Below are 112324 nucleotides of genomic sequence, written 5' to 3' on the forward strand. Positions count from 1 at the left end.
CCCGGCAACCAGACCAGATCGGCATTCGCCGCCGGGGCTTCATCGGCCAATGGCGAGAACGGCAACACCTCGGCCCCTGCCGCGCGCCAGCCTTCCAGCAAATGCGGATAGGTAAACGAAAACGCTGCATCGCGGGCCAGCGCGATCCGTTGCGCCGGGGGCCGCGGCAGCGCGGCGGACGATGGCCCATTCGGGCCTGAGGACGCCGCCCGCTTGATCGCCTCAAGATCGACATGTTCGCGCAGGAACGCGGCATATCCGACGATGGCGCTTTCCAGATCGGGGTGTTCGACCGCCTGGATCAGGCCCAGATGCCGCTCGGGCAGGGTCAGATCACCGCGCCGGGGCAACACGCCTAGAACCGGCAGGCCCGCACGCTCCATGCCCAGCCGGGTCAACCGCTCATGCCGGGGGCTGGCGCAGCGGTTCAGGATCACGCCCGCAAAGGGCAGATCGGGGTTATACATTTTGAAGCCCAGGGCCGTCGCCGCCGCCGATTGCGCCTGACCGCCCACATCCAGCACCAGCACCACCGGCCAGCCCATGCGCAGCGCGGTCTCGGCGCTGGAGCCATGGCCCAGCTCACCGGGCTTGGCGACGCCGTCGAACAAGCCCATCGAACCCTCGGCGACCACGATATCCGCGCCCTCAGCCTGCGCTGAAATGGCATCCAACAGCGGCTCACCCATGGCCCAACTGTCCAAATTGAACGAGGCCCGGCCCGCCGCCGCCCGGTGAAAGGCCGGGTCGATGTAATCCGGCCCGCTTTTAAAGGGCTGAACGGTCAGCCCATCCTCGGCCAGCGCCCGCAACAGGCCCAGCATGACCGTGGTCTTGCCCGTCCCCGAGGACGGCGCGGAAATCAGAATACCCCGAGGGTTAGTCATCACCATGGCTCCAGCTGGACCACGGGCTGTCGGCGCTTTGCGGGCGATAGCGGCGGTCGTAATCTTTGGAATACAGACAGCTTTCGTCGAACCCTTCGCCCGCCAGCGCCGGGCCGACCATGATCAGAGCGGTGCGCGCGATGCTGTCGTCCAGCGCGTCTTTCAGGGTCTCCAATGTGGCGCGAATGATCCGCTCATCGGGCCAGCTGGCGCGATAGACCACGGCCACCGGGCAATCGGCCCCATAGGCCGGGGTCAGGTCGGCAATAACCTTGTCCAGATTGCCGATGGACAGGTGAATGGCCAGCGTCGCGCCGGTGCGGGCGAAGTTCTCAAGCGTCTCACCCTCGGGCATCGAAGACGCGCGGCCCGGCGTGCGGGTCAGCACAACCGATTGCGCAAGACCGGGCAGGGTAAGTTCGGTGCCCAACGCGGCTGCTGCAGCGGCAAAGGACGGCACGCCGGGGGTGACGCTGACCGGGATGCCCATCTCTTTCAACCGGCGGATTTGCTCGCCCATGGCGGACCAGACCGACAGGTCGCCGGAATGCAGGCGGGCCACATCCTGACCGGCCTGATGGGCGGCGTCGATCTCAGCAATGATCTGATCCAGATCCATCGGCGCGGTGTTGATGATCCTGGCCCCCTCGGGGCAGTGGCCAAGGATTTCCTCGGGCACCAGCGAACCCGCGTACAAACAGACAGGGCAGGACGCGATGATATCGCGCCCGCGCAGGGTCAGCAGGTCGGCAGCGCCCGGTCCGGCGCCGATGAAATGAACGGTCATGTCTGTCCTCCGATGGCGATGGCGCAGGTGGCCAGCCGGTCGTCTGATATCTGTCGGGGTGAAAGCAGCCGCGCGCCAGAACCGGCGGCGGCAAGGGCGGATGCTTCGGCCACGCTGCCGGTGCCATAACTGGCGCGGCTGCGAGGTGAGCAGGTGAGCGTGCGCTGCCCGGCCAGATCACCGGGCGCGATGAAATGCAGGGGCAGGGCGGTGGCTGCGGCGAATGCGGTGAGTGCAGCGTGGCCCTGTTTGTCCGCAACAGTTGCCAAAGCGTCGACCTCATGGCCTCCCACAGCGGCGTCATACGCCGCGCGCAGGCTGTCCACGGTCGCGGCGGACGAAAACCCAAGGCCCGCGACGATCATAGCGTGACGCTCCACTGCACCACCGGATAGGTGGATTTCCAACCCCGCCGAGGGCCCAATGGCGCAGCCTGCGCCAGTTCGATCCGCAGCAGATCGCCGCCGCGTTTCTCATGCCACTGCGCCAGCAGCGCTTCGCTCTCCAGTGTCACCGCATTGGCTACCAGCCGAGTGCCTGCGGGCAGGGTCGCGTGCAGCCAGTCCAAAAGCGCAGAACTCAGACCACCGCCAATAAACACCACATCCGGCAGGGCCAAACCGTCCAGCGCATCCGGCGCAGTTCCATGCACCACGCTCAACCGATCCTGCCCCAGCGCATCGGCATTGCGGCGGATACGTTCAGCGCGGTCCGAGCGGGGTTCAATCGTGGTGGCCGTCAGGGTTGGGTCGCACATCAACCACTCGATACTGATCGAGCCGGTTCCCCCGCCGATATCCCACAAATGCTCGCCACGTTGTGGGGCCAGCGCAGACAGGGTCAAAGCCCGGATGGGGCGTTTGGTGATCTGTCCATCGGTCTCGAAAATCTCATCCGGCTTGCCCGAGGATTTGGGCAGCGCGCGTCCGTCGCCCGCGACCTCAAGCGCGACGCAGACCGGGTGATCGAACCCACCCAGCAGCGCCTCGGTCAGGGACACACTGCGGGCGCGTTCGCGGGGGCCGCCGAGCGCCTCCATCACGTGCAGGCGGGTGTCGGCAAAGCCCGTTTCGGTCAGATAAGTCGCCAGTTCGGCCACCGCAGCCCCGTTACGCAGCAGCAAGATGGCGCGAAGGCCCGGTGACAGATGTGGGCGCAATCGGGTCAGGGGCGCGGCGTGCAGGCCAAAAGTCAGTGTTGCCTCCAGCGGCCATCCCAGCCGCGCGGCTGCCAAGGAAAAAGTCGACTGGCCGGGTAGGGCGGTCCACTCCCCGGCCTCGAAATTGCGCGCGATGACGGACCCCGCGCCAAACCAGAACGGATCACCCGAGGCCAGCACCACAGTGGGCCGCCCCCGGAACCCTGTCAGCACGGGCAGACCATCGGCAAAGGGAACCGGCCATTCGACCCGCTGGGCCTTGCTGTTGGGGATCAGCGACAGATGGCGTGGCGGGCCCATGATGATTTCGGCACGCTCCAGCACTTGACGGCTTGCGGGCGACAGGCCATCAAGCCCATCCTCACCCAGGCCCAGAACGGTCAGCCACGGAGCTTCATGCATGACACATCTCCTGATCCTTGGCGGCACCACCGAGGCCAACGCCCTGGCCAAAACCGTGGCCGAACGGGGCATCCCAGCGACCTACTCCTATGCCGGTCGGGTCGACAATCCGCGCCCGCAGCCGCTGCCGGTGCGCGTAGGCGGGTTCGGGGGCGTTGCCGGTCTGGCCGCCTATCTGCGCGACCATACTGTAACCCATGTGATCGACGCCACGCACCCCTTCGCCGCGCAGATGAGTGCCAATGCGGTGGCCGCTTGCCAGCAAATTGGGGTGCCTTTGGCTGCGCTGACCCGTCCGGCGTGGGTGGAACAGGACGGAGACCGCTGGCACCATGTTCCGGATATCGACGGCGCAGTTGCCGCGCTTTCCGGTGCGCCGCAGCTGGTGTTTCTGGCCGTGGGCCGGATGCATCTTGACGACTTTGCTGCCCAGCCCCAGCACCGCTACCTGCTGCGACTGGTCGATGAACCGGGCGACCTGCCGTTGCCGCACTGCGATGTTGTTGTCTCGCGCGGGCCGTTCACTCTGGCTGATGATCAGGCGCTGATGCAGCGTCATGAGATCCAGTTGGTCGTGTCCAAGAACGCAGGCGGCCTTGGCGCGCGGGCCAAGCTGGATGCCGCGCGGGCGCTGGGCCTGCCGGTGCTGATGATCGACCGTCCGGCCCTGCCGCAGCGGGTGGAACTGTCGAGCGTTGCTCAGGTTCTGGACTGGCTGGCTCATTCTGGTGTGAACCTCGGGGTGTAGACGATGGGCGCGCCGTCGCGTTCGATCACGCGGGTGCGGGACGAGCCGACGATAACCACCGTCTGCATATCTGCCATCTCGGGCGTGGCGTCGGCCAGTGTCGAAATCCGAATGGCCTCATCCGTGCGCGATACGGCGCGGGCGAACAGGATCAGCCGTTCGGGCTCGCATTCCTCACGCAGGATTTCCAGCGTCTTTACAAAGCCTTCAGGGCGGGACTTCGAGCGCGGATTGTAAAACGCCATCGAGAAATCCGCCTGCGCGGCCAATCGCAGGCGCTTTTCGATCAAGGACCACGGCTTGAGGTTGTCACTCAGGTTGATGGCGCAGAAATCATGCCCCATAGGTGCGCCCGCGCGGGCCGAGGCGGCCAGCATCGCCGTGATCCCCGGCAGCACGTCAATCTGGATACTACGCCACTCGGACGGGCCATTCTCCAGCGCCTCAAACACTGCCGATGCCATCGCAAACACACCGGGATCGCCCGAGGATACAACGACCACGCGTTTGCCCTCGGCCGCCATTTGCAGCGCGTGCTGCGAGCGGTCGATCTCAACCCGGTTGTCACTGGCGTGCAGCGTCAGCCCTTCGCGTTCGGCCACGCGGGCCACGTACGGAATATAGCCGACCACGTCCGTGGCCTCGGCCAAAGCAGCGGTCACCTCGGGCGTCACCAGCGCCTCATCCCCCGGTCCAAGACCGGCGATCTTGACCCAACCGCTCATGGTCTGCGCCCCTGTCCATGCACGATGATGATCGAGAAATAGGGGGTGATGCCGTCGCAGTTTTCAGACAGCTTGCAGACGCGCTGATTGGGCATCTGGGCATATTCCACAATCCACGCCCGGTCATATAGGCCAGCCGTTTTCAGCGCGCGCTTTACCTTGTCGATATTGCGTCCGATCTTCATCACGACCAGCGCGTCGGTCTGCGCCATCTGCTGGGCCAGAACGTCCTCGGACAGCGTGCCTGCCAGAACAGTCAGGATGTCATCGCCCCATGTGATCGGGTCGCCTGTCGCTGTCCACGCGCCGGACATGCCAGTGATGGCGGGCACAACTTCTACATCAGAGACGTCGCGCAAGCGATTGTAAAGATGCATGAAAGAACCGTAGAAGAACGGATCCCCTTCGCACAGAACCACCACATCCTCGCCTTTATCAGACAGCGCCTTTAGATGCGCGGCGCAGACTTCGTAGAACGCTGCAAGCAGTTCGTTATAGCGCGGATCGGTCAAAGGGATTTCGGTCGTGACCGGGTATTCCATCGGGAATTCAACGGCATTTTCGGGGATCATCCCGTTGACGATTTTGCGCGCCTGTCCACTGCGACCGGGCTTGCGGAAAAACGCCACATGGCGCGCGTTGCGCAGCAGGCGGTCGGCCCGGACACTCATCAGGTCGGGATCACCAGGGCCGAGACCCACGCCATAGATGGTGCCGCTCATTCCGCGCGGCTCGCGATGGCGTTGATGGCGGCGACGGTGATGGCGCTGCCGCCCAGACGACCTTTCACGATGCAGGACGGGACCGGCTGCGCCTCCCACAAGGCGTCTTTGGATTCGACCGCGCCGACAAAGCCCACGGGGCAGCCGATGATCGCGGCGGGGCGTGGGCAATCGGGGTCTTCCAGCATGTTCAACAGGTGGAACAGCGCGGTGGGTGCATTGCCGATGGCGACAACGGCATCCTCCAGATGGGGACGCCACAGCTCCAGCGCGGCAGCCGAGCGTGTGTTGCTCATCTCAGCGGCCAGCGGGCGCACGCGGTCGTCATGCAAGGTGCAGATCACCTCATTGTCGGCGGGCAGACGGAACCGGGTCACGCCCTCGCTGACCATGCGCGCATCGCACAGGATCGGTGCGCCACTTTCCATCGCTGTACGGGCAGCGGTCACAAAACCGGGCGAGAAATGAACGAACTCCTCCAGCCCCACCATGCCAGCGGCGTGGATCATGCGGACAGCGACCTGTTCCTCGTCGGCGTCGAACCGGGCCAGATCGGCCTCGGACCGGATGGTGGCAAAGCTTTCCTTATAGATCGCCGCGCCGTCGGTTTCGTAAGTATAGGGCATCAGGTGAAGTCCATATTCATCAGTGTTTCTTCGGTCAGGCCGGTCTGGCTGGGCTCATCCCCCGCGCGGCCTTGTTTTACAAGATCAAATCGTCCGGCATTGCCGATCAGGGTTACATCGGCCGGACCCATGCGCGCGCATCCTTTGGCGCAGCCTGAGACATGCAGGCTTCCCGGTACGCGTGCGGCCAAAGCACGGGCGATATCGCGGGTTTCCACTTGAGCTTGCGGGCAGAATGGCGCGCCGGGGCAGGCGTCGGTGGTCATCAGCGGGTCGGTGCCGTCCGTGACAAAACCCGGGGCGGGGATCGTCGCCCCGCCTTCCAACAGGATCAATCGCCACGGGGTGACGCGCAAGGCAACGGCCCCGCTTTGCGCGATGAGGTCTTTCAAAGCGCGCGCAGACAATTGCCCGAAGGCCGCACCATAGAGCGTTCCGTGATCGCAGGGGCCGGGTTGCAGCGGCGTGCCAACAGGTCCCGGCGCTGAGCCCTGCCACTCCGGAGGCAAGGCCGAGACCACGCGGGCCATGCGACGGCTCTCGGGCGTGTAGGTTTCGGCGAACCACGTGGCCAGGGCGATAAGTTGATTGATGGCCTCGGCTTCTTGGACCAGACGCCCGGTCTCGGCCCCATCGGCGCGCAGGATCAGGCCATCCGGGGCGGTTTCCAGCCGAATGTCAGCTGAATCACCCGCCAGCAGGCGCTCAGGTCCGGTGTCGATGGCAAAGCCGAACTTGGCGGGCAGGGCGGGCAGTTCGCCCAGCCGGTCGATCAGTTCTTGTGTCAACCGGGCAGTCAGGTCTCCGGCTTGGTAGAGGGGCGAAACCAGTATGTTGCGGCGCACCTCGATCCCCGGCTCGGCATCCAGCAGGTTCTGCGCGGCAAGCTCGGCCAGCAGGGATTGATGATCCGCCTCGGCCACACCCCGCAGCTGCAGGTTGGCGCGATTAGTCAGGTCGATGGTACCATTGCCGAAACGCTCGGCCAGATCACACAGACCCATGGCCTGTGTGGCATCCAGACGGGCCAGCCGGGGGCGCACCCGGACCACCAGCCCGTCGCCCGACATCATCGGTCGGTGCGCGCCGGGGCACCAGCCCTGTACGATGGGGGCGCTCATCCCAACCCCTCCAGATCGGCGCGGATCGAGTTGCGGCGCGTGTTCCAAAGTCCCGCCTCCAGCAAGGCGCGGAACCGGTCCTGCATGGCCTGATGCGCCTTGGGGTTGGCCTCGGCCAGAAAGGCGTCGACGTCGGCGTTGCCCAGCGTGGCATCGTGGTAGAGGTCGAACAGATGCGGTGCGACCGTGCCCGACAGATGCGCGAATGAGGCCATGTGATCCAGCGTCGCGGCGATCTCGGCCGCGCCCCGGAACCCGTGGCGTTGCATCCCGGCGATCCAGCCGGGGTTGGCAGCGCGGGCGTGGACCACGCGGCTGATTTCTTCGGGCAGGGTCCGCGCGCGCGGGGCGTCGGGGTTGGTGTTGTCCAGATGATAGAGTTGCGCCGCGCCGCCGGTGATCTTCTTGGCGGCGGCAAACCCGGCCTCATGGGTGGCATAGTCGTTGGCCAGCAGCAGGTCGGTCTCGGTCAGGTCCTGCAAGTGAACAAAACTGTCGGCATTGGCGACGCGCTGCGTGATGCCGTCCTTGTCCTGTGCGATATGCTCGCCTTCCAGAGCGTAGGAACTGGCGTCCAGCCATGCCTCACCCGCCTGCGCGCGTGCGTCGTCGGTGTAGATTTCGGACAATTGCGTCATGTTCACGCCATAGCTGCCGGGGGCGGGGCCATAGACGCGGGCGGCGGGTTCGTGACCGGCATAGGGGTTCCAGTCGGCGGCCTCATCGCGCGCCGAAAGTGCCCGGATCGCTTGACCGTAGAGCGCAGAAAGCGTTGGGAACACGTCGCGGAACAGGCCCGAGACCCGCAGCGTCACATCCAGACGCGGGCGGCTGAGGTCGGTGATCGGCAGAACCTCGATGCCCGAGACCCGCTCGGACCCCTTGTCCCAGACCGGTTTGACGCCCAGCAGGTGCAGCGCCATGGCAAACTCCTCACCCGCCGTGCGCATGGTGGCCGAGCCCCAGAGGTCAACGATCAGCCCTTTTGGATAGTCGCCCTCTTCTTGCAGGTGACGCCGTACCAGTTCTTCGGCCAGTTTCACCCCTTGGGTATAGGCCGCACGGGTCGGGACCGAGCGCGGATCGGTGGTGTAAAGGTTCCGCCCCGTCGGCAGCACGTCCGAGCGGCCACGATAAGGTGAGCCGGACGGCCCGGCCTCGATCCGCTTTCCGGCCAGCGCATCGATCAGGGCATCGCGTTCCGCGTGGGCCGAGGGGGCGGGATCAAAATTGCCAATGACCTCAGGCACCCGGCCAAAGATGTGCAGCCCATCGCCGAACTGGCTTTCCTTGATGTCACAGACAAAGCGGTCGATGCGGGTGATCGCTTCGGCGGTACAGGTGGCCTGATCCAACCCGAGGTCGTTTTCCAGCCCGATGGCCTGTGCCTCGTCGCGAATATCCTCTTGCAGGCGGTCTCGGCGCTTGGGGTCTAACCCGTCTGCGTTCGAGAACTCATCTAGCAGCGATTCCAGCCGCACCATCCGATCCGGCGTGCCGCTTTCCTTCAGCGCGGGCGGGATGTGGCCCAGTGTGACGGCTCCGATCCGGCGCTTGGCCTGCGCGGCCTCGCCGGGGTCATTGACGATGAAGGGATAGATCACCGGCAGGTCGCGGATCAGCGCCTCGGGCCAGCAGGTGTCGGACAGAGCGACGGATTTGCCCGGCAGCCATTCCAGCGTGCCGTGGGCACCGATGTGGATCAGCGCGTCTGCGTGCAGGCTTTTGCGCAGCCACAGGTAGAAGGCGACATAGCTGTGGCGCGGGGTGCGCGACAGGTCGTGATAGTCGTCATCTCGCAGTTCAGGCGTGCCGCGTTCGGGCTGCAGCGCGACCAGAGCCTTGCCCCGGCGCAGCGCGGTGAAGTGAAAAGCACCGTCGGTGTAGGTGGGGTCATCCTCGGGTGCGCCCCAGACCCTGTGCAGGTCGGTGCGCAGCTGTTCGGGCAGGTCGGCCAGCGCGGCCTGATAGTCGGCAACGGGCCATGCAATCCGCGCGTCCAACAGTGCGTCGGAAATTGGCTCGGCGGGGGCGGTGTCATAGCCTTCGGCTTGCAGGTCGGACAGCATCGCCTCGGCCGAGGCCAGCGCGTCGAGGCCCACCGCATGGGCCATCTGCCAGTCCTTGCCCGGATAAGTGGACAGCACCAGCGCGGGCACCTGCTCGGCCTTTGGTTTGTCCTGCAGGTTCAGCCAACCGGTGACGCGGTCGAGGATAGCTTCGATCCGTTCCTCTTCGGCCCGGTGGGCAAAGCGGGAATATTCCAGATGCGGGTCGCGTTTGCCCGGTTCCTTGAACGAGGCGATGCCCGCGGAAATCCGCCCGTCCACCTCGGGCAGCACCACATGCATGGCGAGGTCGGCGGGGGAGAGACCACGTTCGGCCTCAGCCCAGGCTTTGCGGCGCGAGGTCGCCAACGCAACTTGGAACACGGGCACATTACCGGCGTCCAAAGGCGAGGTGCCCGACGCGCCCTTGCCCGAGAATGAGGTGGCGTTGATGATCGCGGATGGGGCCTGCGCGGTGATAGTTTCGCGCAGCCAGTCGGCGGCGGTGGGGGCTTTGAGTGAGGGGGCGAACAGGCCCACGGCCTGAAAGCCACGCGCGCGCAGGCTGCGGATCAGGGCGGCTACGGGCGCCGTGTCAGCCGAAGTCAGATAGGCACGGTAGAAACTGACCACGACGCGTTTCGCATCGCCGGAGAACGCCTGTTCCACCGGGATCACACCGCAATCCGGGCACCATGCGCCGCAGTCGGGGATCGTTTTGGCCCCCATCACCGGACCCGCATAAAGCCCCGCTGCCAGCGCCATCTGTGCCAAAGCGGCTTGTGCTGCAACTTCGCCACCGGTGTCACACAGATGCGCCAACCGTCGCAGGGTCGAGACGGGCAGGGTGGAGTACTCATCCAGCCGCGTATCCTCGCGCCCGTCGGCGGGCAGAACGGCCACAGCAATTCCCTTGGCCTGCGCAAGCGACAGAACCTGCTGCAGCCCGTAAGCCCAATAAGGCACCCCGCCGATTAGGCGGATCAGGATGCCTTTGGCACCCTCCAACGTTTGTTCCACATAGGTGTCAACCGACAGAGGGTGTTTCAGCGCCGTCAGATTGGCCAGCCGCAGGGTCGGCATCCGACCGTCCGGACCGCCGCCGCGATGCCAGCCCGCCGCGAAAGCGCCAAGGTCGCTGTCGGAAAAGGACAGCACCACCAGATCCGCCGGGCTCTGGCCCAGATCGGTCGGGGTCTCGGTTTCCTCGAGCCCGTGGCTTTCGCGGAAGACGACGTGCATGATTACTCGGCAGCCTCGGTGACGCCCACGAGGATGTCGCGGATTTCAGCCTCTTTGATATCGTCATGCTCGGCAATCACCACCAGACGCGAGCGGCGCTCTTCGCCGAGTTCCCACGGGCGGTCATATTGATGACGCACGCGCGCGCCGACGGCCTGAACCAGCAGCCGCATTGGCTTGCCCTGAACAGCAGCATAGCCTTTGACGCGCAGGATGTTCAGTTCCTTGGCCAGACGTTCGATTTTTGCGACCAGATCGGCCGGGTCGGTCTGTTCTGGCAGCTCGACGATGATGCTTTCGAAATCGTCATGCTCGTGATCGTGGTGGCCGTCATGATGGCTGGGGCGAGCCTCCATGTCGTCCTCGGCGGCTGCCTCAAGACCCAGCACGACGCGCACGTCCACCACACCTTCGGCCACTTCGACCACGGGCAGGGGGCGCGGGGCCTCGGCGGCGATGATCTCTTTGGCTTTGGCGACACCCTCGGGGCCGGCCAGATCGGGTTTGGTCAGCAGGATGATATCGGCGCAGGAGATCTGATCCTCGAACACTTCGGACAGAGGCGTTTCGTGGTCGATGGAGTCATCGGCCATGCGCTGGGCATCCACCGCCTCGACATTGGGGGCAAAGCGACCAGCGGCAACGGCCTCGGCATCGGCCAGCGCGATCACGCCGTCCACGGTGATTTTCGAACGGATATCGGGCCAGTCGAACGCCTTGAGCAGCGGTTTGGGCAGGGCCAGACCCGAGGTTTCGATCAGTATATGCTCGGGGCGCGGCTCCAGCGCCATCAGCGCCTCGATCGTGGGGATGAAATCATCGGCGACGGTGCAGCAGATGCAGCCATTGGCCAGTTCCATGATGTTTTCCGCCGGACAATCGGGGATGGCGCAGGATTTCAGGATATCGCCGTCCACGCCGACATCGCCGAATTCATTAACCACAACGGCCAGACGCTTGCCCTGCGGGTTCTGCATCAGGTGCCGCACCAGCGTGGTTTTGCCCGAGCCCAGAAAGCCGGTGATCACAGTAACGGGAAGTTTTTCCAAAGTGGACATGTCAGGCTCCAATCGGGGGAATGCGCGAGGCGCAGTTTTTGCGGAAATGTTCGGGGCGCTCGCGCCATTTGACCAGACCGTCCTCGGTGGCCAGATATTTGGTCGCGCCGTCAACGATCACGTCGACATGGTCGACTTCGTTCAGGTTCTCATAAACAAAGGTCCAGCGCGCAGGGCCACCGCGCAGCACGATCGAGCATCCCTGATCGCAATTCGACAGGCATTCAACAGCCTTCAGCGCCACGCCCTCGGGCAGATCGGCCTGCTCCAGCGCCTTGTGCAGCAACGTGCCGGGGCGCTGGGCGTCATCTTCGACGGGCAGGCCCCTGCGGCACGTGGTGCAAACCAGCAGCTCGACCGGAGCGGTTTCGGTCACGTCTCTCATCCCCCTAAATCCTCATCGTGGGGGACGGGGTTTCATGCGGGTCGTGCGTGACCCGACACCGGAACACCCCGTCCGGTTTCAATCGCGGGTGCTGGCAGGTCTCCCGGCTTGCGGATTTCAGGGCGGTTGCCCTGTCGGATGACCCGCCTTCCCGGCCTTGCTGGCCAGTGGCTTGGGCACCCTCTCCGGTCACGGTCGCGGGGGCGGCTGCGTTTGACGGATGACCCGCTGACGCATTCCCTTTTCATCCATCTGCAGATGGACACCAACGGCTCGGACATGCGGCACCGGGCAGGCCCTTGTCAAGCGAGTCGCAAACATCTTTCGCACCGCAGGTTAAAAGCGACCTGACAGCGTCGCTGGGCGGCATGACTTTGGGTGGGGCGGCATGCTGCCATGAACAAAACGGCGCCAAAAAAGGAGGTGTATCGCATGAAGGTGGGCTTTATCGGCTTGGGCAATGTGGGCGGCAAACTGTCAGGGTCTTTGCTGCGCAACGGGATCGAACTGACGGTACATGATTTGAACTCTGACCTCGTCGACGGCTTCGTGTCACAGGGGGCCAAGGCCGCCGAAAGCCCGGCCCAGCTGATGCGCGATTGCGACGCGGTTATTACCTGCCTGCCATCGCCTGCCGCTTCGGACGCGGTGATGCAGGAGATGCTGCCCGAGGTCAGCCCCGGCAAAATCTGGATGGAGATGTCCACCACCGACGAGGCCGAGGTCAAGCGGTTAGGTGCACAGGTCATCGAACGCGGAGGGGCGGCCGTCGACTGTCCTGTATCGGGTGGCTGTCATCGCGCCGCGACGGGCAATATCTCGATCTTCGCGGGCTGCGACCGGGCCACATTCGAGCGCATACTGCCCTTTCTGACCACCATGGGCCGACGGGTTCTGCATACCGGTGACCTCGGGACTGCTTCGGTATTGAAAGTGCTGACCAATTACCTTGCCACCGCCAACCTGATCACCTGCGCAGAAGCACTTGTGACCGCGAAAGCCGCCGGGATGGATCTGAACACCACATACGAGGCAATCAAGATCTCATCCGGGACATCCTTCGTGCATGAAACCGAAAGCCAAGTCATTCTGAACGGCTCGCGGGACATTTCGTTCACGATGGATCTGGTAAAAAAGGACATTGGCCTGTTTCAGGATGTGGCGGACCGGGCGGGGGTGCCGCTCGAGATCAACCCGGTTATGATGCGTATCTTTGACGACGGCATCGCCCGTTATGGCGATCGAGAGTTATCCCCTAATATTATCAAGCGGTTGGAAGAGGCCACCGGGCTGGATATCACGGCCCCCGGCTTCCCGTCCGAAATGGAAGACTACGAGCCGGAAGCGTCCGGATACGAGGTTATTCCTCAGGGACGTCGGGCCGAATGACGCAATTGCACCGCGCGAAAACGCTTTGACCGACTTGGAAAAGTGGCGGCGAGGATTAGGCTCGCTGCCATTTTTTCAGGCCACTGAACTACCCGAACTACCGGGGCAAGAGTCAATTTGTGTGCTGATACCCGGTCTTGGTTCAGTTTTGCATGATCCCCTCAGAACGGGAGAAACCCCGATGACGTGCATCGGGGCCATTGGCCTGCCTGTGTTCAGTAGTTCTCATGGATTAGGGCTTCACTGCCGAATTGGTGGGTGTACTCTACATCCCGAACCCGGCGGATACAGAACTGTGCGTCGTATCCCGCGGCGATGATCTCGTAGTCAGCCTCTTTAGCGAACTCGTTGACGGCACGGCACACACCCGAATAATGCTTGGGATTCGAATACCAGTCGTCACCGATGATCACTCCGCCGGGAGCAAGAATCGAGTCAATAAGCCGCAGTGTCGTCATCACTTCATCGTAATGGTGACCACTGTCCAGATAAACGAAGTCAAGCTTTTCGGTCAGCCCGGCGATGAAGTTGTCTTCAAAATCCTCGACAACCTCGACCATATCATAACCTTCGGTCCGGCGCAGCATGTCCTCCTTGGCCTGCTGAGTTGTCAGTTTGTTGTCGTTCGTGTAGGGTCCAATGCCCCAGTCAAACCGCTCGCCGAGCTTCTCCCATGGATCGACCAGATACAGTTTCTCGGGTTGAAGATAACGGCAGATAACTGTCGAGAAATGACCGCGAAATACGCCAAATTCGGCGCCAACTCCGCCTTTTTTCGCGTACCGCAATATCCAATGCCTTTGTTCCGCGATTTGTTCATGGGGAAACTCATCGACATGCGGAAACGGATCTTGTTTCTGTGCCTCGTGGACTTCGTTTTCCTCTTGTACTTCGTTTGCCTCTTGTACTTGAGGCGCTTGATCATTCTGCTTTTGCTTGTCTCGTTTGCGGCGAAAAAACACTATAATAATCCTTGAATTGGGGTCTTCGCAATCTTGCTTAAGAGGTGCCATCCCTGTTGCCAAGAAGTAATTTCGACGCTCTTCCTATTGCCCGACGTAAAAGCCAAAAACTGCCGAAGCGGTCCAAGCCGACGTTAAAAAAATTGCACACCTCCGAGGATTCGAACTCGCTACCATGTCGACCGGAAGGTAGCTCACACAGATTTTTTCAAGTTGAGGATATAGTCTATTCTTCCCGCCAAGCACCGTAGTTCCAATCGTCTGAAATTGGGTACGACGATTGATGCCACCTATGCTGGATTCGACATCCCGCGCGCCAGCAAGAACTACATCACAGCCAAAAATCTCTAAACGAGCGCACGTCTGCGATTGAACAAAGAAATATTTCGTGACGGCTGGTTTTTGCGTTCGTCTTTTTGTGCCAGGTGTGAACGACTGTCGTGGAACCGCAGCAGCGCGCCTGCTTCGCGAGGGGCTGTCGTTGGGGCAAATCGCTGCCTGCATGGGGTGGTCGCTCCGCACCGCTTCGGCGATGATCGAGCGCTATGCGAAGGTCTCTCCCGAAGAAACAGACGAAGTTCTGCACATCCTGAAAGGAGCAAAAAAGAACGGTTGAGGAACCCTGATTGTAAAATGGAATGTAAAATGGCCCGCTCGCGTAGTGGGTCTTTTACGTTAAGTGCTTGAAAATAAGTGGAGGCGAGTACCTGTTTTGAAATCGAACCTAAGAAAAATTAAAAATAAATAAAAACAATTGGTTAGGTTGGCTTTGTTCTCCCTAGGTCCCGAAAATGTTGCGGGATTTGTTGCGGGATCGGCATGGCGCGTTCAACTTGACCATGCCGACGCAACTACGATCCTTTGTTCCGATCTATTTGTGCGAGCCACCTAACAAAGGAAAGACCTTGTGAAACAAGTAGAATTGCCGCCTCCTCAGTGGGCTGATTAGGGGTCTCAATACCTTGCTCATGCCGATAAAAGTGAGCTGCATTGATCCAATCCTTGAAGGATTCCAATGACTTCCCAGAAGCTGCTTGCAAAGTTGGATGATCGGAATAAAGGGCTTGAAGTTCCCTTCCTAGTTTTTCGCCTGCAGAACGCGCGTCCAACCGGGGGACTTTGTACATTAGTTTGAAGAGATTTTCGTTTGCGCTGAAAGCGGATCGAATTGCTCCAATGTAGTCGACTGGTTCTTGCATTAGATGAAAGTCGATTGTTTCAACGCATTTTGACGTGGCTGAGTACCTTTCTTCATTTAATGCAGCAATTGACGATTGCCTTGAAGCGCTAAACGCACTGTCGACAAGTGGGTGAACACCCCCGTCCTCATCGACGTCATAAGCAAGGTTTTCGTCTTTAAAGACCCTTCGTACGCCATCGACGAAACTGCTTACGTCCATGCTTTGGTTGCGACGATACATAACCAGAATTGTGACTGTATCCAGTAACTCCAGAACGGTTATTCGATTAAAGAACCACTCCCAACTTTTGACTAACATGCCCGTAGTCGATTGTGTCGCGAACCTCACGCCCAATTCGTTTTCGATAAACTCCTGGGCGTATTTTGCGTGATCGAATGTGCGGTAGTTACCCTGTAGTTTTGTCTCAGGGAAATAGGTGCTAGCCAACTTCGAAATGCGAAAACGAGCTTTTTTGCTGTCCTTAAGTGGCGCTCCTTTGTCTACATAGATGTGGGAAAACCTTTGTCCTTTTTCTATCTCTGCCAACTCGCCAATCCTGCCTATTTTGTCTTTGCCGAGCCTTGCCTGAGCATCGGCCATCTATCGTTATGAGTGCTTGACTTAGGAGACCTGAGTAAACCAGCCCTTCATGCGCTTTCTGGTTGATCGACACGTTTCAAATTCATCAAGAGCGACAACTAGTTTGTCTGAGACATTTTTGGTGGGAAATTGCGAAACCCGGCCATGGACATTCTATTGCTGGTTGCGTCGGAGGAAATTGAACTTGGGTTATCTAATTGGAAATAATGGAATATTTTTCTGGAATGTTGCGGGATTTGTTGCGGGAAAACTTAGGGCCAACAGCCTGAGAAAAAATTATTGTTCAAAAACAACATCTTGCAATTGTGATCTGGAGGCGAGTACCGGAATCGAACCGGTGTACACGGATTTGCAATCCGCTGCGTCACCACTCCGCCAACTCGCCTTTTCAAGTAAAATCAAATACTTGTCGTGGTGTGACCGGCGTTTTAGCAGCTTTCGTCTGGGGCGTCCAGAGGGGTAGCCGCAAATTTCAGTCTGCTTATTTGTCACAGCAGTGCTCTTGTTCTGAATTATTGTCTGATATCGTAAGTTTGAAGGCACTGAGGCGTTGCCGGTTTCTTCCGGATATGGCACAAGCCACGCACACTAGGGAACAGAACGAGCGATCCAATGACAGATTTCGCAGCCCGTCGCCGTACAATGGTTGACACGCAAATCCGACCCTCTGACGTCACGAAATTTCCTATCATCGACGCGATGCTCACCGTCCGGCGCGAGAATTTCGTCCCGGATTCGCAGCGCGAGGCGGCGTATGTCGAGGAGCTGATCGACCTCGGGAACGGTCGCTTTATGCTTGAACCCAGAACTCTGGCTAAGATGCTGGACCTGTTGAATATTTCTAATGATGAAGCCGTGTTGGATATTGCTCCGGCCATGGGGTATTCGACAGCAATTGCAGCGCGGATGGCCGAATTGGTCGTGGCCGTGGAAGACGACGAAGACCTGGCAGCAGAGGCTCAGACCATTCTTATGGAAGCAGACGCCGACAATGCCATCGTCCATGTCGGGCCACTCGATCAAGGCGCGGCCGAGCATGGGCCATACGACGTGATCATGGTGCAAGGAGGGGTCGAGCAGATTCCGGACAGGCTGATTGATCAGTTGAAAGACCACGGTCGAATTGCGTGCGTGTTCATGGAAGGAGCGCTAGGCACCGTTCGGATCGGCCATAAGTCGAATGGCCGTGTGACCTGGCGTCATGCGTTCAACGCCAATGCGCCGGTTTTGGCAGCATTTTCCACAGAAAGTGTATTTTCGCTATAATTCCGTGATAGTTTTTTCTGTCGCCTTGATTAGTTGAAAACAAACGCGCAAACTGTCGACAGGGCAGCGTAATTTTTGATTTGAGAGGATTTCGTGATGAGTTCCAAGGCGGGAGGTAAACTGGTCAAGGCGATGGCGCTGACGGCCGGAATTGCGCTTAGTATTTTACCCGGGCGGTTCGCTTGGGCGGATAATCTGACGGATGCGTTCATCGGGGCATACAATACCAGCGGCTTGCTCGAGCAGAACCGGGCTTTACTGCGTGCTGCTGACGAAGACGTTGCGATTGCGCTGGCGGCTTTGCGGCCGATCATCAACTGGACCGTGCAAATCAGTCAAGACTACACTCGCTCGACTGTTGATGACGTTGTGAACCGTCAGGAACCGACTAACTTCTTTACCGGCCTGACGTTGAGCCAATTGATCTATGATGGTGGGTTTTCGGTGCTGGGCAAACAGTCTGCGCAGGAAATCGTTCTGTCCACGCGTCAAAACCTGATTGATATCGAACAAGCCGTTTTGTTCCGGGCTGTGAACGCTTATCTGGATGTGGTTCTTCAAGAAGAGACCGTTCAAATTCAGTTAAACGATGTCGAAGTCTCGGCCGAAGAACTGCGTGCGTCGCAGGACCGGTTTGACGTTGGTGAAGTAACTCGTACTGACGTGGCGCTGTCCGAAGCACAGCTTGCCAGTGCACAAGCAGAATTGGCGGTCGCGCGCGGTAACCTCAGCACCGCGCAGGCCGAATATGTAAACGCTGTTGGTAAAGCCCCCGGCGCTACGGCGGGTCAGCCCAGTTTGCCGAGCCTTCCAAATTCAGAATCTGAGGCCATTGCTTTTGCGCAACGCAACCACCCGGCGATCCTGTCGTCGCAGCATGAAGTGCGCGCTTTTGACCTGCTGGTTCAGCAGCAAAGGGCCAATTTGGGTCCGAACGTGTCGCTGAACGCCGATGCAGGTATCACCGAAAGCTTTGACAATGATGATGACCTCGAAGATGCAACGATCGCGTTGAACTTCAACCAACCTATTTACGCCGGCGGTGCGTTGGCCGCTCAGGTCCGTCGCGCTATGGCGACACGTGATGCATCCCGCGCCAACTTGCTAAACGTCCAAAAGGACATCACTCAGGGTGTTTCGGCATCTTATGCCAACTTTCAGGCTGCAGCGGCTAGTCTCCGGGCCTCTACAGAACAGGTTCGGGCCTCGCAAGTTGCCTTTGATGGCATCCGCGAAGAAGCAACATTGGGTGCACGGACCACGCTGGACGTGCTTAATGCGCAGCAGGATCTGCTGGATGCGCAGTTGAACGAAGTTGCTTCGCGCACTGAACGGTCGCGGGCGGCATACCAGCTGCTGCAAGCGCAAGGCTTGCTTACCGCTGAGCGCCTGGGTCTTGCGGTGCAGATTTATGATCCGACGCTTTACTACAATCTGGTGAAGAAAGCCCCAGCTCAGGTCAGCAGGCAGAGCAAGGATCTGGATCGCGTCCTCAAAGCATTGCGGCGTGATTAAACGCCGCGACTATCTGTTGTGAGGTTGAAAGTGTTTGGCTACACTCAATCCTGAGGAAAGAGTGGTATTCAAGAATGTCGGACAATGTCGCAAACGGGAATGTAGAGGACGTCCTGTCCTCTATTAAGCGGTTGGTAAGCGAAGAAGGCCGCAAAATCCCGGATATCATGCAATCCACTCGTGCGCGTAAGCCTGGCCGGTTGGTTCTGACCGATTCCTTACGCGTAAGCGAATCCCAAGGTGATAAGGAAACTCCGTCTGATGCGAACGTATCAGGCTATGCGGCCGAGGTCTCTGTGAAGCCCATGGTTCTGCGGGCGTCCGACGCAGTGAAAGAAAACGAGCCACGCATTGAAGAGCCAACAGAACGCGTAAACGATCCTGTTGAAAGCCTGAGCTCGAAGATCGAAGCGCTGGAGGCGGCGATCGCCAAGACAGAGGATCAGTGGGAACCCGACGGTGAAGGTCAAGATGCCTATGCTGGGACCATGACTCAGTCGTTGAGTTGGCAGGCCGAGGCTGACGAAGACGAAGCAGACGCCGCTGACGCACCGCTCGTCTCGGAAACCAAAGCCACTTTCATCCGCGATCCGAAGGTGACGGCGCAGGCTGACCCGGTACAAGACGTTAAATCGGAGCGTACACCGCTGGATGAAGACGCGCTCCGGGACTTGATCGCACAGGTGGTTCGCGAAGAACTACAGGGCGTATTGGGTGAGCGGATCACGCGCAACGTTCGCAAACTGGTGCGGCGCGAAATCTACCGCGCGCTGGCGGAACACAAGCCCGACTAACGCTCACGCCCTGCGGGGTGGTTCAGCCAGCGAAAGCAGTCGGTCCAGGTCCATGTTCTGTTCCAAATGATCGGCCAGTGCGTCCAATGTCTTGTCGACACCGTCCTCATAGGACAGATCGGAAGTTACGCCTAGTTCCGACAAATACCGCGCGCGGAACGCATCCGATGAGAATATGCCGTGCAGGTAGCTGCCGCGGATGCGCCCGGTTGTATCAGTGGCACCTTCGGCGCGGCCTGCAACCTCGAGCCAGGCGCGCGCGCAATCGGGGCCATCCGTGCGACCCATGTGTATTTCGTATCCAGTTACCGGCTCGTGTCCCGGTAGGGCGCGCGCCGTTCGGAGTGTCACTTTTTTCTGGCCGACCATGACGGTCTCAACATTCAAAAGACCCAAACCTTCGACAGTACCGGGCCGCCCATCCACGCCCTCGGGGTCAGAGATGGTCTTGCCAAGCATCTGGTAGCCGCCGCACAGACCCAGCACATGCCCTCCGCGCCGTACATGGGCATAAAGGTCAACGTCCCAACCCTGTGCGCGGAAATAGGTTAGATCACCGATGGTGGATTTGCTGCCGGGCAAAAGCACGAGGTTTGCGTCACCGGGTAGGGGGCGTCCGGCTGGAATGACCTCTACCGTGACGCCGGGCTCGGCAGACAGCGGGTCCAGATCGTCGAAGTTTGCCATGCGTTCTAGTTGCGGGACTACAACTTTGCATGCCCCACCGGTATGAGAGCGGATGTCCATCATGTCTTCGGCGGGCAGCTTCCAGGCGTCGTGGAACCACGGCACGACGCCCAGGCATGGCCAACCGGTGCGTGCGGCGATGTCGTCGCGCCCCTCGTCGAACAGGGACACATCGCCCTTGAATCGGTTCACTGCAAAGCCCTTGATCATCGTAAGGTCACCGGCATCCAGCACAGCCTGTGTACCCACAATCTGCGCGATTACGCCGCCGCGGTGAATGTCGCCGACCAGCACTACGGGTACGCCTGCGGCGCAAGCAAATCCCATATTGGCAATATCACCCTTGCGCAGGTTGGTTTCAGCCGGGCTGCCTGCGCCTTCGACAAGAACCAGATCGGCATCACCGCACAGACGGTCAAAGCTTTCCAGCGCGGCGCTCAACAGCTTGGATTTGTCCTTGCGGTAGTCACCCGCCTTCATCGTGCCCGCCCTTTGACCCTGAACGATGATTTGAGCACCTGTATCGGTCTCGGGCTTCAGCAGGATCGGGTTCATGTCGGTGTGCGTTGGCCTGTTCGCAGCCCACGCCTGCAGCGCCTGCGCACGCCCGATCTCACCTCCGTTTTCGGTTACGGCTGCGTTGTTCGACATGTTCTGCGGCTTGAACGGAGCCACTCTAAGCCCGCGCCGTGAATAAGCGCGTGCCAGGCCAGCCACGAGAACCGATTTACCCACATTGCTGCCAGTACCTTGAATCATGATGGCGCGAACCATGATTGATCTCCTATAACCTGACGGGCACATGACCCGATTTGACGGCAGAGGAAAAGACCGGATGAACACACCCGCCCATCTTTTGGTCGGAGCCGCCGTCTTTGCCCGCCCGCCGCAAGGGCGCATTCTGCGCGCAGTGTTGATCGGGTCAGTTTTGCCGGATCTGTCCCTTTACCTGATGGCTGGTGTGTCGCTGTTCATTCTGGGTATCCCCGAGCAGGTGGTCTTCGGGCGGCTGTATTATTCCGATGCATGGCAAACAGTGTTCGCCATCGACAATTCGTTTCTGGTTTGGGGGTTGGCTTTAGTCGTGGCGCTGTGGGTGGGTTCGCGGCCTGTGGTCCTTGGGGCCTCGGCCGGGTTACTGCATTTGATAACCGACTTTGTATTGCATGCCGGGGATGGGCGGCCACAGTTTTGGCCGATAAGCAACTGGGTCTTTCATAGCCCGGTCAGCTATTGGGACAGTGCCCATCATGCGCAATGGGTTGTTCCCGTTTCGATCACGGCGTGTGCGGCATCCTACCTGATACTCTGGCGACGCGGGTTAGACGCTTCGACCAAGATGTTCTTTGGGGTGTTGCTTGGAGCGGAAATATGGGTCGCGCGGCAATGGCTGATGTTTTTCTGAGATAGCCACTGGCCAAAAGAAAAGCGCGCTCTGCAATGCACGAGCGCGCTTTTTCTTGGAAACAACTGCTTAGGTCAGGCGGCTTCGGCCTGCTGAGCAGCGTTACGGCGTTCGCTTTCTTCACGCGACAGTGCAACCGAGGTGCGCACACCACGACCAACGAAATCCATCAGGCCGCTCACAACCCGTTCGTTCGGGTCGATACCGGCGCAGGACAGCACTTCGCGGCCGTCGCGCGAACGTGCCCAGCGGGCAATTTGTTCGGGGCCATTGCCATATTTCTTGTCATCGGCAATAGCATCATCCAGCGCAGCCAACACAACGGCTGCAAAAAGTTTGCGCGCACGGTTGCCTTGTTCGTTGTTAAAGGCGGTGCCGTCAACGAAATCTCTCATCTCGTCTTCCTTGTTGTTCTTGCTCTTGCATTTTCGGCGTGACGGTCCTTATGACCGATAAAGTGTGATTCGGATACAGCTAAAATGCATAGTTGCGTTGCGTCATCTGCATGGCTCGCTGCACCTGCAACACAAGGTTTCGTTGTCTTGCCACGTGTTGTCCCGCCAGATATAGGAAGCGCAACTGACGCATCAACCGTTTGTGAAGGATTTATGTCATGCCCAAGATAAATGGGAACGAAATTCGCCCCGGCAATGTGCTTGAGCATAATGACGGTCTTTGGGCCGCTGTCAAAGTTGATCACGTAAAGCCCGGAAAAGGCGGCGCTTTTGCTCAGGTCGAACTGCGCAACCTGCGCAACGGGTCGAAACTGAACGAACGGTTCCGCTCGGCGGACAAGGTGGAGCGGGTGCGGCTGGAACAGAAGGATCAGCAGTTCCTCTACGAATCCGACGGGATGCTGGTGTTCATGGACTCCGAGACCTATGAGCAGATCGAACTGCCATCGGACCTGTTGGGTGAGCGGCGCCCTTTTCTGCAGGACGGCATGACAATTGTGGTCGAGTTCTACGAATCCGAGGCGCTGAACGCCTCGTTGCCCCAAAAAGTGACCTGCAAGATCGTTGAAACCGAACCGGTCGTAAAAGGTCAGACCGCGGCGAACTCGTTCAAGCCGGCCATTCTGGATAATGGCATCAAGGTCATGGTTCCCCCCTTTGTTGGTCAGGATGAGATGATCGTGGTGAACACTGAGACCATGGAATATTCCGAACGCGCCTGATCCGCGTTGAACTCACCAAGAGGCCGCGTCAGCAACGCTACGCGGCCTTTTTTATGTGCGACGCTTGATGCGGCGGTATTGCTCGGGGTTGGGGCCGAACAGTTCCAACATCAGCTCATACTTGATGCGGTTGGCGCTGACCTGTCGGTAGAAGGCGATCAGAAACGCGGTCGGTCCCTGTATTCGGGCCAACCCGCTTGTCGCAGCGACCACAGTGCCAACGTCTGTGCGGCCTTCTAGGACCAACCAGCCACCCAGCATCAATATGCCAACAGTACCTGCGCCATTGATGACGCTCAGCAGGAATTTGGCGGATAGTTTCCAGATGAACATTTTGCGCCGGGTTTCATAGATTGAATCGAACTCAGTCTCGATCTCGCGCGAGGTTTCCTCGATCTGCTCAGTGGTCAGTCGGTCGGTCGCATTGCGCAGGATGCGGACTCGTTCGGCGACAAAGACGTTCACCTTGCGCTGTGAAACCAGCACGATGACGATCTGCGGAACGATCATCGAGAACGCGATCAGCCCCAGCCCTGGTTGCGTCGATGAGATATAGCCGATCACGCTGATCAACGTCCCGATCTGCACGACGGGGTCAGAAAAGGCACCACCTGCGAATTTGCCAAGCTCTTCGGCTTCGGCGGAAATGGCGGTGGTCATAGTGCCCTTGCGCACATCTTCGCCGGTTTCATTCAGATCGGCCGAACGCAACAACAGCCGTTGGCGGATCAGGCGGATCATGTCTTCGCCCAGTGTCCCGGCGCGGTAACCCAGAACCCATTTCAGGCCGAGGCTTAGAAGTATGACCGCCATCATCCCGGCCCCTAGCCACAACAGGCGGTCGGCCTTCACATCGTCGGTTGTAAGGTGATTGATAATATCGCGCTGAAATTCAAGCGGCACAGCCGCCAAGGCGGCCACGGCGATCGAAAGATTGATAAGGATGATCTGCCGTCCGGCACTGGCACGCCAGATTGCCCTATATAGTTTGAACATGCCCGCACCCGTCCTGTGACCCGGTTGTATTGTGACAGGGCCAGGGCAGGGGGTGCAATCTATACGCGCTGTGCCGCAGTTCAGCCGTGCCGCTTGCGCAACAATTCAATCGCTTAGACGAACGTTGGCCAGATCGGCCTGCATATCCCCTGTGGCGCGATCCAGTCGCAGATAGGCAATTCCGGCACCGCCAGATTGGGTGAACAAGGTTCCCACTGGCTTGCCGTTTGCAAAGATTTCAGTCCCGACCGGGGCGCTTCCGTCTACCGTCACGCGGCGCAGTCCCTTGCGCAGCTCGGTTTTGTGCTTCATCCGAGCTGTAACCTCTTGCCCGACATAGCAGCCTTTCTTGAAATCGACACCGTTCAGCAGTTCGAACCCGGATTCAAGGATATAGCTGTCCGACGTCAGTTCGATTCCTGTTTCCGGGATGCAATGGCGAACGCGGATGTCATCCCAATCGGAGCCGTCATCGCTTTCGGGTGCTGCAGTGTAGGCCCGCCAGCCCATGTCAACGTGACGCGGATCAGGTAAGGCACCTTGTGGTGCCGGGCCGGTGCCTCGCTGCAGGTTCAGCCCACTTTCCTCGATGGCAACGTCTGCACGCAGCTTGTACATCCCAAGACGTTTGACCAGCCCTTCGGCCAAAATCTCGGCCACATCCAGCAGAACAGCATCGTCCTCGCGTTTGAGGAAGAAATCGGCAAGGTATTTGCCTTGCGGAGTCAAAAGCGCAGCATAGACCAGACCATCCTGAAGCCCGCCGATGTCATTTGTCACCAGCCCTTGCAGAAAACTGTCAGTGTCTGTGCCGCTCAGGCGCAGGATGCGGCGATTGGGCATGGGGGTATCCTCGTGCTTTCCCTCGGTCCCGTGATATAGGAGTTCGCGCCGACAAGACCAGAGGGTAATCCACGTGCCAGCACCGATCTCGATTGTCATTCCGACTTTGAACGCGGCCGAGACCTTGCCTGCGACGCTTCAGGCATTGATGGAAGGGCTGCACACCGGGCTGATCCGCGAATTGATCGTTACGGATGGCGGATCCACCGACCCAACTCTGGAGATTGCGGATGAGGCCGGGGCCGAGATCGTCACCGGTGCCGCATCGCGTGGCGGGCAGTTGCGTCGCGGGTGCAAACAGGCGAGAGGCGAGTGGCTGCTGGTTTTGCATGCCGACACTGTTCTCGAGGATGGTTGGACCAAAGTTGTCGGCGACCACCTTCGATCAGGCAAGCCAGCGGTTTTCCGACTGGCATTTCGCGCTGCGGGGTTTGCGCCCGGTTGGGTTGCTGGATGGGCCAATCTGCGCAGCCGGGTGTTGGGGTTACCCTATGGGGATCAGGGGTTACTGATCCCGCGACGGACTTATGAACAGGCCGGAGGGTTCCCTGATCAACCCCTAATGGAAGACGTTGCACTTATGCGCCGGGTGCGGGGCGTCGCGATATTGCCTTCTCGTGCGTTTACGAGCGCGGATCGATACCAGAAGGCGGGGTGGATGCGCCGAGGGGCGCGGAATCTGTGGACTCTGTTGCAGTATTTTCTGGGGGCAGATCCTGCAAAACTGGCGCGGGCGTATCGGCGCTGAAGGCAGTGCGCAATTCAACGATTGACTTGCCCAATCGGAACGGGGCGGCGAAGCTGACAAGGCACAAAGCGATAATCTGCAGCACCAGGATATGTGCGTTGGCCTGCAGGTATTCCCATTCGTCTTTCAACTTCCCGACTTGCGCAATCAGATCCTCATAGCTTCGGGCAAGGATCAGATAGTCACCGGCAATCGCAGGCACCTTGCGGCGCATATTGTCGATGGCAATCTGGGTCTTGTCGTCAACGGTCGTAAAGACAAGAAACTGGTCAATGTCGAAAGCGCTGGCTTTTTCGGCCATCGCGCGTGCGTCGTCCATATCGTCTTTTGCCTGACGTCCGAATAGGAAGTGCAGTCCTTGCAGCGGCGCGACCTCGTTGGTCACGGCGATAAACAGGGGCAGGTCAGCGTTGCTGGCGGTTGAGGCCGATAGGAACTCCACCTTTTCGCACAGAACGCCAATATCATCGTCGTAGGCTGGATCACAAAACCGCAACCGAAAGCGCGCAGCGTCCCGGTCAAAGGCCAGTGTAGCGGCATAGGCTACGTCGATCTGCCGGTCCAGCCGAGAACTGTCGGCGGTGTAAAGACCGGCCAAGACAGCAACCAAAGCACCGATACCGCCCAGCACGACCCAGACCAGATCGGCCAGTTTCCACGCCCTATGCCCCGCAGGTTTGCGGAACAGAAACCCGGTTCCCACGAGTCCGACCAGAAAAAACAGGATCAGCAGCGGCAGTTGGTTATCGGCGACAAAGCTCATGCCCATAAAGTGAACGCGCGGCCCCCAAGTGGCAACACTGATCACGGGCAGTTGTAAATTGTAGCAATTTCAGATGTTAAGAACCCGAGCTTTGGCCGAATTTACGGAACAGCTTGGTGCGGTCAAAGGCGGCCTCAAGTTCGTCGGTGCGGTTCTTGACCGAATCCCAAAGGCGTTCCTGAACCTCGGCGATGGCGCATTCCATCAGTGTCAGGATCGACGCCATCGAATCCCAAGCGGACGGCACCGCGATCCGTGCGGCAAAGGTATGTTTGGCCAGCCGGTGAATGGGCGAGCGCCACTGGTCTGTGAACAGCACAATCTCGGCCCCGCGTTCCTGACAGAGCTGCCCGATAAGCATGGTCGAGTTTTCGTATCGTCGCACGTCCAGCGCGATCAGAACGTCATCCTTGCGTACATCCAGCAGATCATGGGTCCACGACGCAGCCACCGGTAGCATTCGGACGTCGGGACGGATCATTTGCAAATGCAGGTACAGGTACTGCGCCATTGTGCCAGTGATGCGCCCCCCAGTGATGAAAATGCGCCGATCGGGATCAGATAACAGGTTGCAAAAACTGTCGAATTCTTCCGGGTCAACCTCATCAATCGTGCGCTTTTGATTGGCGAGGGATTGCTGGGAATAGCGGTTGAGGATGTGTTCCTCGGGCAGGTCGTTTTGCCAGACGTCACGTTTGGCAATGGGGCCCGAGATCATCTCTTTCACTTCACCCCGCAGGGCGGCCTGAAACTGCGGATAGCCGTCAAACCCGGTCTTTTGCAGCATCCGCGCAACTGTGGTGGTCGAAACCGAGGCGGTGCTGGCCAGTTCTGTAATGCTGCCCAAGCCGGCCATGGGATAGTCATCCAGCAGAACACTGACCAGTTGCCGTTCCGAAGGCGTCATCCTGTCCCGATGGGCCAGCAGCCTGTCCGTCACCCGCACTGAACGATCCTCCTGTATGCGACAGGGGCATAATGTGAATAATTTTTCATCAAGATCAAGTCTGGAGAAAATTATACAGGAAAATTATTGACAGGTGATTGGACTGTGTGGAAATTTTTCCGCAATGAAGATTTTAGGAATCGCAGGGTAGTAGGTTGGATTTCGGAACAGTCGTTCACACGGATATGGCAGACGGTGCGCCAAAAGTCGTTCTGGTCTGCGAGCACGCGTCGAACCGGATCCCGGCGTTTCTGGGGGATATGGGGCTAACTGCCGCGGCACGTGAAAGCCACATCGCATGGGATCCCGGAGCTTTGGCGGTGGCCAAGCGGATGTCGGTGCAAATGGCCGCGCCGCTGGTACATGGTGGTGTGTCGCGGTTGGTTTATGATTGCAACCGGCCGCCCGAGGCAAAAGGCGCTATGCCGTCGCGCAGTGAAGATATCGACATACCCGCAAATACTCGGATGACGCAGGATCAACGGCAGGCGCGGATTGAGGGCGTCTACGAGCCGTTTCGCCAAGCCCTCTCCAAGCTGATCCTGCAGCACCGGGGAACGCTTGAGCTGATGGTGACGGTCCACAGTTTCACTCCGGTCTATTTGGGCAAGCGCCGACAGGTCGAACTGGGTATCCTGCACGGCGCCGATGACCGGTTTGCAGCAGCGATGATGGCGCATAAGGCGATTGAAAACCCGTATGTTACCATGTTGAACGAGCCTTACTCGGCCGCTGATGGCGTTGCACACACTCTGGATGCGCAGGCTTTGCCGAATGGTTTGCTGAATGTGATGATCGAGGTTCGGAATGATCTGATCCGCACGCCCGAGCAGCAAAATGCTGTGGCGGGCTGCCTTGTTCCTTGGATATCGCGAACTCTTTCGGGGTTTGAAGAAAGGGCGGCAGAATGATCCGGGCCATGCGCGTATATGTCCGTGTTGTTGACGCCGTCAATTACAGGATCGGACGGGTGATGATGTGGGGTCTGTTTGTTATGATGGGCATCCTGCTGTGGTCGTCGATCTCGAAAACCTTCTTTCTGCCGTCGCTGTGGACCCTGGAAATGGCGCAGTTTGCCATGGTGACCTATTACATCATGGGTGGGCCGTATTCGATCCAGCTGGGGTCGAATGTGCGGATGGACCTGTTCTATCACAACTGGAGTCACACGAAAAAAGCGTGGTTCGACGCTTTCACCGTTCTGCTCTTGATCCTGTATCTGGGCGTGCTGTTTTACGGCGGGCTGGGGTCCACCGCTTACAGCCTTGGATATTGGGGGGATTCTCCGATCTCGTACTTCACTGGTCTGTTGACCGGCAGTGAAGAGATCGGGCGGCTGGAACGCTCGTCCACCGCATGGCGGCCTTACATCTGGCCGATCAAGGCGATCATGGTGCTGGGCTTCTTCCTGATGCTGCTGCAGGCAATTTCGGAATTCTTCAAAGACATAGCCCGGATCAACGGGCAGGAAATCGGGGTCGCTCGGGCATGAGCCAGGAATATATCGCCATTTTCATGTTCGCGTCGATGATGCTGATGCTGTTCACAGGTCAGCGCGTCTTTGGCGCGATCGGAGCGGTCGCAACCATCGCGGCGCTGGCCTTGTGGGGCACAGGCGGGCAGGACATCACCTTTTCGGCCGCGATGAAGTTGATGAAATGGTATCCGCTGCTGACCCTGCCGATGTTCATCTTCATGGGGTATGTGTTGTCGGAAAGCCGTCTGGCCGATGACCTGTACCGGATGTTCCATGTCTGGATGGGGCCTGTGAATGGCGGGCTTGCGATTGGCACGATTGGCCTGATGGTGCTGGTCTCAGCCATGAACGGGCTTAGCGTCGCGGGGATGGCCATTGGTGCGACCATTGCGCTGCCCGAACTGCTGCGGCGGGGTTATGACAAGACGATGGTCACCGGTGTCATTCAGGCTGGATCTAGTCTGGGCATTCTTGTACCGCCCTCGGTCGTGCTGGTGCTCTATGCGATGATCGCACGACAGCCGGTGGGGCAGCTGTGGCTGGCGGGGATCGTGCCGGGCTTGCTGATGGCGGGTATGTTCATCCTCTATATCTGGATCCGTTGCCGCATTCAGCCCGAGCTTGGCCCAGCGATGAAAGACGCCCATGAGGTGCCGCGCGCGGAAAAGCTGCGGCTGCTGGGGGCAGGAGCACTGCCGCTGATCATCTTTGCGGCGATGATGGTGCCCTTCGTGAATGGCTGGACCTCGCTGGTGGAAAGCTCGGCTATCGGGGCGCTGACGGCGCTGGTCGTGTCGGTGCTGAAGCGCCGCATGACGTGGAAGATTTTCGAGGATTGCACCAAGCAGACGTTGGCGATTTCGTGCATGTTTATGTGGATCATCCTTGCGGCCCTTGGCTTTGGCGCGGTGTTCGACGGGCTGGGTGCGGTGAAAGCCATCGACAACCTGTTCACCGAACAGCTGGGCTTGTCGCCCTGGGTGATCCTGATCCTGATGCAGCTCAGCTTTATCGTCATGGGTACGTTTCTGGACGACACGGCAATGCTGGTCATTGTGGCGCCGCTCTACGTGCCTTTGGTGGGCGTGCTCGGATTTGACCTGATCTGGTACGGGGTGCTTTATACGATCACCACCCAGATCGCCTATATGACGCCGCCCTTCGGCTATAACCTGTTCCTGATGCGCGCGATGGCCCCGCCCGAGATCACGCTGCGCGACATCTACCGCTCGATCTTCCCGTTTGTGGCGGTGATGGTGCTGGCGCTGACAATCATCATGATCTTCCCGGAACTGGCCCTGTGGCTGCCCGGATATGTCTACGGAAATTAACAAGAATGCCCGCTCAAGAGGCACGCAAACCTGCAACAGAGAGGAAATGACATGACAACAAGACGTAAGTTTCTGAAAACAGCCGGGGTCGGCGTTGCCGCTGCCCCTCTGGCCGCGCCCGCGTTGGCGCAGAGCACGATCACCTGGCGGATGCAGACCTATGCCGGTCCTGCGCTGGCTGCTCATGTGATCGACCCCGCGATCGAGATGTTCAACAAGATCGCTGGTGACCGGATGCAGATCGAGCTGTTCTATGCTGATCAGCTGGTTCCCACCGGAGAACTGTTCCGCGCCATGCAGAAGGGCACGATTGACGCGGTGCAATCGGATGATGACTCGATGGCATCGCCCACCGAAGTTACCGTGTTCGGAGGCTATTTCCCGTTTGCTTCCCGCTACTCGCTGGACGTGCCGGTGCTGTTCAACCAATACGGCTTGAACGAGATCTGGGATGAGGAATATTCCAAGGTCGGCGTCAAGCACATCAGCGCGGGTGCTTGGGATCCGTGCCACTTTGCCACCAAAGATCCGATCAACAGCCTGGCCGATCTGAAGGGCAAGCGCGTCTTCACCTTCCCGACAGCGGGCCGCTTCCTGTCGCAGTTCGGTGTTGTGCCCGTCACTCTGCCATGGGAAGATATCGAGGTCGCGGTGCAAACCGGCGAATTGGACGGCATCGCGTGGTCGGGCATCACCGAGGACTACACCGTGGGTTGGGCCGATGTGACCAACTATTTCCTGACGAACAATATCTCGGGCGCATGGGCCGGGTCGTTCTTTGCCAATATGGACCGCTGGAACGAACTGCCCGAAGACCTGCAGACCTTGTTCCGCGTTTGCTGTGATCAGTCGCACTACTATCGTCAGTGGTGGTATTGGGGCGGCGAGGCCAGCCTGCGTGTCAATGGCGACAAGATGCAGCTGACCACGATCCCCGATGAAGAATGGGCGCAGGTCGAAGAGGCCGCCGTTGCATTCTGGGATGAGATCGCGGCTGAATCCGAAACCAAGGCCAAGGTTGTCGAGATATTCAAACAGTATAACGCTGACATGCTCAAGGCCGGACGGCCTTATCGCTACGGCTAAATTCCATACAATTTCGGCGCGCGGCCTCGGTCGCGTGCCGGTATTGGACCTCTGGACCCCCGACCTCCGATGCTAGGCTTGCCTCTGATACAGACAAGAACACGCTGGTCGCGCTTTGGCGTGAACCGGGCGAGGAGGGTATAGGCCAATGGCGATAGCTGGGTTCCTGATCGAGATTTTTGCGGCGACCATGTTGCTGCTGTTTGCGGTGCGGCTGGTCCGTACGGGCATCGAAAGACGCTTTGGCGCATTGTTCCAGTCGCTGCTGACGCGTCATTCCAACACGTTTGTTGCCGGTGGGGCCGGCATGGTTCTGGCAACGATCCTGCAAAGCTCGGCTGCGGTGACAGTTTTGCTGACCGGATTTGCCGCGGCAGGCATGGTCAGCTTTGGCCTTGCATTGGCCGGGGTGCTGGGCGCGGATCTGGGTGCAGCGCTTGTCATTCAGGTTCTGTCTTATGATCTGGGCTGGCTGCAACCCGTGCTGCTGGCGTTGGGCGGGTGGCTGTACCTCAAGTCCGACCGCGCCAATGTGCGGCTGATCGGGCGCATTGTTCTGGGCATCGCGTTCATTCTGGTTTCATTGCAGTTCTTGCGCGATGCGGTTGACCCGATCCGCGAGAGCGCCTTTTTGCCCGCCATCGCGGGCTATCTGGAAAGCGACTATTTCAGCGCCTTTATCGTAGGCGCGGTGCTGGCCTTTGTCATGCACAGTTCGGTTGCGACGATCCTGATGTGCGTGACATTGGTTCAGATCGGAGCCATCCCTTTTGCTGCCGGGCTGTCGCTGGTTCTTGGGGCCAATCTGGGGTCGGCCTTTATTCCGATCTGGCTGACCCGTGACCTGACAGTTTCCGCGCGTCGTATTCCACTGGCCAACCTTCTGCTACGCGGCAGCGCGGCGCTGGTGATGCTGATTGTGGTCAACGTGACCGGCACGCATCAGACGCTGATGGTCGCGGGGGCAGGGCAGTCGTTGATCCTGGCTCATATCGGCTTCAACCTCGCCGTTTTTGTGCTGGCCACAGGGTTCGTGAACTGGATGGAGCGACCGATGGCGCTGCTGCTGCCCGAGCCTGAGGTTCAGGCAAACGCGATGGACCACTTCTCGGACGCGCTTAGGCCACTGAACGATCCCAGCGCGTCGGGGGCGAATGTTGCGATATCTTCGGTCCGGCATGAGCTGTTGCAGATGGTCACGCAGGTTGAACGCATGTTCCGCCCGGTTCTTGATATCTATGAGCAGGATGACAGCGACGCGATCTCGGCCCTTTGGCAGCAGGATGAGAGGGTGAATGCGCAGCTGACCGAAATCCGACGCTTTGTCGCCCGGATGCCGCGCCAGAACATGAGCAAGGCGCAGATCAAGGCGGCGCGCGGCCTGGTCGAATACGCGATCCGGCTTGAGGCGGCGGGAGACGTGGTGTCGAACCGCATGACCCGAACCGCGCAGATCAAACACACCGAACGCACCGATTTTTCGGCGCAGGGCTGGAAAGAACTCAAGGATTTGCACGCGGCGGTGCTGGCCAGTTTCTCTCTGGCTCGTCATGTGCTGCTGGTGGATGACATGGATTGCGCCCGCCGTCTGGTGCTGGACAAAGCCGAGGTTAAGCGCCTGTCGCGGAACAGCCGAAAGGCGCATTTGAAACGACTTGAGAGGGGGCAGACCGAAAGCTTTGCCTCAAGCGATCTGCATCTTGAGACGTTGCGCGCCATGCGCGACCTGCACGGGCATATCGCCGCCATCGCCTATCCGATCCTCTACCAAAGCGGGCAGGTTCTGGAGACACGTCTGGTGATGGAAATGGATAACGAAGCGGTCGAGGACTAAGGCCGAGGGCAAGAGCTTGGGACAACAGTCCCGGAAAGTGACAAAGGATGAACGGGATGGGCAATGAAGCACGTTTGAACGACCTGAAAACCAAGGTTGAAGCCGGTGAGGTCGATACCGTGCTGGTCTGCATGGTCGACATGCAGGGGCGTCTGATGGGCAAGCGGTTCCACGCGGGGCATTTCGTGGCCGGTGCGTGGGAAGAAACCCATTGCTGCAACTACCTGTTGGCAACCGATCTTGAGATGGCGACGCCCGATGGCTATGCCGCAACCAGTTGGGAGCGCGGCTACGGCGATTATGTGATGAAGCCTGACCTGAGCACTCTGCGCCCGGTTCCGTGGCTTGAAGGAACGGCCATGGTGATGTGTGACGTGCTGGATCACCATACGCATGAGGAAGTGCCCCACGCGCCTCGGTCCATTCTGAAAAAGCAGGTGAACAGGCTTAAGGCCATGGGCTATGACGCCATGTGCGCCACCGAGCTGGAGTTTTTCCTGTTCGAGAAGAGCTTTGACCAGATCCGCAAGGAAGGGTTTCGCGATCTGGAGCCGATCTCGGGCTATAACGAAGACTATCACATCCTGCAGACCACCAAGGAAGAGCATGTGATGCGCCCGATCCGCAATCATCTGTGGAACGCGGGAATACCGGTCGAAAACTCGAAAGGTGAGGCTGAGACCGGGCAGGAAGAACTGAACATCAAGTACGCCCCCGCGATGGATACGGCCGAGTATCACTCGATTGCCAAGAACGCAGTGAAAGAGATCGCGTGGCAGCATGGCCATGCCGCGACGTTCCTGCCGAAATGGCATCATGAGAAAGTCGGCAGCTCGTCCCACGTGCATCAGTCGCTTTGGGCGGATGGGGTACCAGCCTTTTTCGATGAAAAAGATCCGCTGGGCATGTCGGGTATCATGAAAAGCTATATGGCGGGATTGCTGAAATACGCCGCTGATTACACCTATTTCATGGCCCCCTATATCAACAGCTATAAGCGGTTCATGAAGGGTACTTTTGCGCCGACGCGGATCATCTGGTCGGTGGACAATCGCACGGCGGGGTTCCGTCTTTGCGGCGATGGCACCAAGGCGGTTCGGGTGGAGTGCCGGATTCCGGGCTCGGACATGAACCCCTATCTGGCGATGGCGGGGATGCTGGCTGCTGGGATTGCCGGGATTGAGGAAGGGCTGGAGTTGCAGCCTCCGACGCAGGGCGATGTGTATCAGGGTGAAACGGGGATGATCCCCGGCAATCTGCGCGCGGCGCGGGATGCGTTGCATGGCTCGGCCATGTTGCGCGCGGCCATGGGGGATGACGTGGTCGATCACTATGCCCGCGCGGTTGAGGTCGAGATCGAAGAGTTTGAGCGTGTGGTGACCGATTGGGAAATTGCTCGCGGGTTTGAGCGGGCTTAGGGAGTTGGCTGGGGGCTCTGCCCCCAGACCCCCGGGATATTTTTGGACAGATGAAGCAGAGATCCTGTTTCTTTCGGAAATGGAGTGAGAATGGGACAGATGTTGAAATGTGTCTCGCCGATTGATGGATCGGTTTATGCAGAGCGTGAAGTGCTGTCGGCAGAAGCGGCATTTGAGGTCGCCGCGCGGGCGCGTGCGGCGCAGGCGGAATGGGCGGCGCGCCCATTGCAGGAGCGGATTGATCTTGTAATGGCAGGTGTGGCCGCAGTGGGCGCTATGAACGATGAGATCGTGCCAGAGCTTGCGCATATGATGGGCCGACCGGTGCGCTATGGCGGTGAGTTCGGCGGGTTCAACGAGCGCGCCAGCCATATGGCCGAAATCGCCTCGGACGCTCTGGCCGATATCGCCGTGGGTGAGGATGAGACCTTTAAACGCTATATCAAGCGCATCCCGCACGGGGTCGTTTTTGTGGTCGCGCCGTGGAACTATCCCTACATGACCGCGATCAACACGGTCGCTCCTGCTCTGATTGCGGGTAACGCTGTGGTGCTGAAACACGCCACTCAGACCTTGTTGGTGGGTGAGCGTATGGCGCAGGCCTTCCACGCGGCGGGTGTGCCCGCGGATGTGTTCCAGAATGTGTTCCTCAGCCATGACGTGACCAATGATCTGATCGCGGGCAAGGCGTTTGATTTCGTGAACTTCACCGGCTCGGTCGGGGGCGGTCAGGCGATGGAACGCGCGGCGGCGGGCACCTTTACCGGTGTCGGTACCGAGTTGGGCGGCAAGGATCCGGGCTATGTCATGGAGGATGCCGATCTGGATGCAGCGGTCGATACGCTGATCGACGGGGCCATGTTCAACTCGGGCCAGTGCTGCTGCGGGATCGAGCGGATTTATGTGCATGAAAGCCTCTATGACGCCTTCGTCGCCAAGGCGGTTGAGGTGGTGAAAGGCTATAAGCTGGGCAACCCGCTGGACGCCGAGACAACGATTGGCCCGATGGCCAATGTGCGTTTTGCCGATGAGGTGCGGGCGCAGATTGCCGAGGCCGTTGCGGCAGGTGCCGTCGCCCATATCGAAACCTTTGCCGAGGACGATGGCGGGGCCTACCTCACGCCGCAGATTCTGACCAATGTCACCCACGACATGCGCGTGATGCGGGATGAGAGCTTTGGCCCGGTGGTGGGCATCATGAAGGTCTCGTCCGACGAAGAAGCCATCGCGCTGATGAATGACAGCGAATTTGGCCTGACCGCCAGCCTCTGGACCCGAGATGTGGAGCGCGCCGCGCGGGTGGGCGATCAGATCGAGACCGGCACCGTGTTCATGAACCGTGCTGACTATCTGGACCCGGGCCTGTGCTGGACCGGCTGCAAGAATACCGGACGCGGAGGCGGATTGTCGGTCATCGGCTATCACAACCTCACACGTCCAAAATCCTACCATCTGAAAAAGGTGACATCATGAGCCTTGTTGGAAACTGGTCCTACCCGACCGCGATCAAGTTCGGCGCTGGCCGGATCAAGGAATTGCCCGAGGCCTGCGCGGCTGCTGGGATGAAACGCCCTCTGCTGGTGACCGACAAGGGATTGGCTGATCTGCCGATCACCACGGCCACGCTGGATATTCTTGAGGCCGCAGGGCTGGGCCGTGGGCTGTTCAGCGACGTGGACCCGAACCCCAATGAAAAGAACCTCGAAGCAGGGGTTGCCGCCTATAATGCGGGCGGCCATGACGGGGTGATCGCCTTTGGCGGTGGCTCGGGGCTGGATCTGGGCAAGATGGTTGCCTTTATGTGCGGTCAGACGCGGCCGGTTTGGGATTTTGAGGATATCGGAGACTGGTGGACCCGCGCCGATGCCGATGCCATCGCGCCGATCATTGCCGTGCCGACCACCGCCGGGACAGGGTCCGAGGTGGGGCGGGCCAGCGTCATCACCAACTCGGAAACGCACGCGAAGAAGATCATCTTTCACCCCAAAGTTCTGCCTGCGGTCGTGATCTGCGACCCCGAGCTGACCGTCGGCATGCCCAAATTCATCACCGCCGGCACTGGTCTGGACGCGTTTGCGCATTGTGTCGAGGCGTTCAGCAGCCCGCACTATCACCCTATGAGCCAGGGCATCGCGCTGGAAGGGATGCGGCTGGTCAAGGACTACCTGCCGCGCGCCTATGCCGATGGCACCGACATCGAAGCCCGCGCCCAGATGATGAGCGCGGCGGCGATGGGGGCGACGGCGTTCCAAAAGGGCCTCGGCGCGATCCACGCGATGAGCCATCCGATTGGCGCGGTGTTCAACACCCATCACGGCACCACCAACGCGGTCTGTATGCCCGCCGTGCTGGATTTCAACGCGCCCGTTATTGCGGACCGGTTCCAACAGGCGGCGGCCTATCTGGGCATCGAAGGCGGCTTTGACGGCTTCCGCGCCTTTGTGCAGGAGTTCAACGACGCGCTGGGTATCCCGCGCAAACTGTCCGAACTGGGCGTGACCGAAGCGTCGATCCCCGAACTGGTCAAAGGCGCGATCATCGACCCGTCCTGCGGCGGCAACCCGATTGAGCTGACCGAAGATAACCTGACCGCGCTGTTCAAAGCCGCGCTGTAACAGGGTTGCAGACCCGCTCTCTCACCTCGCATACTGCGCGCAGGTGAGGGAGATTTTCATGACTAAAGACATTGTTCTGATCCACGGGGCCTTTGCAGGGCCGTGGTGTATGGAGGATTACGCGGGCTTCTTCCGCGCGCGGGGCTGGACGGTACACACCCCCGCGCTGCGCTATCACGGCGGAGACCCCAAGGCCGAGCCCGATCCCGGCCTGACCGACACCAGCGTTATGGACTACGCCGATGACATTGCCGCATTCGTGCAGGGGCTGGACAGCAAACCCGTGCTGCTCGGCCATGCCATTGCGGGAGTGGTAACGCAGCAGGTGGCCTCGCGCGGTCTGGCCAGCGCCATTGTCCTGATCAATCCAAATGCCGCTTGGGGGACATTGCCTGAAACCGACGACGAACGCGCTGTGCCGCGTGCGCTGATGGAGGGCGGGGCGTTTTGGAAACAGCCCATGCGCGTTGATTTCGACCTGATGGCCCCCTTTGCGCTCAACAAAATGCCCGAAGCGCAGCAGCACGCGGTGTTCGACCAGCTTGGCCCCGAAAGCGGGCGGGTGATGTTCGAGATGTTCTTTTGGATGTTCGACGATCACCACGCGATGAAGGTGGATATCGACAAGGTCGACTGCCCGGTCCTGATCGTTTCCGGCACCGAGGACCGGGCCGTGAACCCGAACACCTGCCGCGCGCTGGCGAAACTTTACGGGGATCGCGCAACTTTCCTACCCGCAGAAGGACACGCGCATTTTCTGTTCATGGAGCCGGGGTGGGAAGGCCCAGCCGGGCAGATCGCCGACTGGCTGGGCCAGAGATTGGACGTCAGCGGCTGATCTGAAAGCTGCTTTGGGGTTTCCAGCTCATGCTGCCATCGTCGTTTTTGACGCAGCGCAGCAGGTGTTCTTCGCGCGTGGTCGAGGTGGCGGTGACATTGTTGTCACCAAAGATCACCACAAACGCATCCATCGAATAGGCCATGCCCGCGTAATAGCAGAACTTGGTCTCTGCCCCGTCAGGGATCGGGGATGCGGTGGTCAGGGTTTGTTGTGCGTTCACTTGGCTGGCCAGCAGAGTCAGGGCCAGCCCGAGGGGTAGTGTCTTCATGTCGTCCTCCCGTTGAGAGATCAGTGGGTCAAATGGATCTTGGACGCTCGGGAACCTCAAATATCGTTCTTGAATGACGGGTTGAGGGTAAGTGTGAACGGGATCAACGGGTTAGGCAAGGGGTTTGACTGCGTGTCCCGAGATGGTTCGCGCTATCCACAGATTGCTTGATGCAAAGCATAAGGCACGCGCCCGACCCGCCCCATGGGTAGGCGCGAGGATTTTGATGGTGTGGATGGGTTGGAACGTCGTCAGTTTAATTTCGTCGGGGTGCTGACACCTACTCCCGAAATTCTCAAATGCTGATCAAAGTTCAAAATCAACCGGTATTCGTATATCAATTCATAGCCCGTTAGCGACGAAAGCCAGGATGGATTAGTCTCTCTATACTGCTCGATAGTCCAGCGGGCGGTTACTTGGTAAATCGGCTGAGTGTCGAAGTGCGGCTGGAAATTCTGAGACCCGCGCCTATTAAGTCCACTAAATCGAAACCTCTGATACTCTAGCCATTTTAAGGTGCGATCAGCGGTCCCAAGGCTACTTGCGACGCGAAACACGCACACTTCTGCTCCTGAACCCGTGCCAACTTTTTCCCAATCCAACTTGAGCAGGTTCGGCTCTTTTTTCTCTCGTTCGCTTTCAATCAGACAGCTCGTGACATCAGGGAAACGCCGCAAAGCTCTTCGATATCTCTTCCATTGAGGATGCACGCTATCCACAGTTTTTCCCAAAAAAAGAAACGGATCGGTTTCTTGATTGGCTAAGTGGTCGAATTCAATGAAGCAACTTTCGTTGGCGCGGCAAATCCCCCATCCGTCAATGGGGCTGTCTTCTGCAGAAACCGCAAACCCGCAAGCAGCCAATACAAGTGATGGTGCAGCCGTCACAATAATTTTTCGTAACGTTTTCATTTGTTTGCCAAAAGATTTAATAAGTGACTCGAAACTCCGCAATAATCTTAACCGGCAACCTATAGCTGATTCCAGTCAGACAATCCCTACCATTCGGTAAAAGCGCGCTTGCCATCGAAAACGCAGGTTCCTGTTCAATGCAGAGCTAATCTCTGTCGATCAAACATCCAACTCCTCCACAAACCGCGCGTTTTCCTGAATGTATTGGAACCGCAGTTCGGGCTTTTTGCCCATCAGACGCTCGACCAGATCGCCGGTTTCGCCGGGTTCGTCCTCGTCAATCGTGACGCGGATCAGCTTGCGAGAGGCCGGGTCCATCGTGGTCTCTTTCAGGTCCTTGGCGTCCATTTCGCCCAGACCTTTGAAGCGGGACACGTCGATCTTGCCCTTGCCGCCCAGACCTTTCTCAAGCCACTCGTCGCGCTCGGCCTCGTCCAGACAATAGACGCGTTTGGCGCCCTGGGTCAGGCGATACAGAGGCGGGCAGGCCAGATACAGGTGGCCCGCGTCGATCATCGGCCGCATCTGGGTGAAGAAGAAGGTCATCAGCAAGGACGCGATATGCGCGCCGTCCACATCCGCGTCGGTCATGATGATGATCTTGTCATAGCGCAGGTCGTCGACGTTGAACTTGGTGCCAAGGCCCACACCCAGCGCCTGGGTCAGATCGTTGATCTCGGCATTGGTGCCCAGTTTCGAACTGGCCGCGCCCAGCACGTTCAGGATTTTGCCGCGCAGGGGCAGCAGGGCCTGTGTCTTGCGATCCCGCCCCATTTTGGCCGAGCCACCGGCCGAGTCGCCCTCGACGATGAATAATTCGGTGCCGTCGCGTGTTGAACTACTACAGTCCACCAGCTTGCCGGGAAGACGAAGTTTTTTAGTGGCGGATTTGCGTTGTGTCTCTTTCTCGGCTCGTCGGCGCAGACGCTCCTCGGCTCGGAGTATCACAAAGTCGAGGATCGCGCCGGCAGATTTCGTGTCCGCGGCCAGCCAGTTATCGAAATGGTCGCGGACCGAATTCTCTACCAGCCTCTGCGCCTCGACCGTGGCCAGACGGTCTTTGGTCTGGCCCACGAATTCCGGCTCGCGGATAAAGCATGAGACCAGCGCGCAGCCGCCGGTGATCAGGTCTTCGCGGGTGATCTGCGCGGCCTTCTTGTTGTTGATCAGCTCGCCGTAGGCCTTGATCCCCTTGAGGATCGCGGCCCAGAACCCCGCCACATGGGTGCCGCCTTCGGGCGTGGGGACGGTGTTACAGTAGGATTGGATGAACCCATCGCGCGAGGGCGTCCAGTTGATTGCCCATTCGACCTTGCCCGGTGTCCCGAACTTCTCGTTGAAGTCCACGGTGCCTGCGAAGGGCTGCTCGGCATAGGTGGATGAGCCGTTCATCGTCTCTTTGAGGTAATCAGACAGGCCGCCGGGGAAGTGGAACGTGGCCTCGGTCGGGGTTTCGCCGTCGTCGATGGCGGATTTCCAGCGGATTTCCACGCCTGAGAACAGGTAGGCTTTGGATCGGATCGATTTGAACAGACGCGCGGGTTTGAATTTATGTTGTCCAAAGATTTCCGCATCGGCGTGGAACGTTACGGTGGTGCCGCGCCGGTTGGGGGCCGCACCGATTTTCTCGACCGGTCCCAAGGGAATCCCGCGCGAGAAGCGTTGTTCGAACAGCGTCTTGTCCCGCGCCACCTGCACGACCATGGAATCGGACAGGGCATTCACCACCGAGGCCCCAACCCCATGCAGACCGCCCGAGGTCTGATAGGCCTTGCCCGAGAATTTACCACCCGCGTGCAGGGTACACAGAATGACCTCCAGCGCGGACTTGTCGGGGAACTTCGGATGCGGATCAATCGGGATACCGCGCCCGTTGTCGCGGACGGTCAGGGCGTAATCTTCGTGCAGCTCGACCTCGATCCGGTTGGCGTGACCGGCGACCGCTTCGTCCATCGAGTTGTCGAGGATTTCGGCCACCATGTGATGCAGCGCGCGCTCATCCGTGCCGCCGATATACATGCCGGGGCGTTTGCGAACGGGTTCCAGCCCTTCAAGCACCTCGATCGAGGAGGCGTCATAGGTGGAAGTCGCTTCAGGCGTCAACAGATCGTCGGGCATCGGTGCTGCTCTTGTTTTTGAGTTTTATCCATTATGGCAGGTGATGTGGTCCGGGGGAAGAGGGGCGCGAAGTGTTGTAGAAAAATGCGAGGATCACGCAGGTTTTCGCATATGGCCTGTTTTCGACTAAGATGGGGACAGTTTGTATTTTTCATCAACTAGGGGCAATTGGATGACCACAAATTCCGCAGAGTTTATTGGTGACATTCCGACATATTATGACAGTGGTCTTGGACCAAATATTTTTGTCGATTACGCACAACACTTGGTCGAGACATGTTGCAGCGAACCCGCTAGCGAAGTGGTCGAACTTGCAGCCGGAACCGGCATAGTCAGCAGAATGCTCCGAGATCAGCTGCCTGCAGCAGCAAACCTGCTGGTTACTGATTTGAACGCGCCGATGTTGGATGTTGCCAAGACTAAGTTTTCTAGCTCGGAAAACGTTCGTTTTGACGTTGTCAACGCGATGGAACTGCCATTCGAAACACCAAAGTTCGATTTGATGGTGTGTCAGTTTGGCGTGATGTTTTTTCCCGACAAAGTCGCCTCGTTCCGCGAGGCCGCGCGCGTGCTGAAACCCGGAGGGCGTTACGTTTTTAATGTCTGGAGTTCTATGGCTGAAAACCCGGTTTCGCAGATGGCTCAGGACGTTGTTGCGCAGGTCTTCCCGGACGACCCTCCGGGCTTTTACCAAGTTCCGTTTCACTACGGAGACCCGCAGGCCGTATTGGCTGACTTGTCCGCCGCCGGTTGGCACAACGTGACATTCCAGACGATACGGTTGAGTAAAAAGATCCTGGATCCCGCGGCATTCTCGCGCGCTTTGGTTTTCGGAAACCCTTTGGTGGACGAAATAAAAGAGCGCGGCGGTGCCGATCCCGAGGAGGTCGCGGTGGAAATGGCAAAGGCATTGGATCAGCGTTTTGGGTCAGAGGACATGGTGATGCCTTTGTCGGCCACGACTTTTGTCGGACAAATGGATTAACCACACCTTTGAAATCGAAGCTTGCCTCCTGGGGCATCGCCGGTAACAACTCAATCTGGGATTGACGCGACCAAAATCGTAAGGAAGTGGAATGAGTTGGATCAAGACGGTGCCCTTCGAGCAGGCAACAGGTCGATTGAAGAAACTGTATGAACGGGTCACCGGGCCGGGGAACAACGTTGACAACATCATGATGGTGCATTCCCTGCGCCCGCATTCGATGGAAGGCCACATGGCGTTGTACAAAAACGTGTTGCACCATTCGGCCAACACCATTCCGAAATGGTTTCTCGAGGTTCTGGGCGTCTGGGTCAGTTCGTTGAACCGTTGTGGATACTGTGTCGAGCATCACTTCAGTGGTCTACAGCGTTTGCTGGACGATCCTGCACGCGCAGAAGCTATTGGCGCAGCGATTGAGGCCAAAGCGCCAGATACCGCCCCTTTGGATGCCGCGCAGGTCGCGGCGATGCATTATGCGCGCATGTTGACTCAGGCTCCGGCGGATATGACAGAAGCAGATATCGACGCGTTACGCGCGGTGGGGTGGGATGACGGCCAGATACTCGAGATTAATCAGGTCTGCGCCTATTTCTCGTATGCCAACCGCACTGTTTTGGGGCTGGGGTGCGACACCGATGGGGATGTTTTGGGACTATCGCCCAACAACTCCGAGGACCCGGCGGATTGGGGGCATCGCTAGGCCGTCAAGCGCCGCTCCAGTCCAGAATTGCCTGCGCCATTGCGTCAGGTCGTTGGTGATGCAGCCAGTGATCTGCGCCGGGAATGTCGACACGCTTCAGGTCGGGGGCGAAGGTTTCAAGCCCAGAGGTCGCCTCTGGCAGCAGCGCTTTGTCCTCCGGTCCCCAAAGAAGCAGATGCGGGCATCGGACCATCAGGCGCTCTACCGGAAACTCGGGCAGGTCCGTCAAAGGCTCGCCCGGTTTAGCCACCACCAAAGGAGAAGCGCGATACCAGTTCAACATAGCGTTCAACCGACCGGGCCGAGCCCATTCGGTGCGATAGTCTTGCATCTGATGATCAGACAACCAATCCAACCCCATGCCGTATCTGAAGAAACGTTCAAGCAGGGCGAAGTTATTGGCTGAAAAACGATCGGCTGCGTCCTCGGCGCGCAGGTCATTGATATATTGCGAGGCTGCGGACTGCGGGCCTCCTGCCGCCATGGCGCGCTGAAACGGAACCGGATGAACTCCGTTCGCGATGATCAGGCGGTCGACCAGTTCGGGCCGAAACATAGCTAGGCCATAGGCCACCGAAGCCCCCCAATCGTGACCCAGAACCGTTACGGGCCCGCCCTGCGTTTCGATCAGTGCGGCCATGTCCGACACCAGGTTGGACAGGGTGTAGTGGCCGACGCTTTCCGGCACCCAGCTTTGCCCGTAACCGCGGTGATCGGGCGCAACACAATGGTAGTGCGGGGCGAGGTGCAGTGCCAGATCGGCCCATGCGTCGCCATATTCTGGAAAGCCGTGCAGCATCAGCAGCGTGGGCAAACTGGGATCACCCCAGCTGCGTAGAAAAAACGGCTGACCGTTGAGCGTGACAAACCTGCTGTTCATGGGGCTAACCCTATGGTCTGAAATCGAAATACAGAGCACTTAAGATACAGCAATTTGACACCAATCAAAGCGCGAAGTGCCGGTCCCTGTTAGCCTTTCATCTAACAAGCTTAGCAAGGAGAAACTGAATGGAAACAGCGGCACAGATAGAAAAGACAGAAACGCCCGTTACTGTGGTGCCCGCCTCTGCAGCGCCAAGTCCCGAAAAAATTCGTCTGGCCTTTGAAAGCGGCAAATACCCCTATGGCCGCAAGATGGCCCGCAAGACCTATGAGGCACAAAAGGCCGAGTTGCAGGCCGAGTTGTTGAAGGTTCAGCTGTGGGCGCAAGAGACGGGGCAGCGGTTTGTGTTGTTGTTTGAAGGCCGCGACGCTGCTGGAAAGGGTGGCACGATCAAACGGTTCATGGAGCACCTGAACCCGCGTCAGGCCCGTGTGGTCGCGTTGAACAAACCTACCTGGGAAGAAAAGGGTCAGTGGTATTATCAGCGCTATATTCAGGAACTGCCGACCGTGGGCGAAATGGTGTTTTACGACCGCTCCTGGTACAACCGCGCGGGCGTTGAGCGGGTGATGGGCTTTTGCTCGCCCAATGAGTATCTGGAATTCATGCGCCAGACCCCGGATTTCGAGAGGATGCTGGTGCGCTCGGGCATTCAACTTTACAAATACTGGTTCTCAGTCACGCAGGAAGAGCAACAGCGCCGGTTCAAAAGCCGTGAAACCGACCCGCTGAAACAGTGGAAATTGTCGCCGATCGACAAGGCGAGCCTCAGCAAGTGGGACGACTACACCGAGGCGAAAGAGGCGATGTTCTTCTACACCGATACCGCCGATGCGCCCTGGACGATCATCAAGTCCAACGACAAGAAACGCGCCCGTCTGAACACGATGCGCCACTTTCTGTCGACGCTGGACTATCCCGGCAAGAACCATGATATCGTGGGCGACCCGGATCCGCTGATCGTCGGGCAGGCACATCACGTGATCCATCGGTCCGAGCACATACTGGGTACGTCTCTGCATCCGGACGCTTGAAAAGGCCATTCAAAGCTGATTACCGGCTCTTGACAATGAGTCTCACCTTGGAATTTCGTTGATCTGGTCTTGTCCCGGCTTCTGGCCGGGCATAAGGCTGGGGCAATGAATAAGGTGATGACATATCGCGGCCACTTCCGGGCCATCGCCGTGCTCGGCCTGCCGTTGGTGGGCGGGCATCTGGCGCAGTTCGCGATCGGCCTGACCGATACGATCATGCTGGGCTGGTACGGGGTAGAGGCTTTGGCTGCTGTAACCTTGGCCAGCAGCTACTATTTCGTGCTGTTTCTGTTCGGGGCCGGGTTCGGCTGGGCCGTTATGCCTATCGTCGCCACGGCCGCTGCGGAAGAGGACGAGACGAGTGTTCGCCGCTCGACCCGCATGGGATTGTGGCTGTCACTGATCTATGCGGCTCTTATGATGCCGTTGCTATGGTGGTCCTACCCGATCCTGATTGCTTTGGATCAGGACCCTGATGTTGCGCGAACGGCTTCCCAGTACCTGCGGGTTGCAGGGTGGGGTCTGTTCCCGGCGCTTATCGTGATGGTCTTGAAGTCTTATCTGGCCGCGTTGGAACGGACCCAGATCGTTCTTTGGATTACGGTCACAGCCGCCGTGGTCAACGGCCTAACTAACTATGCGCTGATCTTCGGGAACTGGGGCGCGCCCGAGATGGGCGTGATCGGCGCCGCCGTCGCCTCGGTGGTTACACAGATCGTTTCGCTGGTCTTTGTGGTGATCTATGCGGTGCGTGTCTTGCCCGAACACAGCCTGTTCCAGCGTTTCTGGCGCCCGGATTGGGAGTTCTTCTTCAGCGTCCTGCGTCTGGGCGTGCCCATCGGATTGACTACTCTGGCCGAGGTTAGCTTGTTTGCGATGTCCGCGATCATGATGGGGTGGCTGGGTCAGGTGCCGCTGGCGGCGCACGGGATCGCGCTAAATTTGGCCTCGGCCACGTTCATGGTGCATCTGGGCCTGTCGAACGCGGCCACGATCCGAGCGGGTAATGCGCTGGGCCGCAAGGATCGGGCGCATCTGGAAAAAGGCGCGATTGCCGTAACGGGCATGTCTTTGGTGATGTCGGTGCTGACCGTCATCCTGTTCCTGACCTGCGCCGAGCCGTTGATCTCGTTGTTTATGGAAACAGACGATCCGCAGCGGGGGGAAATCCTGTTGATTGGCACCGGGTTGCTGGCCATGGCGGCCCTGTTCCAACTGGTCGATGGCGCGCAGGTGATCGCGCTGGGCCTGTTGCGTGGTTTGCAGGACGCCAAAGTGCCGATGTTAATGGCGGGGCTCAGCTATTGGGTCGTGGGCATTCCAGCGTCGTATTACTTTGGCTTTGTCCGGGGGATGGACGGGATCGGCGTCTGGCTGGGCCTTGTGCTGGGGCTGGCTTTTGCGGCGGTGCTGCTGATGGCCCGGTTCTGGATGCGCTCGGTTCGGTCTGTACCGGTAACGGCTTAACCCTTGCTGAGTCGATCCGCCTTTTTGCGCACGAGGACGCTGCGCAGGTCATGCATGGCCATCAACAATCTGTCGGTCACATCCTCAAGCTGATCATCGGATGCTTTGGACTGGGCCCACTGAGTCGTCAGGTTCAGGTAATCCACGGCCCGGTGGATATCATCCATGTCGCGCTGGGCCAGCAGGGCCTTGCGCGCCTCCATCCAGCGCGCGATTTCGGCTTGGTCGGCTTCGGTCAGGGTGCGCTGGCCTTGCGGTTTGATCTCGCCATTTCGGATGTTGATGACGGCGATCTGGTCCATCTCGATCCGCTGCTGGCGGTTTTCCGTGTCGATCCGGAATACCGCCGCGCCATTCTCGCGGATACGGAAATAGTATTCGGGCAGTTCAGTCGCCATACGGCCTCCGGGCTCAGGTCAGTGCAGCGCAGAAATTTTGGATGCGGGTGCAAGCCTCGGTCAGCGCCTCATCCGATGTAGCATAGCTGACACGGAAATTCGGAGACAAGCCAAACGCGGCACCAAAAACAACGGCAACGTCAGCCTCTTCCAGCAACGCTGTGGCAAATGCCTCATCCGATGCGATCACGGTACCTGCCGGGGTTGTTCTTCCGATCAGACCCGTGATCGAAGGGTAGACGTAAAAAGCACCTTCGGGCGTGGGGCAAGTGATGCCGTCGATCTGGTTCAGCATCTTCACCACAAGATCGCGGCGTCGTTTGAATGTCTTGGCATTGGGGGCCAGAAAATCCTGCGTGCCGTTCAGCGCCTCGACCGCAGCCCATTGGCTGACCGAACAAGGGTTCGAGGTCGACTGCGATTGGATCTTGCGCATCGCTGCGATCAACTCGGCCGGGCCGGCCGCATAGCCGATCCGCCAGCCGGTCATGGCATAGGCTTTGGACACACCGTTGCAAGTCAGCGTACGATCATAAAGGCCCGGTTCGACCTGGGCAGGGGTGCAGAATTCGAACCCGTCATAGGCGAGATGCTCATACATATCATCCGACATGATCCACACATGCGGATGGCGCATCAGCACATCGGTCAGCGCCTTCAACTCGGCCCGGCTGTAACCCGCACCGGTAGGGTTGGACGGAGAGTTGAAGATGAACCACTTGGTGTTCGGCGTGATCGCGGCCTCAAGCTGTTCGGCCGTCAGCTTGAACTGGTTTTCCAAGGTTGTTTCCACAACGACCGGCGTACCGCCTGCCAGCAGAACCATATCGGGATAGCTGACCCAGTAGGGGGCTGGGATGATTACCTCATCGCCGTCGTTCATGGTGGCCATCAAGGCGTTATACAGCGTCTGCTTGCCGCCGGTACCTACCGAGATCTGGGCGGGCGAATAGTCCAACCCGTGATCACGTTTCATTTTGGCACAAGCCGCCTGTTTCAACTCGGGGATGCCATCGGGCGCGGTGTATTTCGTTTTCCCCGCGGCAATGGCGGCGACAGCCGCGTCCTTGATGTTCTGCGGCGTATCGAAATCGGGTTCGCCCGCGCTCAGTCCGATAACATCGCGCCCTGCGGCCTTCAATTCGGCGGCTTTCGCTGTCATTGCGATGGTCGGTGATGGTTTTACGCGTGACAGTGTCGCAGACAGGAAACTCATGATCGGCCTCGGTTTGTATGTTCAACCTGTCTGTCATAGGGTGCGCCCGAATGACGATCAAGCGATATGCACAGTGGAATTGGAGACGCGAATGAACGACGAAAGCGACTGGTACGGCCCGGAATCAGCAACTTTTGGCGACCGTCTGGCAGGCGCGCGTGAAGCGGCAGGTATGACGCAATCGCAGCTTGCGCGGCGGCTTGGCGTCAAGAAAGCCACGATCGCTGCTTGGGAAAACGACCTGTCTGAGCCGCGCGCCAACCGTTTGTCGATGATGGCCGGAATGATCAACGTCTCGATCATGTGGCTTTTGACTGGCGAGGGTGACGGTATGGATGCGCCGGTTGAAGTGGTGGAAAACGCGCCTGAGCTTGTTGAAGTCGTGACCGAGTTGCGCGCCATCCGTGGCGAGATGCGGGCCAGCGCCGAACGGGCCGCCAAGTTGGAGAAACGCGTGCGCCTGATGTTGGAGCGAAATCAATGACCGAGCCGCGTGACGTTCAGATCAAGCGACTGAAAATGCGCTCCATGCGCCGAGGGATCAAGGAAATGGACCTGATCCTGCAGGCGTATGCCGAACGCAATTTGGCGGCGATGGACAGTGCTGGGTTGGAAACCTATGACGCGCTGTTGCACGAAAATGATCAGGACCTGTATCAATGGGTGACTGGGCAGGTCGCCGCCCCAGAGCGGTTCGGGGATCTGATAACTGATATCGCACAAACATTTCAGAAATAAAGAAAAAGACGGTTTAACTGAATTTTCGGTTTTTCGATTCATTCTGCCTGAAACAGCGCGATTGAATCGGAGGATCGGATGAGTATGGAAATGCAGGTCTCCGCGCACGGGGCCAAGGGCTTCATGACCAGTTATCTTGAGGCGCTTGCCCTTGTCGAACGGCTGCACCGTTTGCTTTTGGACGTCATCAAGGATGAGTTCGAACGTGTCGGCGTACTTGAAATCAACGCGGTTCAGGCATTGCTGCTTTTCAACATCGGAGATCATGAAGTCACGGCAGGTGAGCTGAAAAGCCGGGGATATTACCAGGGCAGCAATGTCAGCTATAACCTGAAAAAGTTGGTCGAGATGGGCTATATGCACCACCAGCGCTGCGAGATTGACCGCCGTTCGGTCCGTGTGCGTCTGACGCCGCGTGGGCGCGAAATTCGTGACACAGTGTCCGAACTGTTCGCTCGTCACGCCGATGGGTTACAGTCACGTGGCGTGTTGGGGCTTGAGGGTATCGAGGACATCACCACCTCTCTCCGTCGGGTTGAACGCTATTGGACGGACCAGATCCGTTATATTTACTGATCAGGGTCGGGTGTATGGTCCGGCGTCGGACAGGACCAAACCCTCAAGCTCGCGGATTAGCTTGCGGGTCATCGCATCCTCATAAGCTTCGAACCCGACGGAAACCTCGACAAAAGCGTCGGGGCCCAGAATGACCCAGGCATTGTAGTAAGCGGATAACTCACTGATCTGTATGTCGCGCTTGTCCCCGACATTGGCGTCATCGGGGCCGATAACCAGACCGTTGATGGTGATCCCGCTGGCTTGCAGTGCTTGTTTCACCTCGCGGGGGTGAGGGCCAATGTTGTGTTTTCCGTCGCCAGAAAGGTCCAGCGTTTGCTTCCAGCACTCGGGCTGTTGGGATAGTAATTCAGCACCAAACAGCATTGCCGATCCAACTGCGGTCCCCTGGGGCGCCGAGCTGCGCGTCACCGAGTTTAACAGGTTTGAAATGCCAGCGAGTTGTTCGTCGGATCGGATTTCTGTCCAGTCAAGCAGCATGCGCTGATGACTGGTCTCACTCCATTCGAATACGGCGAGCCGCACCGCAGGGCCAAGGCCCGAAAGAAGCAGTTGCTTGACCTTGGGTCGTTGCAGGGCAGCGGCCAGACCACCGAGTTGCAACCTGTATTCGGCACTATCGACCGAGCCAGAGACATCCAGACCCAATGCCAGAGCCTGTCTGCACTCAGACAGGGCGGGTGTTCCCAAAAAGGCTGCGACAGCGGCAAGGTACCGGATCATTTTGGCGCTTCACCGGACAAAGCGCCGATTTGCAGGCCCTGCAATTCCCTCTCAAGCTTCCGGCGCATGGCGCGCTCGAAGTCTTCGAACCCTTGCGCCACTTCAAGAAAAGCGCCGGGGCCATGCAGGACATTGTTCTCGAAAAACGGGATTAGGAACAGCTCGCCTTCGAAATCAGCAGCGTTGATGACCAGCCCGTTCACCACGACGTCCTGAAACGGAAAGTGGCGGTAGGCCGAATCCGGCCCGTACCCGTCATTGTTCGACCCATCACCAGACAGATCAATGGTCTGGAAAAGGCAGGGCGGGGCTTGCTGCATCAGTGTCGCGCCAAAGGCCAACGCATATCCCATCGCCGTGGCCGATCCGCTGTCGGATCGCACCGACTGCTGCACCGTCGTAGCTGCGGCCAGCAAATCCGCCCGTGTACGGATCATCGACCAATTCAGAATGACCCGCTGCGTGCTGCGCCCGCTCCATTCATAGACGGCCAGCGCCACGGGCATTGGCGATGAGAAAAACGCCTCGGTCACTTCAGGCGCCACAAGAGCCGCGGCCAGGCCCTGCCGTTGCAGCGTGTCTTCGGTTGCGTCTACCGAGGTCGATATGTCCATCGCCAAGGCAAGCGCCAGCCGACAGGTCTCGGCCCGCAAGGGGCTGGCCAATACGGCCAAGCCCAAGGTTGCCAGCCAGCGGATCACCAGTGGCCGGTGCTTTCCATGCTGGCCCAGGGTTCGGCGGGGTCCAGCGCCTCACCATTTTGCAAAAGCTCGACCGAGATATTGTCTGGCGAGCGCACAAACGCCATACGCCCGTCGCGCGGCGGCCGGTTGATCACCACGCCATTATCCTGAAGCAGCTGGCACATTTCGTAGATATTATCGACCCCGTAGGCCAAATGACCGAAATGGCGGCTATCGCCAGGTAATCCGTCGTCGCCATCCCAGTTATATGTCAGCTCGATCGGACGATCTTCTTGCCCCGGAGGTGCCATGAAGATCAGTGAAAACCGCCCTTGTTCACTTTCGTACCGACGGGTTTCTTTCAGCCCCAGCAGTTCATAAAACGCCATGGATTTCTCAAGATCCTTAACGCGGACCATGGTGTGCAGGTATGTCAGCCCCATTCCGGATTCCTTTTTTGTGCAGGTGATGTCCAGCACCTTAGCGCGCGAACTGCACCTGTCGAGAGGCCCTGCGGACACAATTTAGAGTTTGCGCAAGTTAGCGCACATATCGCGGTTCCTGTCGTGGTTTTGCCGATATATAGTGGTCTGCGACTCATTCGCTGGAAAGGAAATTTCATGCCGCTGTCCTCTGACCAACTGACCGAGATCGAAGCGCAACGGGCGCAATCGTATCAAACGCGTCGTGTTGTTGCTCCGGGGATGGAGGATCACCTGTACACCGCGCATCAGGTTCTGGACCACGGTTTTGTGCGTGTGATCGACTATATGGGCGATGACGCGGCGATTTGTCAGGCTGCCCGTGTGTCCTATGGCAAGGGTACCAAATCCGTACAGAATGATGAGGGCCTGATCCGCTACCTGATGCGTCACTGGCACTCGACCCCTTTTGAAATGTGCGAGATCAAGCTGCATGTGAAACTGCCCGTCTTTGTGGCGCGGCAATGGATCCGGCATCGTACGGCGAATGTGAACGAATACTCGGCGCGCTACTCGATTCTGGACCGCGAGTTCTATATCCCCGCGCCCGACCATGTCGCGGCACAATCCGAAGTGAACAACCAGGGCCGGGGCGACGCGCTGCAGGGCGAAGAAGCCGCGCGCGTGCTAGAGATGCTAAAGGCCGACAGTGCCCGGTGCTATGACAATTACGAGGCGATGATCAGTCAGGACGGTCAGCAGGGTCTGGCGCGTGAACTGGCGCGGATGAACCTTCCGGCGAATATCTACACCCAGTGGTATTGGAAGGTGGACCTGCACAACCTGTTCCACTTCCTGCGTCTACGGGCCGACCCACATGCGCAGTACGAAATCCGGGTATATGCCGATATGATGTGCAAGATCGTCGCCGATTGGGTGCCTTTTGCTTATAAAGCCTTCGAAGATTATCGTCTGGGCGCGGTGAATCTGTCGGCGCAGATGGTCGACAGCCTGCGTCGAATGCTGGCCGGAGAGGCCGTGACGCAGGAAAATTCGGGCATGACCGCCCGCGAATGGCGCGAGTTTGAGGCCGTCATCCGCGAAAGCTAATCGCATATCGTTTGTCTATACGTATTGTCATGAAGCTGTTACATTGGCTTCATGACATGTCTTTCTTACATCCGATTTGCATGCTTTGTTTGCTTGCTTGGCAGTCCGGTTTTCGCCAAGTCTCCGATTGCCGAGGTATTGTGTGAACCGACATCCCGAATGCACGACAAGCTTGAACGTCAATTCGGCTCGCAGCGCGCGGCCACCGGGGTGCGCAGTCCCGAACAGATCATGGAAGTCTGGACTAGCGAAAAAGGTGATTGGACGATGGTTGTCACTTACTCGACCGGTACGTCCTGCATCGTTGCGATGGGTCAAGACTGGTTCTCGCACGCCGACGCAGATCCGGCGCGCGGTTAACATTGGTCGAACCATAATTGGTCAACGGCCGGAAATTGGCCGTTGCCCTGCTTTGTCTTCCCGTCGGGAGGGGGCCTTACAACGGTTTCAAATCGGCGGCCATCTGGCGACCGTCGCGTCCGTCCTGCAATTCGTATGAGACTTTCTGATTGTCTGCGAGCCCGGTCAGACCTGACCGTTCAACAGCCGAGATATGTACAAATACGTCCTTGCCACCTTCATCAGGGGCAATAAACCCATAGCCTTTAGTGGTATTAAACCATTTCACGGTGCCAGTTGGCATTTCCCGTGTCTCCTTCTACTTACACGTTGTCCCACAAATTGGTGGGGGAAGTGATTGACGCCACCGCCTTTCATCACCGCCGCGCCCACACGCTTCGGCCCGAATTGCGTATTTCGTCTTTTTCAACATTGCACGGTGAAGTAAAAAATCAAGAATTACCGGAACACGTTGGCGAATTTGCCTAAAATTCGCACAAGCACAGGAAGCCCCCGAAAATGCGCCTATATGGACTAAAGAACTGTGACACCTGCCGTAAGGCATTGAAGTCATTGCAGGATGTTGAATTCATCGACGTGCGCGCCGATGGCGTGCCTGAAACAGTGCTTTCTAGGGCTCTTACACATTTCGGCGAGGCTTTGCTCAACACCCGGTCCACGACATGGCGGGGCCTAAGCGAAGACGAACGCGCCCGGGCACCATTGGAGTTGTTGCACGATCATCCGACCTTGATGAAACGTCCTTTGATCGAGCGTGACGGGCAGCTTTTTCTTGGCTGGACGGCGGCGACGAAGGCGGCTCTTGGCGTCGACTGAGCGGATGCTTATCTGCAAAGGCGCAAGCAAGAGGGCGAAAGATGCGTAACGCAGCGATGATTTTGGGTGTGATTGCCGGGCTAATCGGCATGTTGGTCGGCTTTGTCGGCTATGGCTATGTCGAACTGATCGACCGGTACGGCGAGATTGGCGGGTTGGCCGAGCAGGTGGACAACGCGCAACTGATCCAGACGGCCTCGATCCTTGCGCCTCTGCTGGCGATTGCCGGGGGGGCCATGGCCAAGGCGCGGGCATTGGTTGGGGGGCTATTGTTGCTGATCTCAGCAGGCGGCATGTATTACGCGTTTGGTTTCAATGCCTTTACCATGTTCCCCGTTGCATTTGCAGGGGTCGCGGGGGTCCTTGGGCTGGCCGCGGGTAAACCGGACGAGCCCAAGGCGCATTTCTAGATCACTTCAGGCGCAGGATGCGGTCGATGGAAATCGGGCCTGCGCCGTTGATCACGATGACCAGGAACAGGAAGGTCCACATCACACGCTGATCCATCAAGGTGACGGCGTTGTCGAACAGACCACCCAGTTTCACGCCGTGCCCGGCGACATCAACGATGGTCTGGACCCAGACGAAGCCGATCATGGCTAGGGCAGCAACGCGGGTCAGAAGGCCAACCAGCAGAAGCGCAGGCAGGACGAACTCGGCCACGGTGCCGAAGAAGATCACGATGCGCTGGAAGAAGGTCATCTGGGTGACGTCATACAAAACGGCTTCAGCCGCTTTGGGGAAGATCTGGCCAAAGGCACCGGCTGACGCCGAGAAGATCGACCCGTCAATCTTCAGAGTGGCCGAATTCCAGTAGTAAACAAGCAATACAGCAACAAAAACAAGCCGTGCCAGGGTCGGTGTCAGCCAGTTGGCCGAGCTGTCCAGCCGTCCCAGGACATTGTTGTGAAGAGAGATCAGGGCAGTCATTGTGCCAGCCTTTCGATAGTCACAGAAGTAATGGCGCCACCTTGAAGCAGAGGCGCCAGAGTGGCCCCAAGATCGAACTCGGGGGTGGTAGCGGATACGCTTTCGAATGCTTGACCGATCGTATGACCAGTCTGCATCTTAGATATCCAATCTGCGCCGCCTGCAGGCAGCAGATGCGGCGCGGGATCAAATTCGGGGCGGGTCACCAGCACGTCTTCAGCACCGGGTTGGGGTTTGGGGGCGTCGTCCATGGTGTTGAACCGCCACAAAGAGAATATTGGCCACTCTGAGCGGACCACCTGCATTGATGGTGCGAATTGCAGCTTGGCCCGCATGACCTGTTCTGGGTCCACGGCCAGAGCGTCACCCGGTGCAGGCGTGCTGTCCGCCGCGTGGTACGAGCGACGCAGTGCCAGTTCTAACCGGGCAACGTCGGGCAAATATCCCAGGTGCGAAAGCTGCTCCATTCCCGCCAGAAATTCAGGGAATGCTTCGCCGTAGAACATCATCATCGGCGTCGTCGGAGGGTGCTGGCGTAGGAAAATGCCCGACAGACCATCCATGTTCTGAGAGCCTAATAGCTTTGCGATTACCGGGAAGGCCTGATGCATTGATTCGGTCAGGGACACCGCAACATTGTTGCGATAAACGCTGAACCGTCGGCCTGCCGGTTGGGCGCGGGCATCCACCAACCCCTCTGGAACCGCCTCAGACGGGTTCAAAAGGGCAGTGTGAAAGGTGGATTGAGACACGCTCATGCCGGGATGCGGTCCAATGCCGCTTGTGCACGGTCAGCCTCGGCTCGAAGAACAGGCCATTCGGGAACGTCTGTATCCCATTCGATAAGGACTGGTTTCGGACCCGATCTTTCCAGCACGTAGTCCAGCAAGGCCCAGACGGGGTCCACGACCTCGCGCCCGTGGCTGTCGATCAGCAGGGGGCGACCGTGATCGTCCTCGTCTTCGTCGTGTCCGCCTAGATGAATTTCGCCAACTTTTTCCAGTGGATAGGCGTCGATATAGCCTTGCGGCGAGAAATCCAGATTAGTGGCCGAGACGAAAACATTGTTCACGTCTAGCAAAAGGCCGCAGCCAGTGCGGCGCGAGATTTCGCGCAGGAAGTCAGGCTCGGACCACGTACTTTCCTCGAACGCCAAATAGCTGGAAGGGTTTTCCAGTAGCATCTGCCGCCCGACAACCTCTTGTACCTGATCGATGTGTTCGCAAATACGGGCAAGTGTTGCGTCAGTATAGGGCAGAGGCAACAGGTCGTTCAGGAAGTGGCTGTCATGGGTCGACCATGCCAGATGTTCGGAAAAGCTGGCAGGGTTCAACCAACCGACCAAGTGTTTCAACCGGGCCAGATGATCAGGGTCCAGCGGGGTTTCCCCGCCAATGGACAGGCCGACACCATGCACAGAAATAGGAAACTGTTCCGACAGGTGGCGCAGTTGCGCCAGCGGGCGTCCGCCATCGCCCATGTAATTCTCGGCATGGATTTCCAGCCATGCCACCGGATGCGCGTGTTCCAGAATCTGCTGAAAATGCTGAGGTTTGTATCCGACACCCGGCGCTGCGGGCAGTCTGTTTGATCGAATAGCGTTGTCCAGCATTACAATAGTCTCCGGTTCGCGACAAAGAGGCGGGCGACAAGGCCCGCCCCTTCGGTTTTCCTAAGCGCGGGCTTATGCCGGCAGGTCGCGGTCCAGCGGCTCGAGCGAGCCTTTGCGGTCCGAACCGTCTGCGGTCTGGGGCAGCTCGATATCGGCGCAGGTGCCTGCGTCGACCAGCGTCCATGCGTTACCCTGATAATCTACGGTCGAAGTGCCGGCGCAGGTCGTGCCGGGGCCGGCTGCGCAATCGTTTTCACCTGCCAGCGAAACGCCATAGCATTTTTCTTTGGCTTGGGCGGTTGCGGTGGTGGCAGCGCCAGAGACAGCGGCTGCGACTGCGGTTGCGATAACCAGGGATTTAGCGGTGTTCGACATCTCGGTAATCCTTTTGATGACTGCGTATGTCCGTGTTTGACACTAACAAAGGTAGTAGCTTGAGTGGCAGAGTTGAATTCACGAGCCCGTGTCTCACAACCCCGTCAGGCACTGTCATGCCCTATTGCAGGTTAACACATTGTTTTTGAAATCTAAAAAGGAAAATATTTCAACCCGGCCCCTATCTCGGGGCCGGATCAGCGATGAATTTTCACCGAATGTTACAGCAGATCGGGCGGAGTCGCCGACTTGGAAAGTTCAATTGTTACAGCCTCAAGTGATTGAACCTGTGTTTGTTTCTCACCCAGACGGCGAACGCTGACGGTGCGTTCCTCAACTTCACGGTGACCGACGGCCAGGATGACCGGCACTTTGCCGACTGAATGCTCGCGAACCTTGTAGTTGATTTTCTCATTGCGAATGTCGGCCTCGGCCCGGACACCAGCGGTGCGCAGGGTTTCGACCACTTCATTGACGTAGTCATCCGCCTCGGAGGTGATCGAGGCGACAACCACCTGACGCGGGGCAAGCCAGAAGGGCAGTTTGCCCGCGTGTTCCTCGATCAGGATGCCGATGAAACGTTCGAACGAGCCCAGAGTCGCACGGTGCAGCATGAAGGGACGATGTTTCGCGCCGTCTGCGCCGACAAAGCTGGCATCCAGACGCTCGGGCAGGTTGGGGTCAACCTGCAGCGTGCCGCATTGCCAGTTGCGCCCGATCGCATCGGTAAGAGTGAACTCCAGTTTGGGTCCGTAGAACGCGCCTTCGCCTTCGAGGATCTCATAGTCGTACCCGGCCGCCTTGCAGGCATCACCAAGGGCCTTTTCGACCAGATCCCAGCTTTCATCCGACCCGATCCGCTTTTCGGGACGGGTGGACAGTTTGATGGTCCAGTCATGGAAACCCAGATCGGCATAGACCTTTGAGAGGAAGGCGATGAACTTTGCGGTCTCAGATTCGATCTGATCTTCGGCGCAGAAGATATGGCCATCATCCTGCGTGAAGCCGCGCACCCGCATGATCCCATGCAACGCGCCCGAAGGCTCATAGCGCGCGCAGGAGCCAAACTCGGCCATGCGCAGGGGCAGGTCGCGATACGATTTCAGGCCCTGATTGAACACCTGCACGTGGCAGGGGCAGTTCATTGGTTTCAGGGCGTTGATCGCCTTTTCGCGGGCATGATCCTCGTCCACTTCGACGATGAACATGTTTTCCTGGTATTTGTCCCAGTGGCCCGAGGCCTCCCACAGCTTACGGTCGACGACCTGAGGCGTGTTCACCTCGACATATCCGTCACGCTCCTGCATCCGGCGCATATAGTCCTGCAGGGTGGTGTAGATTTTCCAGCCATTCGGATGCCAGAAGATCTGGCCGGGGGCCTCTTCCTGCATGTGGAACAGGTTCATCTCGCGGCCCAGCTTGCGGTGGTCGCGTTTGGCGGCCTCTTCCAGCATATGCAGGTGGGCTTTCAGCTTTTCCTTGCCGGTGAAGGCGACGCCGTAGATGCGTTGCAACATCGCCCGGTCGCTGTCGCCGCGCCAGTATGCACCAGCGATGGACATCAGTTTGAACGCGTCACCGGGCAACTGGCCGGTGTGCTGCAGGTGTGGACCACGGCACAGGTCTTGCCAGTGGCCGTGCCAATACATGCGCAGTGGCTCATCGCCCGGAATGGCTTCGATCAGCTCGACCTTATAGGGCTCGTTATTGGCTTTGTAGAACTCGATCGCGCGGTCGCGGTCCCAGACCTCGGTGGTGACGGGGTCGCGCTTGTTGATGATCTCTTTCATCTTTTTCTCGATGAGGCCGAGATCTTCGGGCGTGAACGGCTCTTCACGGTCAAAGTCATAGTACCAGCCGTTTTCGATGACGGGCCCGATGGTGACTTTGGTCGCGGGCCAGATTTCCTGCACGGCGCGGGCCATGACGTGGGCCAGATCGTGGCGGATCAGCTCATTGGCCTGTTCCTCATCCTTCATGGTGTGGATGGCGATTTGCGCGTCGGACTCAATAGGCCATTGCAAATCCCAATGCTTGCCATCGACCGTGGCCGAGATTGCCTTTTTGGCCAGCGAGGTCGAGATATCGGCAGCCACCTGCGCGGGTGTGACACCTGCGTCATAGGAACGTGCATTGCCATCGGGAAAGGTGAGAGAGACGGATTTTGAATCCAAGGCCATGTTGGCTCTCCTCGTCGGTTTGGCGCCCACTGAACGCCCGGTTGCGGGTTATTTGCGTCTGGCTGCTTTGGCAGGTGGGTGCGCGTGTGTCAAGGGCGGGAGCGAGGGGCCAGCCCCTCGCGCACCCCGAGGTATTTTTGGCCAGATGAAGGGTGGATCGGGGATTTGCACTTGGGGGTGCGGCGTGCATGATGCAGGGAAAGCAAAGAGGGTTTTATGGCTGTGGCTGAATTTATAGACACCGCGCAGGGGCGGCGGTTGGCGTATCACAAAAGCGAAGGGGTGGGGCCCACAATCGTTTTTCTGGGCGGGCTGAAGTCGGATATGGAGGGCACCAAGGCGGTGCATCTTGAGGCGTGGGCGAAGGCGCGCGGACAGGCATTTTTGCGGTTCGATTACTCCGGGCACGGGGAAAGTTCCGGCACGTTCGAAGAGGGCTGCATTGGGGATTGGCACGAGGATACAGTTGCGGCGGTTGAGGCGCTGACCGAAGGGCCCTTGGTCGTTGTGGGATCATCGATGGGCGGTTGGCAGGCGCTGCTGTTGGCAAAAGCGATGCCGCAACGGATCGCCGGGATGGTCACAATCGCTGCTGCGCCGGATTTTACCGAGGACGGGTATTGGGCCTCGTTCAGTGATGCGCAGAAGGCGGCGCTGGAGACGGTCGGGCATGTGGAACTGCCCTCGGACTATATGGAGCCTTACGTCATTACCAAGCGGATGATTGAGGACGGACGGCAAAGGCTGGTCTTGCGCGCACCGCTGAATTTGCCCTTTCCAGTTCGGTTTTTGCAAGGCACTGCGGATACCGCCGTGTCCACTGAAACTGCCGTTCGTCTGCTGGAGCACGCCGACGGGCCGGATACGAGGCTATTGCTGGTCAAAGACGCCGACCATCGGTTTTCGGATGGCCCTTGTCTTGAGCTGATCGAACAGGCGGTACTTGACGTGATGCCATCACAATGAAGCGCGCATTGGTTTGGACTGGTCTGCTCTTTGTCGCGGTAGGCGTCGGGACCTATTGGTTTGGTCCACGCGAACCGGTGGAACTCAACCCCACATTCGAGCCGCGCAAATTCGGGGAAGGTATTCAGGTCTATTTCGAAAGCACAGAAGCGGCATATGACGATATCGTACCCGGTGTCGAAAAGCGCGTGATCTGGCAGGACGGGTTCAAAGAGCAGCGCACACCTGTTTCGATTTTGTATCTCCATGGGTTTTCAGCTTCATCCGAGGAAATCCGCCCGGTCCCTGATTTGGTGGCCGATGCGCTTGGGGCCAATCTGGTTTACACGCGGCTTCAAGGTCATGGCCGCAGTGGCGAGGCAATGGCTGAGGGCACGGCTTCGGGTTGGATGCAGGATGTCGCCGAAGGATTGGCCGCAGCCCGCGCCGTTGGTGAAAAGGTTGTAGTGATCTCAACTTCGACTGGCGGGACACTTGCAGCAGCAGCAGCGGTAAACCCTGAGTTAAGCCAGGATGTAGCGGGGATGGTATTCGTGTCACCGAATTTCGGTGTGAATGCGCCGGGGGCTTGGATTCCTGGTTTGCCATGGGCGCGAAGCTGGTTGCCTTTGTTGATGGGTCAAACCCGAGAGGTCTCGGGACCGGACGAAGAAAAGAACACCTATTGGTCAGCGTCCTATCCTTGGGAAGCAGTGGTTCCCATGACTGTATTGGTGGATGTGGTCTATGCGCTTGATTTTTCGGATGCGCAGGTGCCAGCGTTATTCTGGTTCTCGGATGACGATCAGGTGGTGCGCCCTGATCTAACCCACAAAGTTGCGCAAGCCTGGGGCGGACCCGCTGTGGTCGAACTGGTGACTATGGGCCCCGAGGATGATCCGGCATCGCATGTCATAGCCGGACGCCTGATGTCGCCGGGGCAAACCGATGCGACCGTATCGGGTATTCTGGCATGGCTTAAAACTCTGGGGGTCGAATAACCATGCGCAAACCGGGCAGCATGTGGAGCCTTGAGACGCTGGGCCGCGTGCGACTGTCCAAGCATTTCTACATGCGCGATTTCCTGTATTCCGAGATCGGGAATTTCCATGAAAAACAAAACCTTCCTGATAAACCCAACCTTGCAATTGAAACAGGACAGGCCCTGTGCCAAACCTTACTGGATCCTTTGGAGGAAACCTTTGGGCGTGTCGCCGTACGCTCGGGCTATCGGTCGCCGTCGCTGAACCGGTTCGGCAATGAAAACCGGCTGAATTGCGCGCGCAACGACAATCCATTGGAGTGCCACACCTGGGATCGGGGCGAAGGGGACGCGCGCATAGCGGGGGCTTCGATCGTCATCCCGTGGTTTGCCGATCAATATGAGCAAGGGCGCGACTGGCGGGATCTGGCGTGGTGGATGCACGATCATCTGGACTATTCCGAGATATGGTTTTTTCCCAAACTCTGCGCGTTCAATTTGGTCTGGAGGCCGATCCCTCACAAGCGGATCGACAGTTATATTGCGCCGCGCGGATGCCTGTTGCGACCCGGCGCGGAGCCGGAGGAAGATCAGAATCGACGGCGCGCACGCTATGCAGATTTTCCACCATTCAAAGGGATCGCTTACCCCTGAACTTTTGCTTGCCCAGTTCAACAAAACTACGCATCTTACGGAAAATGAAACACAAAGTGGTCGATTTCAGGGAGGCCCTGTGTGATTGAACCGTTGGTATTTCTGCCCGGGTTTATGTGTGATGCTCGGTTGTTCGGCGCCCAGATTTTGCAGATTTCTGGTGCTCGTGCGGTGACGGTTGCCCCGGTATCGGGCGGCGAGCGGATCGAGGAAATAGCCTCGGGGTTGTTGGACCAGTTGCCACATCGCTTTGCGCTCTGCGGGTTCAGTATGGGCGGAGTCGTCGCTTTGGAACTTGTCCGCAGGGCCCCTGACCGGGTGACGCGCTTGTGTCTGATGTCTACCGACGCCCAGGCCGATACACCCCAGATAGCTGCTGACCGAGAGGAGTTGATCGTAGGGGCCAAATCAGGCCGGTTCGAAGAAATCATGCAGCGCTTGATTGGAACGGAGACGCTTGCTCCGGGGCCGGGGCGCGTGCCGATTTTGAACGAGGTTATGGCCATGGCAAAGGATCAGGGGCCAGAGCTGTTTGAACGGCAGATGCGGGCGCTGCAGAGGCGCGCGGATCAGCAACCTGCGCTGAGGCACATAAACGTGCCGACACTGATCATTTGCGGGGCACATGATCAGCTTACGCCAGTTAAGCGGCACCGGTTCATGGCCGAGATGATCCCAAGCGCCGAACTGAAGGTTATGGAAGACGCAGGGCACTTGCCCCCTCTAGAGACGCCCGCAGAAGTCACGCAAGCGCTGGAAGAATGGCTGAATATTAGAGTCGGGTTGCCTTACTTATAAAGTGCTGAACGTTCAGCCTTGGTTAAGATAACAGGGGGTCTGATCGGATCACCCGTGCCGATGTCAAAAAACGGAGTGTGCTTCCAGCTTCCTGTCAAAAGCGACTTGAGTACCCGTGAGACAAGCCCGAAAGCCGCGTAGCCCAGCTTTTCATGCTCTTGCTTGCCGCCGGGCTTTGGAACAAAGCCACGTGTGGTGACAGGGCCGAGGGCGGATGTATCCAATATGCGCGCGACAATGAAACCAGCGAATGGGAATTTCGCTGTGCGCGACGTGGTGGCCAATGGGGCATCGCAACAACTGGCGTACCAGCGCAGCATTCCTTTTGGGCTGAGTTGCATCAATGCCAAATATTCGGCACCGGTTTCGATACGAACTTCTTCGGGCAACATCTGCAGAACTTCGACCGGCCCGGGCGCGGGATCGGGTTGGTTGAAATACAGCTGGGCCGCGCGGCAGTCGTTGCAATAGCAAACGACATGTGTCGAAGACTTGATACCTGCCGCGGTAATATGACCGCGCAAACAACCACACGAACAGGCAAAGGCTGTATCCACTGCCTTTGCCTTGCGCATCTTGGTCAGGCGACTTTGTTTTTATTTGCCGGGCGGCGCCGTGGCTTGCGCGTGTTGGCGTTCATGAAATCGATGACCAACGGACGAATATTGTCGCGCCAGCTTCGCCCTGCGAAGATGCCGTAGTGGCCAGCGCCGGGCTCGACGTGGCTGGCTTTTTTCGAATCCGGCAGGCCGGTGCAAAGTTCAAGCGCTGCGATACACTGGCCAGGCGCAGAGATATCGTCATTCGCGCCTTCAACCGTTTTCACTGCTACGTCGGTGATCTTGCCGATATCTACTTTGTGTCCCGCTACAATGAATTCGTTCTTCGCAATCTCACGGTTTTTGAAGATGCGTTCCACGGTGGACAGGTAGAACTCGGCCGTCATGTCCATCACTGCAAGGTATTCATCGTAAAAGCGGTTATGTGCGTCATGATCCGATGCCTCACCGCGCATGACGCGCTGAATTTGGTCCGAGAACGCCTTGGAGTGGCGATCCGCATTCATCGACATGAAGGATGCAAGCTGCAGCAGGCCAGGATAGACCATGCGCCCCACGCCTTTATACTTGAAGCCCACGCGTTGAATCATCGTTTCTTCCAACTGCCCCATGGTCACTCGGCGGCCAAAATCGGTGACGTCAGTCGGTGTTGCATCCGGGTCTACCGGACCACCGATCAGGGTCAGGGTGCAGGGTTGTGCCTTTGGCTCGACCTCTGCCAGATAAGCGGTTGCCGCCAGCGTCAATGGTGCAGGCTGGCAAACGGCCACCACATGCGTTTCGGGGCCGAGTTCCTTCATGAAGTCGACAAGGTACAGCGTATAGTCCTCGACGTCGAACTTGCCTTCGGACACGGGTATGTCGCGCGCATTGTGCCAATCGGTGATGTAAACTTCGCAATTGACCAGCAGGCTTTTGACTGTGGACCGCAGCAGAGTGGCGTAGTGCCCGGACATGGGTGCAACCAACAAAACCTTGCGGGGTTGCTCCTCTCGTCCGTTGACGCGGATGTGGATCAGGTCGCCGAAAGGACGCTCCAACACTGGCACGATGTCTACCAGGTGGTCCTTACCATCTTCGCAGGTGAAGGTGCGAATGCCCCAGTCTGGCTTTGCCACCATACGCTGAAATGTCCGTTCGGTCACTTCGCCCCAGGCAGCCATCATGCTGAATGCGGGATTGGGCACCATTGCAAACAGCGGGTACGAAGCCATCGCACTGGCTGTCGCGCCCATCCATTGGTTGGTATTGCGCATGGTTTCCATCAGATCGTAGGTCATCATGTAGCGCATGGATTGGGCCCCCTATGAGTGTCAGCCTGTACGTAAGGACTTTTCGTCGCTTTGCCTTATAGTTTCCGCGACGTTATTCTGCATAGCAGAAAATAGTAGGGGGGAATTGTTAAAATGACAACAACCGAAGACCGATCGCCAGAGCTAACCGAGGAACACCTTGAACGGCTTAAAGAAAATATGAATAAAGTCGAAGCTTTGTCGAAGCGACTGGTTGAAGTCATGGCCGGAAAAACTCCGCATTCCCCTGCGTTAGATGGCCCGAATCAAGATCTTTTTGCAAAAGCAGCAACGGCCTATATGACCGAGGCATGGCAAAATCCTGCCAAGCTGTTGGAGCATCAGATCGAGTTTTGGGGAAAGTCAGTTCTGAACTTTGCCGAAGCGCAGCAGGCCCTTGCGTCCGGAAACACCGATGCTGAGGAACCCGGCCCGAAGGACAAGCGGTTTTCCAACCCGATGTGGGACACAAACCCCTATTTCCGCTTTGTACGCCAGCAATATCAGACAAACGCCAAAGCGATCGCTCAGGCGGTCGCGTCAGTTGACGATATGCCCGAAAAAGACAAGCAGCGGCTTCAGTTTTTCTCGCAGCAGATCATCGACATGATGTCCCCTACGAATTTTCTGGCCACAAACCCCGATGCCTTGGAAAAGGCGGTTGAGACCGAAGGTCAATCCTTGATCAAAGGTCTGGAGAATCTCGTCTCTGATCTCGAAGCCAACAATGGCGAGATGGTCGTACGTCTGGCCGATGACAGCGCGTTCGAGATTGGAGGCAATATCGCCACGACACCGGGTGAGGTGGTCTACCGCAATGAGTTGATGGAGCTGATCCAGTACAAACCCGCGACCGAGACCGTTTTCGAAACACCGATCATTCTGTTTCCGCCTTGGATCAACAAATTCTACATTCTGGACCTCAAGGCGCAGAACAGCCTGATCAAGTGGGTGACTGAACAAGGCTATACTCTATTCGTTGTCAGTTGGGCGAACGCGAATGCCTCCCACGCGGATATCGGGATGGGCGACTATATCGAGCAAGGCTATCTGACCGCGATTGAGCAGGTGAAACAGATCTGCAAGGTCAAGCAGGTCAACGCTGTCGGCTATTGTATTGCGGGAACGACGCTTAGTTTGACCTTGTCGCTGCTCAAACAGCGCGGGGACAAGTCGATCAAGTCGGCCACATTCTTCACCACCTTGACCGATTTCGGAGATCAGGGCGAGTTTACCCCGTTCCTCCAGAATGACTTTGTCGACGGGATCGAGGATCAGGTCGGCAAAGACGGGGTTCTCAAAGCCTGGGTGGTTGGGCGAACGATGTCTTTCCTTCGGTCCAATGACCTGATCTATGGTCCTGCAATCCGTAGTTATATGATGGGCGAAACCCCCCCGGCCTTTGATCTGTTGTTCTGGAACGGGGATGGCGCAAACCTGCCCGGTCGGATGGCAGTCGAATACCTGCGGGGTCTTTGCCAAAGCAATGATTTCGTCAATGATGGGTTCGAGCTATTGGGGCATAATCTGCATATCCGCGATGTGGATGTGCCATTGATGGCCATAACATGCGAAACGGATCACATCGCGGCATGGAAAGCCTGCTACCGTGGCGTGCAGCAGATGGGCTCGCGGTCAAAAACGTTTGTTGTCTCGCAATCCGGCCACATCGCGGGGATCGTAAATCCGCCCAGCAAGAAGAAATACGGACACTATACCAATCCAGATTTAAAGGCAGATGCCGATGGTTGGATGAAAGAGGCGGATTTCCATGAGGGATCGTGGTGGCCTCTTTGGGAAGCTTGGTTGAAAAAGCGTTCTGGCAAGCAAATCCCGGCGCGTGAACCGGGCGATTCGGACCATCCGTCTTTGTGTCCGGCACCCGGAACCTATGTTTTGGTCAAGGCAACCGATTGATTTATCAGGGAACTCAAAGTTTTTTCTGCACTGCAGCAAGAAAATTCTTGCAATGCTGCAGTGCGGCAATCATATTGTCCTCAAGCTGATGAAAACCGGGGCAGGCCCGGTTCGGCAAAAAGGATTTGGACAATGGCTAAGACACAAGACTTCACCGCTGCTCTGAAAGACATCATGGGCGCGTTTCCCGTTGACACCACCGCACTGGAAGGTGCCTTCAAGTCGACCGCAACCCTGAACGAAAAACTGTCGGGTGTTGCTCTGGAAGCTGCAGAGAAATCGGCAGAAATCTCGAACAAATGGACCAAAGACACCCTGGCCAAACTGACCGAGATGTCGAAAGCAAAAGCAGAGCCTGCTGACTACGCAAAAGCCGCAACCGACTTCGCAAGCGCGTCGGCCGAAGTTGCCGCTGAAAACATGGCTGCTTTCGCTGAAATCGCGAAAAAAGTTCAGAGCGAAACCGTCGAGCTGCTGATGGCTGCCGGTAAGGACGCTGCAGAAGACGCAACTGCTGCTGTCAAGAAAGCCACCAACGAGGTGACTGCTGCTGCCAAGAAAGCAACAGCTGCCAAGTAAGTAAGGCCGCGAGGCGCACCCATCCTCCCATCTGGTGCAATCGCGTCGGGCAGGTCGAAAGACCTGCCCTTTCTTTTTGTTCTGCAGTCGCATAATCTCTGCTGCAACGCATCATCCTTGGGGAGGGTTAACGGTGTCAGAACAAGAAAAACCGTTGTTGATCAAACGCTATGCCAGCCGTCGGCTGTATAACACCGAGACCAGCGACTACGTCACGCTAGAGGATATCGCGGTGTTCATTCGCGATGGGCGCGAAGTGCAGATTATCGACCTGAAGACAGGTGATGACCTGACACGCCAATATCTGTTGCAAATCATTGCGGAACACGAAAGCCGGGGCGAAAACGTTCTGCCGGTGAACGTGCTAAACGATCTGGTCCGCAGCTACATGCTGCCGGGCGGGGGTATGATGCCTCAGTTCCTGCAAAGCTCGTTCGAGATGCTGCGCGAAAGCCAGTCGAAGATGATGGAAAACATGAACGCCATGAACCCGATGTCGCAGATGCCGGGGTTCGAAGCTATGCAGGCGCAGCAACAGGCGTTTTTGAAGGCGATGACCGGTGGACTTTCGGGTAACTGGTCCGGCCCGGACAAAGAAGAACAGCCTGCGACAGAACCCAAAGAGGATCTGGACGAAATCAAGAAACAACTGGCTGAGCTGCAGCAAAAGCTATCCAAGCTGAATTGACGCGATCGGTCATGCTCTGGCTTTTTTTGGGTGTCGCATTGGCGTGGTCAAGCTCTGCGCTGTCTCAAGGTGTTTACTCGGATGACTGGTCCGAGGTTTGCAGGTTGGGCAGTGCGGCCTCACTCGGCTGCGACGCTGTGCGTGAACGACAGATACAGGACGCGACGCAAGTGCCCTGGCGCGCAGTCGGTCGGGTCAATTTTGCAGGCCGGGACCAACGATCACATTGCACTGGCACTCTGGTGGCAGAGCGTTTGGTTCTGACTGCGGCGCATTGCCTTTTCAACACGGCACGCAACCGTTGGATCCCACCCGCCAGCATACGGTTCGCAGCCGGTTATCAGCGAGGAGAAGCGGTCGCGGTCTCGGGCGTTTCGGGCTATCGGCTGCCGCCCGGGCAGGGACCAACAACATTCAACCGGCGCGCAGATCTGGACTGGGCGCTGCTGGAACTGACCGAACCTCTTGGACAACAGATCACACCAGTGCCTTTAGCGAAAACCGCTGCGCCCTCATCCTATCTGGTGGGCTATCCCGGCGTACGGCCGCATGTCCTGAGCCGCACCCCGTCATGCCCGCCAACCCGCGCAGAGCAAGGAATCCTAGTGGCTATTTGCCCCGTGATGATGGGGGATTCGGGCGCGCCGCTTTTGGTAGATGGCCCGGAGGGGCCACAGGTGGCAGCCGTTCTGTCGCGTGTTGCCGCGACCGCGAAAGGGGTCACGGCGCTGTTTGTTTCGTCGGACCTTGTTGGTCCTCAAAGGAACTAGCAGCTAGGTGCCATAGACCGGAACCGGCCCGGTTACTTCACCAACCGAAGCCAGTAGGATGTCGGCGATCACGTCCAGTTCCTCACGTGTCAGACGCACAGGCAGGCGCACGTCACACGCCTTCATCAGCATGTTACGCGTCTGCGGCAGTTCAAACTGTTCCGGCAGGAACTGCCAGTTCCAGAAGGCGCGAGCGTTATCCTCGCTTTGACCAAAGACCTGAACCTTGACCCCACGCGCCTCGGAGGCGGCGGCAAAGGCGCGGATCTCGTCATCGCTGAGGCCCACCAGATTGAACTGGATCGAATCCGGCGCACGGCGTTCGGGTGACAGGGGGGCGGGGACGTCGATGAAATCAGAGCTGTTCAGACGCTCGGCCACATAGTCATGATTGGCCAAGCCATCCTTGACGCGCCGCGCCAGTTCGGGGATCTGGGGCCGGATCACGGCGGCGCTGAGGTTGCTCATCCGCAGGTTATACAGCGGCAGCTTGTTCTGCCAGCGGGCAAAGGCCTGTTCCAACTCGGGAGAGTTGTCGCCGTGGGGGCCTTTGTGCTTCTTCCAGTTATGCTCATACGCGCCCGACATGATCACGGCCTGCGCCACCAGATCGGCGTCGTCGGTGATCAGAATGCCACCTTCGCCCGCGTTGATCATCTTGTAGGACTGGAACGAGAAACAGCCGACCTTGCCAATCGTGCCGATATTCTTGCCGTGCCATGTGGTACCCAGCGAATGCGCCGCGTCCTCGACAACCGGGATGTTGCGCGCGTTGCACAGGGCCATGATCGCATCCATGTCGGATGTATGGCCGCGCATATGGCTGATGATGACGGCCTGGACACTGTCCAGCTTGGCCTCGAAATCGGCCATGTCGATGCGATAGTTCTCGCCCACTTCGCACAGCACTGGGATGCAATCCGCATGAACGACCGAGGACGGCACGGCCGCAAAGGTAAATCCGGGGATCAGCACCCGCGCATCCCGCGGCAGACCCAATGCCTTGAGCGACAGGAACAAAGCGGCCGAGCAGGACGATACGGCCAGCGCGTATTTCGCGCCCAAAAGGGCCGCGAATTCGCTTTCCAGAAGCGCGACCGGCGCATCTTGCGGCGCGGTATAGCGAAACAGGTCGCCCGACTGCATCAGGGCGTCAATGGCCTCACGTGCAGCGGCGGGGATGGGTTCGGCGTCATGAACGTTAGGAGGAAGCGTCATATTTGATTTTCCCAAATTCTATCTTTGGAAAAGATAAAGCTAAAAGGACGTCAATCCAAGCCCCTACGTGATCATGCAGCAAAATTTCACCTAACTGTCGCAATCCAGAGGGTAACTTCGTCCCGACCCCGGATTGCGTCTTGCATCCGTTGGGGAAACCGGGTGGCAATGGGGCAATCTAAACATTGCATTTCACGGTCCGGATTTTTGCCACCATGCTTGCTAGACTTGCTTTTTCACTGTCCATTCTCGCTCTGCCAGCTCAGGCGCAATACGTCCTGTCCGACGGAGCCGAAGTCGCACCGCTTGAGATGTTTCAGGAATGCGACGTCTGCCCCGAGATGATCGTGTTGCCGTTAGGAGAGTTTCTGATGGGCGCCCCGCCGGGGGAATCGCGTGCGAGTATCCACTTGAATTCGAATCCTTTGAAGGCTGCTACGGCGGAGGACCCGTATATAGCGTATCACGAGGGTCCCGTTCATTCGGTTGAGATGGATCTTCCTGTCGCCATGGGCCGCAATGAGGTCACTCATGACCAGTGGATGGCGTGCGTAGACGACGGTGGCTGTAGGGGACATGTTCCGCGCGATTGTATTTTACTAAGAGATAAACCTTGTGTGGACATTCTTGGGAACTACCCGGTTGTTGATGTTTCTTATTTAGATGGCTTGGCCTATGCGAGGTGGCTAAACGGCAAGGTTGGAACAGATGTGTACCGTTTGCCAACCGAAGCAGAGTGGGAGTATGCAGCACGCGCCGGAACGCAGACCCCATTTGCTCAGGGTGAGGAAGTCACCACCGATCAAGTCAATTTCCACGGCAAACCAACCGAAGAAATGTTGGGTGTCAAGCGTCCAGAACTGGCACGGCGTGGTCATCCGGTTCGGGTTGATGATCTCGACGCAGCAAACGCGTGGGGATTGCGACATATGTCAGGAAATGTCGTCGAGCGTACAATGTCTTGCTGGTCTCTAACTCACATAGAATTGGCGACTGCGAGTGAATACCTTCATCACGCTATGCGATCTAGTTGCCCTGAGCGTGTCGGGAGAGGTGGCGCGTATTGGACCGCAATGGATTTCTCACGGGTCGCTTCACGCGGGCGAACAGATGAAGATGCAAGGTTAATGACCGCTGGATTTCGAGTACTACGCGATTTTAGGTAGTCTGCAAATTCTCAGTTAACCGATCCGCTATCAGACACCCAGCCGATCCCGCAACGCAAACCACGTCATTGCCAGCACCAGAAGGGGGTTGCGCAGGGCGGTGCCTCCGGGGAAGGGCAGGGCGGGGACGCGGGCCATGGTGTCGAACCCTTCGGCTTGGCCTTGGATGGCCAGCGCCATCAATTGGCCCGCATGGGTGGCTGTTCCGACCCCGTGGCCGGAATAGCCCGAGGCGGACAGGATATTGGGCGCAACCCGCGTCAAATACGGCATCCGCCGCATGGTAATCGCCAGCGTGCCGCCCCAGGCATAGTCGATCTTCACATCCCGCAGATGCGGGAAAATTTCGGCCATTGGTTTGCGGACCTTGGCGGCGATATCGGAAGGGAAGCGATAGCCATAGCTTTCGCCGCCGCCGAACAGCAGCCGATTGTCGGCGCTGAGGCGGAAATAGTTCACCACAAATTTCGTATCAGCCACCGCTACGTCTCGGGTCAGAACACGGGCGGTATCGGTGCCCAAAGGCTCGGTCGCAGCGATGAAATTGTTGATCGGCATGACCCGCGCGGCGACCTTGCTGTTCAGGCCTCCCAAATATCCGTTGCAGGCCAGAATGACGTGATCGGCCGTGACCTTGCCCTGCGCGGTGTGGATGATGGCGGGTGAGGTTTCCTCAACCCTTGTCACCTCGGTGCTTTCATATATCCGCACGCCTGCCTTGGCCGCCGCCTGCGCCAGACCCAGCGCATAGTTCAGCGGATGCAGATGCGCGGCACCCATGTCCAGATACCCCCCGCGATAGGCGGGCGAGGGGCACAGACCATGGCCCTTGCCTTCGTCCAGCAGCTCCATCTGGTCATAGCCATAGCGGTCGGACAGATGCGCCGCGTGATCGTGCAATTCCTGCTGTTCTCCGCTGGACAGGCCAAGAACGGCAACGCCCGGTTTCAGGTCGCAGTCGATCTGGTGCTTGGCGATCAGCGATTTGACCAGCGCCTTCGCGTCCTCAGCAAGATCCCACAGCTTCGCCGCATCGTCGTCGCCAACCAGCCGCTCAAGATCTTCCTGATCCATCCGTTGGGCGCTGCCCAATTGCCCGCCATTGCGGCCTGATGCGCCAAAGCCCACACGATGCGCCTCAAGCAGCACAACGCTGAACCCTGCCTCGGCCAGATGCAGCGCGGCGGACAGGCCGGTATAGCCGCCGCCCACTACGCAGACATCGGCCTTGTCGTCCCCCGCCAGCGTGGGAAAACGATCAATCGGATTGGCCGTGGCCGCGTACCAACTGGCCGGGTATTCGGCCTTGCGATCGTTGGAATAAAGCAGGTTCATCGTGGATCAGACGTTCAGCAGCAGATGCTCACGCTCCCACGGAGAGATGACCTGCAGGAACTCTTCATACTCGGCGCGTTTGACGATGCCGTAGACGCGGGCAAATTCGGGGCCCAGAACCTCATGCAAGGCGGTCGCTTCATCGAACAGGTCCAGAGCATTGCCCATGACCTGAGGGATATCGCCTTCGCCTTCGTAAGCGTCGCCATAGAACTGACGGCGCGGGCGTTCCTGTTGGACCAGGCCCAGATAGCCGCAGGCCAGTGACAGCGCTATGCCCAGATAGGGGTTGCAGTCCATCCCGGCGATGCGGTTTTCGACCCGGCGCGCCTCGGGCCCCGACAGCGGCACGCGGATGCCGGTGGTCCGGTTGTCGCGCGCCCATTCCAGATTGATCGGCGCGGCGTGATCTTTCACATAGCGACGATACGAGTTCACATAGGGCGCCATCACGGCCAGACCCGAGGGCAGGTGGTTCTGCAACCCGGCGATGAAGTGGTAAAACGCGTCCGTCTCACCCCCTTGCGGACCCGAAAAGATGTTCTGCCCGGTCTCCATGTCGATGACCGAATGGTGGATATGCATGGCCGAGCCCGGTTCATCCACAATCGGTTTCGCCATGAAGGTGGCAAAGCAATTGTGCCGCAGCGCGGCCTCGCGGATCAGGCGTTTGAAATAGAACACCTCGTCGGCCAGCTTGACCGGGTTGCCGTGGCGCAGGTTAATCTCTAACTGGCCCGCACCGCCTTCTTGGGTGATGCCGTCAATCTCGAAACCCTGATGTTCTGCGAAATCATAGATGTCATCGATCACCGGACCAAACTCGTCCACGGCTGTCATCGAATAGGCCTGCCGCGCCGCCGCCGGACGACCCGAGCGGCCCATCATCGGCTTGATGCTTTGCGCAGGGTCCACATTGGGGGCGACCAGAAAGAACTCCATCTCGGGGGCGACGACGGGTTTCCAGCCCTTGTCGTGATACAGTTGCACCACGCGTTTCAGCACGTTGCGCGGACTGAACGGGATCGGGTTGTCGTCGCGGTCATAGGCGTCATGGATCACCTGCAACGTCCAGTCGCCCGTCCACGGCGCAGCGGATGCGGTCGTGAAGTCGGGCCTCAGGATCATGTCCCGTTCGATGAATCCGTCCTCACCCGCGGCCTCACCCCAGTCGCCGGTGATGGTCTGGTAAAAGATGCTGTCGGGCAGGTGGAAATAGGATTGCTTGGCGAATTTCGAAGCAGGCACCGCCTTGCCGCGCGCGATGCCGGGCAGGTCCGAGATGATGCACTCAACCTCGTCCAGTCGGTGGCCGTCGAAATAGCTGCGGGCTGCCTGCGGCAGTTGTTCGGTCCAGTCGGCCATCAGGCCCTCTCTTTCTTCAAAAACTCCGCCATGAATTGCCCGATCTTGGGGTTGTCGTCATTGGCGGGCAGGCGGTCAGTAGCCGCTTGCATCAATTCATCGGGGACCACGCCCTTGCCGCGTGTCTGGATCAGACCCTGAATAAAGCCGTCACCATATTCGGGGTGGGCCTGTACCGTCCAGATCGTGTCGCCATAAGCCACCATGGCGTTGCGACAGAAATCGTTGGTACCGGTGACGCGCGCGCCATCGGGCAGGGCGACGACTTGATCCTGATGCCACGCGTTCAGCGTAACTGTCTGGCCATCAAGATCATAGTCGGTGCGCCCAACGGCCCAGCCTCCGGTGAACTTTTCAACTTTTCCGCCCAGCGCCTGTGCGATGATCTGGTGGCCAAAGCAGACGCCAATAAGCGGCTGGCCTTTGTCGCGGATCGCGCGGATCAGATTTTCCAGCGGGGGGATCCACGCGTGATCCTCATACGCCCCATGGCGCGAGCCGGTGATGACCCAGCCGTCGGCGGAGTCTGTGCCGTCCGGGAACTGGCCGTCCACCACGTTGTAGGTCTGAAACGTAAAGCCGTTGCCGCCCAGCAGGGTACGGAACATGCCGTCATATGTGCCGAAGTCTGAACGCAGCTCATCCGGAGGGTGGCCGGTTACAAGGATGCCGATTTTCATGGGTCACCAAATTTGATCAAATTCATTTTAACGAACCAAAAGGGGCCGGGCAAGGGGGGTCAGACGGCCTCGACGTAGCTTAGCCAGTGCTCTTCTGGGGGGCGCTCTGCGAAGCGGCGGATTTCCTGCCGTTTGGTCATCGCCATGTAACGGATCAGATCAGCAGGGAAGATGCGCGCCACGTGGGGATCGGATTCGAAGGTAGTGATCGCGGCCTCCCAATCGCCGGCCAGTTGGGGCAGGCCGTCGATATCATAGGCGTTACCGGTGATCGGGGCGGGCGGGTCGGTTGCGTCCTCGATCCCGTTCATCGCGGAACCCAGAACGGCGGCCAGCATCAGATAGGGGTTGATGTCGCCCCCGGCGACGCGATGTTCAATCCGACGCGCGGCGGGGACGCCGCCGGGAATACGCAGGGCGGCTGTGCGGTTCTCATAGGCCCAACTCGCGCCGGTGGGCGCGTGGGCGCCGGGGACCAGCCGGGTGTAGGAATTGCCGTGCGGCGCAAAGATCAGAGTGCTGCCGGGCATCGCCGCCAGACAGCCCGCGATGGCGTGGAGCAGCGTGTCCGTCCCCTCGGGGCCGCCATTGTCAAAGACGTTCCGACCGGCCTGATCCACGACCGAGAAATGCACATGCATCCCGTTGCCCGCGTCATCGGCATAGGGTTTGGACATGAACGTCGCGGTGAACCCGTGTTTGCGGGCGAGACCACGCGTCAATACTTTGAAAAGCCATGTATCATCGGCGCAGCGCATGGCGTCCTGATGGTTCAGGTTTATCTCGAACTGGCCAATGCCGCTTTCGGAAATGGCGGTCTGGGCGGGAATGCCCATCGCGGCGCAACCATCGTAAAGCTCGGTGAAAAACGCATCGAACGCGTCCATCTCGGCCATGGACAGAACAGCCTCATCCACCAGCCGGCGTCCGGTTAAGGGGTTTATCGGAGGTCGAGGCTGCGCGCCGGACGAATCCAGCAGCGTGAACTCCAGCTCGGTCGCTGCGATCACCGACCAACCGCGCTGGGCATAGCGGTCCAGCACCGCGGCCAGCGCGTGGCGGGGGTCCCCGGCAAAGGGGGTGCCGTGGTCGTCGTACAGACACATCGGCACCAGTGCGGTGTCCACCTCAAGCCAAGGCATCGGGACGGGGCCGCGCTCGGTTGGCAGCAGCACGCCATCGGCATCACCGGATTCAAACACCAGCGGACTGCCGTCAATATCCGCGCCCCACAGGTCCACATTCAGCGCCGAAAACGGCATCCGCACGGAGCCTTTGTCCAACTTGTCGGAATACGAGGGCGGCACGCGTTTGCCCCGCAACTGACCGTTCAGGTCACAGGCTGCAACGCGAAAACTGTGCAAGGCGTTCAGGTCCATCGGGGGCTCCATCATTGTGGTTCCCCCGAGGTTTAGTTGACGCAAAGCGCCTTGTCACGAAATTTGATCAAATTAGCCCCGCGCCGTATTCAAGCAGCGCGGGGCAGAGGGTCAGGCGAAGCTGACGCCGTTTTCGGCCATCGGATGTTCGGCCACCAGAACGCCCGACATCGCGTGGATCGCATTGGCCAGAGCTGGCGCGGACGGAGGTGTTCCGGGTTCGCCCACGCCAGTCGGCGCTTCTGCGGATGGCACGATATGCACGTCGATGGCGGCGATATCACTGATGCGCAGCGGCTCGTAATCCGGGAAGTTGGACTGATCGACCGCCCCGCTGGTCAGCGTGATCTGGTCGCGCATCACATGGCCGATACCATAGCCGATGCCGCCTTCCATCTGCGCCTTGACCACATCGGGGTTCACCGCAATGCCACAGTCGACGGCGCAGGTGACCTTTTCGATCTTGATGCCATCTTCCGGATCGCCCGAGATTTCAACGACCTCAGCCGCATAAGATCCAAAGGATTTATGCACCGCGATCCCTTGCGAGTGCCCCGCAGGCGCGTTGCCCCAACCCGCTTTCTCGACCGCTAGCTTCAGAACGGCAGCCTTGCGTTGTTGATCCGGATTGGCGCTGTCGGACAGGTGGGCCAGACGAAACTCGACCGGGTCACGACCTGCAGCTTCGGCCACCAAGTCCATCATGGTTTCCATCGCATATGCTGTATGGGTGTGACCCACTGAGCGCCACCATAGAACCGTGGTCGCCTTGGGTGTGTCGGTCAGGCCAACCGCCATGCCGGGGATGGCATAGGGGCTGTCAACCACACCTTCGACCGAGCTGTGATCGACGCCGTCATGAACCAGAACGGCCTCGAATGCGGTGCCTTTGATCACCGATTGCCCGGCGATCCGGTGTTGCCAACCAACGATATTGCCATCCGCATCCAGACCCACGCGCACCTTATGGCCAAAGGCAGGGCGATAGTAACCGCTGCGAATGTCATCCTCGCGCGTCCAGACCAGTTTCACCGGGCGTGAGCGATCGGTGACCACAAAGGCCAGCGCCGCTTCGACCTGATAATCCGCATCGGGCGTGGCGCGGCGACCGAACGAGCCTCCGGCCAGCATGGTCTTGATGTGGATCTTCTCGGGCGGCAGCTGGAAGATCTGCTGATAGGCCATATGCGGGCCCGTCGGCATCTGCGCGCCATCATGCAGAACGATGTCACCCTCAGCAGTTTGTTCGATGGTGCAGTTTAGCGGCTCCATCGGCGCGTGGGCCAGCAGTGGGAAGTAGAAGGTCTTTTCGACCACCTTATCCGCGCTGTCGATAGCCGCCGAAACCGCCGCAACATCCGCCTTGTTCACGTTGTAGGTGGGTTCCGCATCCAGCGCGGCCATGATCTCGGACCTGATCTGATCCGAGTCGCGGGTCTCGGCCCCCGACATGTCCCAATCGACCTCAAGCGCGTCGCGCGCCTGGATCGCGGCCCAGGTGTTTTCGGCGTAGACCGCAACACCCGCCTGATTGGGCAGAACGGCGGCACTGATATAGCCTTTGACCTCTTTCGATGCGCTGTCGTCAAAGCCTTTGGCGATGCCGCCTTTCGATTCGGGACGCTTGATCATTGCAACCATCTGGTTCGGCAGATGCACATCCATCGCATACATCGCCTGCCCGTTGCCCTTGATGGCCGAGTCCTTGCGGCGCACAGCTGCGTTGCCGATCAGGCGGAACTCGGACGGGTCTTTCAGGCGCGGCTCGGCCGGCGCTTCAAGCTGCGCAGCGGCTGCCACGAACTCCGCAATCGGAGCAGACTTGTCGCCAGCTTTAACGATGCCTTCCTCGATGGTGATGCCCGACGCGTCCACGCCCCAGCTTTGGGCGGCAGCGTTGATCAGCATCTCGCGCGCGGCGGCACCGGCCTGACGGTATTGCAGCCACGAGTTCGCCATCGCGGTCGATCCGCCTGTGCCCTGGAACGGGCCGAACAGCAGGTTGTTATAGACATTCGGGTCAGAGGGCGCGAATTCGTATTCGATCTGATCCATAGTCAGGCCGATTTCCTCGGCGATCAGCGTCGGCAGGCCGGTGGCCGGGCCCTGACCCTTTTCAAAATGCTTCACGATGGCCGTCACGGTGCCATCCGCGTCGATCTTTACGAAGGGGTTAAACTGCGCGGTCTTGGACGAGGCCGCCGCCAGCGCGCCATCGGGGCGGGCACCGACCAGCAGCACGGCACCGGCAGCAGCGGCACCTTTCAGAAATCCACGGCGAGAGGTGTTGATGGTCATGGATCAGGCCTCCAGAATCTCGGATGCGCGCTGGACGCCGGCGCGGATGCGTTGATAGGTGGCACAGCGACAGGCGTTGCCATACATGTACTCGTCGATTTCCTCGGCCGAGGGCTTGGGGTTCTCGGACAGCAACCCGACAGCCGACATCACTTGGCCCGACTGGCAATAGCCGCACTGAACCACGTCCAGTTCGACCCAGGCTTGCTGGACTGCGGCGCCGATTTTGTCGTCGCCCACGGCCTCGATCGTGGTGATCTCGGCATCTTCGACGTCTTCGATGTAGGTCTGGCACGAACGCACGGGCTCGCCGTTCAGATGCACGGTGCAGGCCCCGCAGGACGCAACGCCGCAGCCGAATTTGGTTCCGGTCAGCTTAAGCTCATCCCGGATCACCCACAGCAGGGGGGTGCCGGGTTCGGCGTCGACCGTGTGGGTCTGGCCGTTCAGTTTCAAGGTCAGTGACATGAGGGGGGGATACTCCATGTTGGGCTGGCTACCTGAATCGGTAAACTTGCGGGTTTACCATAAGTGACGTTTTCAATCGTGTAAACCCGTGGGTTTACCTAGTGTTTGACCTTGTCATGTCAATGGGACTATAGCTTTCAGACATGAACGAATGCAGCGCGCCGAATGCGGCAAAACACGCTCAGATCATCGAGGCTGCGGTGGCCGAGTTCCAGGAAAAGGGGTTCGCCGCCGCCAGCATGGACCGTGTTTCCGCCCGCGCCGAAGTGTCCAAGCGGACGCTGTATAAGTATTTCGAAAGCAAAGAAAACCTGTTTCGCTCTATCGTGATCGAGCTATCGAACCGCTTTGCCGGTGTGCTGGATATCCGCTATGAAAAAGGCCGTGATATCCGCGAGCAACTGATCGAACTGGCATGGGCCGAAGGGCGCATCCTGATGTTGCCCGAGGTGATGGCGATGTCCCGAATGGTGATCAGCGAAACTTTGCGCAACCCCGATCTGGCGGCAGCGGCGCAGGGCAAACTGGATAAGACTTCGATATTTGTGTCGATGCTGAAGGACGCGGCAGAAGACGGACAGTTGCGGATAGACGACCCTCAAAGCGCGGGGCAGGAGTTCATCGGGTTGATCAAGGCCAAGGCCTTCTGGCCGATGGTCTTCACCGGCAGCGTCCTGAGTGAGGCCGAAATGACGGCCACGATTGACAGCAGTGTTGAGATGATACTGAGCCGTTATGGCATTTGACCCGCCTTTGCTGTCCGCTTGGATGGCCTTGCCTGTGGCGTTTATGGTCTAAACAGTGTTAGACGCCCCCCTCGTAAGATGTGTTTCGAGGTAAAAGTCGGGAAAATGCCAGAGGTTCAGATCGTACATTCAAACCACGCCAAAACTCGGCGGGCGGCGCGGCTCTCGGTTGCGCCGATGATGGATTGGACGGACCGTCATTGCCGGTATCTGCATCGGCTGCTGTGCGGTCAGACTTTGCTCTATACGGAAATGGTAACGGCCCCGGCGTTGGTTCGGGGTGGGGCGATGCATCTGTTGGACTACAGCCCGCAGGAACACCCTGTGGCGTTGCAACTGGGCGGCTCGGACCCGCAAGAGCTGGCGCAAGCCGCGCGGTTGGGGGCCGAGGCAGGTTATGATGAGATCAACCTGAATTGCGGCTGCCCGTCCGACCGGGTGCAATCTGGCACGTTTGGTGCGGTGCTGATGAAAGATCCCGCGCGTGTAGCCGAATGTGTTTCGGCGATGCGCGAGGCTGTAGGCGTCGAGGTCACCGTGAAGTGCCGGATCGGAGTAGATGATCAGGACCCTGACCTCGTGCTGCCCGCGTTTCTGGGTGCGATCCACGCTGCGGGTTGCCAGAGGGTTACAATCCACGCACGTAAAGCGTGGCTTCAAGGGCTGAGTCCAAAGGAAAACCGCGATATCCCTCCGCTGGACTATCATTTGGTGCACCGCATGAAGGCGTTGTTTTCGGACATGCATATCTCGATCAACGGTGGAATAAACTCTTTGCAGGAGGCGCGCACGCATTTGGATGCCGGCCTTGATGGGGTAATGATCGGGCGCGCTGCCTATCACCAGCCTGCAGACATCCTGGCAGGGGCAGATCCTTTGATCTTTGAGACTGGGCAACCTGCGGACCCGTTCGAGGTGGTTCACGAGATGGTGCCTTACATCGAACAACACCTTGCCAGCGGCGGGCGTTTGCATCAGATCACCCGTCATATGCTTGGACTGTTTGCAGGGCGGCCAGGGGCGCGTGCATGGCGGCGCGTCTTGTCCGAAGGCGCCGTTCACGAGGGGGCAGGCCCAGAGGTTCTGCTGCAGGCGCTGGATCGGGTCGCGCCCGACGTGCAGGTCGAAGTGAGTTAATAAGCGGCCAACCGGCCGATATGGGGGAGAAATGCCCGAGACGTTTTTGCTGGCCCAGATGCTGGGCTTATTGCTGGTGATCGGCGCATTGGCTGGAGTTCTGGCGGGCTTGCTGGGGGTTGGCGGCGGTATCGTATTGGTGCCTGCATTTTTCTATGCGTTTCAAACCCTTGGTTATGGCGGCCCGCAATTGATGCAATTGTGTCTGGCGACGTCTCTGGCGACTATCATCGTGACCTCGGTCCGGTCCGTGATGGCCCACAACAAAAAAGGGGCTGTAGACTGGGAAATTTTGCGCGGCTGGGGGCCGGGTATCGCAATCGGGGCAGTGATCGGAGTTACCGTGGCTTCGGCCCTGCGCACCGAGGCACTGCAGGCGCTGTTTGGCATTCTGGGGATGGTGATTGGTGCTTATCTGGGTTTCGGAAAATCTGAATGGCGGCTTGGGGACGCGATGCCCAAGGGGCTCCGCCGGGCCGCTTTGTCACCGGGTGTAGGGTTTCTGTCGGTATTGATGGGGATCGGAGGCGGCAGCTTTGGTGTGCCGTTGATGAGCCTGTTCAACACGCCCATCCACCGGGCCGTTGCGACGGCGGCCGGTTTTGGGGTGATCATCGCGGTTCCGTCCGTCATCGGGTTTCTGTTTTTGAATATCGCACCTGAACACCGCCCGCCAATGACCGTTGGCGCGGTGAATTTGGTGGCATTTGCGATTGTTGTGGCGATGACGACGATCACCGCCCCTTGGGGGGTTAAGCTGGCGCATTCAATGGACCCCAAACCGCTCAAACGTGTTTTTGCTGGTTTTCTGACGCTGGTGGCCCTTAACATGCTGCGCAAAGCGATGGGCCTTTGACGACGTTTTGGCAGAAAGGCTGGGTAAAGTTTCCCTATGACCCCGCCATCGCTGAATGGGTAGCACACGCTCTGCCAGCTGCTCGGGCTGCAGTCGTTGATCCGGCTCATGCCGAGTGGTTGGACTGCCAAGGTACATGGTTCATCGGTGTGGATGCGCTGGACAACGATGCAGAGGGCAGGGTGGGGCGGTCAGGGCCGCTGCAGGGTCTGGCGCTGGAATTCGTGACCGAGCATTATGGAACTCTGCCGCTGCACAAGGGGCAGGTGTCTGTGATGTACCCCGGCTACCCCAAGCCACGCCGCGGTGAAAGCGAGGCCGCCGGGCGTTACCGGCGCAACCGTGATGCGGCGCATGTGGATGGGTTGCGCCCTATGGGTCCTGACCGCCGCCGCAGGGTGGACGAGCCGCACGCCTGGATACTTGGCCTTCCGCTGACCGAAGTGAGCGCTGATGCTTCGCCTATGGTTTTATGGGAAGGCAGCCACAAGGTCTTGCGGGCAGCTTTCAAAAAGGCTCTGCATGGTAGACCGCGTGATACGTTGCACGAGGTGGATGTTACAGACATCTATCAATCTGCCCGACGCGAAGTGTTCGAGACCTGCACTCGCCTGGAATTGCCCGCCAGTCCTGGTGAAACGTATCTTGTGCACCGTCACTGCCTGCATGGGGTGGCCCCTTGGTCGGACAGTGCTTCGGCTGGGCCAGATGGTCGGATGATCGCCTATTTCCGCCCGGAATTCCAAGGCGGTGTGGCCGAGTGGATCGAATCCCCGTAACCTACAGCCATGTATTGGTTAGGAGGTATGGGGTCATGATTACGGTCCACACACTCGCCGACGGAGCTCAGATTGAGGTCGAGCTGTCCGGCGAAGTCACCAGCACGGATTACAGCGATACGTTAATTCCCGCCATCGAGGCCGCGCTGATCGAACATGAAACCGTTCGATTGATGGCAATCGTTCAGCCCGAATTCAAAGGGTACGACCTGGGTGCTGCCTGGGCGGACACCAAGTTGGGCCTAAGCCATTGGCGCGGGTTCGACCGGATTGCCGTGGTGGCCGATCAGAGTTGGGTTCAGACCAGTGTGCGATTAGCGGCTCCGATTTTGCCTTGTCCGGTCCAGGTTTTTGAACTGTCCGAGGTCGAAACAGCGCGTCGTTGGATCCGCGAATCCCTCGGGTCGATTCATGTGACCGATCTTGGTGGGCCATGCGTTCAGATCAGCCTGTTGGGTAAGGTTGACCCCGAAGAGTATCAAAAGGCCGAAGCGCATCTGGACCAGATCCTTGCAGGGAAAACCGGTTTTCGCCTGCTGATCGACCTGCGGGAGTTTGACGGATGGCAGGGATTGTCTGCTCTGGCTGCGCATTTCCGACTGGCACGCGGTCATATCGGGTTGCTGGATCGCGCGGCGATTGTCGGCGACAAGGCCTGGCAGCATATGGCGCAACGCGTGGCGGGTCATGTGCTGGGCACCCGAACCCAATATTTCCCGTCGGAAGATATTGAACATGCGAAAACTTGGCTGGCTGCAGGATAGCCGGCGCCTTAAAGTTTGCTCGCCTTTGGGCTGACGTTAGGTAATTTTACTCGCCTCAGATTGTTTCTTGATCAGTCAGTCAAAAAAGAAATAGGGTTCAAGGGTTTTCCGGTCTTACCACGTCTGGAAACACCAATGCTGAAGCGCGCCGTTGTGGGTTGCCACTCACTCACCACTTGTCTTCGAACTTGACCCCCTCGGAGTTCAGACCAACCTGCAACGGCGCAGGCTCAGCCTGTGGCTTAGGGTTTGTTCAGGCGGGCCGAACGACCGCCACGCCGTTTCGCAAGCTGCGGCTTACGTGCGGGCAGGGCTTCCATGATCTCGGCGCGTTCGGAACTGTCCATCTTGGACCAACGTGTGATCTCGTCGATGGTCCGATAGCAACCAGTGCAGATCCGCTCGGTCGGGTGAACGACACAAATCTGGACGCAGGGGCTTTCGACCTCGTTCCGTTTCCAGACCATGTTTGTCATTGGTGTCATCCGATCCTTAGAGAAAGCGCAATCTGTCCAGCGCTCCTTGCAGAATATAGCCTGCTGCAACGTGGTCGATAACCTGTCCGCGACGTTTTCGTGTCGTATCCGCCTCGAGCAGTGCCTTTTCTGCCGCAACCGTGCTGAGACGCTCGTCCCAGAACCCGATGGGAATTTCGGTCAAACGCATCATGTTGCGGGCAAACGCGCGCGTGGATTGGCACCTCGGACCTTCTGATCCGTCCATGTTTTTCGGCAGGCCAAGAATGACCCCTCCGATCTCGCGCTCGGCGATCAATTCCAGCAGGCGCGCAGAGTCCAGAGTGAACTTTTTGCGCCGAACGGTTTCCAAAGGGCTGGCCACACCGCGCATCCGGTCCGAGACGGCCACACCGATGGTTTTTTCGCCCAGATCCAATCCCATCAATGCGGTCATCGGTGTAAGCGAAGCGGCGAAATCCTCGAACGCGTCATGGATCATTGCGCGATCCCGGCCTGCAATGCGGCGGCGTCAATGATCTCCAACGCCTCGGCATCACCGGCAAAGACCGCGTTTGCCTCTTGCATGATGTCGATCGCGCGCTGACCTTCACCCAAAACGCCCAGTGCACTGATCAGCCGCGCCCAGTCCTCGGGCGGTCCGCCTTCGGTGGCCAGTCGATCCGAAAGCTGGTTGACCATCCCCATGATCATCTGTTGGCGTTCTTCGGGTGTCAGGTCTGCGGCGGCTTCCACGTCTTCCTGAGACGGCCCGGACGGGGCCGGGATGTTCGGTGGGTTGAAGACACCGGCGCGGAACGCCAGCTCCTCCAACTGGGCGCGCATGGCCTGTGCCCAGGGCGAGTCTGCCGGCGATGAGCGCAGCGCCTCGACCCAGATGCGATATCCGATGTCGGGACGGCCAACCTGTGTCATCATCCGTCCAAGATAATATTGCGCGGGGCCGTTTCGTGGATCGCGTTGCAAAGACTGCCGAAGTGCGTCTTCGGCTTCGGGTGATATATATCCGTCAGCGGCCAGGATCATCATTTCGGCAAGATGTGCGTAAGCATCTGCAGGAACCGCTCCACCCGAGAGTTCAATCACCCGCTGCTGCGCTTTGTATGCGGCTGCAAAATTGCCAGCATTCGCCTCGTGCTGGGCAAGCAGTACGTGCCCCTGCAAATCGTCGGGACGTTCGGCAACCGTATTGCGCAGCTGTTGCAACAGGTTGGCGTATCCTTCGTCCAGCTGCTCGGGCAAGTCAGGTAGAACTTCGGCTTCGGCTTCAGCCTGGCTGGGGCGTTCGGCCCGCATTGTTTCGGCCAACTCTTTACGCAGCGACAAGGGCTGGTCCGGCAATCCGGCGGCGCCCATCTGGCGGTACATCCAAAAACCGCCGCCGATCAGGACGGCGGCAACCACGACAATAGCCACCGAATTGGCCCAGACTGGAGGGCCATCCTGTGCCCCCTGCGCTTGCATCTGCGCGTCAGCAGACAGAATCCGGCGCGAGATTTCGGTCCGCACTCGTTCCGCATCGGCCTCACTGATCACACCACGTGCAAGATCACGGTCCACACCGGCCAACTGCTCGCGATAAACGCGCAGGTCGTAAGCGGCCGCGGGTTCGCGGTTTTTGCGTCCCTTCAGCATGGAATATCCAAGGAACACTGCGATCAGCAGCGCGGTCAGGATCAAGAGGGCCCAGAAAGTCATGTCAGCTCCTAAATGGCTGCCTTGACTTAGACCCGTGGGCAGTCGGAAAAAAGGGGCAAATGGCCGCGAGACGACTTCATGTCGCAATATTGAGGGCTATGTCGCAATAGTGCGCTATTACGGCGTTGGATGGCAGGGGTATACTGTCGTTACACGGCATATCTGCGCACAATCACCGAACCGGATGGATTCGCTTATGAAACACTATTCAGCCTTTGCTGTGGCGCGCGAAGCGCTGCGCTATCACACAGGATGGGAGCGCGCCTGGCGCTCGCCCGAGCCAAAGAAGAAATATGATGTGATCATCGTCGGTGCTGGCGGCCATGGACTGGCCACGGCGTATTACCTTGGAAAGAACTACGGCATCCAGAATGTCGCGGTGATCGAAAAGGGTTGGCTGGGCGGTGGCAATACCGGCCGGAACACGACCATCATCCGGTCGAACTATTTGCAGGATCCGTCGGCGGCATTGTATGAAAAGGCGCGCAGCCTGTACGAAGATCTGAGCCAAGACCTGAACTATAACGTGATGTTCAGTCCGCGTGGCGTGATCATGCTGGCGCAAACCCAGCACGAGATCCGTGGCTATCAGCGCACGGCCCATGCCAACGCGTTGCAAGGCGTGAAGACCGAATGGATCACGCCCGAGCGCGTCAAAGAGCTGGTGCCGATCATCAATCTGGACGGGCCGCGCTATCCGGTTCTGGGCGGTCTGTGGCAGGAACGCGGTGGCACTGCGCGTCACGATGCGGTGGCCTGGGGCTATGCCCGCGCGTGTTCGGCCATGGGGATGGACATCATCCAGCAATGCGAAGTCACTGGCGTACGTCAGGACAATGGCCGCGTTGTCGGCGTCGACACCACCAAGGGTGCGATTGACTGTGAAAAACTGGGCATTGTGGTCGCAGGCCATTCCGGTCAACTGGCCGAGATGGCGGGTTTCCGTCTGCCGCTTGAGGCCGTAGCGCTGCAGGCGCTGGTGTCCGAGCCTATCAAACCCTGCATGGACGTGGTCGTAATGGCCAACACCGTGCATGGCTATATGTCGCAATCCGACAAGGGCGAGATGGTCATTGGTGGCGGCACCGACGCCTATAACAACTTCACTCAGCGTGGCAGTTTCCACCATATCGAGGAAACCGTACGTGCATTGGTCGAGACCTTCCCGATGATCTCGCGCCTGAAGATGCTGCGCCAGTGGGGCGGGATCGTGGACATGACCGGCGACCGCTCACCCATCCTGTCGAAAACGCCTTTGGGCGGGTGCTTTATCAACGCGGGTTGGGGCACCGGGGGCTTCAAGGCCATACCGGGCTCGGGCTGGGGTATGGCGCAACTGATGGCAACCGGCCATTCACCGCTGACCGAAGCTTTCACGATGGACCGTTTCAAAGAGGGCCGCTTTATCGACGAAAGCGTCGCCGCCGGGGTGGCTCACTAAGGGCTCTGCCCGAAGTGACCTCAACACAGATTTCTGGTCGGCCCGAGTGTCGATCAACCGAGAAAAGGATGACCATATGCTGATCCTGAATTGCCCTTATTGCGGCGTCGATGCCGAAGAAACCGAACTGGCCGCTGGCGGCGAGGCGCATCTGAAGCGCTTTGGTCCCGGCTCGTCGGATGATGAGTTCCACGACTATCTGTTCATGCGTGAAAACCCCAAAGGTGTTCATTTTGAGCGCTGGCGCCACGCCAATGGTTGCGGCAAGTGGTTCCACGCGGCGCGCTGCACCAGCACGCTCGAGGTCTTCGGTACTTATTCCGCTCAGACCACCGAGCCGCCGAAAGAAATCCGCGAGGCGATCACTGCCAAGCGCCCCGGCTGGACCTGGAGAGAGTTCGAATGATCCGCCCAGCCACCCGTAATTCCGCCTGCGAAAGGTCCGCAACATGAGTACCCGTCTCGCAAATCAAGGCCGGCTGATTGACCGGTCGAAACAGGTCACATTCAGCTTCAACGGCACCTCGATGCAGGGGTATGAGGGCGACACGCTTGCCTCGGCTCTGCTGGCCAATGATCAGATGATGATGGGCCGGTCGTTCAAATACCACCGTCCGCGCGGCGTTGTCGCCAGCGGCGCGGAAGAGCCGAACGCTCTGGTCGGTCTGGGGCAGGGCAACCGGTTCGAGCCGAACCAGCGCGCCACCACGACCGAGCTGTTCAACGGTCTGACCTCGATCTCTCAGAATCACTGGCCCAATCTGGAATTCGACATCGGCGCGGTGAACACAGCGCTGGCGCGGTTCCTGCCGGCTGGCTTCTACTACAAGACGTTCATCCATCCGAAACCGTTCTGGAAACACGTCTACGAGCCGTTCATCCGTCAGTCCGCCGGTCTGGGCAAAGCGCCCGACAAGGACAACCGCGATGCAGACACCTATGAACACTTCTACCACTTTACCGATGTTCTGGTGATCGGCGGCGGTGTGGCGGGTCTGCAGGCCGCGAAAGTGGCTGCCGCTTCCGGTGCCAAAGTCATGCTGATCGAGCAGACGGCCCATTGGGGCGGGCGCGCTCCGGTTGATGGCGGCACGATCAATGACGAGCCTGTGGATAAGTTCGTGGAACAATTGGTTTCCGAACTCGAAACAATGGGCAACGTCACGATGCGCAATCGCTGCATGGGGGCCGGGGTCTATGACCACGGTTACGTGCTGGGATATGAGCGTCTGACCGACCATAAACCGGGCACCCAAGGCCCACGTCACCGGCTGTGGCGCATCCGCGCGAAACAGGTCGTCACCGCCACCGGCGCGATCGAGCGTCCGTTGTCCTTTGCGGGCAACGATGTGCCGGGCGTGATGCTGGCCTCGGCCATGCGCGACTATGTGGTGAACTGGGGCGTGACCCCCGGTGACCGCGTGATCGTCGCCACCAATAACGACGACGCCTATCGCACCGCGATCACCCTCAAGAAAGCCGGTGTGGATGTGCTGCGCGTGGTCGATGCACGCGACACGGCGGGTCCGCTGGCGAATGAGGCGCGCGAACTCGGTATCCGCGTCGACCCCGGCAAAGCGATCGCAAAGGTTAAGGGCGGCAAGCGCGTCAAGAAAGTTGCCATCTGCAATCAAGAAGGCATCGGCGGCGCGCGTGAAGAGGTCGAATGCGACGCGGTCGCCATGTCGGGCGGCTGGTCTCCGGTCGTTCACATGTGGTCGCATTGCGGCGGCAAGCTGATCTGGGACGAGGCGCAGGCGCATTTCCGTCCTGATCCGTCGCGGCCTCCGCTTGGTGCTGATGGCGAAGGGTTCGTGCTGGCCGCGGGCTCGTCAAATGGTCCGCTGGCGCTGGGCGACGTTCTGACCGACGCGGATGCGGCGGGTAAAGCAGCGGCCAAGGCGGCCGGGTTCACAGCAAAACGCACCAAAGCTCCGGTCGGTGAGACCACGGCTGAGGCTCCGATGGCGGCGGTCTGGTTGATGCCCGCCAATGCCGAGATCGGTTTGCGGATGAAATCCTGGCTGGATTTCCAGAACGACGTCAAAGTCTCAGACGTTCAGCTGGCGGCGCGCGAAGGTTACGAAAGCGTTGAACATACCAAGCGTTACACCACGCTGGGCATGGCGACTGACCAAGGTAAGTTGAGCAACATCAACGGCTTGGCGATCCTTGCTGATGCACTGGATTCGGAGATTCCGAAGGTCGGCACCACCACCTTCCGCCCGCCCTATACGCCCATCTCGCTGGCGTCGATCGGCGGTGAGGCACGTGGTGAGGTGTTCCAGCCGATCCGTCAAACTCCGATGCACAACTGGCACGACAAGAACGGTGCCGATTGGGAACCGGTGGGCCATTGGCGTCGAACCTATGCCTATGTCCGTCCCGGCGAGACGGTGCATGACGCGGTGAATCGCGAGGTGAAGAACACCCGCGAAAACCTCGGCCTGCTGGATGCATCGACGCTGGGCAAACTGATCGTCAAAGGCCCCGATGCGGGCAAATTCCTGGACATGATGTACACCAACATGATGTCCACGCTGAAGGTCGGAAAATGCCGCTATGGCCTAATGTGCTCGGAAAACGGCTTCCTGATCGACGACGGCGTTGTTGCCCGCATCGACGAGGACACGTGGCTGTGCCACACCACCACCGGCGGGGCCGAGCGCATCCATGGCCACATGGAAGAATGGCTGCAGACCGAATGGTGGGACTGGAAAGTCTATGTCGCCAACGTGACCGAGCAATACGCGCAGGTCGCCGTGGTCGGCCCCAACGCCCGCAAGGTTCTGGAGAAGCTGGGCGGCATGGATGTCAGCAAGGACGCCCTGCCCTTCATGGAATGGCGTGACGGCAAGATCGGAGACTTCGATTGCCGCGCCTATCGCATCTCGTTCTCGGGCGAGCTGTCCTATGAGATCGCCGTTCCTGCATCGCAAGGGCAAGCGTTCTGGGACGCTCTGATGGATGCGGGCAAAGAGTTCGGCGTGATGCCTTACGGCACCGAATGTCTGCACATCCTGCGGGCCGAGAAGGGCTTTATCATGATCGGCGACGAGACCGACGGCACCGTGATCCCGCAGGATCTGGGGCTGCACTGGGCGCTGTCGAAAAAGAAAGAGGACTATCTGGGCAAGCGCGCCCACACCCGCAGCCATATGGCCGATCCGGACCGTTGGAAACTGGTCGGGCTTGAGACTGTGGATGGTTCCGTTCTTCCCGATGGTGCCTATGCGGTGGGCGAGGGTGTGAATGCCAACGGTCAGCGCAACATGATCGGGCGTGTGACCTCGACCTACTACTCGGCCAATCTGGGCAAAGGCATCGCCATGGGCCTGATCAAGCACGGTCCTGACCGGATGGGCGAGATTGTCGAGTTCCCGGGCACCGACGGCAAAACCTACAAAGCCAAGATCGTCGATCCGATTTTCTACGACAAGGACGGGGAGAAGCAGAATGTCTGAACCCATCAGCGCACTGAACCACGCCAGCTTTGACGGCATCGCCAAAGTCGAAGAATGCGGCCTGCAAGGCATGATCACGCTGCGCGGCGATCTGTCCGACAAAGTACTAGCCAAGGCCGTCAGGGACGCTACCGGGCAGAAGGTGCCCGGTCAGCGCGAGGCAAGCGTCAACGGGGATACCGGCGTGTGCTGGATGTCTCCGGACGAATTGCTGGTGCTGGTGCCCTATGCAGAGGTGAACGCCAAACTGGCGCAGATGACTGAAACGCTTAGCGGCACACATGCGCTGGCCGTGAACGTCTCGGATGCCAGGGCGGTGTTCTGCGTTTCGGGATCTTCTGCGCGTGAGGTGATGGGCAAGCTGGCTCCGGTTGATTTGTCGGCAGATGCCTTCCAGCCCGGCCAGATCCGCCGCTCGCGTTTGGCGCAGGTTGCGGGCGCGTTCTGGATGGATGACGCCGAGACCTTCCGCGTGGTTTGCTTCCGATCAGTCGCAGACTACGCGTTCAAACTGCTTAAGGTTGCGGCGCAACCGGGCAGTGAGGTTGGTGTTTACTAAGCATTTTCAAATGCTCGATTTTTGGGCTGCCGGGGAACCTGGCGGCCCTTTTTGTTGCCGCGACAGCACAGTTGTGATTGATCCGATCAGCTTGGTTCGTGACGTAAGAATTGATTTCCTTCAAGCGACACGCATTGTTAGACTGTTGGCTGATATTATCACGCATGACGTGTAGAGTGCCGATAGTGTTCAACAGTGCTTCTAGGGTAAACGGAATTAATGATTTCGCTAAGAATGACTGCGGTTTGTGCCGTAATGATGGTCTCGCCAGCTGTGGTTTTGGCTGAGACATATAAAGAAACTTTCGAGTGCACATTCGGAAAAGGCCTGGCGAATCGTCCGACACCTGAGAAAGTGGTGTTTTCAGTGGACGAATTCGGGCGTTCTGCTCTGCTGCATGAGGTCGAGATTCCGGGCATCGTAACTGACACAGGGTCGGGCCGAATCCGACGAGATTCTCCGATCAAATTGTCGATCGCGTGGGTCGGTCAGAACTATTTGTATGCGGCCACAGGAAGAACGTATGCAGGAAATGAATCGCGTATTGATGCAATCGATCTGAGGGATCAGGAGTTCTCGATTGCTTTGGATCGCAGAACGATGAAAGCGATTACAAAGTCTTCCACTGTATCCGCATATGCGGCGCGCGACGGTTTTGCAAAAGGACGTTGCAAAGCTATTGGAACCCCCAAACCCTGATTTAGGAGACTAGGATTTTGAAACAGTTTTTGTATTCGATCGCAGCTGTCATGTGTACGGCGTCTGCTCAGGCGGATATCGTGAATTATGAGTGCGAGTTACACAGCTTGGAAGCGCAAGGATGGATTCCTCCGGTCGTCTTGCTGAGTGTCGATGCTGACAATAAGCGCGCGCGGGCATTCGATGGCGCAATCCGCTCTGCCAATGAGCTTGCGCGGATTGATAAAAACACGCCAGCAAATGCCAAGTTCAAACTCACGCGAAAAGGCGAATACCGATTGTCGTGGCGCCTGACACTGTCCTCAAACTCTACGCGCCAATACCGTGTGTCGTATACAGCGACAGTCGACCCCGAGACGAACAAGTTAAAGATGTCGGCAAGTTTCCCGCAGGCCAACTTGGGAAACCGACCCAGTGGAATTGGGCGCTGCCAGCCGATATCCGCGCCTACCTTGTTTTAGATCTACAAGCGGCTGGGAAAAAGCCTAACCGCTGAAGACAAACGACTGAAAACCGTTCAACGACGTTGGCGCAGTCAGGGCTTGCACCTCGACCTCTTCGCCGTTGGCAGTGCGGCAAGATGGGTAAAACGACAACAAATCCGCCAGTTTGGCCATTCGATCCTGACGTTGCGCCTCGGGCAAAAGCGGCGCGTGGGTGGAAAGATAAAGCGCGGGTCGGGTCACTTTCAGAAACGGGACAAGGCTGGGCAGCACCATGTATTCTGCCCCCTCGATATCCATTTTAACGAGTGACACACTGGACAGGTCGGTCGCGGCTTCGAACTGATCCCAGGCAATGGTCAGCGCATCACTGCCATGAGCCGCGTCATGCAAAAGCGAACTGGTGGAATCACCGGGTTCTCCTCTTACCGAGGCCATACGTGCAACGCCGAACCGATCCGACAGGGCTACGCCAAAGGCCGAGACGTTGCGGACGTTGTTCAAATCCATGTTCCAGGCCAGGTACCGGTAAGCGGTGGGGTCAGGCTCAAAGCACCATACATGTCGCGCGCGCCGCGCGCCGTAAAGAACGGTGGGGCCGATCCATGCACCTATATCCAGATAATCGCTTTCGGGTTTCAGATGAGCATCCAACACGGCAAAAGTCTCGGGCTCCCACAGGCCAGCAGAGGCCTTGCGCCAGAATTTCGAATGGTAGGGGTCCAGTCGAAACCGTTCTCCATTCAGACTGCCTGAATAGTATCCGCGGGCGCGGTAAAACATCTTGCGCGCCTGTGTCAGCATCGCGGACCTCCGGGTTTTCTTGTCTCTGCCCTTGACCTATGGCCGTTGCCAAAGCATTTAACCTTTGGAACCGCAACAATCATTTCAACAGGGGGCCGAGATGGCTTTTGAACTTCCTGATCTTCCTTATGCACATGACGCGCTGGCAGCCAAGGGCATGTCCGCGGAAACATTGGAATATCACCACGACCTGCACCACAAGGCCTATGTCGACAACGGCAACAAGCTGATCGCCGGAACCGAATGGGACGGCAAGTCGATGGAAGAGATCATCGTGGGCACCTATGACGCAAATGCTGTCGCCCAGAACGGTATCTTCAACAACATCAGCCAGCTGTGGAACCACAACCAGTTCTGGGAGATGATGGGCCCCGGCGACAATGCCATGCCCGGTGAGCTGGAGAAGGCTCTGGTCGAGAGCTTTGGTTCGGTCGACGAATTCAAATCGCAATTCAGCGCGGCAGGTGCCGGTCAGTTCGGCTCGGGCTGGGCATGGCTGGTCAAGAACGCTGACGGCTCACTGGCTGTCACCAAGACCGAAAACGGCGTGAACCCGCTGTGCTTTGGTCAGACGGCTCTGCTGGGTTGCGACGTGTGGGAGCATTCCTACTACATCGACTTCCGCAACAAGCGTCCGGCGTATCTGACTAACTTCCTGGACAATCTGGTGAACTGGGAAAACGTCGCCTCGCGGATGTGATCCATGACCCGGCAAGGGGTCATTAGGGGCCTGCTGGCGGTGACGCTGGCAGGCTTTCTTTTTGGGGTAACGTTTTCTGCTGTCTGTCTGAATGGCAGGTGCTCAAAGCACGGCTGGATAAGAGCTGGGCTTTCTTAACCGCTTGGGTTCAGCGTTTATAGAAACGTCATTTCGAACAAGGATTTCAATGAATTTTGATCACAATAGGTCACTTTTCCAAAGACCCCGTTCGTCAGCGTCATTTGCGACAAAGCTTTTTCTTCGGGCCGTGGCAGTCTGTTTCCTCGCAATGGTAGCCATTGGCGTAGTTGCATACATCAATCAGTTGAGTTCGTACCCAGGTATCATCGTTCACCCACCAGCGTGGCTTTTTACTTTTGCACATGTCATTGCCATCCTGAGCGCTTTGGCAGTTGGTTATCTGGTATTGTATGTATCGACTGAAAAATCAAAATGGTTCATCGGCGCAACGGCTCTTGTTGTCGGCTATTCGATTGCGTTTAGTGCGATCGCATGGGGCGTTCCTAACCTGTCCGTCGGATTTCTCGGCCAACCCGTGCGATTGGAAATTGAAGTTCATGGGGCTTCTGCTACCAGCAGCACGCGCAGTTGGGGCTGCCGCAATCGCCTACATTTCGGCCCGTGGTATGCGCCAGGCGGCTCTGTCTGTTTTAACATTCCCAACCCAAGCGTTCTTATAGGTTCGACTTTGGTCGCGCAGGGGATTGGAAACGACTGGGCCACTCGGGTGACACAGGTTGAGGGAACGTACAAACGCTGAGTCATGTTCGATCAGATTCAAGCAAACTTGTGATCCGCTATTGAGATTCTGAAGTTGGACCGCGACAGGAGAAATCCCGCCTATCAACAAAGTTTAATCATGAGATGGGATTGTACCATGCCGCGCAATGCTTACCTCAGTATAAGCGGAGGGAGAGAACCGCCAATCTGCTAAAAATGCTCAAGCAGCGCGCTGAAAAACCGTTGGCGCGCAAAGGGATACCTATGTCCGTTGAACAAGGGATAGTCATATAAAACCTCAACAGGAGATCACGATGGTCGCACTTTCACAGGGAACTTGGATTGTCATTGCTGACGGCGAAAAAGCACTGTTCATGGAGAACATTACGGACGCGGAAGACCCGAATTTGATGATTGTTTCTGTCGAAGAGACCGACGGGCCGGCAGGCCGACCATCGGATCGGGCAGGGCGGCGCGCTGATGCTGGTCCGAACCAGAAATCCGCGGTTGAAGAACCCAAGTGGAAAGCACAAGCAAAGTCTCTGTTCGTGCAAGACGTTGCTAATCTGTTGAACCGAAAAGGATTGAAGGGAGCGTATAAACGGCTTGTCCTGGTCGCCAGCCCTCATGTCCTGGGCCTTTTGCGTCGGCGTCTGCATAGCGAAGTTCTGGGCAAGGTCGTGGCCGAAGTTGACAAGACCTTGACCAACCACCCGCTCCATAAAGTCGAGCAGGTTTTGATTAACCGTTTGAAGCCTGCGACTTAGGCTAAATTCCGAAAGCAGGCGACGCGCTCGCCTGCTTATCCCCTGGGGGCGACCAACAGTGTCCGCAGATTTGCCATGGCCGTTTCCGGCCCGTCGACCCACGTAATGAAATCGCTCAGCGAAGCGTCGGCAAAGCCCTGACCAATGACCTGCTGTACAAGATCGTGCAGCGCGTCCCAGTAGCCATCCACATTCATCACCAGAATGGGTTTGTCATGCAGGCCCAACTGCCGCCAAGTCAGCGCCTCGAACAGCTCGTCCAGCGAGCCGGGGCCGCCGGGAAGGACGACAACCGCATCAGCGTTCATGATCATGACCTTCTTACGCTCGTGCATCGTTTCGGTGATCACAAAACGGGTCAGGTCGGTCTTGCCAACCTCGCGCTGCAACAGGTGAACTGGGATGACGCCGAACGTGTCTCCGCCTGCGTCTTGTGTGGCGCGGGCGACCTCTCCCATCAGCCCCACATCTCCGGCGCCGTAGACCAGACGCCAGCCTTCTTTGGCAAGGTGCTGCCCGAATGTGCGTGCAGCCTGCGCATAGGCCGAATTAACACCATTGCGTGACCCGCAATACACACAGACGGATTTCTGGGTCATTATATAGGCTCTCCGGGGTTGTAACTGTGGTTTTGACCCCTGATAGCGGGATTGATAGATTGGCTCAACCGTCACGCAGAATGTGTTGAAGTCAAAGCATTTGCGCTGCGGAGTGAAAGGAAAAAAATGGACGCCAAGTCGGGAAGCGAAAGCACCGGTCCTGTCACCTGGGGGGTGATCATCGGGATACTGGTTCTGGTCGGGGCCACGGGGGCCTATATGTCCGGGGTATTTGACCAAGAGCCCGAAGGGTCGGGCGCTCAAACGGATGTGGCAGATCAGCCGGTTCAAGACACCGCTACAGAGCAAAGCGCGGCCGTGTCCGAGGATGAAGGCAGCAAACCAAGCCCTTCGGAAAACACAGAAGCGGCAGAGACCGAGGCTCCGGCAGAGCCGAAAGCAGAAACGGAACAAGCAGAAACTGAAGCTGCGCCCGAATTGTCACCGCCGACTCTTGATCAGATATTCGTTGAACCGGACGGGAACGCGGTACTGTCCGGCTCGGCTGAGCCAGGTGCTTTGGTGCGCGTCCTGCTGGATGGGGAAACTCTGCACAGCTTTACGGTCGACGGCAGCGGCCAGTTTGCCGTATTCGTCACGATCCCGTTCGCCAACACCGCGCGGGGGCTTGTGTTGGAGACAGACAGAGGCGATCAGCCGGTCCGGTCGGACGACTACATGATCGCTGCCTTGCCCGAGCCCAAGGTCGAAATTGCGGCGGCTGAACCCGCTGAAGACACGGTGGCAACGCCCGAAGTGCAGGAATCCTCTTCGGCAAGTGCTGGAACTGCGCAGACCGAGACGTCAGCGCCCGAGGATGATCAGGTCGCGAGCGTCAGTCAGTCGTCCGACGATGAACAGAACGAGACGGGCGCCCCGACACAGGGCGGCGAACAGCTAGACACCGCGCAAGCCGAAACCGCTCCGACCGCGGATGCTGTGCCTGACACTCCGCAAGAGCCTGTGCAGGAAGAAACCCAAAATCAACAGGTTGCGATACTGCGTTCGGGCGAAGACGGGGTTGAGCTGGTGCAACCTGCGTCTCCGCAGGACAGCGCATCGGATCAGGTTGCACTGGACACTATCGGGTATTCTGACGCCGGTGATGTCGAGTTGACGGGCCGCGTGCCTGATGGTTCGGTGGTGCGCCTTTACCTGAACAACCGGTTGGTTGCGGATTTGCCGCCAACCGATGACGGGAAGTGGCGCAGCGAGCTTGAGGGGGTCGACCCCGGTGTTTACACCTTGCGGGTGGATGAGGTCGGTACGGACGGAACCGTCGTCAGCCGTCTTGAGACGCCCTTCAAACGTGAACCGCTAGAGGTTCTGCGTGCCGCTGATACCGCCAATGGGTCTGCCGCACCCGATGCGCCGGTCATCCGTTCGGTCACTGTTCAGGAGGGCGACACCTTGTGGGCAATCTCGCGTGATCGCTATGGGGACGGGCTTTTGTTCGTGCGTGTGTTCGAAGCCAACCGCAATGCGATCCGTGATCCTGATCTGATCTATCCAGGGCAGGTCTTCACCATTCCCGAGTAATCCTGTACCTCTGGCCCTCTTGGGTCGGGGGCCAATCTCTGACCGCAGTTTTGGTACGTGATGAGACGAGCAGCCCATATGCATTCTGACGACATGCCCGAGGTCGACGAACGCCGTTCCGGCTGGCGAACGATCCGCAAGGTCGCCCCCTATCTATGGCCCGAGGATGAGCCATGGGTGAAACGACGTATCGTCATCGCCATGAGTATGCTGGTTATCGCCAAGCTGATCGCTGTCTACACGCCGATCCTTTACAAGGGCGCGGTTGACAGCCTTGCCGCCGAGGGCGTGCCTCCGCTGGCACTCGGAGCTGTTGGGCTGACGGTCGCTTACGGTGTTGCGCGGATGATGACGGTGGGGTTCCAGCAGTTGCGCGATGCGGCGTTTGCACCTGTCGGTCAGCGGGCACTGCGGGCCCTGGCGCTTGAGACCTTTCAGCACATTCACCAATTGTCGATGCGCTATCACGTGACCCGCCGTACCGGTGGGCTTAGCAGGATCATCGAGCGTGGCGTCAAGGGGGTCGAGTTTCTACTGCGATTCCTGTTGTTCTCTATCGGGCCTTTGATCCTTGAGCTGCTAATGGTTGCGATCATCCTGATGTGGCTGTTCGACGTGTGGTATCTGGTTGTGGTCGCGGTCACCATCGCGCTGTACATCTGGTTCACTTTTGCGGTGACAGAATGGCGCGTAAAATTGCGCCGTGAGATGAACGATCAGGACACCGAAGCCAACCAACGCGCCATCGACAGTCTGCTGAATTTTGAAACCGTCAAGTATTTCAATGCGGAAGAACGCGAAGCTGAACGCTATGACGTGTCGATGAAGGCTTACGCTGGGGCCGCGCTTAAAACGGCGTACTCATTGGCTTTCCTGAATTTCGGGCAGTCCTTCCTGATTACCTGTGGGTTGATCGGTGTCATGGTGCTGGCCGCGCTGGGCGTGCAGGCGGGTACATTAACCGTGGGCGATTTCGTGATGGTGAATGCCTACATGATCCAGATTACGGTGCCTTTGAATTTTCTGGGAACGGTCTATCGTGAGATCCGGCAGGCTCTGGTTGATATGGGGCAGATGTTCGATCTGTTAGAGCAGCCGGCCGAGGTAACAGATAAGGCCAATGCGCCCGCGCTGAATGTGACCGGCGGCGAGGTGACGCTGCAGGATGTCCGGTTCGGGTATGATCCTGACCGTGAAATCCTGAAAGGCGTGTCGTTGACCGTTCCTGCGGGGCAGACTGTGGCAATCGTGGGGGCAACAGGGTCGGGTAAATCCACAATAGGGCGTCTGCTGTTCCGGTTCTATGATGTAACCGGCGGGGCATTGAAAATCGACGGGCAGGACGTACGGGACGTGTCGCAAACCAGCCTGCATTCGGCCATCGGAGTTGTCCCGCAGGATACCGTATTGTTCAACGATACGATCCGCTACAACATCGCGTACGGCCGCAATGGTGCCACGCAAGAGGATGTCGAAGCCGCCGCAAGGGCGGCGCAAATCCACGACTTTATCATTACGTTGCCCGAAGGCTATGACACCAAGGTTGGGGAACGTGGGCTGAAACTGTCAGGCGGGGAAAAGCAGCGGGTTGGGATCGCGCGCACGTTGCTCAAGAACCCTCCGATCCTGTTGCTGGACGAAGCGACCTCGGCGCTGGATACCGACACCGAGCAAGAGATCAAGGACGCATTGGCCCAAGCTGGCAAAGGTCGCACGGTGCTGACCATTGCCCATCGTCTTAGCACAATCGCCGAGGCCGATCGTATTGTTGTGTTGGAACGTGGCGAGATCATCGAACAAGGCACTCATGACGAATTGCTGCAGCGTGAAGGGCGGTACGCGCAATTGTGGAACCGACAGCAATCGGACGCGCAAGCAGCGTAATCTTGTGCTAGACTTCGGGATATTCTCCGGAGGTGTTGGAATGCGTCAGTTTTCGTGGATCTTCTGTGTTTGCGTGGCAACGCTGACATGCAGTGCAGCTTGGGCCGGAGATGACCCGATCATAGGCGTCTGGAAGACCGAGCCGGATCGCAAGAACCTGACATCTCACATCAAGATCACCGCGTGTGGCAATGCGTTTTGCGGGCAAATCCTGTCGGCGTATAACGCTTCGGGCAAAGAGGTTCAGACGCCCAACATCGGTAAGAAACTGTTTTGGGATGTGACCAGCGAAGGCAATGGCAAATACGGAGGGGGCGAATTCTGGGTTCCCCTGATTGACGTGGATGCCGTTCCGCAGATGACGCTTGAGGGCGATACTTTGCGGGTGAAGGGCTGCGAGCATCATATCTGCGCTCATCAATCCTGGACGCGCCTGTAAAGAAGCGGGGCCGGCACTGCCGACCCCGATGTATTACTCAGCGGCCCTAAGAGGTGACCCCGGTGGAGTGTCCTTGTGCGGGTCTTCGGGTTTGTCGTCCCAGATCACTTCGGCCGATTGTGCTTCAAGTGCAGCCTTGTCGGTCTCCATGTCCTGGGCGACCTGGCTGGACTGACCGCTGGACGCACGGACCACAAGTTTCGCAAGCAACACTGCATAGGTCGAAACCCAGACGCGCAGGGCTAGGAATGATGGCGTGACGATCAGGGTCAGGATGGTTGCAATTCCCAAACCAAAGACTACGGCTGTTGCAAGTTGCTTCCACCACAGTGCAGTCGGGCTGTCGATGGAATAACCGCCGTTGATAAAGTCCAGCGACAGGCCGAACATCATCGGGGTCAGACCTGCCATAGTGGTCAGGGTGGTTAGCAGAACCGGGCGAATACGGGCCTCGGCGGTGCGGATGATCGCCTCGATCCGAGGCATGTAGCGGCTGTATTCCTGATAAGTGTCAATCAGAACAATATTGTTGTTCACCACGATCCCGGCCAAAGCCACGATCCCCGTTCCCGTCATGATGATCGAGAAGGGCTGCTGCATCACCATCATGCCCAGCAACACTCCGGTGGTCGACAGCACCACCGCCAACAGCACCAGTACCGAGTTGTAGAAGCTGTTGAATTGCGCCAACAGGATCACAAACATCAAACCCAGCGCACCCAAGAAAGCATTGGCAAGGAAAGCACCGGATTCGGCCTGTTCCTCTTGGTCGCCCGTCCATTCCCAAGAGATCGCCGGACCAAAGGGGTTCGTGTCCAGCCATTCTGTCAGCACTGCAATGCGTTCGTTGGGGTTCACCGGCGAGATTGACGCGGACCCTTCGTCGATCAACGCCTGAACAGCGCCCACGTCCTCGGACCCGGTCAGCAACACAACATCGTATTCAACACCGTTGGTGCCAGTCAGGCTGAGATCAGTTGCAGTCGCGTCTTCAGCGACCTGTCGCAGCATGGCCAACCTTGTGGAGGTGCCGTCAGCGGCCTGAGTTGTAACCTTGCTGAGGCCCGGTTCCACATCCGCCTTCACATCGAAGTATCGCTGCTGGTCGACACGGTTGATCTCGGCCAGTTTTGCAACCGGCTGGCGGGTGACAAAGTTGGAAAGCGGGACCAGTCCGTCGGCTGTCCGGACTTTCAGAGTATCCAGCGTCGACAAGACGCGATCTTCATCGGGCAGGCGGACACGGATCTCGATCTCTTCATCGACCGTTTCGGGGCGCATTTCTCCCAGCAACAGGCCCCGCGTAACCAGTTGCACCATCGCTCCTACGGTCGCTACATCTGCGCCAAACCGGCCCGCTTTTGCGACGTCGACGTCAATCTGCCAGTCGATACCCGGCAGTGGCAGGGTGTCCTCGATCTTGATCAGGCCGGGAGTTTCATCGAACACCGCCCGCGCGGCGGTCGTGGCGGCTGTCAGCTGCTCTCGGTTGTCGCCCTTGAGGCGCAGGTGCACCGGTTTGGCCGAAGCCGGGCCTTGTTCCAAGGGCAGGATTTCCACCACGATCCCAGGCAACGTCGCCAGTTCCGCATTCAACTGGTCCAGAACGAAGTCACCGTCATATTCCGGAGCGATCGTCTGGCGGTCCAAAAGGCCAAAGAGGATCGGCTCGGACAGGGTAGGGCGGTCCTCCCATGGGATGATCTCGAACTGTACGCGACCGATCGTGTCGGCCGGTGCCTGAGCTCCACCGTTGTTCTGATCCAGCCCCCCTTCACCTGCGAACGAAAACACATTGATGACCGCAGGATGGGCTCCAATGATTTGCTCGGCGGCCAGCACCATCTCGTCTTTTTCCGCCAACGAGATATTGCCCCGTGCGCGGACATAGGCCGTGGCCTGTTCCGGCTCGCTTTCTACAAAGAACTCGACCCCGCGGTTGTTATTGCCGTAGGCGGTGATGACCGCCATCACCAGGATGGCAACGACGACGATGGAAACGACCGGCATGATCGGGTTGCCAACCAGAAACTTGATGAAGTGCCCGAACTGAGTGTGTTCGCGCACAGTATGCACATGCGGATCCGGAGCGCGCTCGATCTTGATCGCGCTCAGCGTGATAGAACCGGCAAAAGCTCCGAGGATGAACAGAACCGCGCCCAACAAAAGGCCACCCGCAGGGATCAGGAAGGCTGGATTCAACATCTGCATCGCGCCCAAGAACATCAGTAGAAGGGCGGGCGGCACCATCAGCGCGCGCATGTTCCACGAGAACCGCGCACGTAGCCAGTGCGAGGCGCGGTCAAACATACGGCTCAGGCGACCCGAAACACCGCCCATGACGGGGAGGTAGATCAGGGCAACGATTAGTGAGGCTGACAGAACAAAGATCAGGGTTACCGGAAGCATGCCCATGAACTCACCCGGTACGCCGGGCCAAAACAGCATGGGCAGAAACGCACACAGCGTTGTCGCGGTCGAGGACACGATGGGCCAGAACATCCGCTGGGCGGCTTCGACATAGGCGTGCATTGGCCCGACGCCGTCCTTGATGCGTTTGTCTGCATATTCCACGACAACGATCGCGCCGTCGACCAGCATGCCCACCGCAAGGATCAGACCAAACATAACGATGTTTGAGATGCTGACACCCATGACTGCAAGAAAGGCGAAACACAAAAGGAACGAGGTCGGAATGGCGAACCCGACCAGCAGGGCTGCACGTGTACCCAATGCGGCCAGCACCACGATCATAACCAGTGCAATCGCCGTCAGGACCGAGCCTTCGAGCTGGCTGACCATTGATCCGACGATGCGGCTTTGGTCGTTCGATGTGCCAAGCTGGATCGCGGCCTGCATCTCGGGGGGCCATTTGGTGCGGGCCTCGGCAATGGTCTTTTTGACGTCTTCAACCGTGTCGATCAGGTTAAAGCCCTTGCGCTTGACCACCTGCAAGGCGACGGTGGATTCGCTGTTGAACCGGGCAGTGCCTTCGCGATCCTCGAACGTATAGTTGATCTGCGCCAGCTCTCCCATCGTGACGACGCGATCGCCGTTCACCTTGACCGGCAGGTCATACACGTCCTGAGCCGTTTTGAACGATGAAGGAATCTTGACCGCGAAGGTACCTTGTTCGGTTTCGACCTCACCGGCTGCAATCAGTTGGTTGTTATTCTGGACGACGTTGATCAATTCAGCGGCCGTGACGTCATAAGCCTCAAGCCGCAACGGGTCGATGATGACCTCAAGCAGTTCGTCCCGGTTGCCCGCAATGCCGGCTTCCAGAACCGAATCCATGGCCTCAAGATCGTCCTGCAAATCCTTGGCAACGCGCGCCATCGTGCGTTCAGGGACTGCTCCGGTCAGGTTGACGATCACGATCGGGAATTCGGAAAAGTTGATCTCGGTCAGGGAATACTGTTCGGCCCCGTCAGGAAACTCGGCCTGAGCGCTGTTCATCGCGTCGCGCACATCGGCCATGATGGCTGTCTTGTCCCAGCCAAAGTCGAACTCGAGCGCGACCCCGGCATAGCTTTCTGCCGCCGTCGAGGTCATCTCTTTCAGGCCGTCCAGGTCGGCCAGTTCGGTCTCCATCGGTTTGACCAGAAGGTTCTCAGAGTCTTCGGCCGAGATACCCGGAAACTGAACCGAAACGAACAGGGCAGGGATTTCGATGTCCGGCTCGCCTTCCTTGGGCAGGCCAACATAGGCAAAACCACCGATCACCAGCGAGATCGCGATAAAGGCCAGGACCATGCGGGCCCGGCCAGCGGCCCAACTGACGATACCGGTCATTCGGAGGGTTCCTTGTATGTAGGCTCAACCGTCACACCGCTGGTTACGAATTCCTGACCAACAACAATCACGTCAACGGTTTCGGGCAACCCACCCAACCACACGCCCTCTGACGAGTCGCGCAGCAGACTGACAGGCTTGAAGTCGACCACGTTGCCACTGCCGATCGTCCGTATACCCACTTTTCCTTCGTGGTTCAGGGTCAGGGCCGATTGCGGTAGCAGATGGGCCTTGGCGCCTTCGGCGGCAATGCGGATATCCGCAGTCTGACCGTCGCGGATCGAAAGATCGGGGTTGGGAACGGTAACTTCAACTTCGAAGGTTCGCGTGGTTTCATCGGCCGATCGGCTAAGAAATGTGACGCGTCCGGCGACTTCTAGACCGGTCACTAATGTGGCCGACGCCTCGGACCCGACAATCACACGGTTGACCTCGGCTTCGGGGACAAACCCAACCAGCTTGATTGGGTCCAGCTGGATCACGGTCGCACACAAAGACCCCGGTTGCATGAGACTACCCAGTTCAGCCGTATCGCTTTCCAGCAGGCCGTCAAAAGGTGCCTCAATGGTCTGACGATCAATTTCGCGCCGCGCGGCTTCGACTTCGGCGATGGCGGCTTCAATGCCTGCGCGTGTCGCCTCAAGCCCAGCCTCGGCGGTCTTGATCCCTGCCTCGGCTGTGCGCATGGCCGCCTGGCTTGAAATTTTGCGTGTTTCCGAGCCGAACCCGGTTTCAGACAGGCGCTCGGCGGCGGTCAGGTTGATCTCGGCCTCTGCGACCAGGGCGTGCGCCTCTTCCAGACGGGCTTCGGCTTCGGGGATACGGCTTTCAGCCTCCAGCTTGCCTGCCATGGCCTCGGCCAAACTGGCTGGGCGTGTGCCCGGATCGAGTTCACACAACAAGTCTCCGGCTTTCACAAAGCTGCCTTTGCGTTTGGGATCTGAGATCACGGTCGAGGTTGTTTCGGCCAGAACTTCGACCTGCCGGTTGGCTTTCGTCTGCCCACGCAGCAGAACAGCACTGTCAATTTCGCGTGCGGATGACCTAACGGCAACCACGCCGACGACGGCCTGAGAAGCCCCCGAAACAGCCTCACCTTGTGCGTCAGAAACGACATTTTCGTCGGCTTCCGCACGGCCTGCCAAAGCGAAAAGGGCGTCGCGTTCGAAGACGAGCAGAAACAGCGCGACGACAACGAGCAAGGCATTTACCAGTGAAATCAAACGCATGTAGAATTTCTCCCAGAATTCTCCGCCAAGATTTCTTCGGCGCTCAGGCATAAATGTGGGCCTGATTATGTACCTTTTCTACGCTGAACTGAATAGTTTGGTTCACATTTTTGCGCAACCCTGACGGGATAGGGTGAAAATGTGCGAATTCCGGCCCTTGGCTTGGCAAGGGTGCCGGGGTATGACATGGCGCCATAGACCACTGACACAGCCCGGAGGGCAGGGATGAGCGACGTCGACAGTTTTATTGATGAGGTGACCGAAGAGGTGCGCCGAGACCGCCTTTATCTGCTGTTGCGCCGGTGGGGATGGATTGGTGTCCTGCTTGTGGTTCTTATCGTCGGCGGTGCTGCGTTCAACGAAATCCGCAAATCGCGGGCAACTTCGCAGGCTCAGGACTTAGGTGACGCGATTCTTGCGGCGCTGGCCAAGAACGACTCGGGTGAACGCGCGACTGATCTTGCGGCAGTCGAGAGTGCCTCGCCGGGTGGTGACGCTGTTGTAAACATGCTTCTGTCCGCATCACAGGTTGAAGCCGGATCCGAGCAGGATGCAGTGGATAGCCTGAACACGATTGCGGTTCAGGGGGACCTGCCAGAAATCTACCGTGCGATTGCTGCCTTCAAAGCGCTTCTGTTGCAAAGCGATACGATGCCCGCAGCCGACCGCCGCCAACAATTCGAGGCGCTGGCTGCGCCCGGTGCACCGCTGCGGTTGCTGGCTGAAGAACAACTGGCGCTGATAGATGTCGCCGAGGGCAACACCGATGCGGCTATCGCACGGTTACAGACACTGCGGCAAGATGCCGAGATCGGTGTTGACCTGCAGCAGCGCGCTGCGCAACTGATTGTGGCCCTTGGGGGCGTACCGGAACCCTTGGTGGCCCGCCAGGGCTGACCCGCGGCGCAAACAACACTGACAGACGAGTTCGGATCATCATGGTAACAAGTCTCTTTTCTCGCGTTGGAGTGTCGGTCGCATTGGCCTCTGTCACGCTTTTGGCGGCATGTGAAGAACCTCAGGTCATCCTTCCCGGCGTCCGCGAGGATATTCGTCCAGCCTCGGACAATGAAGCAGTTGAAACACGCGGATCGAAACCGATCAGCCTGCCGGCACAACAGGCCAACGCCAATTGGTCGCAAAGTCCTGGCACTGTTGCCTATCGTACAACGCACCCGCAACTGCGTGCGACCCCTCAACGGGTTTGGTCGGCGTCGATTGGGAAAGGGGATTCGCGCAAACAGCGGATCACAGCAGAGCCCGTCGTCGCAGGCGGCTTGATCTACACCCTGGATTCCGAGGCTAATGTTACCGCGACCTCGACCCAGGGTCAGAAAGCTTGGAGCACGAACCTTATTCCCGCAAATGATGGTGACGAGGACGCAACCGGCGGCGGAATGGCGTATGCGAACGGGGTGCTTTATGTGTCGTCCGGGTTTGGCCGTCTGACAGCACTGGATGGCAAGACTGGGGCAATCCGCTGGCAAAAGCGCTTGAACGCGACAGGAAGTGGCGCGCCACTTGTCAACGATGGGCTGCTCTATCTGGTCGCAGGGGACGAAACAGGTTGGGCCGTGGATACCAGCAACGGACGCATTGCCTGGCAGATTCAAGGCACACCGAGCGTGGGTAATGTTCTGGGGGCTCCGGCCCCTGTGATCGCGCAGGATTTTGCGGTGTTTGCATTTGGGTCCGGCGATGTGGCTGCTACTTTTCGCAAGGGCGGAATTCGTCGCTGGAATGCTTCGGTCGCCGGAGGGCGTCGTGGACGGGCGGCGGCCCAGATCGTCGATGTGACCGGAGGGCCGATGGTGGCCGGGGACACTATCTATATTGGCAACCACTCGGGCCGGACTGTGGCGTTCGAGATCGGATCGGGCGAGCGGAAATGGACCGCCGATGAAGGTGCAATTGACACTGTATGGCCGGTTGGCGGAAGCCTGTTTCAGATCAGCGACCGCAGCCAGTTGGTGCGTCTGGACTCGTCCGATGGGTCGGTCATCTGGGCGCGGGATCTGCCGGGTTTTGTCAAGGACAAGCCCAATCGCCGAGGACCGATCGTTGCGCATTATGGGCCCATTCTGGCTGGGGGGCGCATTGTCGTTGCCTCGAACGACGGTTTTGTACGGTTCTTCAGTCCCGTTGACGGGACGCTGTTAAACCGTGTGGAAGTGCCTGGCGGGGCGACGACGGCGCCGGTTGTGGCGGGGCAGACGCTGTATGTCGTATCGACCAAAGGTGATCTACACGCTTTCCGTTGACGCAAAGATGCGCTAAAGGGCGCGTCTGAGTCTTGAAAGTTTGGTATCATGTCGCTGACCCTCGCCATCGTGGGGCGCCCCAATGTGGGCAAATCCACCCTGTTCAATCGCCTTGTGGGCAAACGTCTGGCCTTGGTCGACGACCAGCCCGGCGTGACGCGAGACCTGCGCGAGGGCGAGGGGCGTCTGGCCGATCTGCGCTTTACCGTGATCGACACCGCCGGGCTTGAGGACGCGACCGATGACAGCTTGCAGGGCCGGATGCGCCGTCTGACCGAGCGTGCGGTGGACATGGCGGATGTCTGCCTTTTCATGATCGACGCGCGGGTTGGCGTGACACCGACCGATGAGCTTTTCGCGGATATCCTACGCAAACGTTCGAAACATGTGATCCTTGCAGCGAACAAGGCCGAAGGCTCGGCCGCGGATGCCGGGGTTCTTGAAGCGTATAACCTTGGCCTTGGTGAACCCGTCCGCTTGTCGGGTGAGCACGGCGAGGGGATGACGGACCTTTATACTCAGCTGATGCCTTTGGCCGACGCGGCCGAAGAGCAGGCGCAGGATGAGGCGCCGGAAATCGATATCGAACTGGATGAGGATGGTGAGGGCGAAACGCCTCTGATCACTGCGGCCAAGCCGTTGCAGGTGGCCGTAGTAGGTCGCCCGAATGCCGGTAAATCCACGTTGATCAATAAGATCATGGGCGAGGACCGTTTGCTGACAGGCCCCGAGGCCGGGATTACCCGCGACGCGATCAGTCTGCGAATTGACTGGGCCGATCCGGATGGCGACAGCACGCCGATGCGGATTTTCGACACGGCGGGTATGCGCAAAAAGGCAAAAGTTCAGGAAAAGCTGGAAAAGCTATCCGTATCGGACGGCCTACGCGCAGTGAAATTCGCCGAGGTCGTGGTGGTTCTGCTGGACGCAGCGATTCCATTTGAACAGCAAGACCTCCGCATTGCCGATCTGGCCGAGCGCGAGGGACGCGCCGTCGTCATCGCGGTGAACAAATGGGACATCGAAGAGGACAAGCAGGAGAAACTGCGCGACCTCAAGGAATCGTTCGAACGCTTGCTGCCGCAGTTGCGCGGTGCGCCTCTGATCACCGTGTCTGCGAAAACAGGCAGGGGGCTGGAGCGCTTGCGCGCTGCCATCCTGCGGGCCCATGATGTTTGGAACCGCCGTGTTCCGACTGCGGCGCTGAACCGGTGGCTGACCGCAATGCTGGAGCAGCACCCGCCGCCAGCGCCCCAAGGTCGCCGAATCAAACTGCGCTATATGACACAGGCCAAAACCCGCCCGCCGGGGTTTGTGGTGATGTGTTCGCACCCTGACAAGATGCCCGAAAGCTATAACCGCTATCTGGTCAATGGGCTGCGAGAGGATTTTGACATGCCCGGTACGCCGATCCGTCTGACGCTGCGCGGGCAGGGTGACAAAAACCCCTACAAGGGACGGCGCAAGAAAAACGCCGGTGCTTTGGCCAAGCATCTCAAAGGTCGCGCGTAACTGCGCCAATTTTCAGCATTTTCGGCGGTAGGGCGTGACATGCTTCGAACTGCGCGCTAGCATTCAAGCGCGTGCATCTGTTTTTGCACGCACGGGTTGCATGCGGAGATTCCGCACCTAATTTCAAATTGATATTGAACCGGGCCATCGTGAGGGGCGGGCTGGATGGATCTTAGGGAATACACACGGCAATACGCAGTCCAGGACAACCGGCTGGCTGCGCTGAGTTACTTTGGAACTTTTGCCGTTTATTTTACGTCGCTGGCGCTGGCGATTGCATATGTGGATCAATGGTTCATCATGATCCCTGCCGGAATTGTTTTTGCCTTCTCAGCTGTGCGGCTTTACGTCTTGCAGCATGATTGCGGACATCACTCACTGTTCGAGACGCGCCAGCAAAACGAGTGGGCGGGGCACGGGCTGTCCCCCTTCACATTTGCCCCTTTTGAAGTGATGAAGCAGAACCATAACCTTCACCACTCGGGCATAGGCAATCTGGAACATCGCGAAACAGGGGAAATCCACACCATGACCCTGCGTGAATGGAATGAGGCAGACTGGAAAACGCGTTTTTTCTATCGCCTTTATCGCAATCCGTTCATTCTGGTTCCAGTAGGTGCGTTGTTTACCTATTTCATTCGTTATCGCTGGCCCAAAAACACTGTCCGGTTTGGGGTGGCGGGTGTGGTACTGCACAACCTTTCGATCGTCGTATTTCTGGGTCTGCTTTACCTCATCGCTGGCGGTACCGGCATTTTGGTATGGATTGTGTTCTCATTTCTGGGCGGGATGCTGGGTGTGTTCCTCGTGTACCTCCAGCACAATTTCGAGGACACCTACTGGGACCGCCGTCCCGACCTTGACCCCAAGCTGGCAGCTTTGCACGGTTCCTCTGCGCTGGATTTCGGCTGGTGGTTCGACAATGCTGTCGCTTGCATCACGTTGCACGACATCCATCATTTCAATGCGCGGATCCCATCCTATCGGCTGCGCGAATGCCACTATAACCTTCCTGCCGAGTATACGCCCCGCCGGATCAAGTTCCCCGAGGCCGTCGCGGCACTGAACCTCAAGCTGTGGGACGAGGATGCCAAACGACTGGTACCGTTCCCAAAGAAGACGCGGACAACAAATCTGGCCCATAGCAGCTAGCCTATAGATTATATCGCTTGCGAATTGTATATTCTGTGTATATACAATTTCTTGGGTGATGAAGAAAGGACAAAGAATGACCGCAGTGACTAATGTCAAAGGTGTAGGCGAAGCGTTGGGAAAAGCGCTTGTAGCCAATGGCTTCAAGACAGCCGAAGCCATTGCCAAGGCAAAGCCCGCTGATCTGGTCAAGGTCCCGCGAATTGGGGCGGCGCGCGCTCCTTTGTTGATTGCCGCCGCGAAAGACGCGGTATCGTCCAACCCTGCAGCCAAACCAACTGCAAAACCTGCAGCACGTCGGACGGCTGCACGCAAACCGGCCACGCGTAAACCTGCGGCGCGCAAGACCGTGGCCGCTGCCGCCGCCGAAAAACGTGCGCAAGAGGCTGCGCGTAAAGCGGCCGAAGAGAAAGCAGCAGCAGAAGCTGCCGAAGCAAAGGCAAAGAAAAAAGCCAAAGCTAAGGCCAAGGCTGAAAAGGCGGCGAAGAAACGGGCCGAAATGGAGGCCGTCTTCTCGAAAGCCAAGGATAAGGTGAAGGCCAAGACGAAGAAGGGCAAAAAGTCCAAAAAGGACGACAAAGCCAAAGACAGTAAGAAAAAAGATGACAAGAAAAGCAGCAAGAAAAAGGATAAGAAAAAGGCGAAGAAGTAAGACCTCTTCGCCCTTTGATTTTGTTGTAACCGGCGGCTGCGGCGCGCCGGTTTTCTTATGCCAGTGTGCCGTCCGTTTGCAGCGTCAGCTTGCCGCCTAGATAGGGGGAGAGCACCTCGGGCAGGGTGACGGTGCCATCGGCGTTCTGCCCGTTTTCCAGCACCGCAATCAGGCAACGCCCGACCGCCAGGCCCGAACCGTTCAGCGTGTGAACATATTCCGGCTTACCGCCGCCTTCGGGACGGAATCGTGCGTTCATGCGGCGGGCCTGAAAATCACCACAGGTCGAAACCGAGCTGATCTCACGATACGTGTTCTGACCGGGCAGCCACGCTTCGATGTCATAGGTGCGGCGCGCGCCAAAGCCCATGTCGCCGGTGCACAGGATAACGGTGCGATAGGGCACGCCCAGCTTCTCCAGAATGCCCTCGGCGCAGCGCAGCATGCGTTTCTGCTCGTCGTCCGAATTGTCCGGATGCGTGACCGAGACCATCTCGACCTTTTCGAACTGGTGCTGGCGCAGCATACCGCGGGTGTCCTTGCCTGCCGAACCGGCCTCGGACCGGAAGCACAGGGAATGCGCGGTATAGCGGCGGGGCAGATAGCTTTCCTCGATCATCGTGTCGTTGACGATATTGGTCAGCGAGACCTCGGACGTCGGGATCAGCCACCAGCCTTCGCGGGTCTGATAGCTGTCCTCTCCGAATTTCGGCAATTGGCCGGTGCCCTGCATCATTTCCGACAGAACCAGTACGGGGCCGTTCACCTCGGTCAGTTCGTTTTCGTTGATATGCGTGTCCAGCATGAACTGCGCCAACGCGCGGTGGATGCGGGCGACGCCGCCGGACAGCAGTACAAAACGCGAGCCAGAGAGTTTGGCGGCGGTCTCGAAATCCATGCCGTGCTGAACGGATTCGATTTCGAAATGCTCTTTCGGTGCAAAGTCCAGTTCGCGCGGGGTGCCCCAGCGGTTGACCTCGACATTGTCGTTTTCATCCGCGCCTTCGGGCACATCTTCGGCGGGCAGGTTGGGAATCACTGACAATGCGTCGCTCAGTGCATTGTTCAGATCGCGTGCATTCTCCTGAAGGTCCGCGACTGTGGCTTTTTTCTCGGCCACGAGCGCGCGCAGACGTTCGAACTCTGCCTCGTCACCGCGCCCTTTGGCGGCACCAACTTCTTTACTGGCTTTGTTCTGTTCTGCCTGCGCTGTCTCAGCGGCCAGAATTTTGGAACGTCGACGTTCATCAAGTTCAAGGATAGCTGACGACACCGGCGCGTCCCCACGGCGCGCAAGGGCGGCGTCGAAGGCGGCGGGATTTTCGCGAATGGCGCGGATGTCGTGCATGTCTCAGATCCTTGAATGCGTGAATCACTGAAACCGCTTATGCACCATCTGAACCGCAGGGTGTAGCACCGGTTACGCTTTATCCGCACCCTCGTGTGCTTCATGCGCCAGATGGCCATCCCATTCCCCGACCGGGATCTTGGGCTCGGGTGGATCGGCCATGTAAGCGGGCGTCATGATCTGCACGCCGTTCTCGTTGAACACGGCCACGATATTGCGGTGTAGGTCCGAGCGAATTTTGGGAATGATGCTGCCCCGCGTGGTATAGCCGTTGATCTGGTAGTTGATTGCGTAATCGGCCAAAGCGGTCCACAAAACAAAGGGTTCGGGCTTGGCCTTGATCCCTTTGGTGCGGCGGGCGGCCTCGATCAGCATGGCCTCGACCTTTTCGGGCGGTTCCTCATATCCGATGCCGACAGTGGTGTGCAGCAGCAGCCCGCTGCCATCGGTTTTCTTAGAGAAATTCACCACGTCCGAGTTCATCAGCTGCGCGTTGGGGATCGAGATCAGCTCATTCTTGATGGATTTCAGATGTGTCTCCATCAGCTTGATCTGAACCACGTCACCAATGTGATCACCGATCTGGATACGGTCGCCGATTGAGGTCGAGCGGCGGTAAATCACGAAGAGCCCGGCCAGCATGTTCGACACGACCGAGTTCGCACCTAGTGACAGCATCGCGCCTACAAGAATGGTCAAGCCTTGAAAGGCAGCCGAATCTGATCCCGGAATGTAAGGAACGGCAAAGACCAGCGCGATCAGGATGACGATGACGCGTGCAATGTTGAAAGTTGGACTCACCCAGTGTTTTTCAAAATCCCCCAGATCGAATGACCCGGCCTCGACGGCGTCAAAGAACACTCGCATGCCCCGAATGATGTAAAGCGTCACCCAGCTGATTAGACCCAGCATGATCAAGTTAGGGAAGTAGCTGAGGATACCCCTAAAGATCACCAGAACAGGTTCAGTCAGGTAGGTCAGCAGAAGCTGTGCGAAATACCTCGTTTCGGCAAAGGCCAGAAGGACGAAGGACAAGTAGTAGTAGAAGCCCAGAAAAAAGACGACCAACAGGACGAAATTCAAACCATAACGCACCAGCGCGGCGATCGCCTCGGCCTGGACGCTTTTGGCCGTGGCGGTTTCCACGTCCTTCAGATGTCTGGTGACAAATTGCAGGGTTTTGCGGCGAATGCGACGGTGCAGCCATAGGATAACTACGATGAAAAGGGCAAAGCCCACGGTCCAGGCGATGGCCTCCAGTGCACCCGACACGCGGGCCCGTTCGGTTCGATTGGCCCGGTAGGCAACAATGGCATCATGTATTGCTTGGCCATGCAAAAAGCTGAGGACATCCAATTCCATCTGATCCAGCTCGGAATCAGCTTCGGTCACGATGGATACTGCCAGGCCATCCACCAGAATGCGGGTGCCAAGATCCGTCACCTCATAAGTGACGTTTACGTCCTCGTTGTCTGATGCTTCGGCCGCCTGAATGATGTTGTCTTGAACGGTTGCCGCGCGCTCGGGTGCGGGCAGGGCGCTGGAGCCGCGCAGGAAAAATAGCATGTCACCGTCGATAATCACCGGTGCCTTGAATGATTCCGATTCCTCCTCGACCTCAGGGGCTTCGGCAGGCGCGTCCTGCGCCAATGCGGTAAAGGGAAAAAGCGCAGTGCAAACGATGCATGCCCAGAGGCGCAAGAATACGGCAAGTGATTGTATAAGCGACGACATTAGGCCTCCTGTCGTCCAACTATATCTGATCGCGCATGTGTTCAAAGTCGCTTTCTGCAACCAAGAAGCAATTCTGTGATCATAATGATCCAATACCCGCAAAAACTTGCGACGCCATTCCTTGCAAACAGGCAGTGCAAAGAATAGGTTCTCGCAAAATTTGCGGGCCTTTCCGCAAACACAAAACCAAAAGGAATATCCCATGGAAGGTGGCGCAATCGCCCAGTTTCTCCCGCTGATCCTGATCTTTGCGATCATGTATTTCTTGCTGATCCGTCCGCAGCAGAAAAAGATGAAGGAACATCAGGCCATGGTCGAGGCCGTGCGCCGGGGCGATCAGGTCGTCACCCAAGGTGGTCTGATCGGCAAAGTTTCGAAGGTTAAAGAAGGCGAGAACGAGATCGAGGTCGAACTGGCCGAGAACGTAAAGGTGCGCGTCGTCAAATCGACCATCGCCCAGGTTCTGAACAAGACCGAACCGGCGAAGTAACTTCGCGCGATATCTCGTTGAAAAGGCAGGGTAATGCTGCAAATTGATACCTGGAAGCGGGTTCTGATCTGGTCGGTCTGCGTGATCGGCCTGCTCTTGGCCCTGCCGAATGCGTTCTACACGCGCGTCGAGCAATCCAATGATGCCAAAGCCGCGATCGAGCTTGGCATCGACACCCCAGACATGCAAACCGAGGCGGCGCAGTGGCCGAATTGGCTGCCGTCCTCGCTGGT

The 112324-nt window shown here is 58.5% G+C and carries 113 protein-coding genes, 1 tRNA gene and 1 riboswitch (2 of these 115 running past the window's edge); of the genes, 62 read left to right on the forward strand and 52 right to left on the reverse strand.

Annotation, left to right across the window (positions count from 1 at the left end; all coding sequences use genetic code 11):
- The 4 genes in view from J7380_RS01695 to cbiE are tightly spaced (each overlapping or abutting the next) and all read right to left on the reverse strand, a layout consistent with a single transcriptional unit that may run on beyond the window.
- Positions 1-893 carry the 5' portion of a cobyrinate a,c-diamide synthase gene (locus tag J7380_RS01695; RefSeq protein WP_209194200.1) on the reverse strand. Its footprint begins 430 nt before the window's first position, so the window shows 893 of its 1323 coding nt (coding positions 1-893); its start codon is at positions 891-893; the stop codon falls past the left edge of the window.
- The gene (cobM, locus tag J7380_RS01700; protein WP_209194201.1) at positions 880-1674 is read right to left on the reverse strand and encodes a precorrin-4 C(11)-methyltransferase; all 795 of its coding nucleotides are present in this window, start codon (positions 1672-1674) and stop codon (positions 880-882) included. Before cobM ends, J7380_RS01695 begins: the two co-directional genes overlap by 14 nt.
- Positions 1671-2039: a cobalamin biosynthesis protein gene (locus tag J7380_RS01705; protein ID WP_209194202.1), complete on the reverse strand. Its 369-nt coding sequence runs from the start codon at positions 2037-2039 to the stop codon at positions 1671-1673. Before J7380_RS01705 ends, cobM begins: the two co-directional genes overlap by 4 nt.
- Positions 2036-3235: a precorrin-6y C5,15-methyltransferase (decarboxylating) subunit CbiE gene (gene cbiE / locus J7380_RS01710; protein WP_209194203.1), complete on the reverse strand. Its 1200-nt coding sequence runs from the start codon at positions 3233-3235 to the stop codon at positions 2036-2038. The genes J7380_RS01705 and cbiE overlap by 4 nt, the downstream gene beginning before the upstream one ends.
- On the opposite strand from cbiE, the gene J7380_RS01715 reads away from it, so the two are divergent.
- Entirely contained in the window at positions 3234-3983 is a 750-nt protein-coding gene (locus J7380_RS01715) for a cobalt-precorrin-6A reductase (RefSeq protein WP_209194204.1), read from the forward strand. The two genes, cbiE and J7380_RS01715, sit on opposite strands and share 2 nt — an antisense overlap.
- Here the strand turns inward: J7380_RS01715 and cobJ are convergent.
- The 7 genes from cobJ to J7380_RS01750 are packed head-to-tail and all read right to left on the reverse strand — an operon-like array spanning position 3956 to position 11910.
- Positions 3956-4708, reverse strand: a complete 753-nt coding sequence (cobJ, locus tag J7380_RS01720) for a precorrin-3B C(17)-methyltransferase (protein WP_209194205.1) — start codon at positions 4706-4708, stop codon at positions 3956-3958. The two genes, J7380_RS01715 and cobJ, sit on opposite strands and share 28 nt — an antisense overlap.
- The gene (locus tag J7380_RS01725; RefSeq protein ID WP_209194206.1) at positions 4705-5430 is read right to left on the reverse strand and encodes a precorrin-2 C(20)-methyltransferase; all 726 of its coding nucleotides are present in this window, start codon (positions 5428-5430) and stop codon (positions 4705-4707) included. The genes cobJ and J7380_RS01725 overlap by 4 nt, the downstream gene beginning before the upstream one ends.
- Positions 5427-6056 carry a precorrin-8X methylmutase gene (locus tag J7380_RS01730; RefSeq protein WP_209194207.1) on the reverse strand — a complete coding sequence of 210 codons (630 nt, stop codon included), beginning with the start codon at positions 6054-6056 and terminating at the stop codon, positions 5427-5429. Before J7380_RS01730 ends, J7380_RS01725 begins: the two co-directional genes overlap by 4 nt.
- A complete protein-coding gene (gene cobG / locus J7380_RS01735; RefSeq protein WP_209194208.1) occupies positions 6056-7177 on the reverse strand; it encodes a precorrin-3B synthase in 1122 nt (373 codons plus the stop codon). Before cobG ends, J7380_RS01730 begins: the two co-directional genes overlap by 1 nt.
- Positions 7174-10467 carry a cobaltochelatase subunit CobN gene (cobN, locus tag J7380_RS01740; RefSeq protein ID WP_209194209.1) on the reverse strand — a complete coding sequence of 1098 codons (3294 nt, stop codon included), beginning with the start codon at positions 10465-10467 and terminating at the stop codon, positions 7174-7176. The genes cobG and cobN overlap by 4 nt, the downstream gene beginning before the upstream one ends.
- 2 nt (positions 10468-10469) lie before the next feature.
- Positions 10470-11525, reverse strand: a complete 1056-nt coding sequence (cobW, locus tag J7380_RS01745) for a cobalamin biosynthesis protein CobW (protein WP_209194210.1) — start codon at positions 11523-11525, stop codon at positions 10470-10472.
- Position 11526: 1 nt separating this feature from the next.
- Positions 11527-11910 (reverse strand): DUF1636 domain-containing protein, encoded by a 384-nt coding sequence (locus tag J7380_RS01750; protein ID WP_209194211.1) that lies wholly within the window; start codon positions 11908-11910, stop codon positions 11527-11529.
- Positions 11911-11985: 75 nt separating this feature from the next.
- Positions 11986-12195, reverse strand: a riboswitch (cobalamin riboswitch).
- 111 nt (positions 12196-12306) lie between these two features.
- On the opposite strand from J7380_RS01750, the gene J7380_RS01755 reads away from it, so the two are divergent.
- Positions 12307-13299, forward strand: a complete 993-nt coding sequence (locus J7380_RS01755) for an NAD(P)-dependent oxidoreductase (protein ID WP_209194212.1) — start codon at positions 12307-12309, stop codon at positions 13297-13299.
- 215 nt (positions 13300-13514) lie between these two features.
- Here J7380_RS01755 and J7380_RS01760 read toward each other — a convergent pair whose 3' ends face one another.
- The gene (locus J7380_RS01760; RefSeq protein WP_209194213.1) at positions 13515-14312 is read right to left on the reverse strand and encodes a class I SAM-dependent methyltransferase; all 798 of its coding nucleotides are present in this window, start codon (positions 14310-14312) and stop codon (positions 13515-13517) included.
- 337 nt (positions 14313-14649) lie between these two features.
- On the opposite strand from J7380_RS01760, the gene J7380_RS20320 reads away from it, so the two are divergent.
- Positions 14650-14877 carry a helix-turn-helix domain-containing protein gene (locus J7380_RS20320; protein WP_209194214.1) on the forward strand — a complete coding sequence of 76 codons (228 nt, stop codon included), beginning with the start codon at positions 14650-14652 and terminating at the stop codon, positions 14875-14877.
- 235 nt (positions 14878-15112) lie between these two features.
- Here J7380_RS20320 and J7380_RS01770 read toward each other — a convergent pair whose 3' ends face one another.
- Positions 15113-16042 (reverse strand): hypothetical protein, encoded by a 930-nt coding sequence (locus J7380_RS01770; RefSeq protein ID WP_209194215.1) that lies wholly within the window; start codon positions 16040-16042, stop codon positions 15113-15115.
- A gap of 311 nt (positions 16043-16353) precedes the next feature.
- A tRNA-Cys gene (locus J7380_RS01775) sits at positions 16354-16427 on the reverse strand.
- 227 nt (positions 16428-16654) lie between these two features.
- Here J7380_RS01775 and J7380_RS01780 point away from each other — a divergent pair.
- The 3 genes from J7380_RS01780 (at position 16655) to J7380_RS01790 (ending at position 19617) form a co-directional block, all read left to right on the forward strand.
- Positions 16655-17308: a protein-L-isoaspartate O-methyltransferase gene (locus J7380_RS01780; protein ID WP_209194216.1), complete on the forward strand. Its 654-nt coding sequence runs from the start codon at positions 16655-16657 to the stop codon at positions 17306-17308.
- Between the two features lie 96 nt (positions 17309-17404).
- Positions 17405-18823, forward strand: a complete 1419-nt coding sequence (locus J7380_RS01785) for a TolC family outer membrane protein (RefSeq protein WP_209194217.1) — start codon at positions 17405-17407, stop codon at positions 18821-18823.
- A 74-nt stretch (positions 18824-18897) separates the two neighbouring features.
- A complete protein-coding gene (locus J7380_RS01790; RefSeq protein WP_209194218.1) occupies positions 18898-19617 on the forward strand; it encodes a hypothetical protein in 720 nt (239 codons plus the stop codon).
- A 3-nt stretch (positions 19618-19620) separates the two neighbouring features.
- On the opposite strand, the gene J7380_RS01795 is transcribed toward J7380_RS01790, so the two are convergent.
- Complete coding sequence (locus J7380_RS01795; RefSeq protein ID WP_209194219.1) at positions 19621-21078, reverse strand: cobyric acid synthase; 1458 nt, start codon at positions 21076-21078, stop codon at positions 19621-19623.
- Between the two features lie 61 nt (positions 21079-21139).
- On the opposite strand from J7380_RS01795, the gene J7380_RS01800 reads away from it, so the two are divergent.
- The gene (locus J7380_RS01800; protein WP_209194220.1) at positions 21140-21709 is read left to right on the forward strand and encodes a cobalamin biosynthesis protein CobQ; all 570 of its coding nucleotides are present in this window, start codon (positions 21140-21142) and stop codon (positions 21707-21709) included.
- A gap of 74 nt (positions 21710-21783) precedes the next feature.
- Here the strand turns inward: J7380_RS01800 and J7380_RS01805 are convergent, their stop codons facing one another.
- Positions 21784-22104 carry a DUF6280 family protein gene (locus J7380_RS01805; protein WP_108785849.1) on the reverse strand — a complete coding sequence of 107 codons (321 nt, stop codon included), beginning with the start codon at positions 22102-22104 and terminating at the stop codon, positions 21784-21786.
- A gap of 218 nt (positions 22105-22322) precedes the next feature.
- Here J7380_RS01805 and efp point away from each other — a divergent pair, with 218 nt between their 5' ends.
- Positions 22323-22886, forward strand: a complete 564-nt coding sequence (gene efp / locus J7380_RS01810) for an elongation factor P (protein ID WP_170354655.1) — start codon at positions 22323-22325, stop codon at positions 22884-22886.
- 51 nt (positions 22887-22937) lie between these two features.
- Here efp and J7380_RS01815 read toward each other — a convergent pair whose 3' ends face one another.
- The gene (locus tag J7380_RS01815) at positions 22938-23882 is read right to left on the reverse strand and encodes an ABC transporter transmembrane domain-containing protein (RefSeq protein WP_209194221.1); all 945 of its coding nucleotides are present in this window, start codon (positions 23880-23882) and stop codon (positions 22938-22940) included.
- A gap of 105 nt (positions 23883-23987) precedes the next feature.
- Positions 23988-24725, reverse strand: coding sequence for a folate-binding protein YgfZ (locus J7380_RS01820; RefSeq protein ID WP_209194222.1), 738 nt, complete (start codon positions 24723-24725; stop codon positions 23988-23990).
- A gap of 73 nt (positions 24726-24798) precedes the next feature.
- Between J7380_RS01820 and J7380_RS01825 the strand changes: the two genes are divergently transcribed.
- Entirely contained in the window at positions 24799-25473 is a 675-nt protein-coding gene (locus J7380_RS01825) for a TIGR04283 family arsenosugar biosynthesis glycosyltransferase (RefSeq protein ID WP_209194223.1), read from the forward strand.
- An 839-nt stretch (positions 25474-26312) separates the two neighbouring features.
- Here J7380_RS01825 and J7380_RS01835 read toward each other — a convergent pair.
- Positions 26313-27182 carry a MurR/RpiR family transcriptional regulator gene (locus J7380_RS01835; RefSeq protein WP_209194224.1) on the reverse strand — a complete coding sequence of 290 codons (870 nt, stop codon included), beginning with the start codon at positions 27180-27182 and terminating at the stop codon, positions 26313-26315.
- A gap of 155 nt (positions 27183-27337) precedes the next feature.
- Here J7380_RS01835 and J7380_RS01840 point away from each other — a divergent pair, with 155 nt between their 5' ends.
- The 9 genes from J7380_RS01840 (at position 27338) to J7380_RS01880 (ending at position 37781) form a co-directional block, all read left to right on the forward strand.
- Complete coding sequence (locus J7380_RS01840) at positions 27338-28093, forward strand: N-formylglutamate amidohydrolase (protein WP_247742355.1); 756 nt, start codon at positions 27338-27340, stop codon at positions 28091-28093.
- Positions 28090-28674, forward strand: a complete 585-nt coding sequence (locus J7380_RS01845) for a TRAP transporter small permease subunit (protein ID WP_209194225.1) — start codon at positions 28090-28092, stop codon at positions 28672-28674. The genes J7380_RS01840 and J7380_RS01845 overlap by 4 nt, the downstream gene beginning before the upstream one ends.
- The gene (locus tag J7380_RS01850; RefSeq protein WP_209194226.1) at positions 28671-29990 is read left to right on the forward strand and encodes a TRAP transporter large permease subunit; all 1320 of its coding nucleotides are present in this window, start codon (positions 28671-28673) and stop codon (positions 29988-29990) included. Before J7380_RS01845 ends, J7380_RS01850 begins: the two co-directional genes overlap by 4 nt.
- Before the next feature lie 51 nt (positions 29991-30041).
- The gene (locus J7380_RS01855) at positions 30042-31076 is read left to right on the forward strand and encodes a TRAP transporter substrate-binding protein (RefSeq protein WP_209194227.1); all 1035 of its coding nucleotides are present in this window, start codon (positions 30042-30044) and stop codon (positions 31074-31076) included.
- Between the two features lie 148 nt (positions 31077-31224).
- Positions 31225-32910, forward strand: coding sequence for a Na/Pi cotransporter family protein (locus J7380_RS01860; RefSeq protein ID WP_209194228.1), 1686 nt, complete (start codon positions 31225-31227; stop codon positions 32908-32910).
- A gap of 56 nt (positions 32911-32966) precedes the next feature.
- Complete coding sequence (locus J7380_RS01865) at positions 32967-34328, forward strand: glutamine synthetase family protein (RefSeq protein ID WP_209194229.1); 1362 nt, start codon at positions 32967-32969, stop codon at positions 34326-34328.
- A 90-nt stretch (positions 34329-34418) separates the two neighbouring features.
- Positions 34419-35801, forward strand: coding sequence for an aldehyde dehydrogenase family protein (locus tag J7380_RS01870; RefSeq protein ID WP_209194230.1), 1383 nt, complete (start codon positions 34419-34421; stop codon positions 35799-35801).
- Entirely contained in the window at positions 35798-36943 is a 1146-nt protein-coding gene (locus tag J7380_RS01875; RefSeq protein ID WP_209194231.1) for an iron-containing alcohol dehydrogenase, read from the forward strand. Before J7380_RS01870 ends, J7380_RS01875 begins: the two co-directional genes overlap by 4 nt.
- A gap of 58 nt (positions 36944-37001) precedes the next feature.
- Positions 37002-37781 carry an alpha/beta hydrolase gene (locus J7380_RS01880; RefSeq protein ID WP_209194232.1) on the forward strand — a complete coding sequence of 260 codons (780 nt, stop codon included), beginning with the start codon at positions 37002-37004 and terminating at the stop codon, positions 37779-37781.
- Here J7380_RS01880 and J7380_RS01885 read toward each other — a convergent pair.
- From J7380_RS01885 to parE, 3 genes are all read right to left on the reverse strand, one after another.
- Entirely contained in the window at positions 37771-38052 is a 282-nt protein-coding gene (locus tag J7380_RS01885) for a hypothetical protein (protein ID WP_209194233.1), read from the reverse strand. The genes J7380_RS01880 and J7380_RS01885 overlap by 11 nt on opposite strands.
- 251 nt (positions 38053-38303) lie before the next feature.
- Positions 38304-38963: a hypothetical protein gene (locus J7380_RS01890; RefSeq protein ID WP_209194234.1), complete on the reverse strand. Its 660-nt coding sequence runs from the start codon at positions 38961-38963 to the stop codon at positions 38304-38306.
- A gap of 159 nt (positions 38964-39122) precedes the next feature.
- Positions 39123-41081 carry a DNA topoisomerase IV subunit B gene (parE, locus tag J7380_RS01895; RefSeq protein ID WP_209194235.1) on the reverse strand — a complete coding sequence of 653 codons (1959 nt, stop codon included), beginning with the start codon at positions 41079-41081 and terminating at the stop codon, positions 39123-39125.
- Positions 41082-41253: 172 nt separating this feature from the next.
- Between parE and J7380_RS01900 the strand changes: the two genes are divergently transcribed.
- Both J7380_RS01900 and J7380_RS01905 read left to right on the forward strand, forming a co-directional pair.
- Positions 41254-42066, forward strand: coding sequence for a class I SAM-dependent methyltransferase (locus tag J7380_RS01900; RefSeq protein WP_209194236.1), 813 nt, complete (start codon positions 41254-41256; stop codon positions 42064-42066).
- Between the two features lie 91 nt (positions 42067-42157).
- Entirely contained in the window at positions 42158-42766 is a 609-nt protein-coding gene (locus tag J7380_RS01905; protein WP_209194237.1) for a peroxidase-related enzyme, read from the forward strand.
- 4 nt (positions 42767-42770) lie between these two features.
- Here J7380_RS01905 and J7380_RS01910 read toward each other — a convergent pair whose 3' ends face one another.
- Positions 42771-43646 carry an alpha/beta hydrolase gene (locus J7380_RS01910; protein ID WP_209194238.1) on the reverse strand — a complete coding sequence of 292 codons (876 nt, stop codon included), beginning with the start codon at positions 43644-43646 and terminating at the stop codon, positions 42771-42773.
- 128 nt (positions 43647-43774) lie between these two features.
- On the opposite strand from J7380_RS01910, the gene ppk2 reads away from it, so the two are divergent.
- Complete coding sequence (ppk2, locus tag J7380_RS01915) at positions 43775-44683, forward strand: polyphosphate kinase 2 (protein ID WP_209194239.1); 909 nt, start codon at positions 43775-43777, stop codon at positions 44681-44683.
- Positions 44684-44788: 105 nt separating this feature from the next.
- Positions 44789-46150 carry an MATE family efflux transporter gene (locus tag J7380_RS01920; RefSeq protein ID WP_209194240.1) on the forward strand — a complete coding sequence of 454 codons (1362 nt, stop codon included), beginning with the start codon at positions 44789-44791 and terminating at the stop codon, positions 46148-46150.
- Here J7380_RS01920 and J7380_RS01925 read toward each other — a convergent pair.
- Positions 46147-46548: a hypothetical protein gene (locus tag J7380_RS01925; RefSeq protein ID WP_209194242.1), complete on the reverse strand. Its 402-nt coding sequence runs from the start codon at positions 46546-46548 to the stop codon at positions 46147-46149. The genes J7380_RS01920 and J7380_RS01925 overlap by 4 nt on opposite strands.
- A 13-nt stretch (positions 46549-46561) precedes the next feature.
- Entirely contained in the window at positions 46562-47764 is a 1203-nt protein-coding gene (locus J7380_RS01930) for a pyridoxal phosphate-dependent aminotransferase (protein ID WP_209194243.1), read from the reverse strand.
- A gap of 91 nt (positions 47765-47855) precedes the next feature.
- On the opposite strand from J7380_RS01930, the gene J7380_RS01935 reads away from it, so the two are divergent.
- The 3 genes from J7380_RS01935 (at position 47856) to J7380_RS01945 (ending at position 49078) form a co-directional block, all read left to right on the forward strand.
- Positions 47856-48248: a helix-turn-helix domain-containing protein gene (locus J7380_RS01935; protein WP_209194244.1), complete on the forward strand. Its 393-nt coding sequence runs from the start codon at positions 47856-47858 to the stop codon at positions 48246-48248.
- Entirely contained in the window at positions 48245-48502 is a 258-nt protein-coding gene (locus J7380_RS01940; protein ID WP_170354631.1) for a succinate dehydrogenase assembly factor 2, read from the forward strand. The genes J7380_RS01935 and J7380_RS01940 overlap by 4 nt, the downstream gene beginning before the upstream one ends.
- A 78-nt stretch (positions 48503-48580) precedes the next feature.
- The gene (locus tag J7380_RS01945; RefSeq protein ID WP_170354630.1) at positions 48581-49078 is read left to right on the forward strand and encodes a winged helix DNA-binding protein; all 498 of its coding nucleotides are present in this window, start codon (positions 48581-48583) and stop codon (positions 49076-49078) included.
- Here J7380_RS01945 and J7380_RS01950 read toward each other — a convergent pair whose 3' ends face one another.
- Genes J7380_RS01950 through J7380_RS01960 form a run of 3 tightly spaced genes read right to left on the reverse strand, consistent with a single transcriptional unit; the run spans position 49079 to position 50927 of the window.
- Positions 49079-49801: a DUF1194 domain-containing protein gene (locus J7380_RS01950; protein WP_209194245.1), complete on the reverse strand. Its 723-nt coding sequence runs from the start codon at positions 49799-49801 to the stop codon at positions 49079-49081. It lies immediately after the preceding gene.
- Positions 49798-50502, reverse strand: a complete 705-nt coding sequence (locus J7380_RS01955) for a DUF1194 domain-containing protein (protein WP_209194246.1) — start codon at positions 50500-50502, stop codon at positions 49798-49800. The genes J7380_RS01950 and J7380_RS01955 overlap by 4 nt, the downstream gene beginning before the upstream one ends.
- Positions 50499-50927: a VOC family protein gene (locus J7380_RS01960; protein WP_209194247.1), complete on the reverse strand. Its 429-nt coding sequence runs from the start codon at positions 50925-50927 to the stop codon at positions 50499-50501. The genes J7380_RS01955 and J7380_RS01960 overlap by 4 nt, the downstream gene beginning before the upstream one ends.
- A gap of 177 nt (positions 50928-51104) precedes the next feature.
- Here J7380_RS01960 and thyX point away from each other — a divergent pair, with 177 nt between their 5' ends.
- Both thyX and J7380_RS01970 read left to right on the forward strand, forming a co-directional pair.
- Positions 51105-52016: an FAD-dependent thymidylate synthase gene (gene thyX / locus J7380_RS01965; RefSeq protein WP_209194248.1), complete on the forward strand. Its 912-nt coding sequence runs from the start codon at positions 51105-51107 to the stop codon at positions 52014-52016.
- 159 nt (positions 52017-52175) lie between these two features.
- On the forward strand, positions 52176-52376 hold the full coding sequence (locus J7380_RS01970; protein ID WP_247742356.1) for a hypothetical protein: 201 nt from the start codon (positions 52176-52178) through the stop codon (positions 52374-52376).
- 76 nt (positions 52377-52452) lie between these two features.
- Here the strand turns inward: J7380_RS01970 and J7380_RS01975 are convergent, their stop codons facing one another.
- Positions 52453-52659, reverse strand: a complete 207-nt coding sequence (locus J7380_RS01975; RefSeq protein ID WP_008758035.1) for a cold-shock protein — start codon at positions 52657-52659, stop codon at positions 52453-52455.
- Between the two features lie 50 nt (positions 52660-52709).
- On the opposite strand from J7380_RS01975, the gene J7380_RS20490 reads away from it, so the two are divergent.
- From J7380_RS20490 to J7380_RS01985, 3 genes are read left to right on the forward strand one after another with little or no spacing between them, the layout of a single operon-like run.
- A complete protein-coding gene (locus J7380_RS20490) occupies positions 52710-52844 on the forward strand; it encodes a hypothetical protein (protein WP_280635703.1) in 135 nt (44 codons plus the stop codon).
- Between the two features lie 30 nt (positions 52845-52874).
- Positions 52875-53192 (forward strand): ArsC/Spx/MgsR family protein, encoded by a 318-nt coding sequence (locus tag J7380_RS01980; protein ID WP_209194250.1) that lies wholly within the window; start codon positions 52875-52877, stop codon positions 53190-53192.
- A 41-nt stretch (positions 53193-53233) separates the two neighbouring features.
- Positions 53234-53602 (forward strand): hypothetical protein, encoded by a 369-nt coding sequence (locus J7380_RS01985; RefSeq protein ID WP_209194251.1) that lies wholly within the window; start codon positions 53234-53236, stop codon positions 53600-53602.
- A 1-nt stretch (position 53603) separates the two neighbouring features.
- On the opposite strand, the gene J7380_RS01990 is transcribed toward J7380_RS01985, so the two are convergent.
- From J7380_RS01990 to thrS, 5 genes are all read right to left on the reverse strand, one after another.
- Positions 53604-54122 carry a DoxX family membrane protein gene (locus tag J7380_RS01990; RefSeq protein WP_209194253.1) on the reverse strand — a complete coding sequence of 173 codons (519 nt, stop codon included), beginning with the start codon at positions 54120-54122 and terminating at the stop codon, positions 53604-53606.
- Positions 54119-54880, reverse strand: a complete 762-nt coding sequence (locus J7380_RS01995; protein ID WP_209194255.1) for a DNA-binding domain-containing protein — start codon at positions 54878-54880, stop codon at positions 54119-54121. The genes J7380_RS01990 and J7380_RS01995 overlap by 4 nt, the downstream gene beginning before the upstream one ends.
- The gene (locus tag J7380_RS02000; RefSeq protein WP_209194257.1) at positions 54877-55734 is read right to left on the reverse strand and encodes a DUF692 domain-containing protein; all 858 of its coding nucleotides are present in this window, start codon (positions 55732-55734) and stop codon (positions 54877-54879) included. Before J7380_RS02000 ends, J7380_RS01995 begins: the two co-directional genes overlap by 4 nt.
- 72 nt (positions 55735-55806) lie before the next feature.
- Positions 55807-56109, reverse strand: a complete 303-nt coding sequence (locus tag J7380_RS02005; RefSeq protein WP_170354607.1) for a DUF2282 domain-containing protein — start codon at positions 56107-56109, stop codon at positions 55807-55809.
- Between the two features lie 221 nt (positions 56110-56330).
- Positions 56331-58289: a threonine--tRNA ligase gene (gene thrS, locus J7380_RS02010; protein WP_209194259.1), complete on the reverse strand. Its 1959-nt coding sequence runs from the start codon at positions 58287-58289 to the stop codon at positions 56331-56333.
- 216 nt (positions 58290-58505) lie between these two features.
- Between thrS and J7380_RS02015 the strand changes: the two genes are divergently transcribed.
- The 4 genes from J7380_RS02015 to J7380_RS02030 all read left to right on the forward strand — a co-directional run bounded on the left by J7380_RS02015 (position 58506) and on the right by J7380_RS02030 (position 61668).
- Entirely contained in the window at positions 58506-59255 is a 750-nt protein-coding gene (locus tag J7380_RS02015) for an alpha/beta hydrolase (protein ID WP_209194260.1), read from the forward strand.
- The gene (locus J7380_RS02020; protein WP_209194261.1) at positions 59252-60235 is read left to right on the forward strand and encodes an alpha/beta fold hydrolase; all 984 of its coding nucleotides are present in this window, start codon (positions 59252-59254) and stop codon (positions 60233-60235) included. The genes J7380_RS02015 and J7380_RS02020 overlap by 4 nt, the downstream gene beginning before the upstream one ends.
- Positions 60236-60255: 20 nt before the next feature.
- Entirely contained in the window at positions 60256-60870 is a 615-nt protein-coding gene (locus tag J7380_RS02025) for a hypothetical protein (RefSeq protein WP_209194615.1), read from the forward strand.
- 81 nt (positions 60871-60951) lie between these two features.
- Positions 60952-61668, forward strand: a complete 717-nt coding sequence (locus tag J7380_RS02030; RefSeq protein ID WP_209194262.1) for an alpha/beta hydrolase — start codon at positions 60952-60954, stop codon at positions 61666-61668.
- Here J7380_RS02030 and J7380_RS02035 read toward each other — a convergent pair.
- The gene (locus J7380_RS02035) at positions 61659-62243 is read right to left on the reverse strand and encodes a DUF6151 family protein (protein WP_209194263.1); all 585 of its coding nucleotides are present in this window, start codon (positions 62241-62243) and stop codon (positions 61659-61661) included. The two genes, J7380_RS02030 and J7380_RS02035, sit on opposite strands and share 10 nt — an antisense overlap.
- A gap of 5 nt (positions 62244-62248) precedes the next feature.
- Complete coding sequence (phaZ, locus tag J7380_RS02040) at positions 62249-63520, reverse strand: polyhydroxyalkanoate depolymerase (RefSeq protein WP_209194264.1); 1272 nt, start codon at positions 63518-63520, stop codon at positions 62249-62251.
- Between the two features lie 114 nt (positions 63521-63634).
- Here phaZ and phaC point away from each other — a divergent pair, with 114 nt between their 5' ends.
- From phaC to J7380_RS02060, 4 genes are all read left to right on the forward strand, one after another.
- Positions 63635-65437, forward strand: a complete 1803-nt coding sequence (gene phaC / locus J7380_RS02045) for a class I poly(R)-hydroxyalkanoic acid synthase (RefSeq protein WP_209194265.1) — start codon at positions 63635-63637, stop codon at positions 65435-65437.
- 132 nt (positions 65438-65569) lie between these two features.
- Positions 65570-66016: a phasin family protein gene (locus J7380_RS02050; protein ID WP_170354599.1), complete on the forward strand. Its 447-nt coding sequence runs from the start codon at positions 65570-65572 to the stop codon at positions 66014-66016.
- 133 nt (positions 66017-66149) lie between these two features.
- Positions 66150-66704, forward strand: a complete 555-nt coding sequence (phaR, locus tag J7380_RS02055; RefSeq protein WP_209194266.1) for a polyhydroxyalkanoate synthesis repressor PhaR — start codon at positions 66150-66152, stop codon at positions 66702-66704.
- Between the two features lie 11 nt (positions 66705-66715).
- Positions 66716-67474, forward strand: a complete 759-nt coding sequence (locus J7380_RS02060; RefSeq protein WP_209194267.1) for a trypsin-like serine protease — start codon at positions 66716-66718, stop codon at positions 67472-67474.
- 3 nt (positions 67475-67477) lie between these two features.
- Here J7380_RS02060 and J7380_RS02065 read toward each other — a convergent pair whose 3' ends face one another.
- Positions 67478-68692 carry an aminotransferase class I/II-fold pyridoxal phosphate-dependent enzyme gene (locus J7380_RS02065; RefSeq protein ID WP_209194268.1) on the reverse strand — a complete coding sequence of 405 codons (1215 nt, stop codon included), beginning with the start codon at positions 68690-68692 and terminating at the stop codon, positions 67478-67480.
- Positions 68693-68907: 215 nt separating this feature from the next.
- Between J7380_RS02065 and J7380_RS02070 the strand changes: the two genes are divergently transcribed.
- Positions 68908-69858, forward strand: a complete 951-nt coding sequence (locus tag J7380_RS02070; protein ID WP_209194269.1) for a formylglycine-generating enzyme family protein — start codon at positions 68908-68910, stop codon at positions 69856-69858.
- Between the two features lie 30 nt (positions 69859-69888).
- On the opposite strand, the gene J7380_RS02075 is transcribed toward J7380_RS02070, so the two are convergent.
- The 6 genes from J7380_RS02075 to J7380_RS02100 all read right to left on the reverse strand — a co-directional run bounded on the left by J7380_RS02075 (position 69889) and on the right by J7380_RS02100 (position 77383).
- Positions 69889-71193: an FAD-binding oxidoreductase gene (locus J7380_RS02075; protein WP_209194270.1), complete on the reverse strand. Its 1305-nt coding sequence runs from the start codon at positions 71191-71193 to the stop codon at positions 69889-69891.
- Between the two features lie 6 nt (positions 71194-71199).
- A complete protein-coding gene (locus J7380_RS02080; protein ID WP_209194271.1) occupies positions 71200-72558 on the reverse strand; it encodes a glutamine synthetase family protein in 1359 nt (452 codons plus the stop codon).
- The gene (locus J7380_RS02085; protein ID WP_209194272.1) at positions 72558-73238 is read right to left on the reverse strand and encodes a type 1 glutamine amidotransferase; all 681 of its coding nucleotides are present in this window, start codon (positions 73236-73238) and stop codon (positions 72558-72560) included. Before J7380_RS02085 ends, J7380_RS02080 begins: the two co-directional genes overlap by 1 nt.
- A gap of 59 nt (positions 73239-73297) precedes the next feature.
- Entirely contained in the window at positions 73298-74617 is a 1320-nt protein-coding gene (locus tag J7380_RS02090) for a glutamine synthetase family protein (RefSeq protein ID WP_209194616.1), read from the reverse strand.
- 111 nt (positions 74618-74728) lie between these two features.
- Positions 74729-76915 (reverse strand): xanthine dehydrogenase family protein molybdopterin-binding subunit, encoded by a 2187-nt coding sequence (locus tag J7380_RS02095; protein ID WP_209194273.1) that lies wholly within the window; start codon positions 76913-76915, stop codon positions 74729-74731.
- A gap of 3 nt (positions 76916-76918) precedes the next feature.
- Positions 76919-77383 carry a (2Fe-2S)-binding protein gene (locus tag J7380_RS02100; protein ID WP_170752479.1) on the reverse strand — a complete coding sequence of 155 codons (465 nt, stop codon included), beginning with the start codon at positions 77381-77383 and terminating at the stop codon, positions 76919-76921.
- Between the two features lie 143 nt (positions 77384-77526).
- Here J7380_RS02100 and J7380_RS02105 point away from each other — a divergent pair, with 143 nt between their 5' ends.
- From J7380_RS02105 to J7380_RS02125, 5 genes are all read left to right on the forward strand, one after another.
- Positions 77527-78129 (forward strand): TetR/AcrR family transcriptional regulator, encoded by a 603-nt coding sequence (locus J7380_RS02105; RefSeq protein WP_209194274.1) that lies wholly within the window; start codon positions 77527-77529, stop codon positions 78127-78129.
- Between the two features lie 105 nt (positions 78130-78234).
- Positions 78235-79266, forward strand: coding sequence for a tRNA dihydrouridine(20/20a) synthase DusA (dusA, locus tag J7380_RS02110; RefSeq protein WP_209194275.1), 1032 nt, complete (start codon positions 78235-78237; stop codon positions 79264-79266).
- Positions 79267-79297: 31 nt separating this feature from the next.
- Positions 79298-80122 carry a sulfite exporter TauE/SafE family protein gene (locus J7380_RS02115; RefSeq protein WP_209194276.1) on the forward strand — a complete coding sequence of 275 codons (825 nt, stop codon included), beginning with the start codon at positions 79298-79300 and terminating at the stop codon, positions 80120-80122.
- Positions 80119-80901, forward strand: a complete 783-nt coding sequence (locus J7380_RS02120) for a hypothetical protein (protein ID WP_209194277.1) — start codon at positions 80119-80121, stop codon at positions 80899-80901. The genes J7380_RS02115 and J7380_RS02120 overlap by 4 nt, the downstream gene beginning before the upstream one ends.
- A gap of 35 nt (positions 80902-80936) precedes the next feature.
- The gene (locus J7380_RS02125) at positions 80937-81665 is read left to right on the forward strand and encodes an STAS/SEC14 domain-containing protein (RefSeq protein ID WP_209194278.1); all 729 of its coding nucleotides are present in this window, start codon (positions 80937-80939) and stop codon (positions 81663-81665) included.
- 242 nt (positions 81666-81907) lie between these two features.
- Here J7380_RS02125 and J7380_RS02130 read toward each other — a convergent pair whose 3' ends face one another.
- From J7380_RS02130 to ccmI, 3 genes are read right to left on the reverse strand one after another with little or no spacing between them, the layout of a single operon-like run.
- Positions 81908-82141, reverse strand: a complete 234-nt coding sequence (locus J7380_RS02130) for a DUF1289 domain-containing protein (RefSeq protein ID WP_209194279.1) — start codon at positions 82139-82141, stop codon at positions 81908-81910.
- 16 nt (positions 82142-82157) lie between these two features.
- Positions 82158-82622 carry a Holliday junction resolvase RuvX gene (gene ruvX / locus J7380_RS02135; RefSeq protein ID WP_170354583.1) on the reverse strand — a complete coding sequence of 155 codons (465 nt, stop codon included), beginning with the start codon at positions 82620-82622 and terminating at the stop codon, positions 82158-82160.
- Positions 82619-83839, reverse strand: a complete 1221-nt coding sequence (gene ccmI, locus J7380_RS02140; RefSeq protein WP_209194280.1) for a c-type cytochrome biogenesis protein CcmI — start codon at positions 83837-83839, stop codon at positions 82619-82621. Before ccmI ends, ruvX begins: the two co-directional genes overlap by 4 nt.
- A 196-nt stretch (positions 83840-84035) precedes the next feature.
- Here ccmI and J7380_RS02145 point away from each other — a divergent pair, with 196 nt between their 5' ends.
- The 5 genes from J7380_RS02145 to J7380_RS02165 all read left to right on the forward strand — a co-directional run bounded on the left by J7380_RS02145 (position 84036) and on the right by J7380_RS02165 (position 90002).
- Complete coding sequence (locus J7380_RS02145) at positions 84036-85280, forward strand: sarcosine oxidase subunit beta family protein (RefSeq protein WP_170354581.1); 1245 nt, start codon at positions 84036-84038, stop codon at positions 85278-85280.
- A gap of 76 nt (positions 85281-85356) precedes the next feature.
- Positions 85357-85686 carry a sarcosine oxidase subunit delta gene (locus J7380_RS02150; RefSeq protein WP_209194281.1) on the forward strand — a complete coding sequence of 110 codons (330 nt, stop codon included), beginning with the start codon at positions 85357-85359 and terminating at the stop codon, positions 85684-85686.
- Between the two features lie 43 nt (positions 85687-85729).
- Positions 85730-88744 (forward strand): sarcosine oxidase subunit alpha family protein, encoded by a 3015-nt coding sequence (locus J7380_RS02155; RefSeq protein WP_209194282.1) that lies wholly within the window; start codon positions 85730-85732, stop codon positions 88742-88744.
- Complete coding sequence (locus tag J7380_RS02160) at positions 88737-89303, forward strand: sarcosine oxidase subunit gamma family protein (RefSeq protein WP_209194283.1); 567 nt, start codon at positions 88737-88739, stop codon at positions 89301-89303. Before J7380_RS02155 ends, J7380_RS02160 begins: the two co-directional genes overlap by 8 nt.
- Before the next feature lie 273 nt (positions 89304-89576).
- Complete coding sequence (locus J7380_RS02165) at positions 89577-90002, forward strand: hypothetical protein (protein ID WP_209194284.1); 426 nt, start codon at positions 89577-89579, stop codon at positions 90000-90002.
- Between the two features lie 485 nt (positions 90003-90487).
- Here J7380_RS02165 and J7380_RS02170 read toward each other — a convergent pair whose 3' ends face one another.
- Positions 90488-91249 (reverse strand): FkbM family methyltransferase, encoded by a 762-nt coding sequence (locus tag J7380_RS02170; protein WP_209194285.1) that lies wholly within the window; start codon positions 91247-91249, stop codon positions 90488-90490.
- A gap of 100 nt (positions 91250-91349) precedes the next feature.
- Between J7380_RS02170 and J7380_RS02175 the strand changes: the two genes are divergently transcribed.
- From J7380_RS02175 to J7380_RS02185, 3 genes are all read left to right on the forward strand, one after another.
- On the forward strand, positions 91350-91949 hold the full coding sequence (locus J7380_RS02175; RefSeq protein WP_170354575.1) for a superoxide dismutase: 600 nt from the start codon (positions 91350-91352) through the stop codon (positions 91947-91949).
- A 289-nt stretch (positions 91950-92238) separates the two neighbouring features.
- Positions 92239-92730: a hypothetical protein gene (locus J7380_RS02180; RefSeq protein WP_209194286.1), complete on the forward strand. Its 492-nt coding sequence runs from the start codon at positions 92239-92241 to the stop codon at positions 92728-92730.
- A 274-nt stretch (positions 92731-93004) separates the two neighbouring features.
- Positions 93005-93457 carry a host attachment family protein gene (locus tag J7380_RS02185; protein ID WP_170354573.1) on the forward strand — a complete coding sequence of 151 codons (453 nt, stop codon included), beginning with the start codon at positions 93005-93007 and terminating at the stop codon, positions 93455-93457.
- 35 nt (positions 93458-93492) lie between these two features.
- On the opposite strand, the gene J7380_RS02190 is transcribed toward J7380_RS02185, so the two are convergent.
- Positions 93493-94056, reverse strand: coding sequence for a TIGR00730 family Rossman fold protein (locus tag J7380_RS02190; RefSeq protein WP_209194287.1), 564 nt, complete (start codon positions 94054-94056; stop codon positions 93493-93495).
- 126 nt (positions 94057-94182) lie between these two features.
- On the opposite strand from J7380_RS02190, the gene J7380_RS02195 reads away from it, so the two are divergent.
- The 3 genes from J7380_RS02195 (at position 94183) to J7380_RS02205 (ending at position 97918) form a co-directional block, all read left to right on the forward strand.
- Positions 94183-95595: a LysM peptidoglycan-binding domain-containing protein gene (locus tag J7380_RS02195; RefSeq protein ID WP_209194288.1), complete on the forward strand. Its 1413-nt coding sequence runs from the start codon at positions 94183-94185 to the stop codon at positions 95593-95595.
- Between the two features lie 78 nt (positions 95596-95673).
- Positions 95674-97479 carry an ABC transporter ATP-binding protein/permease gene (locus tag J7380_RS02200; RefSeq protein WP_209194289.1) on the forward strand — a complete coding sequence of 602 codons (1806 nt, stop codon included), beginning with the start codon at positions 95674-95676 and terminating at the stop codon, positions 97477-97479.
- A 40-nt stretch (positions 97480-97519) separates the two neighbouring features.
- Positions 97520-97918 carry a DUF2147 domain-containing protein gene (locus J7380_RS02205; RefSeq protein ID WP_209194290.1) on the forward strand — a complete coding sequence of 133 codons (399 nt, stop codon included), beginning with the start codon at positions 97520-97522 and terminating at the stop codon, positions 97916-97918.
- A 33-nt stretch (positions 97919-97951) separates the two neighbouring features.
- On the opposite strand, the gene J7380_RS02210 is transcribed toward J7380_RS02205, so the two are convergent.
- A complete protein-coding gene (locus J7380_RS02210; protein WP_209194291.1) occupies positions 97952-101713 on the reverse strand; it encodes an efflux RND transporter permease subunit in 3762 nt (1253 codons plus the stop codon).
- Positions 101710-102942, reverse strand: coding sequence for an efflux RND transporter periplasmic adaptor subunit (locus J7380_RS02215; protein ID WP_209194292.1), 1233 nt, complete (start codon positions 102940-102942; stop codon positions 101710-101712). Before J7380_RS02215 ends, J7380_RS02210 begins: the two co-directional genes overlap by 4 nt.
- Before the next feature lie 225 nt (positions 102943-103167).
- Here J7380_RS02215 and J7380_RS02220 point away from each other — a divergent pair, with 225 nt between their 5' ends.
- The 5 genes from J7380_RS02220 (at position 103168) to J7380_RS02240 (ending at position 108519) form a co-directional block, all read left to right on the forward strand.
- Positions 103168-103839 (forward strand): hypothetical protein, encoded by a 672-nt coding sequence (locus J7380_RS02220; protein ID WP_209194293.1) that lies wholly within the window; start codon positions 103168-103170, stop codon positions 103837-103839.
- Between the two features lie 41 nt (positions 103840-103880).
- Complete coding sequence (locus J7380_RS02225; protein ID WP_209194294.1) at positions 103881-105203, forward strand: PQQ-like beta-propeller repeat protein; 1323 nt, start codon at positions 103881-103883, stop codon at positions 105201-105203.
- A gap of 48 nt (positions 105204-105251) precedes the next feature.
- The gene (gene der / locus J7380_RS02230; protein WP_209194295.1) at positions 105252-106715 is read left to right on the forward strand and encodes a ribosome biogenesis GTPase Der; all 1464 of its coding nucleotides are present in this window, start codon (positions 105252-105254) and stop codon (positions 106713-106715) included.
- 165 nt (positions 106716-106880) lie between these two features.
- Positions 106881-107867, forward strand: coding sequence for a fatty acid desaturase (locus J7380_RS02235; protein WP_209194296.1), 987 nt, complete (start codon positions 106881-106883; stop codon positions 107865-107867).
- Positions 107868-107943: 76 nt separating this feature from the next.
- Positions 107944-108519: a helix-hairpin-helix domain-containing protein gene (locus J7380_RS02240; protein WP_209194297.1), complete on the forward strand. Its 576-nt coding sequence runs from the start codon at positions 107944-107946 to the stop codon at positions 108517-108519.
- 55 nt (positions 108520-108574) lie between these two features.
- Here the strand turns inward: J7380_RS02240 and serS are convergent, their stop codons facing one another.
- Both serS and J7380_RS02250 read right to left on the reverse strand, forming a co-directional pair.
- On the reverse strand, positions 108575-109867 hold the full coding sequence (serS, locus tag J7380_RS02245; RefSeq protein ID WP_209194298.1) for a serine--tRNA ligase: 1293 nt from the start codon (positions 109865-109867) through the stop codon (positions 108575-108577).
- 72 nt (positions 109868-109939) lie between these two features.
- The gene (locus tag J7380_RS02250) at positions 109940-111601 is read right to left on the reverse strand and encodes a mechanosensitive ion channel family protein (RefSeq protein ID WP_209194299.1); all 1662 of its coding nucleotides are present in this window, start codon (positions 111599-111601) and stop codon (positions 109940-109942) included.
- A gap of 202 nt (positions 111602-111803) precedes the next feature.
- On the opposite strand from J7380_RS02250, the gene yajC reads away from it, so the two are divergent.
- Positions 111804-112091, forward strand: coding sequence for a preprotein translocase subunit YajC (gene yajC / locus J7380_RS02255; RefSeq protein ID WP_170325331.1), 288 nt, complete (start codon positions 111804-111806; stop codon positions 112089-112091).
- A gap of 33 nt (positions 112092-112124) precedes the next feature.
- Positions 112125-112324: the beginning of a protein translocase subunit SecD gene (gene secD, locus J7380_RS02260; RefSeq protein ID WP_209194300.1), read on the forward strand. Its footprint extends 1462 nt past the window's final position; the window shows 200 of its 1662 coding nt (coding positions 1-200); its start codon is at positions 112125-112127; its stop codon lies beyond the right edge, outside the window.

This window comes from Ruegeria sp. R8_1, from assembly GCF_017743815.1.
Taxonomy (GTDB): Bacteria; Pseudomonadota; Alphaproteobacteria; order Rhodobacterales; family Rhodobacteraceae; genus Ruegeria; species Ruegeria lacuscaerulensis_A.

Excerpts from the sequence above, each read along its gene's own strand:
- J7380_RS02095 (WP_209194273.1), bottom strand. The coding sequence starts at position 76,915 with ATGACCATCAACACCTCTCGCCGTGGATTTCTGAAAGGTGCCGCTGCT.
- J7380_RS02025 (WP_209194615.1), top strand. The coding sequence starts at position 60,256 with ATGTGGAGCCTTGAGACGCTGGGCCGCGTGCGACTGTCCAAGCATTTC.
- J7380_RS02085 (WP_209194272.1), bottom strand. The coding sequence starts at position 73,238 with ATGAAAATCGGCATCCTTGTAACCGGCCACCCTCCGGATGAGCTGCGT.
- J7380_RS02145 (WP_170354581.1), top strand. The coding sequence starts at position 84,036 with ATGAAACACTATTCAGCCTTTGCTGTGGCGCGCGAAGCGCTGCGCTAT.
- serS (WP_209194298.1), bottom strand. The coding sequence starts at position 109,867 with ATGCACGACATCCGCGCCATTCGCGAAAATCCCGCCGCCTTCGACGCC.
- J7380_RS02080 (WP_209194271.1), bottom strand. The coding sequence starts at position 72,558 with ATGGCCGACTGGACCGAACAACTGCCGCAGGCAGCCCGCAGCTATTTC.
- J7380_RS01935 (WP_209194244.1), top strand. The coding sequence starts at position 47,856 with ATGAACGACGAAAGCGACTGGTACGGCCCGGAATCAGCAACTTTTGGC.
- J7380_RS01950 (WP_209194245.1), bottom strand. The coding sequence starts at position 49,801 with ATGATCCGGTACCTTGCCGCTGTCGCAGCCTTTTTGGGAACACCCGCC.
- J7380_RS02225 (WP_209194294.1), top strand. The coding sequence starts at position 103,881 with ATGGTAACAAGTCTCTTTTCTCGCGTTGGAGTGTCGGTCGCATTGGCC.
- J7380_RS01860 (WP_209194228.1), top strand. The coding sequence starts at position 31,225 with ATGGCGATAGCTGGGTTCCTGATCGAGATTTTTGCGGCGACCATGTTG.
- J7380_RS01920 (WP_209194240.1), top strand. The coding sequence starts at position 44,789 with ATGAATAAGGTGATGACATATCGCGGCCACTTCCGGGCCATCGCCGTG.
- J7380_RS01780 (WP_209194216.1), top strand. The coding sequence starts at position 16,655 with ATGACAGATTTCGCAGCCCGTCGCCGTACAATGGTTGACACGCAAATC.
- J7380_RS01795 (WP_209194219.1), bottom strand. The coding sequence starts at position 21,078 with ATGGTTCGCGCCATCATGATTCAAGGTACTGGCAGCAATGTGGGTAAA.
- J7380_RS02065 (WP_209194268.1), bottom strand. The coding sequence starts at position 68,692 with ATGACGCTTCCTCCTAACGTTCATGACGCCGAACCCATCCCCGCCGCT.
- cobJ (WP_209194205.1), bottom strand. The coding sequence starts at position 4,708 with ATGAGCGGTTGGGTCAAGATCGCCGGTCTTGGACCGGGGGATGAGGCG.
- J7380_RS01845 (WP_209194225.1), top strand. The coding sequence starts at position 28,090 with ATGATCCGGGCCATGCGCGTATATGTCCGTGTTGTTGACGCCGTCAAT.
- J7380_RS02000 (WP_209194257.1), bottom strand. The coding sequence starts at position 55,734 with ATGCTGGACAACGCTATTCGATCAAACAGACTGCCCGCAGCGCCGGGT.
- J7380_RS01800 (WP_209194220.1), top strand. The coding sequence starts at position 21,140 with ATGAACACACCCGCCCATCTTTTGGTCGGAGCCGCCGTCTTTGCCCGC.
- J7380_RS02185 (WP_170354573.1), top strand. The coding sequence starts at position 93,005 with ATGGTCGCACTTTCACAGGGAACTTGGATTGTCATTGCTGACGGCGAA.
- J7380_RS01980 (WP_209194250.1), top strand. The coding sequence starts at position 52,875 with ATGCGCCTATATGGACTAAAGAACTGTGACACCTGCCGTAAGGCATTG.
- cobM (WP_209194201.1), bottom strand. The coding sequence starts at position 1,674 with ATGACCGTTCATTTCATCGGCGCCGGACCGGGCGCTGCCGACCTGCTG.
- cobN (WP_209194209.1), bottom strand. The coding sequence starts at position 10,467 with ATGCACGTCGTCTTCCGCGAAAGCCACGGGCTCGAGGAAACCGAGACC.
- cbiE (WP_209194203.1), bottom strand. The coding sequence starts at position 3,235 with ATGCATGAAGCTCCGTGGCTGACCGTTCTGGGCCTGGGTGAGGATGGG.
- J7380_RS01905 (WP_209194237.1), top strand. The coding sequence starts at position 42,158 with ATGAGTTGGATCAAGACGGTGCCCTTCGAGCAGGCAACAGGTCGATTG.
- J7380_RS02155 (WP_209194282.1), top strand. The coding sequence starts at position 85,730 with ATGAGTACCCGTCTCGCAAATCAAGGCCGGCTGATTGACCGGTCGAAA.
- J7380_RS01820 (WP_209194222.1), bottom strand. The coding sequence starts at position 24,725 with ATGCCCAATCGCCGCATCCTGCGCCTGAGCGGCACAGACACTGACAGT.
- J7380_RS02240 (WP_209194297.1), top strand. The coding sequence starts at position 107,944 with ATGACCGCAGTGACTAATGTCAAAGGTGTAGGCGAAGCGTTGGGAAAA.
- J7380_RS02070 (WP_209194269.1), top strand. The coding sequence starts at position 68,908 with ATGCTTGCTAGACTTGCTTTTTCACTGTCCATTCTCGCTCTGCCAGCT.
- J7380_RS01815 (WP_209194221.1), bottom strand. The coding sequence starts at position 23,882 with ATGTTCAAACTATATAGGGCAATCTGGCGTGCCAGTGCCGGACGGCAG.
- J7380_RS01790 (WP_209194218.1), top strand. The coding sequence starts at position 18,898 with ATGTCGGACAATGTCGCAAACGGGAATGTAGAGGACGTCCTGTCCTCT.
- ppk2 (WP_209194239.1), top strand. The coding sequence starts at position 43,775 with ATGGAAACAGCGGCACAGATAGAAAAGACAGAAACGCCCGTTACTGTG.
- J7380_RS01760 (WP_209194213.1), bottom strand. The coding sequence starts at position 14,312 with ATGGCACCTCTTAAGCAAGATTGCGAAGACCCCAATTCAAGGATTATT.
- J7380_RS02190 (WP_209194287.1), bottom strand. The coding sequence starts at position 94,056 with ATGACCCAGAAATCCGTCTGTGTGTATTGCGGGTCACGCAATGGTGTT.
- J7380_RS02200 (WP_209194289.1), top strand. The coding sequence starts at position 95,674 with ATGCATTCTGACGACATGCCCGAGGTCGACGAACGCCGTTCCGGCTGG.
- J7380_RS01870 (WP_209194230.1), top strand. The coding sequence starts at position 34,419 with ATGGGACAGATGTTGAAATGTGTCTCGCCGATTGATGGATCGGTTTAT.
- J7380_RS01945 (WP_170354630.1), top strand. The coding sequence starts at position 48,581 with ATGAGTATGGAAATGCAGGTCTCCGCGCACGGGGCCAAGGGCTTCATG.
- yajC (WP_170325331.1), top strand. The coding sequence starts at position 111,804 with ATGGAAGGTGGCGCAATCGCCCAGTTTCTCCCGCTGATCCTGATCTTT.
- J7380_RS01940 (WP_170354631.1), top strand. The coding sequence starts at position 48,245 with ATGACCGAGCCGCGTGACGTTCAGATCAAGCGACTGAAAATGCGCTCC.
- J7380_RS02015 (WP_209194260.1), top strand. The coding sequence starts at position 58,506 with ATGGCTGTGGCTGAATTTATAGACACCGCGCAGGGGCGGCGGTTGGCG.
- J7380_RS02250 (WP_209194299.1), bottom strand. The coding sequence starts at position 111,601 with ATGTCGTCGCTTATACAATCACTTGCCGTATTCTTGCGCCTCTGGGCA.
- J7380_RS01985 (WP_209194251.1), top strand. The coding sequence starts at position 53,234 with ATGCGTAACGCAGCGATGATTTTGGGTGTGATTGCCGGGCTAATCGGC.
- J7380_RS01875 (WP_209194231.1), top strand. The coding sequence starts at position 35,798 with ATGAGCCTTGTTGGAAACTGGTCCTACCCGACCGCGATCAAGTTCGGC.
- J7380_RS01785 (WP_209194217.1), top strand. The coding sequence starts at position 17,405 with ATGAGTTCCAAGGCGGGAGGTAAACTGGTCAAGGCGATGGCGCTGACG.
- J7380_RS02035 (WP_209194263.1), bottom strand. The coding sequence starts at position 62,243 with ATGCGCAAGGCAAAGGCAGTGGATACAGCCTTTGCCTGTTCGTGTGGT.
- J7380_RS01880 (WP_209194232.1), top strand. The coding sequence starts at position 37,002 with ATGACTAAAGACATTGTTCTGATCCACGGGGCCTTTGCAGGGCCGTGG.
- J7380_RS02075 (WP_209194270.1), bottom strand. The coding sequence starts at position 71,193 with ATGAACCTGCTTTATTCCAACGATCGCAAGGCCGAATACCCGGCCAGT.
- J7380_RS01850 (WP_209194226.1), top strand. The coding sequence starts at position 28,671 with ATGAGCCAGGAATATATCGCCATTTTCATGTTCGCGTCGATGATGCTG.
- J7380_RS02175 (WP_170354575.1), top strand. The coding sequence starts at position 91,350 with ATGGCTTTTGAACTTCCTGATCTTCCTTATGCACATGACGCGCTGGCA.
- J7380_RS02210 (WP_209194291.1), bottom strand. The coding sequence starts at position 101,713 with ATGACCGGTATCGTCAGTTGGGCCGCTGGCCGGGCCCGCATGGTCCTG.
- J7380_RS01730 (WP_209194207.1), bottom strand. The coding sequence starts at position 6,056 with ATGCCCTATACTTACGAAACCGACGGCGCGGCGATCTATAAGGAAAGC.
- phaZ (WP_209194264.1), bottom strand. The coding sequence starts at position 63,520 with ATGCGCTACATGATGACCTACGATCTGATGGAAACCATGCGCAATACC.
- thrS (WP_209194259.1), bottom strand. The coding sequence starts at position 58,289 with ATGGCCTTGGATTCAAAATCCGTCTCTCTCACCTTTCCCGATGGCAAT.
- der (WP_209194295.1), top strand. The coding sequence starts at position 105,252 with ATGTCGCTGACCCTCGCCATCGTGGGGCGCCCCAATGTGGGCAAATCC.
- J7380_RS02180 (WP_209194286.1), top strand. The coding sequence starts at position 92,239 with ATGGTAGCCATTGGCGTAGTTGCATACATCAATCAGTTGAGTTCGTAC.
- J7380_RS02005 (WP_170354607.1), bottom strand. The coding sequence starts at position 56,109 with ATGTCGAACACCGCTAAATCCCTGGTTATCGCAACCGCAGTCGCAGCC.
- J7380_RS02090 (WP_209194616.1), bottom strand. The coding sequence starts at position 74,617 with ATGGACCTGAACGCCTTGCACAGTTTTCGCGTTGCAGCCTGTGACCTG.
- J7380_RS02215 (WP_209194292.1), bottom strand. The coding sequence starts at position 102,942 with ATGCGTTTGATTTCACTGGTAAATGCCTTGCTCGTTGTCGTCGCGCTG.
- J7380_RS01910 (WP_209194238.1), bottom strand. The coding sequence starts at position 43,646 with ATGAACAGCAGGTTTGTCACGCTCAACGGTCAGCCGTTTTTTCTACGC.
- phaC (WP_209194265.1), top strand. The coding sequence starts at position 63,635 with ATGACAACAACCGAAGACCGATCGCCAGAGCTAACCGAGGAACACCTT.
- J7380_RS01960 (WP_209194247.1), bottom strand. The coding sequence starts at position 50,927 with ATGGGGCTGACATACCTGCACACCATGGTCCGCGTTAAGGATCTTGAG.
- J7380_RS01975 (WP_008758035.1), bottom strand. The coding sequence starts at position 52,659 with ATGCCAACTGGCACCGTGAAATGGTTTAATACCACTAAAGGCTATGGG.
- J7380_RS02170 (WP_209194285.1), bottom strand. The coding sequence starts at position 91,249 with ATGCTGACACAGGCGCGCAAGATGTTTTACCGCGCCCGCGGATACTAT.
- dusA (WP_209194275.1), top strand. The coding sequence starts at position 78,235 with ATGCCAGAGGTTCAGATCGTACATTCAAACCACGCCAAAACTCGGCGG.
- J7380_RS02195 (WP_209194288.1), top strand. The coding sequence starts at position 94,183 with ATGGACGCCAAGTCGGGAAGCGAAAGCACCGGTCCTGTCACCTGGGGG.
- J7380_RS01925 (WP_209194242.1), bottom strand. The coding sequence starts at position 46,548 with ATGGCGACTGAACTGCCCGAATACTATTTCCGTATCCGCGAGAATGGC.
- J7380_RS01755 (WP_209194212.1), top strand. The coding sequence starts at position 12,307 with ATGAACAAAACGGCGCCAAAAAAGGAGGTGTATCGCATGAAGGTGGGC.
- parE (WP_209194235.1), bottom strand. The coding sequence starts at position 41,081 with ATGCCCGACGATCTGTTGACGCCTGAAGCGACTTCCACCTATGACGCC.
- J7380_RS01995 (WP_209194255.1), bottom strand. The coding sequence starts at position 54,880 with ATGAGCGTGTCTCAATCCACCTTTCACACTGCCCTTTTGAACCCGTCT.
- J7380_RS02205 (WP_209194290.1), top strand. The coding sequence starts at position 97,520 with ATGCGTCAGTTTTCGTGGATCTTCTGTGTTTGCGTGGCAACGCTGACA.
- efp (WP_170354655.1), top strand. The coding sequence starts at position 22,323 with ATGCCCAAGATAAATGGGAACGAAATTCGCCCCGGCAATGTGCTTGAG.
- J7380_RS02235 (WP_209194296.1), top strand. The coding sequence starts at position 106,881 with ATGGATCTTAGGGAATACACACGGCAATACGCAGTCCAGGACAACCGG.
- thyX (WP_209194248.1), top strand. The coding sequence starts at position 51,105 with ATGCCGCTGTCCTCTGACCAACTGACCGAGATCGAAGCGCAACGGGCG.
- J7380_RS01770 (WP_209194215.1), bottom strand. The coding sequence starts at position 16,042 with ATGGCCGATGCTCAGGCAAGGCTCGGCAAAGACAAAATAGGCAGGATT.
- J7380_RS01885 (WP_209194233.1), bottom strand. The coding sequence starts at position 38,052 with ATGAAGACACTACCCCTCGGGCTGGCCCTGACTCTGCTGGCCAGCCAA.
- J7380_RS02060 (WP_209194267.1), top strand. The coding sequence starts at position 66,716 with ATGCTCTGGCTTTTTTTGGGTGTCGCATTGGCGTGGTCAAGCTCTGCG.
- J7380_RS02115 (WP_209194276.1), top strand. The coding sequence starts at position 79,298 with ATGCCCGAGACGTTTTTGCTGGCCCAGATGCTGGGCTTATTGCTGGTG.
- J7380_RS01805 (WP_108785849.1), bottom strand. The coding sequence starts at position 22,104 with ATGAGAGATTTCGTTGACGGCACCGCCTTTAACAACGAACAAGGCAAC.
- ruvX (WP_170354583.1), bottom strand. The coding sequence starts at position 82,622 with ATGATCCATGACGCGTTCGAGGATTTCGCCGCTTCGCTTACACCGATG.
- J7380_RS02160 (WP_209194283.1), top strand. The coding sequence starts at position 88,737 with ATGTCTGAACCCATCAGCGCACTGAACCACGCCAGCTTTGACGGCATC.
- J7380_RS02220 (WP_209194293.1), top strand. The coding sequence starts at position 103,168 with ATGAGCGACGTCGACAGTTTTATTGATGAGGTGACCGAAGAGGTGCGC.
- J7380_RS02125 (WP_209194278.1), top strand. The coding sequence starts at position 80,937 with ATGATTACGGTCCACACACTCGCCGACGGAGCTCAGATTGAGGTCGAG.
- J7380_RS01725 (WP_209194206.1), bottom strand. The coding sequence starts at position 5,430 with ATGAGCGGCACCATCTATGGCGTGGGTCTCGGCCCTGGTGATCCCGAC.
- ccmI (WP_209194280.1), bottom strand. The coding sequence starts at position 83,839 with ATGACTTTCTGGGCCCTCTTGATCCTGACCGCGCTGCTGATCGCAGTG.
- J7380_RS01705 (WP_209194202.1), bottom strand. The coding sequence starts at position 2,039 with ATGATCGTCGCGGGCCTTGGGTTTTCGTCCGCCGCGACCGTGGACAGC.
- J7380_RS02105 (WP_209194274.1), top strand. The coding sequence starts at position 77,527 with ATGAACGAATGCAGCGCGCCGAATGCGGCAAAACACGCTCAGATCATC.
- J7380_RS02050 (WP_170354599.1), top strand. The coding sequence starts at position 65,570 with ATGGCTAAGACACAAGACTTCACCGCTGCTCTGAAAGACATCATGGGC.
- J7380_RS01750 (WP_209194211.1), bottom strand. The coding sequence starts at position 11,910 with ATGAGAGACGTGACCGAAACCGCTCCGGTCGAGCTGCTGGTTTGCACC.
- J7380_RS01855 (WP_209194227.1), top strand. The coding sequence starts at position 30,042 with ATGACAACAAGACGTAAGTTTCTGAAAACAGCCGGGGTCGGCGTTGCC.
- J7380_RS01890 (WP_209194234.1), bottom strand. The coding sequence starts at position 38,963 with ATGAAAACGTTACGAAAAATTATTGTGACGGCTGCACCATCACTTGTA.
- cobW (WP_209194210.1), bottom strand. The coding sequence starts at position 11,525 with ATGTCCACTTTGGAAAAACTTCCCGTTACTGTGATCACCGGCTTTCTG.
- J7380_RS01900 (WP_209194236.1), top strand. The coding sequence starts at position 41,254 with ATGACCACAAATTCCGCAGAGTTTATTGGTGACATTCCGACATATTAT.
- cobG (WP_209194208.1), bottom strand. The coding sequence starts at position 7,177 with ATGAGCGCCCCCATCGTACAGGGCTGGTGCCCCGGCGCGCACCGACCG.
- J7380_RS01930 (WP_209194243.1), bottom strand. The coding sequence starts at position 47,764 with ATGAGTTTCCTGTCTGCGACACTGTCACGCGTAAAACCATCACCGACC.
- J7380_RS02130 (WP_209194279.1), bottom strand. The coding sequence starts at position 82,141 with ATGACAAACATGGTCTGGAAACGGAACGAGGTCGAAAGCCCCTGCGTC.
- J7380_RS02150 (WP_209194281.1), top strand. The coding sequence starts at position 85,357 with ATGCTGATCCTGAATTGCCCTTATTGCGGCGTCGATGCCGAAGAAACC.
- J7380_RS01865 (WP_209194229.1), top strand. The coding sequence starts at position 32,967 with ATGGGCAATGAAGCACGTTTGAACGACCTGAAAACCAAGGTTGAAGCC.
- J7380_RS01715 (WP_209194204.1), top strand. The coding sequence starts at position 3,234 with ATGACACATCTCCTGATCCTTGGCGGCACCACCGAGGCCAACGCCCTG.
- J7380_RS01990 (WP_209194253.1), bottom strand. The coding sequence starts at position 54,122 with ATGACTGCCCTGATCTCTCTTCACAACAATGTCCTGGGACGGCTGGAC.
- J7380_RS01970 (WP_247742356.1), top strand. The coding sequence starts at position 52,176 with ATGCACGACAAGCTTGAACGTCAATTCGGCTCGCAGCGCGCGGCCACC.
- J7380_RS02100 (WP_170752479.1), bottom strand. The coding sequence starts at position 77,383 with ATGTCACTGACCTTGAAACTGAACGGCCAGACCCACACGGTCGACGCC.
- J7380_RS02020 (WP_209194261.1), top strand. The coding sequence starts at position 59,252 with ATGAAGCGCGCATTGGTTTGGACTGGTCTGCTCTTTGTCGCGGTAGGC.